Origin of the sequence: Pseudomonas sp. PARCl1, assembly GCF_947311875.1 — a bacterium.
GTDB classification, from domain to species: domain Bacteria; phylum Pseudomonadota; class Gammaproteobacteria; order Pseudomonadales; family Pseudomonadaceae; genus Aquipseudomonas; species Aquipseudomonas juntendi.
Window position 1 is genome coordinate 1 of the sequence record NZ_CAMZMX010000012.1, and the last position, 108,539, is coordinate 108,539.

General features: G+C 63.2%; 122 protein-coding genes (1 of these 122 running past the window's edge). 64 read left to right on the top strand and 58 right to left on the bottom strand.

Going from position 1 to position 108,539, the window contains the following annotated elements:
• Positions 1–197: 197 nt before the first annotated feature.
• Positions 198–374, bottom strand: coding sequence for a Cro/CI family transcriptional regulator (locus QME24_RS08945; RefSeq protein WP_019751331.1), 177 nt, complete (start codon positions 372–374; stop codon positions 198–200).
• A gap of 108 nt (positions 375–482) precedes the next feature.
• Here QME24_RS08945 and QME24_RS08950 point away from each other — a divergent pair, with 108 nt between their 5' ends.
• The 19 genes from QME24_RS08950 (at position 483) to QME24_RS09040 (ending at position 10,383) form a co-directional block, all read left to right on the top strand.
• Positions 483–1,151 (top strand): S24 family peptidase, encoded by a 669-nt coding sequence (locus tag QME24_RS08950; protein ID WP_098090805.1) that lies wholly within the window; start codon positions 483–485, stop codon positions 1,149–1,151.
• A gap of 555 nt (positions 1,152–1,706) precedes the next feature.
• Positions 1,707–2,447, top strand: a complete 741-nt coding sequence (locus QME24_RS08955) for a hypothetical protein (RefSeq protein ID WP_227743103.1) — start codon at positions 1,707–1,709, stop codon at positions 2,445–2,447.
• Positions 2,448–2,945 carry a PIN domain-containing protein gene (locus QME24_RS08960; protein ID WP_098090811.1) on the top strand — a complete coding sequence of 166 codons (498 nt, stop codon included), beginning with the start codon at positions 2,448–2,450 and terminating at the stop codon, positions 2,943–2,945. It begins immediately after the preceding gene.
• A gap of 72 nt (positions 2,946–3,017) precedes the next feature.
• On the top strand, positions 3,018–3,263 hold the full coding sequence (locus QME24_RS08965; protein WP_047934811.1) for a hypothetical protein: 246 nt from the start codon (positions 3,018–3,020) through the stop codon (positions 3,261–3,263).
• A gap of 149 nt (positions 3,264–3,412) precedes the next feature.
• The gene (locus QME24_RS08970; protein ID WP_098090814.1) at positions 3,413–3,670 is read left to right on the top strand and encodes a DUF1654 domain-containing protein; all 258 of its coding nucleotides are present in this window, start codon (positions 3,413–3,415) and stop codon (positions 3,668–3,670) included.
• Between the two features lie 549 nt (positions 3,671–4,219).
• Positions 4,220–4,402: a hypothetical protein gene (locus tag QME24_RS08975; RefSeq protein WP_281690807.1), complete on the top strand. Its 183-nt coding sequence runs from the start codon at positions 4,220–4,222 to the stop codon at positions 4,400–4,402.
• 399 nt (positions 4,403–4,801) lie between these two features.
• On the top strand, positions 4,802–5,041 hold the full coding sequence (locus QME24_RS08980; protein WP_281690808.1) for a hypothetical protein: 240 nt from the start codon (positions 4,802–4,804) through the stop codon (positions 5,039–5,041).
• Positions 5,038–5,322: a hypothetical protein gene (locus QME24_RS08985; RefSeq protein ID WP_133326798.1), complete on the top strand. Its 285-nt coding sequence runs from the start codon at positions 5,038–5,040 to the stop codon at positions 5,320–5,322. The genes QME24_RS08980 and QME24_RS08985 overlap by 4 nt, the downstream gene beginning before the upstream one ends.
• A gap of 20 nt (positions 5,323–5,342) precedes the next feature.
• Positions 5,343–5,597 carry a hypothetical protein gene (locus QME24_RS08990; RefSeq protein WP_281690809.1) on the top strand — a complete coding sequence of 85 codons (255 nt, stop codon included), beginning with the start codon at positions 5,343–5,345 and terminating at the stop codon, positions 5,595–5,597.
• Positions 5,594–5,824 carry a hypothetical protein gene (locus QME24_RS08995; protein WP_064491400.1) on the top strand — a complete coding sequence of 77 codons (231 nt, stop codon included), beginning with the start codon at positions 5,594–5,596 and terminating at the stop codon, positions 5,822–5,824. The genes QME24_RS08990 and QME24_RS08995 overlap by 4 nt, the downstream gene beginning before the upstream one ends.
• The gene (locus tag QME24_RS09000) at positions 5,821–6,015 is read left to right on the top strand and encodes a hypothetical protein (RefSeq protein WP_015269564.1); all 195 of its coding nucleotides are present in this window, start codon (positions 5,821–5,823) and stop codon (positions 6,013–6,015) included. The genes QME24_RS08995 and QME24_RS09000 overlap by 4 nt, the downstream gene beginning before the upstream one ends.
• Positions 6,016–6,172: 157 nt before the next feature.
• A complete protein-coding gene (locus tag QME24_RS09005) occupies positions 6,173–7,270 on the top strand; it encodes a hypothetical protein (RefSeq protein WP_281690827.1) in 1,098 nt (365 codons plus the stop codon).
• A gap of 7 nt (positions 7,271–7,277) precedes the next feature.
• On the top strand, positions 7,278–7,424 hold the full coding sequence (locus QME24_RS09010) for a hypothetical protein (protein WP_281690810.1): 147 nt from the start codon (positions 7,278–7,280) through the stop codon (positions 7,422–7,424).
• A gap of 8 nt (positions 7,425–7,432) precedes the next feature.
• Complete coding sequence (locus QME24_RS09015; protein WP_281690811.1) at positions 7,433–8,065, top strand: AAA family ATPase; 633 nt, start codon at positions 7,433–7,435, stop codon at positions 8,063–8,065.
• Between the two features lie 11 nt (positions 8,066–8,076).
• The gene (locus QME24_RS09020) at positions 8,077–8,733 is read left to right on the top strand and encodes a hypothetical protein (RefSeq protein ID WP_281690812.1); all 657 of its coding nucleotides are present in this window, start codon (positions 8,077–8,079) and stop codon (positions 8,731–8,733) included.
• 59 nt (positions 8,734–8,792) lie between these two features.
• Positions 8,793–9,458: a 3'-5' exonuclease gene (locus QME24_RS09025; protein WP_281690813.1), complete on the top strand. Its 666-nt coding sequence runs from the start codon at positions 8,793–8,795 to the stop codon at positions 9,456–9,458.
• Positions 9,459–9,461: 3 nt separating this feature from the next.
• Positions 9,462–9,650: a hypothetical protein gene (locus tag QME24_RS09030; RefSeq protein WP_023661618.1), complete on the top strand. Its 189-nt coding sequence runs from the start codon at positions 9,462–9,464 to the stop codon at positions 9,648–9,650.
• 81 nt (positions 9,651–9,731) lie between these two features.
• Positions 9,732–10,097: a hypothetical protein gene (locus QME24_RS09035; protein ID WP_281690814.1), complete on the top strand. Its 366-nt coding sequence runs from the start codon at positions 9,732–9,734 to the stop codon at positions 10,095–10,097.
• Positions 10,072–10,383, top strand: a complete 312-nt coding sequence (locus QME24_RS09040; RefSeq protein ID WP_281690815.1) for a hypothetical protein — start codon at positions 10,072–10,074, stop codon at positions 10,381–10,383. The genes QME24_RS09035 and QME24_RS09040 overlap by 26 nt, the downstream gene beginning before the upstream one ends.
• Here the strand turns inward: QME24_RS09040 and QME24_RS09045 are convergent.
• Complete coding sequence (locus QME24_RS09045) at positions 10,380–10,598, bottom strand: hypothetical protein (RefSeq protein ID WP_261241620.1); 219 nt, start codon at positions 10,596–10,598, stop codon at positions 10,380–10,382. The two genes, QME24_RS09040 and QME24_RS09045, sit on opposite strands and share 4 nt — an antisense overlap.
• A 114-nt stretch (positions 10,599–10,712) precedes the next feature.
• Between QME24_RS09045 and QME24_RS09050 the strand changes: the two genes are divergently transcribed.
• The 3 genes from QME24_RS09050 to QME24_RS09060 all read left to right on the top strand — a co-directional run bounded on the left by QME24_RS09050 (position 10,713) and on the right by QME24_RS09060 (position 12,514).
• Entirely contained in the window at positions 10,713–11,138 is a 426-nt protein-coding gene (locus QME24_RS09050; RefSeq protein WP_060489023.1) for a hypothetical protein, read from the top strand.
• Between the two features lie 83 nt (positions 11,139–11,221).
• On the top strand, positions 11,222–11,572 hold the full coding sequence (locus tag QME24_RS09055; RefSeq protein ID WP_016711325.1) for a hypothetical protein: 351 nt from the start codon (positions 11,222–11,224) through the stop codon (positions 11,570–11,572).
• Positions 11,573–11,590: 18 nt separating this feature from the next.
• Complete coding sequence (locus tag QME24_RS09060; RefSeq protein WP_121757583.1) at positions 11,591–12,514, top strand: DNA cytosine methyltransferase; 924 nt, start codon at positions 11,591–11,593, stop codon at positions 12,512–12,514.
• 47 nt (positions 12,515–12,561) lie between these two features.
• On the opposite strand, the gene QME24_RS09065 is transcribed toward QME24_RS09060, so the two are convergent.
• The gene (locus tag QME24_RS09065; protein WP_049274152.1) at positions 12,562–12,861 is read right to left on the bottom strand and encodes a hypothetical protein; all 300 of its coding nucleotides are present in this window, start codon (positions 12,859–12,861) and stop codon (positions 12,562–12,564) included.
• A gap of 175 nt (positions 12,862–13,036) precedes the next feature.
• On the opposite strand from QME24_RS09065, the gene QME24_RS09070 reads away from it, so the two are divergent.
• The 13 genes from QME24_RS09070 to QME24_RS09130 all read left to right on the top strand — a co-directional run bounded on the left by QME24_RS09070 (position 13,037) and on the right by QME24_RS09130 (position 20,029).
• Positions 13,037–13,381: a hypothetical protein gene (locus QME24_RS09070; RefSeq protein WP_281690816.1), complete on the top strand. Its 345-nt coding sequence runs from the start codon at positions 13,037–13,039 to the stop codon at positions 13,379–13,381.
• Complete coding sequence (locus QME24_RS09075; protein WP_137137336.1) at positions 13,378–13,731, top strand: DUF4884 domain-containing protein; 354 nt, start codon at positions 13,378–13,380, stop codon at positions 13,729–13,731. The genes QME24_RS09070 and QME24_RS09075 overlap by 4 nt, the downstream gene beginning before the upstream one ends.
• Positions 13,728–13,880: a hypothetical protein gene (locus QME24_RS09080; RefSeq protein WP_281690817.1), complete on the top strand. Its 153-nt coding sequence runs from the start codon at positions 13,728–13,730 to the stop codon at positions 13,878–13,880. Before QME24_RS09075 ends, QME24_RS09080 begins: the two co-directional genes overlap by 4 nt.
• Positions 13,881–14,123, top strand: a complete 243-nt coding sequence (locus QME24_RS09085; protein ID WP_281690818.1) for a hypothetical protein — start codon at positions 13,881–13,883, stop codon at positions 14,121–14,123. It begins immediately after the preceding gene.
• Complete coding sequence (locus QME24_RS09090; RefSeq protein WP_024086936.1) at positions 14,120–14,524, top strand: phage protein NinX family protein; 405 nt, start codon at positions 14,120–14,122, stop codon at positions 14,522–14,524. Before QME24_RS09085 ends, QME24_RS09090 begins: the two co-directional genes overlap by 4 nt.
• Entirely contained in the window at positions 14,521–14,895 is a 375-nt protein-coding gene (locus QME24_RS09095; RefSeq protein ID WP_024086935.1) for a hypothetical protein, read from the top strand. The genes QME24_RS09090 and QME24_RS09095 overlap by 4 nt, the downstream gene beginning before the upstream one ends.
• 235 nt (positions 14,896–15,130) lie before the next feature.
• The gene (locus QME24_RS09100; protein WP_196183103.1) at positions 15,131–15,487 is read left to right on the top strand and encodes a hypothetical protein; all 357 of its coding nucleotides are present in this window, start codon (positions 15,131–15,133) and stop codon (positions 15,485–15,487) included.
• Positions 15,488–15,524: 37 nt separating this feature from the next.
• Entirely contained in the window at positions 15,525–15,767 is a 243-nt protein-coding gene (locus QME24_RS09105; RefSeq protein WP_080667897.1) for an excisionase, read from the top strand.
• Positions 15,748–16,854 carry a phage integrase Arm DNA-binding domain-containing protein gene (locus QME24_RS09110; protein WP_281690828.1) on the top strand — a complete coding sequence of 369 codons (1,107 nt, stop codon included), beginning with the start codon at positions 15,748–15,750 and terminating at the stop codon, positions 16,852–16,854. The genes QME24_RS09105 and QME24_RS09110 overlap by 20 nt, the downstream gene beginning before the upstream one ends.
• Before the next feature lie 67 nt (positions 16,855–16,921).
• Positions 16,922–17,269: an ArsC family reductase gene (locus QME24_RS09115; protein ID WP_054881204.1), complete on the top strand. Its 348-nt coding sequence runs from the start codon at positions 16,922–16,924 to the stop codon at positions 17,267–17,269.
• Between the two features lie 31 nt (positions 17,270–17,300).
• Positions 17,301–18,335: a 2,3,4,5-tetrahydropyridine-2,6-dicarboxylate N-succinyltransferase gene (gene dapD, locus QME24_RS09120; protein ID WP_009686960.1), complete on the top strand. Its 1,035-nt coding sequence runs from the start codon at positions 17,301–17,303 to the stop codon at positions 18,333–18,335.
• A gap of 81 nt (positions 18,336–18,416) precedes the next feature.
• Complete coding sequence (locus tag QME24_RS09125) at positions 18,417–19,622, top strand: cysteine desulfurase (protein ID WP_029885081.1); 1,206 nt, start codon at positions 18,417–18,419, stop codon at positions 19,620–19,622.
• Positions 19,619–20,029 (top strand): SufE family protein, encoded by a 411-nt coding sequence (locus tag QME24_RS09130; protein WP_054881203.1) that lies wholly within the window; start codon positions 19,619–19,621, stop codon positions 20,027–20,029. The genes QME24_RS09125 and QME24_RS09130 overlap by 4 nt, the downstream gene beginning before the upstream one ends.
• A gap of 71 nt (positions 20,030–20,100) precedes the next feature.
• Here the strand turns inward: QME24_RS09130 and tcdA are convergent, their stop codons facing one another.
• Positions 20,101–20,910: a tRNA cyclic N6-threonylcarbamoyladenosine(37) synthase TcdA gene (tcdA, locus tag QME24_RS09135; protein WP_009686964.1), complete on the bottom strand. Its 810-nt coding sequence runs from the start codon at positions 20,908–20,910 to the stop codon at positions 20,101–20,103.
• A 119-nt stretch (positions 20,911–21,029) separates the two neighbouring features.
• On the opposite strand from tcdA, the gene QME24_RS09140 reads away from it, so the two are divergent.
• From QME24_RS09140 to QME24_RS09155, 4 genes are all read left to right on the top strand, one after another.
• Entirely contained in the window at positions 21,030–23,621 is a 2,592-nt protein-coding gene (locus QME24_RS09140; protein WP_281690819.1) for a glycosyltransferase, read from the top strand.
• A gap of 94 nt (positions 23,622–23,715) precedes the next feature.
• Positions 23,716–24,867 carry a succinyl-diaminopimelate desuccinylase gene (dapE, locus tag QME24_RS09145; protein ID WP_054881202.1) on the top strand — a complete coding sequence of 384 codons (1,152 nt, stop codon included), beginning with the start codon at positions 23,716–23,718 and terminating at the stop codon, positions 24,865–24,867.
• Positions 24,867–25,679, top strand: coding sequence for a putative RNA methyltransferase (locus tag QME24_RS09150; protein WP_047150000.1), 813 nt, complete (start codon positions 24,867–24,869; stop codon positions 25,677–25,679). The genes dapE and QME24_RS09150 overlap by 1 nt, the downstream gene beginning before the upstream one ends.
• Positions 25,680–25,696: 17 nt before the next feature.
• Positions 25,697–26,074, top strand: coding sequence for a hypothetical protein (locus tag QME24_RS09155; RefSeq protein WP_009686969.1), 378 nt, complete (start codon positions 25,697–25,699; stop codon positions 26,072–26,074).
• Positions 26,075–26,164: 90 nt separating this feature from the next.
• Here QME24_RS09155 and QME24_RS09160 read toward each other — a convergent pair whose 3' ends face one another.
• A complete protein-coding gene (locus tag QME24_RS09160) occupies positions 26,165–26,374 on the bottom strand; it encodes a cold-shock protein (RefSeq protein ID WP_003252255.1) in 210 nt (69 codons plus the stop codon).
• Positions 26,375–26,607: 233 nt separating this feature from the next.
• On the opposite strand from QME24_RS09160, the gene plsB reads away from it, so the two are divergent.
• The 5 genes from plsB (at position 26,608) to QME24_RS09185 (ending at position 31,256) form a co-directional block, all read left to right on the top strand.
• Positions 26,608–29,094 carry a glycerol-3-phosphate 1-O-acyltransferase PlsB gene (gene plsB, locus QME24_RS09165; RefSeq protein WP_029885087.1) on the top strand — a complete coding sequence of 829 codons (2,487 nt, stop codon included), beginning with the start codon at positions 26,608–26,610 and terminating at the stop codon, positions 29,092–29,094.
• 72 nt (positions 29,095–29,166) lie between these two features.
• The gene (locus QME24_RS09170) at positions 29,167–29,526 is read left to right on the top strand and encodes a YbaY family lipoprotein (RefSeq protein WP_029885088.1); all 360 of its coding nucleotides are present in this window, start codon (positions 29,167–29,169) and stop codon (positions 29,524–29,526) included.
• Positions 29,527–29,592: 66 nt separating this feature from the next.
• Complete coding sequence (locus QME24_RS09175; protein ID WP_192439735.1) at positions 29,593–29,991, top strand: YbaY family lipoprotein; 399 nt, start codon at positions 29,593–29,595, stop codon at positions 29,989–29,991.
• A 33-nt stretch (positions 29,992–30,024) separates the two neighbouring features.
• Entirely contained in the window at positions 30,025–30,711 is a 687-nt protein-coding gene (locus QME24_RS09180; RefSeq protein WP_029885090.1) for a DUF4197 domain-containing protein, read from the top strand.
• Positions 30,712–30,854: 143 nt separating this feature from the next.
• Positions 30,855–31,256 carry a hypothetical protein gene (locus tag QME24_RS09185; protein ID WP_054881199.1) on the top strand — a complete coding sequence of 134 codons (402 nt, stop codon included), beginning with the start codon at positions 30,855–30,857 and terminating at the stop codon, positions 31,254–31,256.
• A 57-nt stretch (positions 31,257–31,313) separates the two neighbouring features.
• Here the strand turns inward: QME24_RS09185 and QME24_RS09190 are convergent, their stop codons facing one another.
• Together QME24_RS09190 and QME24_RS09195 are read right to left on the bottom strand one after the other, a co-directional pair.
• Positions 31,314–34,370, bottom strand: coding sequence for an efflux RND transporter permease subunit (locus tag QME24_RS09190; RefSeq protein WP_281690820.1), 3,057 nt, complete (start codon positions 34,368–34,370; stop codon positions 31,314–31,316).
• A 6-nt stretch (positions 34,371–34,376) separates the two neighbouring features.
• On the bottom strand, positions 34,377–35,477 hold the full coding sequence (locus QME24_RS09195) for an efflux RND transporter periplasmic adaptor subunit (protein WP_029885093.1): 1,101 nt from the start codon (positions 35,475–35,477) through the stop codon (positions 34,377–34,379).
• A gap of 164 nt (positions 35,478–35,641) precedes the next feature.
• On the opposite strand from QME24_RS09195, the gene QME24_RS09200 reads away from it, so the two are divergent.
• On the top strand, positions 35,642–36,283 hold the full coding sequence (locus QME24_RS09200) for a TetR/AcrR family transcriptional regulator (protein WP_029885094.1): 642 nt from the start codon (positions 35,642–35,644) through the stop codon (positions 36,281–36,283).
• An 89-nt stretch (positions 36,284–36,372) separates the two neighbouring features.
• Here the strand turns inward: QME24_RS09200 and QME24_RS09205 are convergent, their stop codons facing one another.
• Together QME24_RS09205 and QME24_RS09210 are read right to left on the bottom strand one after the other, a co-directional pair.
• The gene (locus tag QME24_RS09205) at positions 36,373–37,335 is read right to left on the bottom strand and encodes an RHS repeat-associated core domain-containing protein (protein ID WP_281690821.1); all 963 of its coding nucleotides are present in this window, start codon (positions 37,333–37,335) and stop codon (positions 36,373–36,375) included.
• 202 nt (positions 37,336–37,537) lie between these two features.
• Complete coding sequence (locus QME24_RS09210) at positions 37,538–38,314, bottom strand: class I SAM-dependent methyltransferase (protein WP_029885096.1); 777 nt, start codon at positions 38,312–38,314, stop codon at positions 37,538–37,540.
• Between the two features lie 103 nt (positions 38,315–38,417).
• On the opposite strand from QME24_RS09210, the gene QME24_RS09215 reads away from it, so the two are divergent.
• Positions 38,418–39,038, top strand: a complete 621-nt coding sequence (locus QME24_RS09215) for a hypothetical protein (protein WP_029885097.1) — start codon at positions 38,418–38,420, stop codon at positions 39,036–39,038.
• 2 nt (positions 39,039–39,040) lie between these two features.
• Here QME24_RS09215 and QME24_RS09220 read toward each other — a convergent pair whose 3' ends face one another.
• From QME24_RS09220 to ppc, 7 genes are all read right to left on the bottom strand, one after another.
• Positions 39,041–39,727: an extensin family protein gene (locus QME24_RS09220; RefSeq protein ID WP_029885098.1), complete on the bottom strand. Its 687-nt coding sequence runs from the start codon at positions 39,725–39,727 to the stop codon at positions 39,041–39,043.
• A complete protein-coding gene (locus QME24_RS09225) occupies positions 39,727–40,557 on the bottom strand; it encodes an isocitrate lyase/phosphoenolpyruvate mutase family protein (protein ID WP_009686984.1) in 831 nt (276 codons plus the stop codon). Before QME24_RS09225 ends, QME24_RS09220 begins: the two co-directional genes overlap by 1 nt.
• A 28-nt stretch (positions 40,558–40,585) precedes the next feature.
• Positions 40,586–41,455 carry a DUF72 domain-containing protein gene (locus QME24_RS09230; protein WP_281690822.1) on the bottom strand — a complete coding sequence of 290 codons (870 nt, stop codon included), beginning with the start codon at positions 41,453–41,455 and terminating at the stop codon, positions 40,586–40,588.
• A gap of 3 nt (positions 41,456–41,458) precedes the next feature.
• Positions 41,459–41,746: a hypothetical protein gene (locus tag QME24_RS09235; RefSeq protein ID WP_029885100.1), complete on the bottom strand. Its 288-nt coding sequence runs from the start codon at positions 41,744–41,746 to the stop codon at positions 41,459–41,461.
• Between the two features lie 131 nt (positions 41,747–41,877).
• Positions 41,878–42,552, bottom strand: a complete 675-nt coding sequence (tsaB, locus tag QME24_RS09240; protein ID WP_029885101.1) for a tRNA (adenosine(37)-N6)-threonylcarbamoyltransferase complex dimerization subunit type 1 TsaB — start codon at positions 42,550–42,552, stop codon at positions 41,878–41,880.
• 232 nt (positions 42,553–42,784) lie between these two features.
• Positions 42,785–43,435: an adenylate kinase gene (gene adk, locus QME24_RS09245; protein ID WP_029885102.1), complete on the bottom strand. Its 651-nt coding sequence runs from the start codon at positions 43,433–43,435 to the stop codon at positions 42,785–42,787.
• A 257-nt stretch (positions 43,436–43,692) separates the two neighbouring features.
• Complete coding sequence (gene ppc / locus QME24_RS09250; protein ID WP_192439728.1) at positions 43,693–46,320, bottom strand: phosphoenolpyruvate carboxylase; 2,628 nt, start codon at positions 46,318–46,320, stop codon at positions 43,693–43,695.
• Between the two features lie 264 nt (positions 46,321–46,584).
• On the opposite strand from ppc, the gene QME24_RS09255 reads away from it, so the two are divergent.
• From QME24_RS09255 to QME24_RS09265, 3 genes are all read left to right on the top strand, one after another.
• Positions 46,585–46,932, top strand: a complete 348-nt coding sequence (locus QME24_RS09255; RefSeq protein ID WP_029885104.1) for a hypothetical protein — start codon at positions 46,585–46,587, stop codon at positions 46,930–46,932.
• Between the two features lie 304 nt (positions 46,933–47,236).
• Positions 47,237–47,650, top strand: a complete 414-nt coding sequence (locus QME24_RS09260; RefSeq protein WP_009686991.1) for a DUF4398 domain-containing protein — start codon at positions 47,237–47,239, stop codon at positions 47,648–47,650.
• 50 nt (positions 47,651–47,700) lie between these two features.
• A complete protein-coding gene (locus QME24_RS09265) occupies positions 47,701–48,492 on the top strand; it encodes an OmpA family protein (RefSeq protein WP_009686992.1) in 792 nt (263 codons plus the stop codon).
• 64 nt (positions 48,493–48,556) lie between these two features.
• Here QME24_RS09265 and QME24_RS09270 read toward each other — a convergent pair whose 3' ends face one another.
• From QME24_RS09270 to QME24_RS09340, 15 genes are all read right to left on the bottom strand, one after another.
• The gene (locus QME24_RS09270) at positions 48,557–48,883 is read right to left on the bottom strand and encodes a hypothetical protein (protein ID WP_029885105.1); all 327 of its coding nucleotides are present in this window, start codon (positions 48,881–48,883) and stop codon (positions 48,557–48,559) included.
• The gene (locus tag QME24_RS09275; protein ID WP_235768546.1) at positions 48,880–49,803 is read right to left on the bottom strand and encodes an alpha/beta hydrolase; all 924 of its coding nucleotides are present in this window, start codon (positions 49,801–49,803) and stop codon (positions 48,880–48,882) included. Before QME24_RS09275 ends, QME24_RS09270 begins: the two co-directional genes overlap by 4 nt.
• Complete coding sequence (locus QME24_RS09280; RefSeq protein ID WP_154211460.1) at positions 49,775–51,094, bottom strand: flavohemoglobin expression-modulating QEGLA motif protein; 1,320 nt, start codon at positions 51,092–51,094, stop codon at positions 49,775–49,777. The genes QME24_RS09275 and QME24_RS09280 overlap by 29 nt, the downstream gene beginning before the upstream one ends.
• Before the next feature lie 93 nt (positions 51,095–51,187).
• Positions 51,188–51,736, bottom strand: coding sequence for a hypothetical protein (locus tag QME24_RS09285; RefSeq protein ID WP_192439726.1), 549 nt, complete (start codon positions 51,734–51,736; stop codon positions 51,188–51,190).
• A 28-nt stretch (positions 51,737–51,764) separates the two neighbouring features.
• Positions 51,765–52,481, bottom strand: coding sequence for a TetR family transcriptional regulator (locus QME24_RS09290; RefSeq protein WP_029888049.1), 717 nt, complete (start codon positions 52,479–52,481; stop codon positions 51,765–51,767).
• Between the two features lie 150 nt (positions 52,482–52,631).
• Entirely contained in the window at positions 52,632–54,134 is a 1,503-nt protein-coding gene (gene lysS, locus QME24_RS09295; protein ID WP_009686998.1) for a lysine--tRNA ligase, read from the bottom strand.
• Between the two features lie 92 nt (positions 54,135–54,226).
• A protein-coding gene (gene prfB / locus QME24_RS09300) for a peptide chain release factor 2 (protein WP_104148317.1) occupies positions 54,227–55,322 on the bottom strand; the annotation gives its coding sequence in 2 pieces (ribosomal slippage) (positions 54,227–55,249 and positions 55,251–55,322; 1,095 coding nt in all).
• A gap of 128 nt (positions 55,323–55,450) precedes the next feature.
• Positions 55,451–56,455: a Wsp signal transduction system regulator diguanylate cyclase WspR gene (gene wspR, locus QME24_RS09305; protein WP_029888047.1), complete on the bottom strand. Its 1,005-nt coding sequence runs from the start codon at positions 56,453–56,455 to the stop codon at positions 55,451–55,453.
• Between the two features lie 51 nt (positions 56,456–56,506).
• Complete coding sequence (locus QME24_RS09310; protein WP_054881192.1) at positions 56,507–57,520, bottom strand: chemotaxis response regulator protein-glutamate methylesterase; 1,014 nt, start codon at positions 57,518–57,520, stop codon at positions 56,507–56,509.
• Positions 57,517–59,847 (bottom strand): hybrid sensor histidine kinase/response regulator, encoded by a 2,331-nt coding sequence (locus QME24_RS09315; RefSeq protein ID WP_281690823.1) that lies wholly within the window; start codon positions 59,845–59,847, stop codon positions 57,517–57,519. The genes QME24_RS09310 and QME24_RS09315 overlap by 4 nt, the downstream gene beginning before the upstream one ends.
• Positions 59,844–60,509, bottom strand: a complete 666-nt coding sequence (locus QME24_RS09320) for a chemotaxis protein CheW (protein ID WP_029887715.1) — start codon at positions 60,507–60,509, stop codon at positions 59,844–59,846. The genes QME24_RS09315 and QME24_RS09320 overlap by 4 nt, the downstream gene beginning before the upstream one ends.
• Complete coding sequence (locus QME24_RS09325; RefSeq protein ID WP_054881190.1) at positions 60,506–61,786, bottom strand: CheR family methyltransferase; 1,281 nt, start codon at positions 61,784–61,786, stop codon at positions 60,506–60,508. Before QME24_RS09325 ends, QME24_RS09320 begins: the two co-directional genes overlap by 4 nt.
• Positions 61,783–62,289 (bottom strand): chemotaxis protein CheW, encoded by a 507-nt coding sequence (locus QME24_RS09330; RefSeq protein ID WP_054881189.1) that lies wholly within the window; start codon positions 62,287–62,289, stop codon positions 61,783–61,785. Before QME24_RS09330 ends, QME24_RS09325 begins: the two co-directional genes overlap by 4 nt.
• Before the next feature lie 5 nt (positions 62,290–62,294).
• A complete protein-coding gene (locus QME24_RS09335) occupies positions 62,295–63,917 on the bottom strand; it encodes a methyl-accepting chemotaxis protein (RefSeq protein WP_029887718.1) in 1,623 nt (540 codons plus the stop codon).
• Positions 63,918–64,189: 272 nt separating this feature from the next.
• Entirely contained in the window at positions 64,190–64,873 is a 684-nt protein-coding gene (locus QME24_RS09340) for a tellurite resistance TerB family protein (protein WP_029886743.1), read from the bottom strand.
• Positions 64,874–65,030: 157 nt separating this feature from the next.
• On the opposite strand from QME24_RS09340, the gene ydcS reads away from it, so the two are divergent.
• The 5 genes from ydcS (at position 65,031) to QME24_RS09365 (ending at position 70,468) form a co-directional block, all read left to right on the top strand.
• Entirely contained in the window at positions 65,031–66,182 is a 1,152-nt protein-coding gene (gene ydcS, locus QME24_RS09345) for a putative ABC transporter substrate-binding protein YdcS (RefSeq protein ID WP_192439725.1), read from the top strand.
• A gap of 102 nt (positions 66,183–66,284) precedes the next feature.
• Complete coding sequence (locus QME24_RS09350) at positions 66,285–67,322, top strand: ABC transporter ATP-binding protein (protein ID WP_054881187.1); 1,038 nt, start codon at positions 66,285–66,287, stop codon at positions 67,320–67,322.
• On the top strand, positions 67,319–68,230 hold the full coding sequence (locus QME24_RS09355; protein ID WP_009683460.1) for an ABC transporter permease: 912 nt from the start codon (positions 67,319–67,321) through the stop codon (positions 68,228–68,230). The genes QME24_RS09350 and QME24_RS09355 overlap by 4 nt, the downstream gene beginning before the upstream one ends.
• Entirely contained in the window at positions 68,220–69,026 is an 807-nt protein-coding gene (locus tag QME24_RS09360; RefSeq protein WP_281690824.1) for an ABC transporter permease, read from the top strand. The genes QME24_RS09355 and QME24_RS09360 overlap by 11 nt, the downstream gene beginning before the upstream one ends.
• A gap of 17 nt (positions 69,027–69,043) precedes the next feature.
• Positions 69,044–70,468, top strand: coding sequence for a gamma-aminobutyraldehyde dehydrogenase (locus tag QME24_RS09365; RefSeq protein ID WP_009683458.1), 1,425 nt, complete (start codon positions 69,044–69,046; stop codon positions 70,466–70,468).
• 193 nt (positions 70,469–70,661) lie between these two features.
• Here QME24_RS09365 and QME24_RS09370 read toward each other — a convergent pair whose 3' ends face one another.
• The 3 genes from QME24_RS09370 to QME24_RS09380 all read right to left on the bottom strand — a co-directional run bounded on the left by QME24_RS09370 (position 70,662) and on the right by QME24_RS09380 (position 74,205).
• Entirely contained in the window at positions 70,662–71,768 is a 1,107-nt protein-coding gene (locus QME24_RS09370; RefSeq protein ID WP_029886739.1) for an NADH:flavin oxidoreductase/NADH oxidase, read from the bottom strand.
• A gap of 176 nt (positions 71,769–71,944) precedes the next feature.
• Entirely contained in the window at positions 71,945–73,654 is a 1,710-nt protein-coding gene (recJ, locus tag QME24_RS09375; protein WP_029886738.1) for a single-stranded-DNA-specific exonuclease RecJ, read from the bottom strand.
• 8 nt (positions 73,655–73,662) lie between these two features.
• The gene (locus tag QME24_RS09380) at positions 73,663–74,205 is read right to left on the bottom strand and encodes a YaeQ family protein (RefSeq protein ID WP_009683453.1); all 543 of its coding nucleotides are present in this window, start codon (positions 74,203–74,205) and stop codon (positions 73,663–73,665) included.
• A 131-nt stretch (positions 74,206–74,336) separates the two neighbouring features.
• Here QME24_RS09380 and QME24_RS09385 point away from each other — a divergent pair, with 131 nt between their 5' ends.
• Both QME24_RS09385 and QME24_RS09390 read left to right on the top strand, forming a co-directional pair.
• The gene (locus tag QME24_RS09385) at positions 74,337–75,536 is read left to right on the top strand and encodes a CaiB/BaiF CoA-transferase family protein (protein ID WP_009683452.1); all 1,200 of its coding nucleotides are present in this window, start codon (positions 74,337–74,339) and stop codon (positions 75,534–75,536) included.
• Between the two features lie 20 nt (positions 75,537–75,556).
• Complete coding sequence (locus QME24_RS09390; protein WP_281690825.1) at positions 75,557–76,432, top strand: TIGR02285 family protein; 876 nt, start codon at positions 75,557–75,559, stop codon at positions 76,430–76,432.
• 351 nt (positions 76,433–76,783) lie between these two features.
• On the opposite strand, the gene QME24_RS09395 is transcribed toward QME24_RS09390, so the two are convergent.
• From QME24_RS09395 to ffh, 12 genes are all read right to left on the bottom strand, one after another.
• Positions 76,784–77,065 (bottom strand): DUF3509 domain-containing protein, encoded by a 282-nt coding sequence (locus tag QME24_RS09395; protein ID WP_009683450.1) that lies wholly within the window; start codon positions 77,063–77,065, stop codon positions 76,784–76,786.
• A gap of 68 nt (positions 77,066–77,133) precedes the next feature.
• Positions 77,134–77,523 (bottom strand): response regulator, encoded by a 390-nt coding sequence (locus QME24_RS09400; RefSeq protein WP_064314733.1) that lies wholly within the window; start codon positions 77,521–77,523, stop codon positions 77,134–77,136.
• Between the two features lie 177 nt (positions 77,524–77,700).
• Entirely contained in the window at positions 77,701–79,110 is a 1,410-nt protein-coding gene (gene thrC, locus QME24_RS09405) for a threonine synthase (protein ID WP_009683448.1), read from the bottom strand.
• A gap of 168 nt (positions 79,111–79,278) precedes the next feature.
• Complete coding sequence (locus QME24_RS09410; RefSeq protein ID WP_009683447.1) at positions 79,279–80,583, bottom strand: homoserine dehydrogenase; 1,305 nt, start codon at positions 80,581–80,583, stop codon at positions 79,279–79,281.
• An 82-nt stretch (positions 80,584–80,665) separates the two neighbouring features.
• The gene (locus QME24_RS09415; RefSeq protein ID WP_029888038.1) at positions 80,666–81,409 is read right to left on the bottom strand and encodes a DsbC family protein; all 744 of its coding nucleotides are present in this window, start codon (positions 81,407–81,409) and stop codon (positions 80,666–80,668) included.
• 152 nt (positions 81,410–81,561) lie between these two features.
• Positions 81,562–82,458, bottom strand: coding sequence for a site-specific tyrosine recombinase XerD (gene xerD, locus QME24_RS09420; protein ID WP_029888037.1), 897 nt, complete (start codon positions 82,456–82,458; stop codon positions 81,562–81,564).
• Positions 82,459–82,629: 171 nt separating this feature from the next.
• On the bottom strand, positions 82,630–83,037 hold the full coding sequence (locus tag QME24_RS09425) for an acyl-CoA thioesterase (protein WP_009683444.1): 408 nt from the start codon (positions 83,035–83,037) through the stop codon (positions 82,630–82,632).
• Between the two features lie 95 nt (positions 83,038–83,132).
• Positions 83,133–83,483, bottom strand: a complete 351-nt coding sequence (gene rplS, locus QME24_RS09430; RefSeq protein WP_003252148.1) for a 50S ribosomal protein L19 — start codon at positions 83,481–83,483, stop codon at positions 83,133–83,135.
• Positions 83,484–83,525: 42 nt separating this feature from the next.
• Positions 83,526–84,278 (bottom strand): tRNA (guanosine(37)-N1)-methyltransferase TrmD, encoded by a 753-nt coding sequence (gene trmD, locus QME24_RS09435; RefSeq protein WP_003252146.1) that lies wholly within the window; start codon positions 84,276–84,278, stop codon positions 83,526–83,528.
• 3 nt (positions 84,279–84,281) lie between these two features.
• Positions 84,282–84,818 (bottom strand): ribosome maturation factor RimM, encoded by a 537-nt coding sequence (gene rimM / locus QME24_RS09440; protein ID WP_009683442.1) that lies wholly within the window; start codon positions 84,816–84,818, stop codon positions 84,282–84,284.
• A 5-nt stretch (positions 84,819–84,823) separates the two neighbouring features.
• On the bottom strand, positions 84,824–85,075 hold the full coding sequence (rpsP, locus tag QME24_RS09445; protein WP_008094480.1) for a 30S ribosomal protein S16: 252 nt from the start codon (positions 85,073–85,075) through the stop codon (positions 84,824–84,826).
• Positions 85,076–85,322: 247 nt separating this feature from the next.
• Positions 85,323–86,699 carry a signal recognition particle protein gene (gene ffh, locus QME24_RS09450; RefSeq protein WP_029888036.1) on the bottom strand — a complete coding sequence of 459 codons (1,377 nt, stop codon included), beginning with the start codon at positions 86,697–86,699 and terminating at the stop codon, positions 85,323–85,325.
• Positions 86,700–87,142: 443 nt separating this feature from the next.
• On the opposite strand from ffh, the gene QME24_RS09455 reads away from it, so the two are divergent.
• From QME24_RS09455 to QME24_RS09465, 3 genes are all read left to right on the top strand, one after another.
• A complete protein-coding gene (locus tag QME24_RS09455) occupies positions 87,143–87,952 on the top strand; it encodes an inner membrane protein YpjD (protein ID WP_009683440.1) in 810 nt (269 codons plus the stop codon).
• Between the two features lie 9 nt (positions 87,953–87,961).
• The gene (locus QME24_RS09460) at positions 87,962–89,167 is read left to right on the top strand and encodes a transporter associated domain-containing protein (protein ID WP_009683439.1); all 1,206 of its coding nucleotides are present in this window, start codon (positions 87,962–87,964) and stop codon (positions 89,165–89,167) included.
• 273 nt (positions 89,168–89,440) lie between these two features.
• On the top strand, positions 89,441–90,739 hold the full coding sequence (locus QME24_RS09465) for an MFS transporter (protein ID WP_029885505.1): 1,299 nt from the start codon (positions 89,441–89,443) through the stop codon (positions 90,737–90,739).
• Positions 90,740–90,852: 113 nt separating this feature from the next.
• Here QME24_RS09465 and purT read toward each other — a convergent pair whose 3' ends face one another.
• The 5 genes from purT to QME24_RS09490 all read right to left on the bottom strand — a co-directional run bounded on the left by purT (position 90,853) and on the right by QME24_RS09490 (position 94,137).
• Entirely contained in the window at positions 90,853–92,034 is a 1,182-nt protein-coding gene (gene purT / locus QME24_RS09470) for a formate-dependent phosphoribosylglycinamide formyltransferase (RefSeq protein WP_009683437.1), read from the bottom strand.
• Positions 92,035–92,110: 76 nt separating this feature from the next.
• On the bottom strand, positions 92,111–92,578 hold the full coding sequence (locus QME24_RS09475) for a VUT family protein (RefSeq protein ID WP_047150237.1): 468 nt from the start codon (positions 92,576–92,578) through the stop codon (positions 92,111–92,113).
• Positions 92,579–92,780: 202 nt separating this feature from the next.
• Entirely contained in the window at positions 92,781–92,975 is a 195-nt protein-coding gene (locus tag QME24_RS09480) for a DUF1289 domain-containing protein (RefSeq protein ID WP_029885507.1), read from the bottom strand.
• On the bottom strand, positions 92,968–93,492 hold the full coding sequence (locus QME24_RS09485; protein WP_029885508.1) for a gamma carbonic anhydrase family protein: 525 nt from the start codon (positions 93,490–93,492) through the stop codon (positions 92,968–92,970). The genes QME24_RS09480 and QME24_RS09485 overlap by 8 nt, the downstream gene beginning before the upstream one ends.
• A gap of 45 nt (positions 93,493–93,537) precedes the next feature.
• Complete coding sequence (locus tag QME24_RS09490) at positions 93,538–94,137, bottom strand: CoA pyrophosphatase (RefSeq protein ID WP_029885509.1); 600 nt, start codon at positions 94,135–94,137, stop codon at positions 93,538–93,540.
• Between the two features lie 124 nt (positions 94,138–94,261).
• Here QME24_RS09490 and QME24_RS09495 point away from each other — a divergent pair, with 124 nt between their 5' ends.
• From QME24_RS09495 to QME24_RS09505, 3 genes are all read left to right on the top strand, one after another.
• A complete protein-coding gene (locus tag QME24_RS09495; protein ID WP_029885510.1) occupies positions 94,262–94,813 on the top strand; it encodes an NUDIX hydrolase in 552 nt (183 codons plus the stop codon).
• Positions 94,814–94,835: 22 nt separating this feature from the next.
• Entirely contained in the window at positions 94,836–95,390 is a 555-nt protein-coding gene (locus QME24_RS09500) for a L,D-transpeptidase family protein (protein ID WP_029885511.1), read from the top strand.
• Positions 95,391–95,533: 143 nt separating this feature from the next.
• Positions 95,534–97,594, top strand: coding sequence for a PhoX family phosphatase (locus tag QME24_RS09505; RefSeq protein WP_029885512.1), 2,061 nt, complete (start codon positions 95,534–95,536; stop codon positions 97,592–97,594).
• A gap of 120 nt (positions 97,595–97,714) precedes the next feature.
• Here the strand turns inward: QME24_RS09505 and QME24_RS09510 are convergent, their stop codons facing one another.
• Both QME24_RS09510 and purL read right to left on the bottom strand, forming a co-directional pair.
• On the bottom strand, positions 97,715–98,026 hold the full coding sequence (locus QME24_RS09510) for an NIF3 1 (protein WP_009683429.1): 312 nt from the start codon (positions 98,024–98,026) through the stop codon (positions 97,715–97,717).
• A 3-nt stretch (positions 98,027–98,029) separates the two neighbouring features.
• Entirely contained in the window at positions 98,030–101,929 is a 3,900-nt protein-coding gene (purL, locus tag QME24_RS09515) for a phosphoribosylformylglycinamidine synthase (RefSeq protein ID WP_009683428.1), read from the bottom strand.
• A 289-nt stretch (positions 101,930–102,218) separates the two neighbouring features.
• Between purL and mltF the strand changes: the two genes are divergently transcribed.
• Positions 102,219–103,676 (top strand): membrane-bound lytic murein transglycosylase MltF, encoded by a 1,458-nt coding sequence (gene mltF, locus QME24_RS09520; RefSeq protein ID WP_029885513.1) that lies wholly within the window; start codon positions 102,219–102,221, stop codon positions 103,674–103,676.
• Between the two features lie 109 nt (positions 103,677–103,785).
• Here the strand turns inward: mltF and tadA are convergent, their stop codons facing one another.
• The 5 genes from tadA to QME24_RS09545 form a co-directional block, all read right to left on the bottom strand.
• Complete coding sequence (tadA, locus tag QME24_RS09525; RefSeq protein WP_029885514.1) at positions 103,786–104,265, bottom strand: tRNA adenosine(34) deaminase TadA; 480 nt, start codon at positions 104,263–104,265, stop codon at positions 103,786–103,788.
• Positions 104,265–105,647 (bottom strand): multicopper oxidase family protein, encoded by a 1,383-nt coding sequence (locus QME24_RS09530; protein WP_029885515.1) that lies wholly within the window; start codon positions 105,645–105,647, stop codon positions 104,265–104,267. The genes tadA and QME24_RS09530 overlap by 1 nt, the downstream gene beginning before the upstream one ends.
• A 103-nt stretch (positions 105,648–105,750) precedes the next feature.
• A complete protein-coding gene (locus tag QME24_RS09535) occupies positions 105,751–107,196 on the bottom strand; it encodes a M48 family metallopeptidase (RefSeq protein WP_029885516.1) in 1,446 nt (481 codons plus the stop codon).
• 12 nt (positions 107,197–107,208) lie between these two features.
• Positions 107,209–107,868, bottom strand: coding sequence for a hypothetical protein (locus QME24_RS09540; protein ID WP_029885517.1), 660 nt, complete (start codon positions 107,866–107,868; stop codon positions 107,209–107,211).
• Between the two features lie 19 nt (positions 107,869–107,887).
• Positions 107,888–108,322 carry a hypothetical protein gene (locus QME24_RS09545; protein WP_029885518.1) on the bottom strand — a complete coding sequence of 145 codons (435 nt, stop codon included), beginning with the start codon at positions 108,320–108,322 and terminating at the stop codon, positions 107,888–107,890.
• A gap of 173 nt (positions 108,323–108,495) precedes the next feature.
• Between QME24_RS09545 and QME24_RS09550 the strand changes: the two genes are divergently transcribed.
• Positions 108,496–108,539 carry the 5' end (the start) of an AraC family transcriptional regulator gene (locus QME24_RS09550; RefSeq protein WP_029885519.1) on the top strand. It continues 901 nt past the right edge of the window, so the window shows 44 of its 945 coding nt (coding positions 1–44); the start codon lies at positions 108,496–108,498; its stop codon lies off the right edge, out of view.

Below are 108,539 nucleotides of genomic sequence, written 5' to 3' on the forward strand. Positions count from 1 at the left end.
TCGATGCCGCCATTCACAGCGGCCCACTCAAGCATCTCGAACAGGTAGGTTGCGTACTCGCGGCGAGCCTTGTGGGCAGCTCGCTGAAGCTGCCGATCAAGCAGCGGGTACAAGCGAACCTTTCTGGCCAAGTCGCGGCGCTGCGTCAGGGGGTCTTTGAATCCCATAGGGGTGCTACTCCTTGCGGTTGGAATTGGTTAGGCGGCGGATTTCGTAGAGGCCTTAAGCTTCCCTTTTGTCAGTACCTGGATTTGGTACTGGCGAGACTCCGGGACGAATTCGCCCCACTGGGTGACTGCGCTCGGGTTGATCAGCAAGGCGTCAGCAAGCTTCTTTTTGGAGCCGAAGAAGGCGGCGGCATCAGTTGTCTTCATTGCTTCGCTCCTTTGGCGATAAGGCTATTTAAGCATGCTAATTTTTGAACAGCAAGACCATGAGCATGGCAAGCCCATGCTAAATTTCAGTTCGCTTAATATTTGAGGATGAATAGACCTGAACGAATCGCTGCGGCGATCAAGCACAGCAAAAAGCTGAAGAAGGAGATCGCGCGCGAATGCGGCGTCACACCTTCGGCTGTAACCCAGTGGGTAACGGGCGACAGCAAGAGCATGAAACCGGAAAACCTATTCGCGCTGGCAGAGGCTACCGGCGTAAGCGCTGAGTGGCTTGCAAATGGCACCGGCGGAATGACTAAAGAAACCTCTGGATTCGACGCAAACGTTGAGCCTGTCTCTGGACCGGTCAGATACTACGAATACCCAGAAATCAGCTGGGTTCAGGCCGGGATGCCAATGGAAGCTGTAGAAATCTCGAACGTCGCATCATGCGAGGTTCACCCATCGGATGCCTGGGCGGGCCCTAATGGCTTCTGGCTCAAGGTAAAAGGCCCTTCGATGACCTCATCAAACGGCATGTCCTTTCCCGAGGGAATGGTGATCCTGGTAGCCCCTGGATTTGATGTGGAGAGCAGCCAGTTCGTAGTGGCCAAGATGGTCGACACCAACGAGGCGACGTTCAAACAGTTCATCTGGGATTCCGGCCGCGCCTTCCTCAAGCCGCTCAACCCATCGTTCCCCACTGTTGAGATGGATGGCGAATGGGTCTTGGTTGGCCGAGTGGTGGATGCCAAGTGGCCGCGATCAGCTCTGTGAGGTTGCCATGCCCCTAACCAAGCCCAACCAAGACCTTCGCCGCGACCTCCAAGGCTTGGCTTCTGACCTCAAATGGTCAGCGGTCGACCTGGCGCGGATCGCCGAGCGAGCTGACAACGCATGAGCAATGAGAACTTGTGGCCATGGGAAGAAGACGAGTGCCAGGCACTGCGCAACACGCTAAGAAAGCACAATGCCTCAGCATCAAGAGCTGATCGAATCACCCAGAAGAAACTGGCAGCAGCCATGGGATTCAGTCCGGCTACTGTGAGCGCCTATCTGAATGGGGAAAGGGCTCTGAGTCTAAAGTTTGCTCTGAAATTTCAGGCTGCGATCGGGGTGCCGATTAGATCCTTCAGCCCCAGGTTGGCCGATGAGGCTGCCGATGCGCATGAGTAGCCATGGATCTGGTGCAGACTGGGGAGGATCGGTTGGTGGGGTACGGGGATGAGGTAAAGGCTGGTGAGCTCGCCAGGTCGACAGTAGTCGTCCGCTGAGGCGAAGTGACAAGGAAAGACGTCGAAATTAGTAGGGATGCATGCCTATAATCAGCCTATGAAAAAGCCCAACGTTTACACTCTTCGGATAGTCGGATCCCACCCGAACAAGCTCACGCTTGAGCGGATGGCTGTCTATTTGGCCGAGCTGGCAAAACTAATGGGCGAGAAGGACAAGGTTCATTTCGACAAGCTATCAAGGGGAAGCGCCGCCCTCAAAGCTTGGGCGGAAGACGAGGCAGCTCCGCGTGTTTCAAAACGCCTATCTCTCGCGACCGCGCAGAGCAATCAGGCGCCGAAGGACGCTTTAAGCGCCCTTGTTAAAATTAACGAGCTTCTTATCCAAGACGGTACCAGGGGGGAGCTTAAGGACCCGTCCGGAGCAGTAATTTACCCGTTCCCTGGCGGAAAAAAACAGCTTCCCGAAAAAGAAATTGTGTTGGAGCAAGAAAGCTCCATCACCGGCCAAGTCATCAAGATTGGCGGTCGAGACGACACAATACCTGTGCTGGTCAAGGACAGCGATGGGCAAGAATATAATTGCACCATTATGGGGGCCCAGCTGGCCAAGGAGATTTCGTCTCATTACCTTGGAGATCCTATTGAACTTACCGGTAAAGGTAAGTGGAAAAGGAACTCTTCTGGTCGCTGGGAGCTCCTGCAACTGAATGTTAAGTCCTGGGCGCCCCTTTCTGGCGACTGGGATAAAGCTTACGCATCCATGGAAGCCATAGGCCTTGGCTGGGCTGACGTTCCTGACGTGGAAGACTACCTGTCGGGACTAAGGAAAGGTCATTAATTGGTAATTCTGGACACCAATGCGCTGGTCCTGTTCTTCGGGAGGCGGCTCAATTCGGAAGACAGCTTGCGGATGCAGGGGCTTTTCCAGATTATACGCGCGAAGAAAGAGAGCATAGGAATTCCCGCTCAGGTATGGGCAGAGTTTCTCGATCAAGCCGGGGAACGGGAGTTAAATGCCACTCAAAGCATTTTCAAGACGGCAGCTTTCAGGCTACTCCCTTATGACCTCAAAGCAGTCATGGAGACCGTAGAGGTGGTCAAGGCTGGGCGCTCCGCCAGAAAGTCCAGCAAAGGCGAGAAGCGCCCTAGACAATCAGTCAAAGTAGATTGGCAGATCATTGCAATCGCTAAAGCCAATGGTGCCAGATTGTTAATCACAAACGATGTAGACATGCTCGCTGAGGCTGAGCGGTCTGGGGTTTCTTGCGCAAAAATTAGTGATCTGCCGATTCCTGATCACCTCAGGCAGCACGATTTGGAATTGGAGAAAAGCTAGCCTCTGCCTGAGCCCGCCCCAGCGGGCTTTTCTTTGCCTGCTAGGCTCTCCTCATCAGCACGAGGAAACGCCATGACCGACCTTCCAGACGATCCGACCCCAGCCCTGCTCAGCCGACTAAACCAAAACATCAATGCTCTCGGTGCTGCAATCGAGGAGATTGGAATCTGGATCGACCAGCGGGGGTCGACTGATACGTCCGAGCGGATAAGCGAGCATCTTGAAGTGCTTTCGGATAACAGCGACGCCATAGCAGAGCTGCTGGTGGACCTAATCGCTAGGTGGAAACCCGAAGGCCAGAGCGACGAAACAGATTGAGCTGACCAGGCTAAAGATCCCTCTCTGCCCACTTCGGTGGGCTTTTTTATGCCTGCCCACCAAAAGAGTACAAATGTGCTCTATCCAGTATTGCCATTTACCGATAGATAAAATACTGTTTATTTATACAGTAAACGGAGCGCTCCACAATGGCCAAGCAGCAGTCGAAATCTAAAGCCCCTACCCCGCCGACGCCCTACGAAATGATGGGTGCGCGCATCCAGAAGATCATCAACTCACCGACAGCGCAGAAGGCCCGCTCGGTGGTGATCGAGAAAGCACATAGTGAAGCTCTGGAAGACTGGGAGCGCTTCCTAGGCGAGGTGGCGGAGAACGACAACGTCATGCTCGACTACCGAGACAACGGATCAGTGAAGCTGACCTGGACAGTACCCGCCGAAGATTGATTTCTAGATCCCTCCTTTGCCCGCCAAGCGCGGGCTTTTTTGTGCCCATCAAATTCAGCATCCTAAATTATTTTATTGAGCATGCTTGACCTGCAGATTTCAGATTGCTAAATTTCAATCCATCGAGGCGCTACACAGCCCCTCGGGAGGCCCTCAAGCCTCACCGCTCTTTCACATTGATGGGAACCTCGCGGATCGATCCCGGCAACGGCACAGCGCGAGCAATAAACTCGATCCCCATGCCAGCTCTGGAACTGGCCAGCTCGAAATCAGGCGGAACGTCAGCACGGCAGGAGCACAGGCCGGGCCACGGAAAGCGGATGGAGGGTTGAGCTGCAAACGCTCCCTGCCAGGTAGCCCTCAGAACGGGCTGGTGCACTGGTACAGCGGGTCACGCCGGGGAACCGGTGGATGCTGCAGCAATCAAGCAATCGCCCAGGCCACCGTGGCGTGTAACGGAGCCCAGCAAGACAGACGATTCCTCGGTGCGCCTCAAGCGGGGCGCATCAGGGGGAATCCACTGAATCAACCGCCCTGGAGGGCAAGACGATGCCAGAACAGAAGCCGCGTCGCGTGAAGGCGAAGATCACCCGCGTAGTGACCGAGATCGCAATCATCACTCTGGACCGCCAAGGCAACGTCGATGAGTACATCGAACACGTCGAGGAGCTGGAGTGCGGCGAGATCAGCGAAGTGCACGATGTTCACACGGTGCTCAGCTACCACGACTGAACAACCAGCGCCACGTCAGCCTGACGAAAACTGCCCGATGCCCTGCTCCCCATCGCAGGATGCATCGGTGAGCGATCTGTTGAGTTCAGTAGGGCTCTCCCCGGCGCCGGGGATCCCGTAAAGGACCGACCCTTGTCAGGCGGTACCGCTGATACCGGTGTTCCAGGGTGGTTCGACTCCATCCGCAGATCGCTCACCGATGCAGATGCACGGCCCTGATAGCCAGGGCACCACGCCGAATCGGTCCTTACCTACCTCAGTAGGCGTTTCGCCAACGGCCATCTGCGTCACCCCTTCCCTTCACATACGACCGCATTGGCAGGCGCCAGGCCACCTTTCACGGTGGGTTTGGTCACCCGCGCCTGGCGCCTGGCCAATGCGGTTCATGAGGACTTCGCAATGTGCGATTGCAGACAGAAATTCGAGCAAGCTGCAGTAGAGCGGTACCCGGAAATCACCGGTGCCAAGGCGACTTTGCAGGGCTACATGCTTATCCCAGCCGGGCGCCAATATGCGGAATGCGAAATCGTCGGTACTAGAACCACTGCCAAAGGCAAGGAAGTGAAAGCCAAGGCCACCATCAACGTGATGGGCAACTACTGCATGTTCTGCGGCGAGAAGCATCCGGAGGCTGCATGAGTGGCTGGCAGCCGATTGCATCGGCGCCGCGCGACGGCACTGAGGTGCTGCTTGCATCCATTGGCCAGACATTCGACGGCGTGCCGATCCCGGATCGAGTAACGCTGGGGCATTACACCGTAGGCGACGAGCTCCTGAAGCACGTAGGCGACTGCGGCGGTGTTTGCCGCTGCCCTGAATACGAAGACATCGAACCCTTCTGGATGTCGTGGGATGGCGGATTCACCGATGAAAACCCGCCTACCCATTGGATGCCACTTCCAGCCCCACCCACCGAGTAACCCACCACCTGGAGGCGATCATGGCTCACGAGCATGAGCTTTACGCAGACAGCGCACAGGGCCGCGAGCTTGATCGCCGAATCTCCGGTGATCACGACGTCCACTGGGCCGCAGGCATAACCCCCGAGCAGGCGGCTGCGAACAATCAAGCCTGGCTTGCGATCATCCGCCAGCAAGAAGAACACCGAAAAGCTACCAGCCGCCGGGTGATTGCCGCGGCACTCGACAAAATGGAAGCCATGTGCGGCTCAGGCGCCGCTCGGAGGACAGCATGAACAAGAGCACCCGCCAGGCGGTGGTCGATATCATCGACTCTCGCTTTACGGCCATCTGCGAGAACTTCAGCGACACGCTTCGAGGCGAGCTGGTCATGGCCATTGACCTGGCCGGCCTCACTGGCGCCATTGGTCTTGTCGAGCAGCGCACCTACACAGAGCGCCTGAATCGCATTATTGCCCGCGACCACGAACAGTGGATGGAGATGCACGGGAGGGTGGCATGAGCACAGCACCTGTGAAGTCCTTGATCGACGAGCAACTGGAGCAGATCGAGCGCACGCTTGCGGTGATCAGCTTCGGCATCCCATTCAACGAGGCCGTCGGCCTGCCGCGAGAAACGCCGGTGGCCAGCCTCAAGCGCAGTCTCGGCGTGACAATGAAGGGGCGGCGCATCGCCGTCCGCGTGCGGCCATGACCGGCTACCAGCGCGCCCGCCGGATCGCCATGTGGCGCGGCAGCTTCATCACCATTTCCCTGTGCACCGCCTGGATGCTCGCCAGCGCACTGGCCGGCTGCATCACCCAATAACCAACTTGTCAGCGCCCACCGCATGGACGGCGCGGGAGATTCGCATGTCCGCACAAACCGAACTGGCTGCAGTGCCGTCGAAAGACACCGCGCTCCAGGTCTTCCAAGCTTCCAACGGCCTGGACCCATACCTTCGTAAAATCCGCGAGGAGATCGACGCCTTTGTCCCGGATGTGACCACTCGCAAAGGTCGTGAGGCTATCGCCTCGATCGCCTACAAAGTAGCCCGATCCAAGACCGCATTGGACAACGTCGGCAAAGAGCTGGTGGCTGAGCTCAAGGAGATTCCCAAGAAGGTCGATGCCGAACGCAAGCGCATGCGTGACCTTCTGGATGCTTGGCAGGAAGAGGTCCGCCGCCCGTTGAACGCATGGCAGGCTGGCGAAGATGATCGGGTTGATCGACACCAGGCTCGCATCCAGCAGCTGCGAGACCTTGTGGACGTTGAAACGCTGTTTGCCGAGGGTATCCGCTTCAAGATCAGTCAGGCCGAAGCAGTTGTGATTGACGAAGGCTTCGAAGAGTTTGAAGCGGAAGCTCATCAAGCCAAGGCCAAAACGCTGGAATCCCTACGCGCATCCTTGGCCAGGCAGGAAAAACACGAAGCCGAGCAGGCAGAGTTGGAGCGTCTGCGCGCTGAGACTGCCGCCCGTGAGCAGAAGGAGCGCGAGGAGCGCATCGCCCGGGAAGCAGCAGAGCGCGCCCGGCTGGAGGCCGAGCATAAGGCCCAGGCCGAGCGCGAAGCCGCCCAGCGCCGTGAGCAGGAGGCAAAAGCAGCAGCAGACCGCCGTGAACTTGAGCTGAAACTGCAGGCCGAGCAGGCGGAGCGCGCCAAGGCTCAGGCCGAGGCAGATCGCGTAGCCGCCGAGCAGCGTGCCGAGCAAGAACGGCAGGCTGCCGCCCGCCAGGCCGAAGAGGCTGCCGAGCAGGCGCGTCAAGACGAGCGCCGCCGTGCTGATGCCGCTGCCGCTGAGATCCTTCGCCAGCAGGAAGCCCGCGAGTCCGACAAGGCGCATCGGGCCAGCATCAACCGCGCTGCCCTGGAGGCCTTCGTGGCTGGCGGCATGACTGAGCAGTGCGCAAAGCAGGCGATCACCCTGATCGCTCAGCGCAAGATCCCGAACATCGCCATTTCTTACTGAGGCGCCCATGAACACAACACCCCGCCTGGCCGCCCAGCTCGACTGGATGACGGTTGGAGCGTTCTCGCCTGAGCGGTACCAGGGCGATGAGCGAAAAGAGTACGAAGACGAGGCTGCTCGCATTGAGCGGCAGTGGGACAACCAACCAAGCTGAGGTGCCGCATGGCAACCGTAACCCTGATCCTCGGCAAGTCCGGGGCCGGCAAGAGCGCATCGTTGCGTAATTTCAAGCCTGATGACGTGGCCTTGGTTCAAGTCATCAAGAAACCACTTCCCTTCCCCGAATCTAAGGCCTGGAAATCCTACGTGACCGATAACTGGGTCAAGGTGATCGGCGCTTGCCGCCAGACCAAGCGCAAAGTGATCGTGATCGACGACTTCCAGTACATCCTGGCCAACGAGTTCATGCGTCGGAGCGAGGAGAAAGGGTTCGACAAGTTCACCGAGATCGGCCGACACACCTGGAACATCTTCGAGGCGCTGCTCGGTCTGCCCGATGACGTTCGCGTCTACATCCTCAGCCACACCGAGGAGACGGACGCCGGTCAGATCAAGATGAAGACCATCGGCAAGATGCTGGACGAGAAGATCACCCTGGAGGGCATGGTCACCATCGTCCTTCGATCGGTGGTCAGCGATGGCCAGCATCTGTTCAGCACTCGCAACAACGGTTCTGACACTACCAAGGCCCCAATGGGCATGTTCAACGAAGCGATGATCGACAACGACCTCGCCCTGGTCGATGCCGCGATCTGCGAGTACTACGACCTCACCAACACAACTCAGGCCGCATAGGAGCCTTCTGAATGTTCAATCTGGACGCAAACGCCGCGCGCTCCGCGGATAACAAGTCAGCCTTCATCGACGAGGCCGGCAAGTTCATTGGCGAGTTCCAGCGCGCCGAGTACATGGAGAAGAAAGAAACCGGGTCAACCGGTATCGGCTTCACCTTCAAGAGCCGAGACGGCGCCGAGGCGACCTTCTACCTCAACCTCACTTATCAGCATGGCACCCGCAACGAGGGTGGCTACGCGATGATGAACGCCATCATGGCCTGCCTGCAGCTGCGCACCGTCGGCGCCCCGCAGCCAACCCAGTTCGAGAAATGGAACAACGACACCAAGCAGCGCGAGCAGGTAACTTCGCCTGGCTTCCCTGAACTCCTGAAGAAGCCCATAGGCCTGCTGATTCAGATGGAAATCGAGAAGAACAGCCAGACCGGCATGCCTCGTCCGATCATCTACGCGCCGTTCAGTGCTGAATCCGAGAAGACAGCATCCGAAATCCTCGACCCGCGCTGCACTAGTCCTTCCAAGCTTGAAAAAATGGTTCAGCAACTCATCAAGAAGCCGGTGCATGACCGCCGACCGAAGTCCGCCCAGGTAGCCGGCGGATATGCCCAGCCAGACAACTACGACTACGGCGCGCCGCCCGATTTCTCGGACGATATCCCGTTCGATTGACCGCTGGTCAGCAGCAACCACGCTGCTGACACCCCTTCTTCTTGCGAAACGGACCTCATATGACCGCCTACATTTTCGACTCTGAAACCACCGGACTGAACAACCCGGAACTGGTTGAGGCTGCATGGCTACAGCTCGGTGCCGGCCTGGCCGTAACCGGCGAGTTCCTGCAGCGCTACAAGCCGTCCAAGCCAATCGAGCTGGGAGCCCTGGCAACCAGCCACATCCTGGACGAAGAGCTGGTCGACTGCCCGCCGCATGATTCCTTCAAGCTGCCAGAAGACGCCACCTACCTGATCGGTCACAACGTCGATTACGACTGGGGGGTGATCGGCAAGCCGGATATCAAGCGCATCTGCACCAAGGCCCTGAGCTCGATGCTTTGGCCGGACGCTGACTCGCACACCCAGTCGGCGATGATCTATCTCCACTACCGGTCGGAAGCTCCCGAGCTGCTGAGAAACGCCCACGCCGCGCTTGATGATGTGAAGAACTGCCGTCGCCTCCTGGCCGCCATATTCAGCACCCTGAAGGCGCAGCTGGGGCGACCGATGGCCAGCTGGGAAGAGCTCTGGGAAATCTCCGAAGACGCTCGCATCCCGAAGATCATCCGCTTCGGCAAGCATGCCGGCTCGAAGATCGAAGACATCCCGCGCGACTACAAGCGCTGGCTGCTTGGCCAGGCCGACATCGACCCGTACCTGCGGAAAGCTCTGGAAAAATAAGCCATGGCACTCGCAACCATCCTTGATCTGCTCCAGCGCCGAAAGGAACTGGAGCAGCACCTGCAGCTGTTGTTCAACCGCAGCTGCCAATGGGGCCGCGCCGAACGTGTGCGCGGCGCCGCCACCATCGAGAACCTAACCCAGCAACTGGTCGAGGTCACCGAGCAGATCGAAACGGCGCGCGCCGCATGAGGCGTATCAACACCCTGGTCCGCCAACGCCGGCGCCAAGAACAGTTCCGCCTGCCTCCCAGCGGCCTCAGGGAGCACAGACATGCAGAAAGCACCTTCTGGAGTAGTAACCCTTCCGGCCTGGATGAATCGGCCCGTCAAGAAGCTGTACATCACCCGCAGCGGCGGCCAGTACCGGCCTGATGAAGTGGCTCTGGCGTTTGCGCTGAGCCTTCGCCTTCACGACAGCGCCGATCACCTGCGCAGACTGGCCCGGCGCCTGGTCGACAAGGTCTGCCTCGAGCACCAGCCCAACATGAAGCGCTTGGCCCGAGAGCCGGACGACGCCGAGGTGTTCGACGCGGCGCTCAAGATCATCAACCGGGTGTTCGACCTGCTCGACATCGGGCAGGGAACAACCTTTGTGCGCAATGGAGGCGATGATGGCTCTGACGCAGCAGCAGCGTGACGAGAAACGCCGCGCCAAGGCCGAGCGCCTGCAGGAAGAAGACCTGCGCTTGAAGGTTCGACCAGGGACTAAACAGGCGCTGCTTGAGCTGATGGCGTGGGCTGGGATCGAGGAACAGGGCGAGGCGATGACGCTGATGATTCATCACCTGCATGGGCTTGGCCCGGGCGGTGCCCTGCCGCTGTTGACACCTCCGCGCCACGAAATCACGGTTTCGCCTTCTGTGGTGCGGAAGCTTGAGAACTTTAGGGCGCGCGAGGCGCTGAGAATCGAGCTGGCAGATTAAATCTTGCCATCTTCAATAAGCTTCTCAACCGCTGCGATCACACCTTCCTTGCCCGCGGCTTGCGATTCCCAAGGTCCTTCGACGGTATGCAGCACATCAAGCGAACCAGGTTTTACGATGTGGAAATGCTCGATGGTGCCTTGAGGTGCATACGGTGCAGCATGCACGAGTACGCCCTTGTGAGTGATTTCGATTGCTCCGTCGTTCTGACTCATCTGCGTCTCCTTTAATCCGGCCCCATGCCGGTCACCCGTAATACCCCATCCCAAACCAAATTGCCACCATGCCGCCACCAGCACGGAGGGCGGCGCATGCTCAGGAGATTCCGCATGCAGAACATCCCGCCCCGCCCGACAGCCGACAAGGCAATGATCCTGGAAGCCTGCAAGGTGGTAGCAGAGAAGCTGGACGGCGCCGACGCCGAGACGATCGCCCAGCACTACCGACGCCACATGGATGGCTTCGAACTGGCGAAGGAGCTCGACAAATACGCCTACTGGGACACCACCAGGGATGACATGGAAGCGCTGGATGAAGTCGATGCCCTGGTTGATCAGGCGGAGCGTAAGGCCGTGAAAGCATGGGCTGAAGAGCATAACCCACAACCTCCGCTGCCTATTGGAACTCGCATCACGCAGGGCGTAATCACTGGAATCTACGATTACGAGCCAGCCACCTACCGGGTCAAGGAAGATGGCTGCACCAACGACAGCCGGAGCCTTCTGATCAAGTTCGAGAACGCTGTCGCCGCCTGACCCTCCGGCGCTGCCCGCCAGCGCCTTCCCCTCTCAAACGATGAACGCCTCCCCGGAGAGGGCGGCGCCTGCCTGGAGACACCATGAAGGTTCAGATCAGGACGCTCTACAAGTGCGGCTTCTGTGGCGACATCCACGACGATGAAGATGGAGCCCGGGAGTGCTGCCAGCCAGAAGTGGAGGAGATGTTCGAATGCCCGGTATGCAAGACCATCCATGACGGCGAGGACGAAGCGCGCTTGTGCTGCGAAAGCGACTCGATCAAGTGCCCATCCTGCTACAGGGACCATTCATCCATCACGCTGTCGTTCCAGGCAATCAAGATCGCCGGCCACTGCACCACCTGCAACCCGATGTTCACCATCGACCAGCAGCAGGCCATTCAGGACCTGCATTACCACGAGACCGGGCGCCGCGAGCACCTGTTCGACTGATCCTCGACCGAGACCACTATGACCACAGCAATCGACCTGTTCGCCGGCCTCGGCGGATGGAGCACCGGCGCGCGCGCCGCAGGCGTCCAGGTTCTCTGGGCGGCAAACCACTGGCCAGATGCCGTGAAATGGCATGCAGCCAACCATCCCAACACCGAGCATGTCTGCCAGGATCTGCACCAGGCTCGCTGGGAGCAGGTACCTGCTCACGACATCCTGCTCGCTTCGCCGTGTTGCCAGGGGCACGCCAAGGCCCGCGGGAAGAAATCGGGGAACCCTGAGCATGACGCATCGCGCTCGACGGCCTGGGCGCCGGTAGCGGCCCTTGAGTTCCACCGGCCGCAGGCAGCCATCATCGAGAACGTACCGGAGTTCACCGACTGGGTGCTCTACCCGGCTTGGTTGCAAGCCATCCAGGCGCTGGGGTATCAGGCAGCGCCGCACATCGTGGACTGCGCTGACCTCGGTGTGCCGCAGCACCGGGTGCGCCTGTTCATGGTCCTGACGCGCAGCAAGGCCCCGCTGATGCTGCAGCTGCCGCAGGAACGGCATGTGTCAGCCGCCAGTTTCCTCGACTTCGACGCCGGGCGCTGGTCACAGATCGAGAAGCTAGGCCGGGCCCAGGCCACGCTCGACCGAGTGCGCAACGGGCGCCAACGCTTCGGAGATCGCTTCATCATGCCCTACTACGGCAAGGGCTCCGGCACCACCGGCCGCGACATCAACCGGCCGATCGGCACCATTACCACCCTAGACCGATGGGCTCTGGTCGACGGCGACCGCATGCGGATGCTCAGCGCCAGCGAGGCCCTGGCCGCGATGTCATTCCCAGCTGACACCCTACGGCCGGACAATCACCGGCTGACCATGCACATGGCCGGCAATGCGGTACCACCGCTGGCCGGTCAGCGAGTCATCGAGGCCTTGATGAAGGCCGCATGACCGAAAGAGCACATCTGTACTCCATCCAGCTGTAACCCCTCTCCCAATTATTTCGAGGCGGCGATTCGATCAGCGGCGGGAGGGCCATCAGAGGCAATACGGCGAGCACGACCAACCCCCCAGGCCAGAGCTCGAGTCATCGACTCCCCTGGTCGCGAATCGAAGGCCTCCTCATGGATAGCCATACCGCTAGGGGCATAAACCCCGATGAACATCTGCGTCGTACCTCCCCGCGACAGTCGCACCTGAACATCAATATGCGTTCCATCGCTGAGGGTTTCGTCGTGAGTACGGTGGTGAAGCGTTGGATCAGCCCACCCCCAAAAAACCTCACCGCGAATCCTCATGTCGACCTCCTACGAGTTTAGTTGTATGCCACAGGTGAACTCTCACCATAGCCAAAGCGAGGCGAGACGCAATCTCGGTATCGCAGCTTGAGAACTGAATCGGACCATCGGCCGATTTTCTTGTACCGAACCCAACCACTTGTACAACTCACTGCCGCGATATGGCGGCCAAGGAATGCCTGTGTCCGAAGTAGACGAACGCGACCTTGAACTGCTCAGGCTGGCCGCCAAGGCCGCAAACCTTGAGATCGAGTCATGCACCTGCCGTGACCCAAAGTGGCCTTTCCGCTTGAAGGGTCAGTCGGGTGTGCGTGCTCACTGGAACCCACTCATCAACGACGGCGACGCCTTGAAGCTGGCGGTTGAGCTACGCCTAGATATAGAGATCAATGCCGGTGGAGTGAACGTCTATAGCGGCGACCTCGACGATGGCCTGTACGAGCCGGTCAACGGAGATCTGGGCGATTGCACACGCCGGGCAATCGTTCGTGTCGCTGCTCAAGTCGGTGAACTGCCATGACCCGCCTCGCCCTCTGTCTCCTGCTGCTGGCCACCCTGGCCGGCTGCCAAGGGGAAGCCGAATCAACCACGCGTGCTGGTTCAGACTTCAAGGTCGACCGGCTATTCAAGGTCGATGGCTGCACCGTTTACCGATTCCACGACGGCGGCCGGGCCCGGTACTTCACCAACTGTGCCGGCTCCACCCAGTGGGAAGAGAGCTGTGGGAAGAACTGCTCGCAACAGAGCGGCGTCACCGGCAGCAACTACCAGGCCGGCAACGAGCGCCAGCTCTCCCCGCACGAAACCCAACCCGAACCTACACCAGCTCTGGCGCCTGGGCGCTGGATTGATGAGAGGTATCAGCTGTGAGCAAAGCCGCCCGCAAAGATGTTCTGGACGAAATGACCAAGGAAGACTTGGTGGACTGGATCAGGTCGCAGCACTTTTTCGTCAAGCCCAAGAAGAGCGATGTTCTGTACCTGCGCTGGCATCGGCAATCAGCCGCCGTTATCGATTAGATGGAGAAGGAAAACCGCTCACTTGATCACCTCGACTTCGGAGAGCGTGATCGCCTGGCCAAGCAATTCAACGCCTCAAAAGACCCGAATGAGCGCCTTCGGCTGATCGAGAAGATCGAGCCATATGACAAGGCCATGAGGGACCATCTGAGCCGATCCGAGGCGATTAACCGCAAGCAGAAGCGAGTGGATGCCCTTTACGAGCAGATCGATGTGGAGCGTAGGAAGGAGCAGCGTGCATGACCGACCTGATCGAAGTGAGGGTATCCAACCTGGTCGGCGCGGCGCTGGATTGGGCTGTGGCGCAGGTTGAGGGCATCAGCACAATCATGCTGTCGCCCCGGAAGGACGAGCCCCCAAAGCCCTTCGCACTGTTCGGCTCTCTGGCTCTCAGCGTTGGAGGTGAAGACCAATCGAGCTACACCCCTTCAAGCTGCTGGCACTGCGGCGGCCCGCTGATCGACAAGCATGGAGGCAGCGTTCAGCACGATCGAGGAGTACCCCTTAGCACCCGCTATAGCGCGGGTCCAGATGGTGATGCGGTCTGGTGCTACGGCCCCACGCCACTTATCGCATTCTGCCGAGGCTTAGTCCGCTACAAGCTCGGCGACACCGTCCAGGTGCCGAAGGAGCTTATCCAATGAGCAAACGCGCCGTTCACATGTACGAGTGGGATGGCGGCACCGAGGCCGATCAAGACCCGCCAGAGGACGTGCTTTGCGGCACCGAAGGCGAAATGGAAGACGAGCAGCTTGCCAGCGATTGGCGTCACGTAACCTGCAAGCGCTGCCTGAAAATCCGTGAAAAGCAACTGGGCCGGAGGGCAGCCGAAGAGCGCGACCAGAAGGTAAAGCTATTCGACGAGGCCCAGGCTATTACCATCGGGCTCGGTCACCGCAACATCTCAACCGCTATAAAAGCGCTGATCAAGGAGCGCGACCAGCTGATTGTCGATAACAATCTGCTGCGCGAAGACCGAGACGGCCTACTGGAGTCCGGAGCGCATCTTCTATGACTCTGCCCCTGAAAGCTCTCGTGCTCGGCTTCGCCGCCGGGCTTGGATTCATGGTTGCGCAGGACTTCTGGTGGCTCATCACCGGATGGCTGAGCATTTGCCGCGGCTGACCTTCTAACGCTCTCCCCTTCAACTCATGCCCGCCAGCCAGGCGGGACCATATTGTCGAAGCCGACGAAATGGTCACACCCAACCACTACTCAAGCCCGCCGACATGCGCGGGCGAGGAGCAACCATGTCTGATTTTCAGACCACGACCGAACCCGTGGCCAGGAAGCGCCACGCCTGCTGCGAATGCCGTGGGCATATCGAGCCTGGGCAGCGATACCAACTGGTGGCTGGCTGCTGGGAAGGCTCGATGGAGAGTTTCAAAACCTGCCTTCCGTGCGTTCAAGCCCGCGACTGGGCGACCGCCCAGCCTGAGTGGATGGGCGACGGAGAGCACCTCTACTACTTCGGCATGCTGGAAGAGGACTTGGCAAACCTCGCTCCGGAAATTTCACCGGGTGACGGCCGCCGCTATCGAGCCTATCGGCTGCAGGTGCAAATCTGCCACCGCCGTGACGCTGCGCACCCACAGAAAGCAGCCTGACCACCAACCTGCCGCCACCGGCGGCGTGGAGACCATCATGTGCAAAGTCACCCTCGATGAATGGGCGCACGATCACTTCAGAACGCCGCCCAGCAGCAACACCCTCCGCCGTTGGGCCCGTGAAGGCCTGATCACCCCGGCCCCGGTAAAGCACGGCCGCAGCTACTATGTTGAGGCTGATGCCTGTTACCGGGAGCCCGAGCCGCTGCCCCGCGTTCCTGTGGGTAGTTCCCTTGTAAATAGAATTGCGAGTGCACGATATGGCGCCCAGGCCGCGTAATCCTGGATCAAAGGACCTACCGCCCAACCTCTACAGAAAGACCGACAAGCGAAACGGGGTCACCTACTACACGTACCGCGACCCCGTGAGCAACCGGATGTTTGGCCTGGGCAGCGACAAGGCAAAAGCGATCGCGGAAGCGGTCGCCGCCAACATGGCGCTTCAGATTGTGCCGCCCACACTTTCGGCCCGCATTGCTCCAGAGCCGTCGGCGCCAGATCGAAAGTTCGGTGAATGGGTCGTCGAGTACCGGCAAATCCTGCAGGATCGGGAGCTATCAGAGTCGAGCATGCGCAACCTGCACATGCGCCTGAACCGGTTGGAGAAGGCCTTCGGAGAGCGCGGCATCCGTTCCTTGACCACCATGGACATCGCCGACAACCTATCGGCGCTCGTCAAGGAGGGCAAGGCCCAGATGGCGAGGGTAATGCGCTCACTGCTGCGTGACCTGTTTATGGAAGCAATGGCCAGGGGCTGGGTAGACACAAACCCTGTTGAGGCAACCAGAGCTGCAAGGGTCAAGGTCAAGCGCCAGCGCCTGACCTTGGAAATGTGGAAGGCGATCTATGAGGAGGCAACCCAGCCATGGCTCAAGCGCGCCATGGAACTAGCCCTTATCACCGGGCAGCGGCGGGAGGACATCGCTTCATTCGTTTTCAAGGATGAGGTGGACGGATTCCTGCAGGTCGTCCAATCGAAGACAGGGTCCAGGGTCAGAATCAGCACCAGCGTTACGCTGGAATGCATCGGCCTAAGCCTGGGTGAAGTGATACGGCGTTGTCGGGACAGGGTGCTGTCGAAGCACCTGGTGCACCACCACCGAACAATCAGCCGCGCGAAAGCGGGAACTCCCATCATGCTCGACACAATCAGCAAAGAGTTCGCCGCGGCCCGTGACCGGGCGGCAGCGAAACTTGGTCTCGACCTGGGCTCCAGCCCGCCAACCTTCCACGAACAGCGCTCGTTGGCGGCCCGGCTGCATGAGGAAGAGGGTCGAGACGCACAGCGACTGCTGGGTCACCGTTCGGCCAAGATGACCGATCTATACCGCGACAGTCGTGGCGCTGAATGGATCGATGTCGCATAATCCTGCGACTAATTTTAGGGAGATATTGGGGAGGTTTTGGGGAGGAATCCCAGCCCCTTTAAATTCAATGACTTACACTCTTTACGGCATAAAAGCCTGCGACACCATGAAAAAAGCGCGTACCTGGCTAGAAGACCAGTCCATCGCCTACGAATTCCACGACTACAAGACCCAAGGCATCGACCGTGACAGCCTGAACCGCTGGTGCGACGAACACGGCTGGGAAGTCATCCTCAACCGTGCCGGCACCACGTTCCGCAAGCTGGACGACGCCAGCAAGGCAGACCTCGACCAGGCCAAGGCCGTCGAGCTGATGCTGGCCCAGCCGTCGATGATCAAGCGCCCGGTGCTCGACCTTGGCGCGCGCACGTTGGTCGGCTTCAAGCCTGACCTGTACGCCGCAGCCTTCGCCTGAGCCCCTACCCTATTTCGCACGAGGTAATCACATGTCCAATACCCTGTTCAGCCTGGCCTTCGGTGTCGGCTCCCAGAATCGCCAGGGCGCCTGGCTGGAAGTGTTCTACGCACAACCCCTGCTCAACCCAAGCGCCGAACTGGTCGCCGCAGTCGCGCCTGTTCTTGGTTACCAGGGTGGCAACCAGGCCATCGCCTTCAGCAACGCCCAGGCCGCCCAACTGGCCGAAGCGGTGAAAGGCGTGGATGCCGCCCAGGCCGCGCTGCTGACCCGCCTGGCCGAAAGCCACAAGCCGCTGGTCGCCACCCTGCTGGCCGAAGACGCTGCGCTGGCTTCGACCCCGGAGGCCTACCTCAAGCTGCACCTGCTGTCGCACCGCCTGGTCAAGCCACACGGCGTGAGCCTGGCCGGCATCTTCCCGCTGCTGCCGAACGTGGCGTGGACCAACCAAGGCGCGGTCGACCTGAGCGAACTGGCCGAACTGCAACTCGAAGCACGCCTCAAAGGCGAGTTGCTGGAAGTGTTCTCGGTGGACAAGTTCCCGAAAATGACCGACTACGTGGTCCCCGCCGGCGTGCGTATCGCCGACACCGCCCGTGTGCGCCTGGGCGCCTACATTGGCGAAGGCACCACCATCATGCACGAAGGCTTCGTCAACTTTAACGCTGGCACCGAAGGTCCGGGCATGATCGAAGGCCGGGTTTCCGCTGGCGTATTCGTCGGCAAGGGCTCGGACCTGGGCGGCGGCTGCTCGACCATGGGCACCCTGTCCGGTGGCGGCAACATCGTCATCAAGGTCGGCGAAGGCTGCCTGATCGGCGCCAACGCCGGTATCGGTATCCCGCTGGGTGACCGCAACACCGTCGAAGCGGGCCTGTACATCACTGCCGGCACCAAGGTGAACCTGCTGGACGAGAACAACGAACTGGTCAAGGTGGTCAAGGCGCGTGACCTGGCAGGCCAGACCGACCTGCTGTTCCGCCGCAACTCGCTGAACGGCGCAGTGGAATGCAAGACCCACAAGTCGGCCATCGAGCTGAACGAAGCATTGCACGCCCACAACTGAGAACCTTGCACGGTTTGAGGTGTTAACATCGGGTCTGGCGCCAACACGTCAGACCCGTTTTTCATTTCAGGCCCCGCGATCATGTTCCAGCCCTCCCCCTGGCGTGCCGATTTCCCCGCCATCGACGCCCTGCAACGGCAGCACCAGACCTACCTGGACAGCGCCGCCACTACCCAGAAGCCGCAAGCCTTGCTGGATGCCCTGGGCCATTACTACGCCCATGGCGCGGCCAACGTGCACCGCGCCCAGCACTTGCCCGGCGCACTGGCGACCCAGGCTTTCGAAACCAGCCGCAACAAGGTGGCCGCCTGGCTCAACGCCGCCGATGCCCAGCAAATCGTGTTCACCCATGGCGCCACTTCGGCGTTGAACCTGCTGGCCTATGGCCTGGAGCACCGCTTCGAGGCGGGCGACGAAATTGCCGTCAGCGCGCTGGAGCACCATGCCAACCTGCTGCCCTGGCAGCAACTGGCGCAGCGGCACGACCTGCGCCTGGTGGTACTGCCGCTGGACATTCACGGCCACATCGACCTGGACCAGGCCCTGCAGTTGGTAGGCCCACGCACCCGGGTACTGGCCGTCAGCCAGTTGTCCAACGTGCTGGGCACCTGGCAGCCCTTGCCTGCCCTGCTGGCCCATGCCCGTGCGCAAGGTGCCGTGACCGTGGTCGACGGCGCCCAGGGCGTGGTCCATGGGCGCCATGATGTGCAGCAGCTGGGCTGCGACTTCTATGTGTTTTCCAGCCACAAGCTGTATGGCCCGGACGGTGTCGGCGTGCTCTACGGCCGCAGCCAGGCCTTCGAGCTGCTGCGCCATTGGCAGTTTGGCGGTGAGATGGTGCAACTGGCCGACTACCATAGCGCCAGCTTCCGCCCGGCGCCGTTGGGTTTCGAGGCGGGCACCCCGCCCATTGCCGGGGTGATCGGCCTGGGCGCGACCCTTGCCTACCTGGCCAGCCTCGATGGCCACGCGGTCGCCGCCCACGAAACCAGCCTGCATCAACAACTGCTGCGCGGCCTGGCCGACCGCGAGGGTATCCGGGTGCTGGGCACGCCACAGGCGGCGCTGGCCAGTTTCGTCATCGAGGGCGTGCACAATGCCGATATCGCCCACCTGCTCACCGAGCAGGGCATTGCCGTGCGTGCCGGGCACCACTGCGCCATGCCGCTGCTGAAGGGGCTGGGCCTGGAGGGTGCGATCCGTGTGTCGTTGGGCTTGTACAACGACAGCAGCGACCTGCAGCGCTTCTTCGACGCGCTGGACCAAGGCCTGGAGTTGTTGCGATGAGCCTGCCGGAACAGGCGCTAAAGGCGCTGGCCGCGTTCGAACAGGGCAAGGGCTGGGAACAGCGTGCTCGCTTGCTGATGCAATGGGGCGACCGGCTGGAGCCGCTGGCTGCCAACGAAAAAACCGAGGCCAACCGGGTGCACGGTTGCGAAAGCCTGGTGTGGCTGGTGGCCGAGCAGGCCGATGGCGCATGGCGGTTCAAGGCCGGTAGCGATGCCCGTTTGTTACGCGGGCTGCTGGCCTTGTTGCTGGTGCGGGTGCAGGGTTTGACCAGCGGTGAACTGCTGGCGCTTGACCTGCGGGGGTGGTTCAGCCAGCTGGGGCTGGAGCGCCAGCTGTCGCCGTCGCGCAGCAACGGGCTACATGCGGTGTTGCAGCGCATGGCAGAGCTGGTGGTCAAACGTTAACTGGGGTGGGGGCCAACATCGTTGGGGGCGCTGCGCGCCCCATCGCGACACGAGGCCGCTCCTACAGGGATTTACACGGGCTTGACCCGCTCCGATGGCCGTCGCGCACCGGCCACCAGTTTCTCTATCGCCTTGCTCGCTGCCACCATGCCAAAGGTGGCGGTCACCATCATCACCGCGCCAAAGCCGCCGGCACAATCCAGCCGCACGCCTTCGCCAACGAAGCTTTTCTGCAGGCACACGCTGCCATCGCCCTTGGGGTAACGCAGCTGCTCACTGGAAAACACACATGGCACGCCATAGTTGCGGCTGACATTGCGCGAAAAGTTGTAGTCACGCCGCAACGTGGAGCGGACCCGCGAGGCCAGCGGATCGTTGAAGGTCTTGTTGAGGTCGGCGATCTGGATCTGCGTGGGGTCGATCTGCCCGCCGGCCCCCCCGGTGGTGACGATGGCGATCTTGCGCCGGCGGCACCAGGCGATCAGCGCGGCCTTGGCCATGACGCTGTCGATGCAGTCGATCACGCAGTCCAGGTGTTCGGTGATGTACTCGACCATGGTGTCGCGGGTGACGAAATCGGCGACTGCATGCACCGTGCAGGCCGGGTTGATCGCCCGCAGGCGCTCGGCCATGACCTCGACCTTGGGGCGCCCCACCTGCCCTTCCAGGGCGTGGGCCTGGCGGTTGGTGTTGCTGACGCAGACATCGTCCAGGTCGAACAGGGTGATTTCGCCCACGCCACTGCGCGCCAGCGCTTCGGCCACCCACGAACCCACCCCGCCAATCCCGACCACCGCCACATGGGCCTGGCCCAGGCGTTGCAGGCCTTGGTCGCCGTACAGCCGGGCAACGCCGGCGAAGCGTGGATCTTCTGTACTCATGTTCATACCCCAAAAAACCGGCGCGCATTATATGCCAGCGAGCCCAAGGCCTGCACCGTTAGGAAATGGACTACTAACCCTGCTTTAATGTCCTATCACTTCGACAGAAATGGACGACAATGTCTTCACGTAAATTCGGCCTGAACCTGGTTGTGGTGCTGGCCATCGCTGCGTTGTTCACCGGCTTCTGGGCGCTGATCAATCGCCCGGTTTCCGCGCCCGCCTGGCCAGAACAAATCTCTGGCTTCTCGTATTCGCCGTTCCGCCTGGGTGAAAGCCCGCAAAAGGGCCAGTACCCCAGTGACGAAGAAATGCGTCAGGACCTGGAACAACTGAGCAAACTGACCGACAGCATCCGCATCTACACCGTGGAAGGCACCCAGGCAGACATCCCACGGCTGGCCGAAGAGTTCGGCCTGCGCGTGACACTGGGCATCTGGATCAGCCCCGACCTCGAACGCAACGAGCGGGAAATTGCCACCGCCATCGAGTTGGCCAATACCTCGCGCAGCGTGGTGCGCGTAGTGGTGGGTAACGAGGCGCTGTTCCGCGAAGAAGTGACACCGGAAAACCTCATCAAGTACCTGGACAGGGTGCGTGCCGCGGTCAAGGTCCCGGTAACCACCAGTGAGCAATGGCATATCTGGAAGGAACACCCGGAGCTGGCCAAGCACGTCGACCTGATTGCCGCGCACATCCTGCCTTACTGGGAATTCGTGCCGATGAAAGACTCGGTGGAGTTCGTGCTCGACCGTGCCCGCGAGCTGAAGCAGCAGTTCCCGCGCAAGCCGCTGTTGCTGTCGGAGGTCGGCTGGCCGAGCAATGGCCGCATGCGCGGGGGCGCCGATGCCACCCAGGCCGATCAGGCCATCTACCTGCGCACCTTGGTCAACACGCTCAACCGCCGTGGCTACAACTATTTCGTCATCGAAGCCTATGACCAGCCCTGGAAGGCCAGCGACGAAGGCTCGGTAGGCGCTTACTGGGGCGTTTACAACGCCGAGCGCCAGCAGAAGTTCAACTTCGAGGGGCCCGTGGTGGCCATTCCGCAGTGGCGCGCCCTGGCGGTCGCTTCGGTAGTGCTGGCCATGATCGCGCTGATGGTGCTGTTCATCGACGGCTCGGCCTTGCGCCAACGCGGCCGGACCTTCCTGACGTTCATCACCTTCCTGTGCGGGTCGGTGCTGGTGTGGATCGCCTACGACTACAGCCAGCAATACAGCACCTGGTTCAGCCTGACCGTCGGCGTGTTGCTGGCGCTCGGCGCATTGGGGGTGTTCATCGTGCTGCTCACCGAGGCGCATGAACTGGCCGAGGCGGTGTGGATCCACAAGCGCCGCCGCGAGTTCCTGCCGGTACAGGCCGACAGCGCCTACCGGCCCAAGGTGTCGGTGCATGTACCGTGCTACAACGAGCCGCCAGAAATGGTCAAGCAGACCCTCGACGCCCTGGCCGCGCTGGATTACCCCGATTATGAAGTGCTGGTGATCGACAACAACACCAAGGACCCGGCCGTGTGGGAACCGCTCAAGGCCCATTGCGAGAAACTGGGCGAGCGGTTCAAGTTCTTCCACGTCGCGCCCTTGGCTGGCTTCAAGGGCGGCGCGCTGAACTACCTGATCCCGCACACCGCGCCAGACGCCGAAGTGATCGCGGTGATCGACTCGGACTACTGCGTCGACCGCAACTGGCTCAAGCACATGGTGCCGCACTTCGCCGACCCGAAAATTGCCGTGGTGCAGTCGCCGCAGGACTACCGCGACCAACACGAAAGTGCATTCAAGAAGCTGTGCTACAGCGAATACAAGGGCTTCTTCCACATCGGCATGGTCACCCGCAACGACCGTGACGCGATCATCCAGCATGGCACCATGACCATGACCCGGCGCAGCGTGCTGCAAGAACTGGGCTGGGCCGAGTGGTGTATCTGCGAGGACGCCGAACTGGGCCTGCGTGTGTTCGAAAAGGGCCTGTCGGCCGCTTATGCCCACAACAGTTATGGCCAGGGCTTGATGCCCGACACGTTCATCGATTTCAAGAAACAGCGCTTCCGCTGGGCATACGGTGCCATCCAGATCATCAAGCACCACGCCGGCGCCCTGCTGCGCGGCACGGGTAGCCAGCTGACGCGCGGCCAGCGCTACCACTTTCTGGCCGGCTGGCTGCCCTGGATCGCCGATGGCATGAACATTTTCTTCACCATCGGCGCGCTGCTGTGGTCGGCCGCGATGATCATCGTGCCGCACCGGGTCGACCCGCCACTGATGATTTTCGCCATCCCGCCGCTGGCGCTGTTCTTCTTCAAGGTCGGCAAGATCCTGTTCCTCTACCGGCGTGCGGTGGGGGTGAACATGAAGGATGCCTTCGCGGCGGCGCTGGCAGGGCTGGCGCTGTCGCATACCATCGCCAAAGCGGTGCTGTACGGGTTCTTCACCAGCAGCATGCCGTTCATCCGCACGCCAAAGCATGCCGACAGCCATGGCTTGCTGGTGGCGATTGCCGAGGCGCGCGAGGAACTGTTCATCATGCTGCTGTTGTGGGGCGCAGCGCTGGGTATCTACCTGGTGCAGGGGCTGCCGAGTTCGGACATGCGCTTCTGGATGGCCATGCTGCTGGTGCAGTCGTTGCCGTACGTGGCGGCACTGGTGATGGCGCTGCTGTCGTCGCTGCCCAAGCCTGCGCACAAGGCTGCCGAGGCGCAGCAGGCTTGAGATGTTGGGGGCGCTTGGCGCCCCTTTCGCGACTGGTTTGCTATAAGATAACGCCCCTCAGATTTCCCCGCCTTGCCTTGCCCCGGAGTTCCCCATGACGGCCCCTGCCGAGCTCTCGCCTACCCTTCAACTGGCCTGCGACCTGATCCGTCGCCCCTCCGTCACCCCCGTCGACGCCGATTGCCAGGCGCAAATGATGAACCGCCTCGGCGCCGTGGGCTTCCAGCTCGAGCCGATGCGCATCGAAGACGTCGACAATTTCTGGGCGACCCATGGCCAGCAGGAAGGCCCGGTACTGTGCTTCGCCGGCCACACCGACGTGGTGCCCACCGGCCCGGTGCAGCAATGGCAGCATGAACCGTTCGATGCGCTGATCGACGCCGACGGCATGCTGTGCGGCCGCGGCGCAGCCGACATGAAAGGCAGCCTGGCCTGCATGGTGGTTGCCAGCGAACGCTTCGTGCGGGATTACCCCGACCACCGCGGCAAGGTCGCGTTCCTGATCACCAGCGACGAGGAAGGCCCGGCCCACCACGGCACCAAGGCTGTGGTCGAACGCCTCAAAGCACGTAACCAGCGCCTGGACTGGTGCATCGTCGGCGAACCGTCCAGCACCACCCTGCTGGGTGACGTGGTCAAGAACGGCCGCCGCGGCTCGCTGGGCGCCAAGCTGACCGTGCGCGGCAAACAGGGCCATGTGGCCTACCCGCACCTGGCGCGCAACCCCATTCACCTGGCCGCACCGGCCCTGGCGGAGCTGGCAGCCGAGCACTGGGACGAAGGCAATGCATTCTTCCCGCCGACCAGCTTCCAGATCTCCAACCTCAACTCCGGCACCGGTGCCACCAACGTGGTCCCGGGCGAGCTGACTGCGCTGTTCAATTTCCGGTTCTCCACCGAGTCCACCGTCGAAGGCCTGCAGGCGCGGGTGTCGGCGATCCTCGACAAGCACGAACTGGACTGGTCGATCGACTGGGCGCTGTCAGGCCTGCCGTTCCTCACCGAGCCGGGCGAGCTGCTGGGTGCCGTTTCGGCCAGCATCAAAAGTGTCACCGGCCGCGACACCCAACCGTCGACCAGCGGCGGCACGTCCGATGGCCGCTTCATCGCCACCCTGGGCACCCAGGTGGTCGAGCTGGGCCCGGTCAACGCCACCATCCACCAGGTGGACGAGCGGATTCTGGCCAGCGACCTCGACCTGCTGACCGAAATCTACTACCAGACCCTGGTCCGGTTGCTCGCCTGATGCTTGCCTGCCCCCTTTGCCAGGCGCCGCTGGCGCAAGTCGACAACGGCGTGGCCTGCCCGGCAGGCCACCGCTTCGACCGGGCCCGCCAGGGCTACCTGAACCTGCTGCCGGTGCAGCACAAGAACAGCCGTGACCCGGGTGACAACCAGGCCATGGTTGAGGCGCGTCGCGACTTTCTCGACGGTGGCCACTACGCGCCGGTGGCCCAGCGCCTGGCCGAACTGGCCGCCGAGCGCCAGCCCGGTGCGTGGCTGGACATTGGCTGCGGCGAGGGTTACTACACCGCGCAGTTGGCCCAGGCCCTGCCTGCTGCCGACGGTTACGCCCTGGATATCTCCCGCGAGGCGGTCAAGCGTGCCTGCCGCCGCGCACCGGCTGTCACCTGGATGGTCGCCAGCATGGCCCGGGTGCCGCTGGCCGATGCCAGCTGCCAGTTCATCGCCAGCGTATTCAGCCCGCTGGACTGGGCCGAAGCCAAACGCCTGCTCAGCCCCGGCGGTGGCCTGATGCGGGTAGGCCCGACCAGCGGCCACCTGATGGAACTGCGCGAAGTGCTCTACGATGAAGTACGCCCTTACGCCGACGACAAGCACCTGGCCCTGGTCCCCGAGGGCATGGTCCATGCCCACAGCGAAACCCTGGCGTTGCGCCTGAGCCTGGCAGCCCCCAAGGCCCGCGCCGACCTGCTGGCCATGACCCCACACGGCTGGCGCGCCAGCGCCGAAAAACGTGCACGGGTAATCGACCAGCCCGAGCCGTTCGAGGTAACGGTTTCCATGCGTTATGACTATTTTGTGCGCCAAGACTGAGCACACCCGGAGCCCTTATGCGCCAACCTGATATCGAGATCTACCTGAAGGACGCCGACGTCGACCACAAACAGATTGCCGGGTGGCTTGCCCAGGCGATCGGCCCGTGCAGCGAATGGAAGCAGAAAGGCCAGACCTTCAAATGCCAGGCCGGTAACATTCCCGTCACTTGGTTACCGAAGGCTGTAGGGAAATGGAACAGCCTGTACCTGGAAAGCGACCAGACCCCCTGGGCCGACGATATTGCCTGCGCCCGCGCTGCATTCGCCGCACTGGGGGTGGAAGTACGCTGCGCACCGGGTGGCTGGGTCGAGGAAGACGGCGAGGAAGATGCCGACCGCTGGGTCCGCATCAGCGCCGACGGTGAAGAGGAAATCACCTGGCGTACGTCTTGAGCTTGAAGCTTCAAGCTGCAAGTTTCAAGAAGGCTCGCATCAGGCTGCAAGTACACGGTCACTTGCAGCTTGAAGCTTATAGCTTAAGGCTCAGAGGCCTACCACGTCTTCGGCTTGCAGGCCTTTCTGGCCCTGCACGCAAGCGTATTCAACCCGCTGCCCTTCGACCAGGGTACGATGCCCCTCACCGCGAATCGCCCGATAGTGGACGAATACATCCGCACCACCTTCGCGCTGAATGAAGCCATAACCCTTGGCATCGTTGAACCACTTTACATTCCCAGTCTCACGAGACGACATCTGAACTACTCCGGTTTTTTATTGTGAAGATCGCCGTGCAGGCATGGGCTTACCTGCCCCGTGCCAACGCCGCTTGCCGAAATAACCTGCAAGTGGCAGGCCGAGTATATGCCACAGCACAAAAAAAATTGATGACGGTCCCGCTGTTGGCCGATTTTTGCTGAACTTACGCACATACGGCAGACTAATTAACTGGATACTCACCTGAACATCACACCCAGGGCACACACCCCATGACCCGTTCCCCCCTGCGCCGCCTGATTTTCGGCGCCCTGCGTCGCCTGTTGTACCTGTGGGTGCGCTCCGAAACCATCAACCAGTCGGCCATGTCGTTGAACCTGGACCGCAGCCGGCCAGTGATCTACGCCTTGCCTACGCCGGCGCTCACCGACCTGGTCGTACTCGACCACGAGTGCACCAAGGCAGGGCTGCCGCGCCCGGTGCTGCCGGTAACGGTCGGTCCGCTGCAGGAACCCGCCGCGTTCTTCTACCTGACCCCCGACCCCGACTGGCTGGGCCGCCAGGACAAGCGTGGCGCCCCGCCCACCCTCGAGCGCCTGGTAGCTGCCGTTACCCGGCATGCCGAGGAAGATGCGCAGATCATTCCAGTCAGCGTGTTCTGGGGCCAGACCCCGGCCAGCGAGTCCAGCCCGTGGAAACTGCTGTTTGCCGACAGTTGGGCAGTGACCGGGCGTTTGCGGCGGCTGCTGACCGTACTGATACTCGGGCGCAAGACCCGCGTGCAGTTCTCTGCCCCCATCCACCTGCGCGAACTGGTGCAGCACAACAAAGGCCACGAACGCACTGTGCGCATGGCCCAGCGCCTGATGCGCGTGCATTTTCGCAACCTCAAGACCGCGGTCATCGGCCCCGACCTTTCGCACCGCCGCAACCTGGTCAAGGGGCTGGTTCATGCACCGCTGGTGCGCCAGGCCATCGCCGAGGAGGCGCAGCGCGAAAACCTGCCGCTGGCCAAGGCCGAAGCCCAGGCCTTGCGCTACGGCAACGAGATTGCCTCTGACTACACCTACACTGCCATCCGCTTCCTGGAAGTGGTGCTCAGCTGGTTCTGGAACAAGATCTACGACGGCATCAAGGTCAACCACATCGAGCAGGTGCAGGGCATCGCGCCCGGCCACGAAGTGATCTACGTGCCCTGCCACCGCAGCCATATCGACTACCTGCTGCTGTCGTACCTGCTGTTCCGCAACGGCCTCACGCCACCGCACGTGGCCGCGGGCATCAACCTCAACATGCCGGTGGTCGGCAACCTGCTGCGCCGTGGCGGGGCGTTCTTCATGCGCCGCACCTTCAAGGGCAACCCACTCTATACCGCGGTGTTCAACGAATACCTGCACACCCTGTTCACCAAGGGGTTCCCGGTGGAGTACTTCGTCGAAGGCGGCCGTTCCCGTACCGGGCGCATGCTGCAACCGCGCACCGGGATGCTGGCCATTACCCTGCGCAGCTTCCTGCGTTCGTCGCGCACGCCTATCGTGTTCGTGCCGGTCTACATCGGCTATGAGCGCGTGCTCGAAGGCCGCACCTACCTGGGCGAGCTGCGCGGTGCCAGCAAGAAGAAAGAGTCGATATTCGATATCTTCAAGGTGTTCGGCGCGCTGAGGCAGCGCTTTGGCCAGGTGTCGGTCAACTTTGGCGAGCCGATCCGCCTGGCCGGCTTCCTCGACGACCAACAACCCGGCTGGCGTGAGCAGGAGCATGGCCCGCAATACCGCCCGGATTGGCTTAACGCCACTACCCATCGCCTGGGTGAGACCGTGGCCCGCCACCTCAACGAGGCGGCGGCCATCAACCCGGTCAACCTGGTGGCCATGGCATTGCTGTCCACCAGCCGCCTGGCCCTGGATGAACGCGCCCTGGTCCGCGTGCTCGACCTGTACCTGGCCCTGCTGCGCCAGGTGCCCTACTCGCCGCACATCACCCTGCCCGAGGGTGACGGCCAGGCCCTGATCGAACACGTGCGCGGCATGAACCTGGTCGCCGAGCAGAAGGACGCCCTGGGCCGCATCCTGTACCTGGACGAAGGCAATGCGGTGCTGATGACCTACTACCGCAACAACGTGCTGCACATCTTCGCCCTGCCGGCGCTGCTGGCCAGCTTCTTCCTCAGCAGCTCGCGCATGAGCCGCGAACTGTTGGGGCAGTATGTGCACGCGCTGTACCCGTATTTGCAGGCCGAACTGTTCCTGCGCTGGGCGCCGCAGCAATTGGACGACGTCATCGACCAGTGGCTGGCGGCGCTGGTCGAGCAAGGCCTGCTGCGCCAGGACAACGACATCTATGTGCGCCCGCCGCCGAGCTCGCGGCAGTTCGTGCTGCTGACCCTGCTGGCCCGCACCATCACCCAGACGCTGCAGCGTTTCTACATGGCCACATCCCTGCTGCTCAACAGCGGGCAGAACAGCCTCAGCGCCGAAGCGCTGGAAGACCTGTGTGTGATAATGGCCCAGCGCCTGTCGATCCTGCATGGCCTGAACGCCCCGGAGTTCTTCGACAAGACGCTGTTCCGCCACTTCATCCAGACCTTGCTCCAGCAAGGCGTGCTGCATGCCGATGCCCAAGGCAAGCTGGGTTACCACGACAAGCTCGGCGAACTGGCCGAGGGCGTGGCCAAGCGCGTGCTGTCGGCCGAGCTGCGCCTGTCCATCCGCCAGGTGGCGCTGCATCGCGACGAGCCTTCAGACGTGGTGCAAGGGTAGCTTTTCTGTCTGCCGCCAGGCCTTGAGAGGGGACAGCATCGCCGTGCTTTCCCCCTCTCAAGGAGCACCACCATGAACCAGATCAAATCGATCGACGTCGAAATCGTTTCTTCCAGCGACAACTACCTGCCAGCCTCCGCCCAGGTGCTACTGAGCCTGCTCGACGTGTCCCGTGCCGACGCGCCGGCCGTCAGCCAGGCCGAGCTGCGCCTCCAGTGCGCCGGTGTACTGCCGATCAAGCTGCAACTGGCCTGCGACCTCAGCCAGCTCGACCCGCGCGGCAGCTACGTGCTGGCCGTGCGCATCGAGCAGAACGGGCAACTGCAGTTCATCAACAACGCCCATCACGCCGTAAACCCTCACACCTTGTCTGGCACCGAACGCGTGGTGGTCGATAACGTGGCGACGCCCCCGGTCGTGCTCCATGATTGATTAGGGAAAATCCGCTAAAGTCCCTGGGGTTGGCCACAAGCCGGCTCCAAGGACAACGGAGATTCCATGAAAAAGCTCTTTATGCTGTGTTGCGCATCCCTGCTCGCAGCCTGCTCCAGCCAAACCCCGCCCGCCCAGGCCAGCCTGGATGGCGAAGTCTTCTACCTGCAGCGCATTGCCCTGCCCCCGGCCGCCACCCTGAGCGTCGAACTGCAGGACGTGTCGTTGCTGGACGCCCCGGCAGTGACCCTGGCCCGCCAGGCCGGCCCGGTCAAAGGCAACGTGCCGCTGCCGTTCCACCTCACCTACGATCCGCGCCAGGTCAAACCCGGCCACCGCTATGCGCTGAGCGCGCGCATCGAGCTGGACGGCAAACTGCTGTTCATCAATACCGAACACCATGGCGTGCTGCTCGACGGCTCCGACCCGCAACCCGTGCGCGTCAAGCTCGACCAGGTTCGCTGATACCCGTATTCATCTGTTTACAAGGAACGCTTCATGATCCGCACTTCCCTGCGCTTCACCACCCTGTGCGCCGGCCTGCTGCTGTCGGCCAGCGCGCTGGCCCTGTCGCTGGGCGACCTAAGCCAGAAGGACGCCACCGGCGGCCTGAAAGATGCCCTCACCCAAGGTGCGCAACTGGCGGTCAAGCAGCTCAGCACCCCAGGCGGCTTCAGCAACAACCCGGACGTGCGTATCGAACTGCCGGGCAACCTGGGCAAGGCCGCCAAAGCGATGAAGATGTTCGGCAAGGGCGAACAGGTCGAAGCCCTGGAAGCCAGCATGAACAAGGCCGCCGAAAAGGCCGTGCCGCAGGCTCAGGCGATTCTGGTAGACGCCGTGAAGAACATGAGCGTGACCGACGCCAAGGGCATTCTCAGCGGCGGTGACGACTCCGCCACCCAGTACCTGAACAAGAGCAGCCGCGAGCAGATTCGGGCCAAGTTCCTGCCGGTCGTCAAGCAGGCCACCGACCAGGTTGGCGTGGCTCAGCAGTACAACGCCTTCGCCGCGCAGGCCAAAGGCCTGGGGCTGGTCAAGGATGACGCCAACATCGAGAACTACGTGACCGAGAAGGCGCTGGACGGCCTGTTCGAGATGATCGGCAAGCAAGAGCAGAACATTCGCCAGAACCCGGCCGCCGCAGCTACCAGCCTGGCCAAGAAGGTCTTCGGCACGCTCTGATAACGCGTGGTGCCACAGCAGCGGTCTGCGTGAACCCGCGCGGCCGCTGCCTCTGCGTCGTTTTGCCTGTACCGCCTTTCCCCGCTCCCTCGGCCAACAGCAGGGTGCAGGATGGCGGCTCTTTTCGACGAGGAGTTTCCGCTATGCCCTCCACCCCACATTTCCAGATCTTCATCGACTGCGAAAGCCAAGACCGGATAACACCGGACGCTTCGGCGAGTTACGTATTGGTCCTGAGTGAAAAACTGGAGGGCTTCGGCGCTGCCAAAGGCAGCTCCGTCCTGCAGCCCGTGCTGACCATCGAGCAGCAAGGCGAACTGGCGCTGCCCCAGACCTTCAGTTTCATGATCGATGGGGCAACGCTCAAGGAAGGCCATGCTTACCAGGTGAGCCTGCGCTACCAGGCCACCAACGGTAACCCGCACGGCAAGCGCCTGGGCTGGAAAGAGACTTTCGTCGCTCAGGACCAGGCCCGCATTGCACCTGCCGCCGTCAGCGGCCATGGCCCGTGCAAAGGCCGCACCAACAGCTGCCTGAGCTGGTAAGGGCCGGCGCCTTCAACACCCAGGGCGCCAGCTGCCTGCACGCTCGCGCCTGGGTCTTCAACGCTGCTTTACCCTGAACCAGGCCGCGTACAACGCCGGCAGGAACAACAACGTCAGCACCGTGGCCACGATCAGGCCACCCATGATCGCGACCGCCATCGGCCCGTAGAACACGCTACGCGACAGCGGGATCATGGCCAGCACCGCGGCCAGCGCGGTCAGCACGATCGGCCGGAAGCGCCGCACCGTGGCCTCGATGATCGCTTGCCAGCGGTCCATCCCTGCCGCAATGTCCTGCTCGATCTGGTCAACCAGAATCACCGAATTGCGCATGATCATCCCCGCCAGGGCAATGGTGCCGAGCATGGCGACAAAGCCGAACGGCTGGCGGAACACCAGCAGGAACAGGGTCACGCCGATCAACCCCAACGGCGCGGTCAGGAACACCATCAGCGTGCGTGAGAAGCTGCGCAGCTGGATCATCAGCAAGCTCAACACCACCACGATGAACAGCGGCATGCCAGCGTTCACCGATTTCTGCCCGCGCTCGGCATCTTCCACCGTGCCGCCCACTTCCAGCAGGTAACCGTCGGGCAGCTTGGCGCGGATGCCCTGCAAAGATGGCAGAATCTGCTTCACCAGTGTCGCAGGTTGCGCCTTGTCGTAGATGTCTGCCCGCACGGTCACCGTCGGCAGGCGGTTACGGTGCCAGATGATGCCCTCCTCGAAGCCATACTCCAGGGTCGCGACCTGCGACAGCGCCACGCTCTGGCCGTTGTCGGTCGGCAACGCCAGGCTGCCCAGGTTGCCCAGCTCGCTGCGCTCCTGCAGCGTACCGCGCAGCAGTATCTCGATCAGCTCGTTGTCTTCGCGGTACTGGCTGGCGGTGGTGCCGGTCAGCGAACTTTGCAGGAAACTCGCCAGGTGCGCGGTGCTCACGCCCAGCGCACGGGCACGGTCCTGGTCGATGCTCAGAAACACCGCCTTGCTCGGTTCCTCCCAGTCCAGGTGCACATTCACCACATGCGGGTTCTCGCGTACCTTGGCCGCCACCTCACGGGCCAGTGCCCGCGCCTTCTCGATATGCTCGCCCGTGACGCGGAACTGCACCGGGTAACCCACGGGCGGGCCGTTTTCCAGGCGGGTGACCCGGGCGCGCAACTCGGGGAACTGCTGGTCCACCGTGGCGATCAGCCAGCTGCGCAGGCGCTCGCGGTCGTCCATCGACTTGGCCAGTACCACGAACTGGGCGAAGCTGGCGGCCGGCAGTTGCTGGTCCAGCGGCAGGTAGAAGCGCGGCGAACCGGTGCCCACGTAGGCCACATAGTTGTCGATGCCATCCTGCTGCGCGAGCAGCGCCTCCAATTGCTTGACGCGCTCGGCGGTATTGGCCAGCGATGCACCTTCGGCCAGCTTCAGGTCGACCATCAGTTCCGGGCGCCCGGACGCCGGGAAGAACTGCTGGGGCACGAAGCGGAACAGCAGGAGGCTGCCGATGAAGGCCGCGAGGGTCAGCAGGATCACCGTTTTGCGGCGCCGTACACACCACGCCACAACTCGCCGCACACGCTGGTAGAACGGCGTGGCATAAGGGTCTGGCGCCTGGCCATGACGGGCCGCGTGCAGCCGGGCCAGGTCGGGCAGCAGGCGCTCGCCCAGGTAAGGCACGAACACCACGGCGACCAGCCACGATGCCAGCAAGGCAATGGTCACCACCTGGAAGATCGAGCGGGTGTATTCGCCGGTGCTGGAGGCCGCCGTAGCGATGGGCAAGAAGCCCGCTGCGGTGATCAGGGTGCCGGTGAGCATCGGGAAGGCCGTGCTGCTCCAGGCGTAACTGGCCGCCTTGAGGCGGTCGTAGCCCTGCTCCATCTTGATCGCCATCATTTCCACGGCAATGATCGCATCGTCTACCAGCAAGCCCAGGGCCAGTACCAGCGCCCCCAGCGAAATCTTGTGCAGGCCGATGCCAAAGTAATGCATGGCCGCGAAGGTCATGGCCAGCACCAGGGGGATGGCCAGCGCCACCACCAGGCCGGTCCGCAGGCCCAGGGAGAAGAAGCTGACCAGCAGCACGATGACCAGCGCCTCGGCCAGCACCTGCACGAACTCGCCGACACCGGCCTTGACCGCCGCGGGCTGGTCCGAGACCTTGCGCAACTCCATGCCGGCCGGCAGGTTGTGCGCCAGGCGTTCGAACTCGCTTTCCAGCGCCTTGCCCAGCACCAGGATATCGCCGCCATCCTTCATCGACACCGCCAGGCCAATGGCCTCTTCGCCCATGAAGCGCATGCGCGGTGCGGGTGGGTCATTGAAGCCACGGTAGACTTCGGCGACATCGCCAATGCGGAAGGTGCGGTCGCCCACCCGAATCGGGAACTGGCGAATCTGCTCGACGCTGTCGAAGCGACCGCTTACCCGCAGTTGCAGGCGCTCGCTGGGGGTTTCGAAGAAGCCGGCGGTGCTGACCGCATTCTGTTCGCGCAGGGCATTCTGCACCGCTTGCAGCGGCACCCCCAGGGTAGCCAGCTTCAGGTTGGACAGCTCGATCCAGACTTTCTCGTCCTGCAAGCCGATCAGCTCGACCTTGCCCACGTCCTTGACCCGCTGCAGCTGGATCTGGATCCGGTCGGCATAGTCCTTGAGCACGGCGTAATCGAAGCCCTTGCCGGTCAGTGCATAGATATTGCCGAAGGTAGTGCCGAATTCGTCGTTGAAGAAGGGGCCCTGGATTTCCGGCGGCAAGGTATGGCGAATGTCCGCGACCTTCTTGCGGATCTGATACCACAGCTCGGGAATGTCCTTGGAGTGCAGCGAGTCGCGGGCCATGAACGTGACCTGCGATTCGCCAGGCCGGGAAAACGAGACAATCCGCTCGTACTCACCGGTTTCCATCAGCTTTTTCTCGATGCGCTCGGTTACCTGGCGCGACACTTCCTCGGCCGTGGCACCGGGCCACAGGGTACGAATGACCATGGCCTTGAAGGTGAACGGCGGGTCTTCGCTCTGGCCCAGCTTGGTGTAGGACACGGCGCCAATGGCCGCCAGCAGGATCATCAGGAACAGGACGATCTGGCGGTTGCGCAGCGCCCAGGCAGAAAGGTTGAAACCCATCGGGACTTACTCCTTGGCCGTCAGGTTCACTACGCGGTTGCTGCGGTCGACGGGGCGTACCTGCTGCCCCTCACGCAATACATGACCACCGGCGGCCACCACCCAGTCATCGGCGGCCAGCCCATCGAGCACGGGCACGCTATCGTTGCCGTACGCACCCAGGCGCACCACGGCCCGCTCCAGGCGGCTGTCCTTGTTCACCCGCCAGACATAGGCCTGGCCGTCTTCGGCGGTGACCGCCGACAGCGGTACAGACAATGGGATCAGGCCTTCGGTAGCAATGAATACCCGGGCGCTCTGGCCCAGTTCGGCCGGGGCAGCCGACGTGGTGAAGGCGATGCGGGCGGCGAAGGTGCGCGAGCGCGGATCGGCCGCGGGTGACAGCTCGCGGATGCGCCCCTGGAAGCGCGCCTGCGGGTGCGACCACAGCTCCACACTCACCGGTTGGCCGATGGCGACCCGGGCGAACTGCTGCTCTGGCAGGGCGATGGCCACCTCGCGCTCACCATCGGCGGCGAGGGTGAAGGCGGTTTGCCCAGCGGCAACCACCTGGCCCACTTCCACCTGGCGCTTGGCAATCACCCCGGCCTGGGGCGCACGCAATACGGCATAGGCTGCCTGGTTCCCGGCCACGTCGAACTGCGCCTTGGCCTGCTTCAGGCGGGCCAGGCCGGCACGGTAGAGGTTTTCGGCATTGTCATATTGAGAATGGCTGACCATTTGCCGGTCCAGCAGCTTCTGGTAGCGATCACGCTCGGTGCGCACCAGTGCCAGGTTGGCTTCGGCGGCGGCCAGTTGTGCGCGGTTAGCTTCCAGTTGCAGGCGTACGTCCTGCGGGTCCAGCTCGGCCAGCGGCTGCTCGGCCTTGACCCGCTGCCCTTCTTCGACCAGCCGCTTGCTGACCTTGCCGGCAATACGGAACGCCAGTTCCGGCTCGAAGCGCGCACGCACCTCACCGGGGTAACTGGCGGCCCCCGCTTCGGCTGGCTGCGGCTGCACCACCAACGCCGGGCGCGGGGCGGCGGGGGCGGCGGCTTCCTGTTCGCACGCCGCCAGAAGCACGGCGACGGCGGCGGGCAACGCGATGGACAAGGCCTGGCGCAACATGATGAATCCTTTCGCAGAGGGTACTTCGAATATTTGTACTGGCGGGTATATTAAGTCAGGGAACTGCTGCCGAGAAGCCAGTGTCGATAAGAAATCGCCTGACGATGGCTACGATCACTGCTGGAAACCGCTCCAGCCGGTAATATGGGAGCTTGATCAACCACATGCAGACCACAATGTCCAACGACGCACCCATCGGCCCAGGCCGGCCCAAGGACCTGGCCAAGCGCGAGGCGATTCTCGAAGCTGCCAAGTCGCTGTTCTTAAGCCTTGGCTACGCCAACACCAGCATGGATGCGGTCGCTGCGGCGGCAGGTGTTTCTAAGCTCACCGTGTACAGCCACTTCACCGACAAGCAGACGCTGTTCTGTTCAGCGGTCATGGCCACGTGCCAGATCCAGCTGCCGGACCTGTTGTTCGAGTACCCCGCCGGTGCGCAGGTCGAAGACGTGCTGCTGAATATCGCCCGTGGTTTCCAGGCGCTGATCAGCAGTGACGAAGCGGTCAAGCTCAGCCGCCTGATCATGGCCCAAGGCAGCCTGGACCCGAGCTTTGGCCAGTACTTCTACGAAGCCGGGCCCAAGCGCGTGCTGGCCGGGATGGAAGCGCTGCTGCGCGAGGCGGATGAGCGTGGGCTGCTGCGCATCGACAACCCACTGCGGGCAGCTGAGCACTTCTTCTGCCTGGTCAAGGGGGCCCCGGATTACCGGTTGCTGCTGGGGTGTGCGGGGCCATTGGCAGGCGAAGAGGCCGAGGCGCATGTGCGCGAGGTGGTGGGGGTGTTCTTGCGGGCGTTCGAGCCTTGACGGCATGGCTAGTTACAGGCCCGGAGCACTTGATTCCAATCTCTACCTTCCGCACCAACCAGCGAAAGGTAGAAAATCAGCCTAGCGTCTCAATTCCCAACCCACTGGCGAATATTCTTTTGCAATCTTCCAATTTCTGCCACGATTTCGTCTGTGCCCTGCCCTGCTTCTTGGATCTGGCTGAGTACTTGCAGTAAGTCCGTATCCCTTTCAATCGCACGCTCTCTATTGAGGTTTTCCTGCGCCCTTCTTCGCTCCATCAGCGTTGTTTTTGGCCTTGGCGTGGGGGCGCTGCCAACTAACGAGCTTTCTGGTCGTACTGAACTGCTTGCCTGCCGAGACGACTCGCGTTTAGCGCCAAATTGATTCAACAATTCCAACTGCTGATTAATTTCCAAATCAGTAAGCTGCTCGAATGGATTGATGCCATCCGCTGTCGGTGCAACTTTTTGGCTTATGCTATTGATTCGGTTATCTGGAGTCGGATTTGTTTTGGTTACTGGCACGCCAATCTTCGCCTGCTTTGGCGCTTTGGATTTCTTGCCCAATATTCCTCTGAAGAACGTCCCAATCCCCCAGAAATGCCCGGTCGGGTCAGTACGGTTGGTGGGATCTCCCGCACAATACACATACGCATTGAAACCACCTGCCCCAAATGGGCTCCAACTGTCCGGGCTGCAAAAGCGCATCATGACCGGGCTGAACTGCCGGTAGCCATTCCCCAGATGATAACGCCCCGTGATCGCGTCCGGCCGCTCGCCATTGAAGGCAAGCAACGACGGCAAACCGCTGCCCTGAATATGATGCCCATAGGGCGAGTAAGCCTGTGCCTCCTGGCGTTTCCTCTCATAAATGGACAAGACCGAGCGCTGCTGGTCGCATGCCGCCAGCATGCTGGGCAAGCCCGAGGATCGGTGATTTTGCTGAGCCAGCACCAGACCATCAGCCTGAAGCAAACGCCAGCGGGCGTCGCCATTCAACTCAGTAGCGATCTTGCCGTTACAGTAAAAAAGCTGGCGGCCAGCTTCACGGGTATAGGGAGCAGGCGACATGAACATTACCCTCAGTCAGGTTTGAATGTCCGTTATGGTCGCGCCCTTAGTCAACAAATGACTACTGGCAAAAATAATAGGTCATTGTAGGAGCGGGTTTACCCGCGAAGAAGGCAACGCGGTGATTGGCACCGGCGTTGCCGATGTTCACGGCTAAAGCCGCTCCTACAATGACCGTGTTAGCCGGACCGGTTGGGGCAGGTCAGGGCTTCAGGGCCTTTTTCGGGTAGATGTCATACCGGCTCGACTTACCCTCCAGGCTATGGCTCGGCTTCGGCCCGTCGATGATCGGCGCCTTGCGCGGCCGCTTCACCACCACCCGGTGGCTGGCCAGCGCCAGGGCTGCTTCGAGCAGGGCCGGGGCATCCAGGTCGTCCCCCACCAAGGGCCGGAACACGCGCATCTCCTTTTTCACCAGTGCGCTCTTGTCGCGGTGCGGGAACATCGGGTCGAGATAGATGACTTGCGGCGCCTCGCCTTCCCAATTGCGCATACGCTCGATGGCGTTGCCGGTCAGCAGGCGCATGCGCCCGACAATCGGGCCCACCACGTCATCCGAGCGCGCCCGCGCCAGACCATCTTCCAGCAGCGCGGCAATCAGCGGCTGGCGTTCGATCAGGGTCATCTGGCAGCCCAGGCTGGCCAGCACAAACGCATCTTTGCCAAGCCCCGCCGTGGCATCCAGCACCTGCGGTCGAACGCCTTGGGCGATGCCCACGGCCTTGGCGATCATCTGCCCGTTGCCGCCGCCAAACTGGCGCCGGTGCGCGGCCTGGCCTTCGACAAAGTCCACCCGCACCGGCCCCGGTGCCTGCGGGCCCAATTGCTGGATCTGCAAACCATCAACGCCCACCTGCACGGCAAATCCGGCATCATCGTCCTGCAACGGCAGCGCCAGGCGCTCGGCCCATGCAGCGGCCTGCCCTGCGAATTCGGCCGTTAGCGCCTCGACCCGGATACCTGTGCCCTGCTCTTCCATCTTCAACACCTAGAAATTGAACCCCGCCGTTAAGGTATCGGCCGCCACGGCCGATACAGGCAATATCCCGCTATTCTGCCAGAGCACAACGCGCGCGACTGCCATGTCAGATACTCTTCCCATCGGCTTGACCTATTTGTCGCCTGTCGGCAACTACAGTCAGCACAACACCCAGGCACTCGGGGGCGTCAGCCACCTGTGGCAGGATTTTTTCGCTCGGGCCATGGCCGAGCGCCAGGAAGAGCCGGTAGACAGCATCAGCCAGTCGTTCGTGAAGTATGACCAGGACAGCGGCGAACCGATCGGCGGCGCCCGCGCGCTGGCCATGATCGACGCGCAGCGCGCCTGCCCGGTGCAGGATACCCGCGTAGTCCCACCCGAGCCGCTGTTTCTACCCAAGGCCGAGCTGGAAGCCAGCCTCTTGCCGCCGGCCCCCGAGCCTTTCAGCGCCATGGAACTGATCGAACAGCAGCGCCAGCTCGACATCAACAACAGCTGGCTGCGCCCGGTGGTGATGAGCCAGGGTCAGCCGCTGCCCGAGCCCGGACCGGGCCCTAGCCCACGCCCGCTGTTCCTGCCCATCGCCGAACTGGAAAGCGACTTGTTGCCACCCGCCGCCGAACCGTTCGACGATGCCACGCTGAGCAAGCAGCAGACCGACCTGGCATTCGACCTCCACTGGGCGCGCCCGGTGGTGCTGAACAACGTGCGCGCCTACGCCTGACCTTAGCGGCAGACCTGCCAGCGGCCCATGTCCAGGTGGAAGTGGTTGTGGTGCGCGGCGTTGTAGTCGGGCCCCAACACAGTGCTGAAGCTTTGGCAGGCAGCCTGCTGCACCTCGCGCAGGAATTGCGCCTTGGCCCCACCCGCCTGCCAGTCACGCGCCAGGACGATGCGCTGACCGTCCTGCAGGCGAAAGCCGCTGATGTCCAGGGCGTTGGCCGTCGCATGCTGGCTCAGGCGGCCCTGCTTGCGGTGGTAGACGTTGCGGCAGGCAAAGCTGCCCAAATGGTCGACCTGGGTCACCGGCTGGCCCAACACCCGCTGCGCGACAGGCTGCAAGGCGTGGTGTTCGAACAGTGCATACGCCACCGCCAGTGGGCAGCTGGCCAGAAAGCTGCTGCTCAGGCGCGCCTTGCCGGCTTCGATACGCCACACATTTTCCAGCGGGCAGTTGGCCGAGGCCGGGCTGTCGGCCTGTGACCGGTAGCGCAGTTGGCTGGTGGCCAGTGCCTGGCGGCACAGCGCGGGGTCATCCCGCAGCCGCGCCAGCTTGTAGGGGGTCAGCCAATTGGGTGGTTGGCGCACATCCAACGGCGCCCAGGGGTTCCACGGCGCGGGCAGGCGCCAGCCCAGTTGCCAGGCAAGCACGGCCAAAAACAGCAGGCCGGCCAGCAGCGTCAGGGCCCGCATCAACGGCGGAACAGGTCGTTGAGCTGAGCGAACGGCAAAGCCTGGTCAGCGTAGCCGAAGGTGCCCTGGTCATGGACTTCCAGTGCGGCCCGCTGCAACGCACCCAGGGCCGCGCGGGCCAGCGACGAGCCAAGGCTGATGCGGCGCACGCCAAGGTCCTGCAACTGGTTGACGCTCAACGCCACGCCGGCCATGCCCATCAGCACGTTCACCGGCCGCGGGGCCACGGCCTGCACCACCGCGCGTACTTCCTCCACCGTTCGCAGGCCAGGCGCATACAGCACATCGGCCCCCGCTTCGGCGTAGGCCTGAAGGCGCAGGATGGTGTCGTCCAGGTCCATGCGCCCGTGCAGCAGGTTTTCTGCACGGGCGCACAGGGTGAACGGAAACGGCAGGCTCCGGGCAGCCTGCACTGCGGCGCGTACACGCTCCACCGCCAGGCCGATATCATAAATGGGCGCATCATGGCGGCCGCTGGCGTCTTCGATAGACCCACCCACCAGGCCAACCTCGGCGGCACGCAGAATGGTCTGCGCGCAGTCCTCGGGCAGGTCGCCGAAGCCATTTTCCAGGTCGGCGGCCACCGGCAACGCGGTGGCGTCGACGATTTCGCCGGCGTTGTCCAATGTGTCGTCCAGGCTCAGGGCCCCCTCGGCATCCGGGCGGCCCAGGCTGAAGGCCAGGCCGGCGCTGGTAGTGGCCAGCGCTTCGAAGCCCAGGCTCGCCAACAGCCTGGCCGACCCGGCATCCCACGGGTTGGGGATGACGAATGCACCGTCACGCTGGTGCAAGGCCTTGAAGGCTTCGGCTCGCAGGGTTTGCACATCCATGGTAGAACCTCCGGCAGTCAGGGAAGGGTCACAGTAGCCCCAGCTGTTCGACCTCGGGTGCGCGCGGCAATTCCGGCAGCGCGGCAAGGCCCGGCAAACGCAGCATCAGGCGCTGGTGAAAATGCCGGGCAAGTGCCGCCGCCAGGCGGTTGTCCGAGGTATGCAGGAAGATATAGGGGCTGCGGCCTTCTTCGATCCAGCTGGCCACCTTGCCTACCCACGGGGTGAGAAACACGTCGTTGGCTTGCAGTTCCGGGTGGCCGATGAAGCGTACCTGCGGGTGTTGGGTAAAGGCGGCCGGGCGCGGCGGCACCTTGGGCTTTTTCGACTGCGCATGCAGCACGGCAGGGTCACGCGAAGTGCAGCTGAACAGCGCGCGCGGGTCCAGGCAAATACGCTCTACGCCCCGCTCGTGCAGCACCCGGTTGAGCATGCGCTCTTCTTCACCCTTGGCGAAAAACGCCTGGTTACGCACTTCAACTGCCACGGGCACCGCCAGCTCATCCAGAAAATGGCGCAGCTCGCCCAGACGCGCAGGGCCGAACTGGGCCGGCAATTGCAACCAGTAGGGGGACACTCGCCTGCCCAATGGCGCCATCAACCGGGTGAAATCGAAGGCAGGCTCCAGCTGGTGGCGCAGGTCACCGGCGTGGCTGATGTCGCGGGGGAACTTGGCCGTGAACCGGAAATGCGCGGGCATTACCTGTGCCCAGCGGGCAAGGGTGCCAGGAGCAGGCCGGGCGTAGAAGGTGGTGTTGCCCTCGACCGCGTTGAACACCTGGCTGTAGAACCCCAGCATCTGGCCGCTGCTGGCGTCGGCGGGGTACAGGTAGTCGCGCCAGGCGTTTTCACTCCATGACGGGCAACCGAGAAAGTAAGGCAGTGCTGATGGACTCATCCATCAAATGTACAGGTCGAGCCCTAGTACTTCCATGTCCCAGTCGGTAAAACCGGCGGTGCTCAGGTAACTGGCCAAGGCATTGGCGGTACGCCGGTCACGGGCGCGAGGGAATACCATGTCCTGCTGGCGGGCTGGCAGGCCAGCGCCATGGCGGCGCGCGGCAGGCTCGGGTGGCGCGGCTTCAAGGTCATCGACGACCTCAGCATCATCGACCGCATCCTCACGCACCGCTGCCTTGCGCGGCGTGCGCTTGATCGGGTACTGCGATGAGAAACCGTCGATACGCATGGCATGAGCACTCGGGATCAATGATGGCAATTTAGCAGCATCAGAGCTCCGTCGCTAATGCTTCATTGATAACTCGACCACAGAATGCGAAAAAGGTTTTAGTGTGATCGGCAATAACCGACGGACAGCAGCTATTGCTGCTTCGGGGTAGCTACATTGTCGCGCAGATACACCGGCTGCGCCTGTTCGGCGGTAACTGCCTCGCCACGCGCCCAGGCAAAACCGGCCAGGGCCAGTACGTCCACAGCGCTGGGCAGGGCCTGGGCATCGCTGGCCGCGACTTTCACTGCCAGGCGTTCGGCATAACCCCAACCCGTGCCGGCACCGAACCAGGCACCGGTGCTCTCTAACGGCAGCGCCACCTGCTCGGGCGGCAACACGGCCTCCCTGCCGACCAGGCGCATTTCCCCTGCCGTGGCCTGGTAGCACCCCCAGTACACCTCGTCCATACGCGCATCGATGGCCGCGGCGACCTGCTGCACGCCCTGTTTGCGCAACGCGCCCTGGGCCAGCGCGGCAAGGTTGGAGACCGGCAGCACCGGGCGCTCGAGGGCGAACGCCAGTCCTTGGACCACACCGATGGCGATACGCACACCGGTGAACGCACCCGGGCCCCGGCCAAAGGCGATGGCATCGAGCGCATTCAGTGCCACACCGGAATCGGCCAGCAACTGCTTGATCATCGGCAGCAGCTTCTGGGCATGCATGCGCGGGATCACCTCGTAATGGCTGGTTACCTTGCCGTCATGCAGCAGCGCAACGGAACAGGCTTCGGTGGCGGTATCCAGGGCCAACAGGGTGGTCATCGAACGGGTATCCAGGTGCGAAGAAAAAGTGCGGCATTATAGAGCAGCTGCGCCGCTGTGTCCCCAAGGGGCCGCTGTATGGCCCCTGTGGGAGCGGCTTTGCGTCGCGAAAGGGCCGCAAAGCGGCCCCAGGGTGTCAGCGACGTGGCAAAAAATTGATGGGGCTGCTGTGCAGCCCTTTCGCGACGCAAGGCCGCCCCCACAAAAAGCGGACCGTGCGCCAGGTGCTGGATCAGCTCAGAGCTGCCAGGACCTTGGCAGTGATGGCTTCAACCGAGCCTACGCCTTCGATGTGGCTGTACTTCGGCTTGCCAGCATTGGCCGCCGACAGCTTCTGGTAGAAGTCCACCAGCGGCTTGGTCTGGCTGTGGTAGACCGACAGGCGATGGCGAACGGTTTCTTCCTTGTCGTCGTCGCGCTGGATCAGGTCTTCGCCAGTGACGTCGTCCTTGCCTTCCACTTTCGGCGGGTTGTACTGAATGTGGTAGGTACGGCCCGAGGCCAGGTGCACACGGCGACCTGCCATGCGACCCACGATTTCTTCATCGTCGACGGCAATTTCAACCACGGCGTCGATATCGACACCGGCCGCAACCATGGCTTCGGCCTGTGGAATGGTCCGTGGGAAGCCGTCGAACAGGCAGCCGTTGGCGCAATCCGGCTGGGCGATGCGCTCCTTGACCAGGCTGATGATCAGCTCGTCGGACACCAGCTGGCCGGCATCCATGACTTTCTTCAGTTCCAGGCCCAGCGGGGTGCCGGCCTTGACGGCAGCACGCAGCATGTCACCGGTGGAAATTTGGGGGATACCGAACTTTTCGGTGATGAACTTTGCCTGAGTACCTTTACCGGCCCCGGGAGCTCCCAGCAGAATAACGCGCATCTTGTGCTCCTCAAATTTTTTTATGAACTTCAATGGATTCGGCGACCAGGGCCAAGTCCGGAAAATCGGGTATGACCATAATTAGGTCAGAGGGCTGCTCAAGATACACAGCGCCCGGCAGCCAGACAAGCGTCCCAAAGTTGCAGGAATGCGCCACTTGCGACCAAGCAGGCAGGTGGTTGCGCCCGGCGCAACCACCCTTTCGCTGCTGCCGTACAGCCGTCATGGCATGCCGACTGCCGCACCCGGCACTGCGCTCAACCGGTGTTGCGCAAGCCGGCGGCAATGCCCGCCACCGTTACCAGCAAGGCCTGCTCCAATGGGCTGTCCAGAGCGGCTTCGCGGCTGCGCGAGCGCGCCAGCAATTCGGCCTGCAGGCGGTGCAGCGGGTCCAGGTAGGTGTTACGCAAGCTGATGAATTCCAGTGTCTCGGGGCTGTGCGCGAGTAGCACCGGCTGCCCGGTAAGGCCAAGCACTATCTGGCACGACTGCGACAATAGGTCGCGCAGGTGCGCCCCCAAAGGCAGCAACTGCGGTTGCACCAGACGTTCGTCGTAGGCCTCGGCAATTTGCGCATCCGCCTTGGCCAGTACCATTTCCAGCATGTCGATGCGGGTGCGGAAGAACGGCCAGTGTTCGCGCATCTGCGCCAGCAGTTCGCCTTGGCCACGCGCCAAGGCATTGCTCAGCGCGGTTTCCCAGCCCAACCAGGCCGGCAGCATCAGCCGCGTCTGGGTCCAGCCGAAGATCCATGGGATGGCCCGCAGGCTTTCGATGCCACCGGCGCGGCGTTTCGCCGGGCGGCTGCCCAGTGGCAGGCGCCCCAGTTCCTGTTCCGGCGTCGACTGGCGGAAATACTCGACGAAGTCCGGGTTGTCCCGCACCACACTGCGGTACGCCTTGACGCCATCGGCGGCCAGCTGGTCCATGACTTCGCGCCAGGCCGGCTGCGGCGGCGGCGGTGGCAACAGCGTGGCTTCGAGTACGGCAGCCAGGTACAGGTTGAGATTTTGCTCGGCAATGCCCGGTAAACCGAACTTGAAGCGGATCATCTCGCCCTGCTCGGTGGTACGGAAACGCCCGGCCACCGAGCCCGGTGGCTGCGACAGAATCGCCGCATGGGCAGGCCCACCGCCACGGCCCACAGTGCCGCCGCGGCCATGGAACAGCAGCAGTTCGACCTGATGCTCGGCACAGATACGCACCAGGTTTTCCTGGGCACGGTACTGCGCCCAGGCCGCTGCCGTGGTCCCGGCGTCCTTGGCGGAGTCGGAGTAGCCGATCATGACCTCCTGCGGGCCGCGCAGCCCTGCACGGTAACCTGGCAGGCCCAGCAGGCGCTGCATCACCGGCCCGGCGTTGTCCAGGTCGGCGAGGGTTTCGAACAATGGCACCACGCGCATCGGCCGGGTCAGGCCAGCTTCCTTGAGCAGCAGTTGTACCGCCAACACATCCGAGGCAGCCCCGGCCATGGAGATGACGTAAGAGCCCAACGAGGCAGCAGGTGCACCCGCCACTACGCGGCAGGTGGCCAGCACCTCGGCCGTATCCGCCTGCGGCTTGAAGTGTGCCGGCAGCAGCGGCCGGCGGTTTTTCAGCTCGGCTTGGAGGAATTCGATGCGCTGCTCTTCATCCCAGTCGGCATAGCGGCCCAGGCCCAGGTAATCGGTGATTTCGGTCAGGGCGTCACGGTGCCGGGCCGCGTCCTGGCGCACGTCGAGCCGGCCAAGGAACAGGCCGAATGTGACCGCGCGGCGCAAGCAGTCCAGCAGCGGCCCCTCGGCGATAACGCCCATGCCGCACTCATGCAGGGACTGGTAGCACAGTTCCAGTGGGGCAATCAGGTCACGATTGTCGACCAGCACCTCGGCGCTGGGCGGCTGGCTGCTGTTCAACGCCGAGTGCGCCCAGGCACGCGTTGCACGCAAGCGCTCGCGCAACTGCTTGAGCACCGCCCGGTAGGGTTCAGCGCTGTCGCCGGCCTGCTGGCGCAGGGCGGCGTTAGCCTGCTGCATGGACAACTCGGCGGCCAACGCATCGATGTCGCGCAGGAACAGGTCGGCAGCCATCCAGCGGGCCAGCAGCAGCACCTCGCGGGTCACCACGGCGGTCACGTTGGGGTTGCCGTCGCGGTCCCCGCCCATCCACGAGGCAAAGCGGATAGGGGCGGCCTCCAGCGGCAGGCGCAGCCCGGTAGCGTCCAACAAGGCCTTGTCGACCTTGCGCAGGTGGCTGGGGATAGCGTGCCATAACGAATGCTCGATCACGGCGAAGCCCCACTTGGCCTCGTCGACCGGGGTCGGCCGGGTGCGTCGGATTTCCTCGGTGTGCCAGGCCTCGGCGATCAACCGGCGCAGGCGTTCGCGCACGTGCTCGCGCTCTGCCGGGGTCAGGTCGCGGTGGTCCTGGGCAGCCAGTTGGCCGGCGATGGCATCGTACTTTTGAATCAGCGTGCGCCGCGCCACTTCGGTGGGGTGCGCGGTGAGCACCAGCTGGATATCCAGCTTCGCCAGCTGCCGGGCCAGGGCATCATTGCTGTGCCCGGCCTGCTTCAGCCGCGCCAGCAACTCGGGCAGCACCCGCGCTTCGAACGGCTCGGGCTGGTCGGCATCGCGTCGGCGGATCAACTGGTACTGCTCGGCCATGTTGGCCAGGTTGAGAAACTGGTTGAAGGCCCTGGCCACGGGTAGCAGGTCTTCCTCGGCAAGGTCTGCCAGGGTCGAACTCAGTTGCTCCCCGGGGCCGCGACGGTCGGCCTTGGCGCTGTGGCGAATGGCTTCGATCTTCTGCAGGAATGCATCGCCATGCTGTTGGCGGATGGTCTCGCCCAGCAGTTCACCCAACACATGCACATCTTCACGCAAGCGCACATCGATATCGGTCATTGGCCCCTCTCTCCGTTGCATCCCTTCCAGGCTCCACGCCCTTCCTGTGGGGGCGGGCATGCCCGCGAAAAATCCAACGCGGTGGCTGGCACCGGCTGCGCCGGTGTTCGCGGGCATGCCCGCTCCCACATTGGGGCGGTGACATTCACCCAAGAGTGCCCCCAGCCAAGCAGCGATGGCAAGCAGGGATCGGCCAAAGCAAACTAAAGTGGAGGTTGAGCACTCCCATGCCATGCAGCCTTCGAGGCGTAACCAGAGGTCATCATGAAAATCCGTGAACTCGCCCAGCACTGGGAACAGAATGCCGCCGGCACCTTGAGCCGTACCGGCCATGTCCTGCATCTGGACCTGGAGTCCGAAGCGCGCCTGGCCGCGCTGATCGACATGTACCCCAAACGTACCGCCGAGGAACTGCTCGGCGAACTGGTCGCGGCCGCGCTTGAAGAAGTGGAAGCCAGTTTTCCCTATGTGCCCGGTCGCCAGGTCATCGCCACCGATGAAGAAGGTGACCCGATGTATGAAGATGTGGGGCCGACACCGCGGTTTTTGTCGCTGTCGAAGCAGCATCTGCACAGCCTTACCACCGGCGACAGCGAGGACGCAGGGGCGTAGGCCTTGCGCAGCCTTGTGTGATCGAGCGCCGCGCGCGCGGCGCCTGATTTCAGGCACTACATGCGCCGTGACGAACACGTCACCGCGCCCCCCCACCCGCTGCAATTGTCTCGGGCACTCGGCAAAAACCCTCCACCGAGTCAGAAATTTTTCGGAACTATCCAAAAAAACACTCAGTCACAGCTAATAGCCATCACGCTAAAACCCTGCACACCTGCCGTTGTGCACCGTTGATTCCAAGCGCGCGGACTTGTCAGGGAATGAGCGATGGACTGCTACGGACATCGTTATCAGGAGTGATCCAATGGAGCTGACCACCATGAAAACCCGCACTAGCAAACCGTCATCCACTCATGTGCGCGGGTTCAAGCTGGCCGCGCTGGCCCTGGGCAGTAGCCTGGTCCTGGCCGGCTGTGCGGGCAACCCGCCTACCGAGCAATATGCGGTTACCCAGTCCGCCGTGAATTCCGCTGTCAGCGCTGGCGGCACCGAGTTCGCGGCCGTGGAAATGAAAGCCGCGCAAGACAAGTTCAAGCAGGCTGAAATCGCCATGCACGACAAGAAGTACGACGAAGCCAAGCGCCTGGCCGAACAGGCCGAATGGGACGCACGCCTGGCTGAACGCAAGGCCCAGGCGGCCAAGGCTCAGAAGGCCGTGCAGGATGCCCGCCAGGGCGTTCAGGACGTACGTGAGGAAGGCCTGCGCAGCGCTCAGTGAGCCCTGCCCCGCCAACCTTAGCCTTCGCACACGATCAAAGGATGAACACTATGCGCAATTACGTCATGATTCCCGCCCTGCTGGCCCTGAGCGTCGGTCTTGCTGCGTGCTCGCACGACCCTAACGCCAACCTGGAAGCCGCCCGCACCAACTTCTCGGCCCTGCAGAGCGATCCACAGGCGAGCAAAGTCGCCGCGCTGGAAACCAAGGATGCCCAGGATTGGCTGAACAAGGCCGACAAGGCCTACATGGACCGTGAAGACGAGAAGAAAGTCGACCAGCTGGCCTACCTGACCAACCAGCGCGTCGAAGTGGCCAAGCAGACCATTGCCCTGCGGACTGCCGAGGGTGAGCTGAAGAACGCAGCCGCCCAACGTGCCCAGGCCAAGCTGGATGCCCGCGATGCCCAGATCGCCAAGCTGCAGAACAGCCTGAACGCCAAGCAGACCGACCGCGGTACGCTGGTGACCTTCGGTGACGTGCTGTTCGACTTCAACAAGGCCGAGCTGAAAAGCAACGCCTACCCGAACATCACCAAACTGGCCCAGTTCCTTCAGGAAAACCCTGAGCGCAAGGTGATCGTAGAGGGCTACACCGACAGCGTCGGCTCGGCCAGCTACAACCAGAGCCTGTCCGAGCGCCGCGCCAACAGCGTACGCATGGCCCTGGTGCGCGCCGGCGTAGACCCAGCGCGCATCGTGGCCCAAGGCTACGGCAAGGAGTACCCGGTTGCGGACAACTCCAGCAATTCCGGGCGTGCACAGAACCGTCGTGTGGAGGTGACCATCTCCAACGACAACCAGCCGGTGCAGCCACGCTCCATGAGCCAGGCCAAGCAGTAATACTGGCTGGCTGACAGAGAAAGCCCCGCGATCGACGCGGGGCTTTTTTTTGCTTCGCTGCCGCTCACTGTACCCGCTGCGGCGTTTCCTCACCCATGCAGCGCACTGCACGCTTGCGGTTGTCCACCAGCACGCCCGTCAGGCCTTTCTGCTGGGTATCGAACAGCACCAATACCCCGTCCACGCACTGCGCCACTTGCGGTGCCGGGTCCAGCGAAACCTTGTAATCCTCGCCGGGGACGGTCTTGAGCATGGTGTAATCCTGCAGCAACAGGGCATCCTCGGGTTTGGCGAAATGCAGGTAGCCGTAGTACCACAAGGCGCCCACCGTTACGATGATGCTGCCCACACCCGTCAGGATCAGCGGGATGGCGTTGCGTTCTTCACTCATTGGCTGTTCTTCTCGTCAGGGTAATCTGGCACTTCGGCGAGCCGCCGCAGGCCGTTGAAATGACTAGGGTCGTCGAGGAAGCGCAACATCACCTGGCGCCAAGTAGGGTCGGCGAAGGTCTGCACATGGCCACCTCGGGTCAGTTGCAGCACCCGCGGCGGTGGCGCGTGCTGATACAGGCGGATACCGTTTTCCAGCGGCACCAGGTCGTCATCGATGCTCTGGAAGAACAGCTTGGGTGGGCTGCGCAGTTGCTCGATCGAGCGGATCGCGCTGTCGCCGTCGGGCACCAGCCACGACAGTGGCACCTGCAATGGCCAGGTCATCCACGAGGTACTGAGGGCATAGCGCCCCACCGCCCGGTAGCTGGCCGGCACCCCGTCGAAAACCAGGGCAGCGAAGCGCTGGCGCTGCTCCGGGTGGCCTGCCAGGTAATGAATCGCCATGGCGCCGCCCAGGCTCTGCCCCAGCAAGACCAGCGGCTTGCCCTTGGCCTCGGGCGCCTGGTCCAGCCAGGCCATGGCCGCGGCGATGTCCTGGTATACCTCTGGCAGGCTCGGTTTGCCCTCAGACAGGCCATAGCCGCGGTAGTCGACCATCAGCACCTGATAACCCTGCTCCGGCAGCCAGTAGCTACCACCCAGGTGCCCGGGCAGGTTGCCGCCGTTGCCGTGCAGGTGCAGCACCGTACCCTTGACCTCCACACCCGGCTTGGCCGGCAGCCACCAGCCGTTCAGACGAACGCCATCGGCAGTGGTCAGGGTGACATCACGGTACGCCAGCTTGGCCCGTTCAGGGGTGAACGCCTGCCCGCGCTCGGGGTAGAACAGCAGGCTGCTGCAGCCGCCCAGGGCCAGCAGCACCAGCCCCAGCAGCAGCGGGCGGCAGGACTTAGAGAATATTCGCGTAGTCGGCTTCAATGCGATCCAGGCTCAGGTGGTTGAGGAAGTTGGAGAAGCACATCCAGGCCGACAGCGCGTTGAGGTCACGGAACTGTTCGGGCAAGTACTTGGGCGGCTCGACCAGCCCCTCCTCGACCAGTTGACGCAAAGTGCGCATGTCTTCCAGGGTGGTCTTGCCACAGAACAGCAGCGGTATCTGCTCGAGCTTGCCCTTCTTCACAGCCAACTGAATGTAGTTGTAAACCATGATGAAGCCCTTGAGGTAGGACAAGTCCTTGGTAAATGGCAGGCCGTTGGGCACCGAGCCGCGGAATACCCGGCTGGCGTTGCTGTAGCTTTGCCCCATCTCGAAGCCCTGCTCGCGGAAGAAGCCGTACACCTGCATGAAGTCGGCGCCCTCCTCGACCATGTGGATGGCACGGGTGCGGTTGGTGAGCTTGCGCAGGCGGCTGGGGTAGGAGGCAAAGGCAATCACCTCCATGAGGATGGCCAGGCCTTCCTGGGTCACCGTCGACGAGGGCGGGCCCTTGGCCAGGAAGGTGCAGATCGGCTGGTTCAGGCCATTGAGCGTGGTGCCGACGTGCACCAGCCCTTCGTGCACTTCCAGCGCCCGCACGTCACGGGCATTGAACATGGCATCGGCGCGCACTTTGATGTAGTCGGCACCGGCGGCGGCGTCAGCGACAATGCCGTCGGACTCGAACACACGGATGGTGCCTTCGGCTTCACCGAACACCGTGTTCAGGCGCCGCTGTAGGGTATCGACAGCCTCTTTGGCGGTCAGGTTCTTCGGTTCGTCCTTCAGGTCGCCGCGGCCATCGATGTTGTTCAGGTAGTCCGACAGCATCAGGCCGAGGTCGGCCAAGGTCGGGTCACCGGCATGAAAGGCGTCGGAAGCGGCGCCATACAACTCCTGGGAGATCAGGCCGAACTCCTCGGTGCCACGGGCTTCGAGCATGCGCACTACCATGCGGTACTCGCGACACATGCGCTTCATGATCTGCCCAACGGGGTTGAACTGGCCTAGCTGGCGAATGATGTCGCGCTCGATCCCCTGAAACTCGGCCTTGACGGCGCTGGAGTCGAACGACAGGGGCCGCGACTGGTAATAGGCGCGGTCGACCGCTGGCGGCTCCTTGCCCTTGCCTTGCAGGAAGCCCTGCCGAATGCTGTCGTCCCACTTCACCGCATCCAGCACCCGAATCGGTGTTTGCGCCGCGACGATGCGGTCGGACAGGGCGCGGATGGTCTGCTGGTATTCGTCCACCGGGGACTCCTTTCTAGTACAGAAAACCTGTACCGGTCTCATCGCCGGCAAGCCAGCTCCCACAGGTTTATCACTGCCTTGGAGCCCTGTGCTGTACCTGTGGGAGCTGGCTTGCCGGCGATGAAGCCAGCACGGTCATTTGCCGGACCGCTGGAACCGGGCCACTTCAACGAACAGGTCCGAGTTGGCCGGGTCGTCCAGGTACGCCAGCACCCGCGCCGACGGGCTATCGATCAACACACCATCGCCGTTGCCTTCCGGCACCTCGGTACTGCGCCCGGTCAGTTCCTGTTTGTCCACTGCCTGCTGCACCTGCTCGACATCCAGGTTGTACAGCACCAGTTCCTTGCCATCGACGATATCGAAGCCGCCAATCAGGAAATTGCCGCCCAGGCGCTTGGGCACACCGGCCGACAGGTACCAGCGGTTACCGTGGCGCGACACCGTGAACATGTAGGCTTCCGGTGCCTTGCCTTTGGCCGTGGCGACCGCCTTGTAGGCATTGCCACTGCTGCGGGTGATGGTGAGCTTCAACGGCTCACCCCAGGCGTCCTTGCTGCTCCACTTGCCGAGCAAGGCCTTGGGCGCGGCCTGATTGCTGGACAATGGCTCATGGAAGGTCACCAGACAACCGCCCAGCAGCAGGAATGACAAAGTCAACAACACCACACGCCAGGCTTTCATCAGGTTCTCCTTGAAAAGTCGGTCTCGCTCAGGCCGATGCCAGCACCAGTTGCAGGTATCGGGTAAGCATAGCGAGCATCTGCCCATCGGCTTGCGCATTGGCATCCTTGAGCAGGCCCTGATATTCCATCTGCTCGATAATCGCCGTCAACATTTGGGCGTCCTGTTCCGGTTGCCGCGAGCCGACCACCTGCAGCAATTGACGGGTGCCGTGCAGCAGGATCTGCTCGTGCGCACAGACCAGTTCCGCCAGGCGCGGGCACAGCAGCGCCTCTTGGCGGAACGCCTGTTCGGCCATCAGGAAGTCGCGGCGGTTCAGCAGTTGGCGCTGCACGTAGTCGGCGGTCATGCGTGCCACTTCGTCAGCCAGCCGTGCCCGCGCCTGCGGGCTGCCATCCCCTTGGGCCAGCAGCTGGCGCAGCACAACTTCGGTGTTGGCCCACAGTTTGGCCATGTAGGCGGCGCTGCGTTCGACGTACTGGGCGAAGGTATCGGTGAGCAGGTCCTCGATGTCCTTGAAATAGTAGGTGGTGGCCGACAAAGGCACACCGGCCTCGGCAGCCACCGCCCGGTGACGCACGCCGCGAACGCCATCGCGCACGACGATGCGCATGGCGGCATCGAGAATCTGCTGGCGACGCTGTTCGCTGCCTTGGCGGGCAGCTTTGCGGCCTTGGTATTGCACGCTTTCGGCGACGGCGGTGGCGATGCCGGCGGCGCCCTGGTGAGGGGTGGCGGGTGTCATAGGGGACCTCACGGAAGAAGCGGCAAGCTACAAGCGGCAAGCCACCAGAAAAAGCGGAATGCACGCGGACTGCCGTTTCTTGTAGCTTGCCGCTTATGGCTTGCCGCTCGCAAAGAAAAGCCGCCTGAAAAGGCGGCTCGTTCAGCTCACTCAGGCCTGCGGGCGCATGTGCGGGAACAGGATCACATCGCGGATCGACGGCGAGTTGGTCAGCAGCATCACCAGGCGGTCGATACCAATGCCTTCGCCCGCGGTCGGCGGCATGCCGTACTCCAGCGCGCGAACGAAGTCGGCGTCGTAGTGCATGGCTTCGTCGTCACCGGCGTCTTTCTCGGCCACCTGGGCCAGGAAGCGCTCGGCCTGGTCTTCGGCATCGTTGAGCTCGGAATAGGCGTTGGCGATTTCGCGGCCACCGATGAACAGCTCGAAACGGTCGGTCACGGCCGGGTTGTCGTCGTTGCGACGGGCCAGCGGCGACACCTCGAACGGGTACTCGGTGATGAAGTGGGGCTGCTCCAGCTTGTGCTCGACCAGCTCTTCGAAAATCATCACCTGCAGCTTGCCCAGGCCTTCGTGGCCCAGCACCTTGGCACCGGCCTTCTTGGCGATGTCACGGGCGCGGTCGACGTCCTGCAGGTCGGCGGCGGTCAGCTCCGGGTTGTACTTGAGGATCGAGTCGAACACCGACAGGCGGGCGAACGGCTCGCCGAAGTGGAACACCTTGTCGCCGTACGGCACGTCGGTGCTGCCCAGAACCAGCTGCGCCAGCTCGCGGAACAGTTCCTCGGTGAGGTCCATGTTGTCGCGGTAGTCGGCGTAGGCCTGGTAGAACTCGAGCATGGTGAATTCCGGGTTGTGCCGGGTCGAAACACCTTCGTTACGGAAGTTGCGATTGATCTCGAACACCTTCTCGAACCCGCCCACGACAAGCCGCTTGAGGTACAGCTCCGGTGCAATGCGCAGGAACATGGCCATGTCCAGGGCATTGTGGTGGGTTTCGAAAGGCTTGGCCGCAGCACCACCCGGGATGGTTTGCAGCATGGGCGTTTCGACTTCGAGGAAGTCACGCTCGATGAGGAACTTGCGAATGTGCGAGATCACCTGCGAGCGCACACGGAAGGTGTGGCGGGTTTCTTCGTTGACCATCAGGTCGACGTAGCGCTGGCGGTAGCGCTGCTCGGTATCGGTCAGGCCGTGGTGCTTGTCGGGCAGCGGGCGCAGCGACTTGGTCAGCAGGCGCACGTTGGTCATTTCGACGTACAGGTCGCCTTTGCCAGAGCGGGCCAGGGTGCCTTCGGCGCTGATGATGTCGCCCAGGTCCCAGGTTTTGACTGCGGCCAGGGTTTCTTCCGGCAGGGTCTTGCGGTTGACGTAGACCTGAATGCGGCCGGTCATGTCCTGGATCACCATGAACGAGCCACGGTTGAGCATGATGCGGCCCGCCACCTTGACCGGAATCGCGGCTGCTTCCAGCTCTTCCTTGGTCTTGTCCGCGTACTGCTTCTGCAGGTCGTTGCAGTAGCTGTCGCGACGGAAGTCATTGGGGAAGGCATTGCCCTTGGCACGCTCGGCGGCAAGTTTTTCCTTGCGCAGGGCGATCAGGGCATTCTCTTCCTGTTGCAGGTCTTGCGATTCGGTCTTGAGGTCGCTCATCTGGTCATTTTTTCCATCAGGTATTCGTTGCCCTTTTCGGGCAGGGCACGCGCCAGCGGCGGTTAGCCGATGGCGCGGCGGTGGAGTACGGCTTACAGGCCCTGCTTCAGGCTTGCTTCCAGGTACTGGTCGAGGTCGCCGTCCAGCACCTTCTGGCAGTCGCTGCGTTCCACGCCGGTACGCAGGTCCTTGATACGCGAGTCATCCAGCACGTAGGAGCGGATCTGGTGGCCCCAGCCGATGTCCGACTTGCTGTCTTCCAACGCCTGCGAGGCGGCGTTGCGCTTTTGCATTTCCAGCTCGTACAACTTGGCCCGCAGCATTTTCATGGCGGTGTCCTTGTTGGCGTGCTGCGAACGTTCGTTCTGGCACGCCACCACGGTGTTGGTCGGTACGTGGGTGATACGTACGGCCGAGTCGGTGGTGTTGACGTGCTGGCCACCGGCACCGGAGGAACGGTAGGTGTCGATGCGCAGGTCGGACGGATTGATCTCGATTTCGACCTTGTCGTCGATTTCTGGCGAAACGAACACCGCCGAGAACGAGGTGTGGCGACGGGCGCCGGAGTCGAACGGGCTCTTGCGCACCAGGCGGTGCACGCCGATTTCGGTGCGCAGCCAGCCAAAGGCGTACTCGCCCTTGATGTGCACGGTGGCGCCCTTGATACCGGCTACTTCACCTTCGGACAGTTCGATGATGGTGGCGTCGAAACCACGCTTGTCGGCCCAGCGCAGGTACATGCGCAGCAGGATGTTGGCCCAGTCCTGCGCCTCGGTACCGCCAGAGCCGGCCTGGATATCCAGGTAGGCGTTGTTCATGTCCATTTCGCCGCTGAACATGCGACGGAACTCAAGCTGAGCCAGGTTTTCTTCCAGGCCCTCCAGCTCGGTCACGACGTCGCCGACGGCGCCTTCGTCATTTTCCTCGACAGCCATGTCGAGCAAGTCCTGGCAGTCGCCCAGGCCGTTGGACAGCTTGTCCAGGGTCTCGACCACCTGTGCCAGCATGGCACGCTCGCGGCCCAGGGCCTGCGCGTACTCGGGCTTGTTCCAGACGTTGGGGTCTTCCAGCTCGCGGTTGACTTCGATCAGGCGGTCATGCTTTTGATCGTAGTCAAAGATACCCCCGAATTGACTGGGAACGCTCGGTGAGGTCCTTGATGGTGTTCAGGATCGGTTGGATTTCCATGGGCTGGCTACTCGCACGAATTCGGTGAAAAGCCTGCGAGTATAACCGAGTCCGCCGCAGGGCGGCAGACCCGCCGGGCGGTAGCCTGTACATGAGCTACCACGAGGGCCGGTGCTGTTATCGGCGCGTCAGGCAATGCCGACCTGGTTGCGCCCGCCATTCTTGGCCAGGTACAGGCCCTTGTCGGCCGCCGAGATCAGTTGCCGGCAATGGCTGCCGATACTCGGGGTCTGGGTGGCCAGGCCAATGCTCACGGTCAGAAACGCATCAGCCGCCGGTGCAGTGTGCGGGATCCCCAGGCCATGCACGGTCTGGCGCAGCTTTTCGGCCACCAGCCGTGCCCCGCCAGGCGAGGTGTTGGGCAGCACCAGGGCGAATTCCTCGCCGCCGTAACGCGCGGGCAGGTCACTGGGCCGCGAGCACGAGCCGCGGATCGACTCGGCCACCTGGCGCAGCGCCTCGTCACCGGCCAGGTGGCCGAAGCTGTCGTTGAAGGCCTTGAAGTAGTCCACGTCGATCATCAGCAGCGACAGTTGTTGCTGCTCGCGCATGGCCCGGCGCCACTCCAGTTCCAGGTATTCGTCGAAGTGCCGGCGGTTGGACAGCCCGGTCAGGCCATCGGAGTTCATCAGCCGCTGCAGCATCAGGTTTGAATCCAGCAGCTGCTGCTGGCTGACGCGCAGGGCGCGGTAGGCCTCGTCGCGCTGCAGCAGGGTCAGGTAGGAACGCGAGTGGTAGCGAATGCGCGCCACCAGTTCGATGGTGTCCGGCAGCTTGACCAGGTAATCATTGGCCCCGGCCGCAAACGCCGCACTCTTGACCAGAGGGTCTTCCTTGGTGGAGAGCACGATGATCGGAATGTCCTGGGTCGCCGGGTTGTTGCGGTACTCACGCACCAGGGTCAAGCCATCCAGGCCCGGCATGATCAGGTCCTGAAGGATGACCGTGGGCTTGATGCGCATGGCCTGGGCCACCGCCTGGTGGGGGTCGGCACAGAAGTGGAAGTCGATGTTGTCCTGGTTGGCCAACCCTCGCCTCACGGCCTCGCCGATCATGGCCTGATCGTCGACCAGCAGTACCATCGCCGCGTTTTCGTTGGTGGTCGCGAAACCTTCGATCGGTAAATCATCCATACATGGTCACCCGATCACTACCGGCGTGGCGGCGTGATTCAATACGTGTCGTCATTTTCCAAAAATTTCCGTCAAGCGCCCGGCGATGTGGTCCAGCGGGCGAATTTCCACGGCAGCATCAATGGCTGCGGCGGCCTTGGGCATGCCGTACACCGCACTGGTGGCCTGGTCCTGGGCAATGGTCAGGAAACCCTGCTGACGCATCAGCTTCAGGCCTTGGGCACCGTCGCGGCCCATGCCGGTGAGCAATACCCCCACCGCATCGCCGTGCCAGTGTTGGGCCACGCTCTCGAAAAACACATTGATCGACGGCCGGTAGATTTCATTCACCGGCTCGGCAGTGTAGGCCAGTTGGCCGTTCTTTAGCAGGCGGATATGGTGATTGGTGCCGGCCAGCAGCACCACGCCCGGCTGCGGCGGCTCGCCTTCACGGGCCAGCCGCACCTCCCGTTTGGCGGCGGTGCCGAGCCACTCGGCCATGCCTGCGGCAAATACCTGGTCCACATGCTGGACCAGAACGATGGCCGCCGGAAACGCCGGCGGCAAGCCTTTGAGCAACACCTCCAGGGCTGCCGGGCCACCGGCCGACGAACCAATCGCCACCAGGCCGCGACGCTGTGAAGCTTCGCGCAGCGGCAGCTCAACCGGGCGCGCAACCGGTGCACGCTGCTGGCCAATCAGCCAGCCGATATTGAGGATCTTGCGCAGCAGCGGGGCCGCCGCTTCGCGGGGATCACCCGCGCCCAGTGCCGGGGTGTCCACCACATCGAGCGCGCCATGGCCCATGGCCTCGAACACCCGGTGCACGTTCTGCTTGCGGTCGACCGTGACGACGACGATGGCACATGGGGTTTCGGCCATGATCCGCCGGGTCGCCTCCACGCCGTCCATCACCGGCATGATCAGGTCCATGAGGATCAGGTCCGGAAGCTGCTCGGTACAACGCTGCACTGCCTCGGCGCCATTGCTGGCCACCCACACCAGCTCGTGCGCGGGCTCAAGGGCGACTGCGCGGCGTAGGGCCTCGACCGCCATGGGCATGTCATTGACGATGGCGATCTTCATCCCTGAGCCCCTCCGATCAGTTCCACCACAGCATCCAGCAACGCGTCGTCGTGGAAACTGGCCTTTGCCAAATAGTAGTCGGCCCCAGCATCCAGGCCACGCCGCCGGTCTTCCTCACGGTCTTTGTAGGACACCACCATCACTGGCAAGCCTTGCAGGCGCTGGTCGCGCCGCACCAGGGTGACCAGTTCGATACCGTCCATGCGGGGCATGTCGATATCGGTGATCAGCAAATCGAAGTCTTCACTGCGCAAGGCGTTCCAGCCGTCCATGCCGTCTACCGCTACCGCCACGTCGTAGCCACGGTGGCTGAGCAGCTTGCGCTGCAGCTCGCGCACGGTCAGTGAATCGTCGACCACCAGGATGCGTTTGTGCGCCACCCCACGGGTGCCGCCGCTGCCGCGTTCGATACGCTCCAGGCTGCCGGTGCTCAGCAGTTTATCCACCGAGCGCAGCAGGTCTTCGACATCGACGATCAGCACCACTGAACCATCATCGAGCAAGGCACCCGAAGAAATGTCCTGCACCTTGCCCAGCCGTGGGTCGAGCGGCATCACCACCAGCACGCGTTCGCCTACCAGGCGCTCCACGGCCACACCGTACAGTTGCTCGCGCTCACGGATCACCACGACCCGCAGGCTGCTGCCGTCGCTTTGCCCCAGCGGGCGGTTGAGCAACTGGCTGGCCGCCACCAGGCCGATGTGCCGGCCCTCGTGCCAGAAATGCTGGCGGCCTTCGATCTGCACGATCTGCTCGGCGGTGACGTCCAGGGTGCGCTCGATATGCGCCAGCGGAAAAGCGTAAGCCTCGCCACCGACCTCGACGACCAGGCTACGCACCACGGACAGGGTCAACGGCACCTGCAGATGGAAGCGGCAGCCCTGCCCTGGCTGCTGGCTCAGCTCGATCGAGCCGCGCAGTTCGCGAATCATGTGTTGCACCGCATCCAGCCCGACGCCGCGCCCGGACACTTCGGTCACCTTGTCGCGCAGGCTGAAGCCGGGCAGGAACAGGAATGTCAGCAGTTCCGCTTCGCTCATGCGCGCCACGGTGTCGGCCGGCGACAGGGCGCGCTCGACGATACTGCCGCGCAGGCGCTCCAGGTCGATACCGGCGCCATCGTCGATCAGCTCCAGGCTGAGCATGCCAGCCTGGTGCGAGGCACGCAGGCGCACCAGCCCTTCCGCTGGCTTGCCCGCCAGCAGGCGCCGTTCCGGAAGTTCGATGCCGTGGTCCACGGCATTGCGCAACAGGTGGGTCAATGGCGCTTCAAGCTTTTCCAGCACATCACGGTCGACCTGGGTTTTTTCGCCCTCCACCACCAGCCGTACCGGCTTGCCCAGCGAGCGGCCGAGGTCTCGAACCATGCGACTCTGCCCGGCCAGCACATCGGCGAATGGCCGCATGCGGCAGGCCAGGGCCGTGTCGTACAGCAACTGCGCACGCTGACTGGCCTGCCAGCCGAACTCATCGAGGTCGGCGGCCTGCTGTTGCAGGATCTGCTGGGTCTCGACCAGCAGGCGCTGGGTTTGCGCCAAGGCTTCGAGCACTTCACTGTTCTGGCCGCTGTCTTCCAGCTGCATGCGCACGCCGTCGAGCGCCTGCATCCCTTGGCCGTGCATGCGTTTGAGGCGCTGCAGGGTGGCCAGGTAAGGCTTCAGGCGCTGGGTCTCCACCAGCGACTTGCTGGACAGGTCGAGCAGGCTGTTCAGGCGGTCGGCAGTGACCCGTAACACCCGTTCGCCTGCATCGCCGACGCGCTTGCCCACCTTGCGCCGCAGCGCTGGCTCGGGCTCGGGCTCGGGCTCAGGCTCAGGCTCGGCGTCGGGCTCTGACAGCTCACTGGGCAGCACCAACGGTGCCGGCGGCGGGCTGACCGACGGCGACGACGGCGATACGGCCACTGCCGCCACGGGCAGCGGCGGCACGCCGGCGCCGCCTGGGTCGAGCAGGCTGGTCATCTGCGCAAGAAACACCGGCAGGGTCGCCTGCGCTGCGCTGTCGCCCGGTGTGGCAATGCGCATCAGCAAGTCGGTCCCCTGCAACAGCGCATCGATATGCTCGGCATTCAACCTCAGGCGCCCCTCCTGGGCGGCTACCAGGCAATCCTCCATGACATGCGCGACGCTGACGCCCGCGTCCACGCCAACGATACGGGCGGCGCCCTTGAGCGAGTGGGCCGCGCGCATGCACGCCTCGAGCTGGTCAGCCTGGGTAGGGTTGCGCTCGAGTGCCATCAGGCCGGCGCTGAGTACCTGGGTCTGCGCTTCGGCCTCCAGGCTGAACAGCTCGAGCAACGAGGCGTCGCGCATTTGCTCTGGGGTCATGACAAGCTCCGCTGCACGGCAGCCAGTAAGTGTTGATCGTCCAGTACCCGCACGCTGCGCCCGCGCCATTGCAGCACCGCCGCGGTATAGCGGGTGGCGTCCTGGCCACTGCCCAGCAACAGCGGGTCGAGCCGGTGGATGCCGTCGATTTCCTCGACCGCCACCACCACCGGGCCGCCCTCGCTGGCCAGGATCAGCATGCGTGGCATCGCCCGGCCGCTGCGCTGCTCGGCAGCACCCGCCTGAACCCCCAGCAAGTCGGCCAATGACAGGCATGGCACCAGCGCCCCACGTACGTTGGCGACCCCCTGCAACACCCGCGAGCGCTGGTGCGGCAACGAATGCACGGCCTGCAACGGGGCGATTTCGGCCAGGCAGGCGGTCGCCAGCGCCAGCCATTCTTCACCCAGACGGAACAGCAACATGGAGCGACCGATGTGCTCTTGCAGCGGCTCACGCTCGGCCGCCGAGTGCTCCTGCGCCAATGCATAGCGGTCAAGCAGGCGGGTAGCCGCAGCGGCGTAGACTTCGCAGTTGCGGCAATGCACGTGCCGCTCCAGTAGCGGGCATTGCTTGTTGCCATGTACACCAATGCGGTTCCAGCAGTCGTCGATGAGCGCATCGTCATCGGCCAGCAGTTGCATCGCGGATTCACCGTTCACCGTTCAGACTCCCGCCCAGCCCGCGCCGCCCGCTCCTGCAGGCGCCGGGCCCCGGCCAGGTCACCCTGGGCCGCAAGCAGGGCCGCCAGGTGCAGCAACGCCTCGGGGTGTTGTGGCTCCAGATACAGCGCTTTGCGGTAGTGGGTCAGCGCTTGCTGTGCGTCGCCCTCGGTATCGCTGAGCAGCCCCAGCCAGTAATACACCTGCGCCGCCGGCGGGTACTGGCCCAGGTAGCGCTGGCATTCGTGGCGAGCCTGTGCGCTGGCGCCGGCATTGGCCAGCCGGGCGATGCCGGCCAGCAGTTCGCTGGGGCCCTCACCCGCAGCCTCGCGGGCCGGCGCTGGCCGGGCCACCACCGGCAGCGCACGCTGCGGCCGCGGCTCCGGCAAGGCCGGCTGCGAATACCCGGCAGGCCCGGGCCCCCGCCAACTGCGCCTGGCAGGTGCTGCCGCTGCCGCCGGCGCAGGCGCAGGCGTGCTGCTGCCTGGGTCTCGTACGTAGGCAAACGACTGGGCGATCCCCAGCGGGCGCATGCCCAGGCGCGCCAGCAGGCTGCCCTCGGCCGGACCGATGAACAGCACCCCCTGTGGGTGCAGCAGGCGCTTGAGCACTTCGAAGACGCGTTGCTGGGTCGGCACGTCGAAGTAGATCAGCAGGTTGCGACAGAACACGAAGTCATACAGGCCATCGCGGCTGGCCAGCAGCGGGTCGAGCACATTGCCTACCTGCAGGCTGACTTGCTGGCGTACCCGCTCGTGCAGGCGGTGGCCTTCGTCGACCACATCGAAGTAACGCTCGCGAAAACCCAGCTCGCTGCCGCGAAAGGCATTGCGGCCATACACGGCCTGCCCGGCCTTGGCCACCGAGCTGGGGCTGATGTCCATGCCATCGACCAGGAACGCCCCCGGCGCCATACCGGCATCAAACAAGGCCATGGCCAGCGAATAGGGCTCCTCGCCCGTCGAGCACGGCAGGCTGAGCAACCGCAGCGGCCGCGCGCCGTCCAGTTCGGCACGGCGCTTGTGCGCCAGGGCCGCCAGCGCGGTGAAGGACTCGGGGTACCGGAAGAACCAGGTCTCTGGCACGATCACCGCTTCGATCAGTGCTTGTTGCTCTTCACCGGACTGCTGCAGGCGCAGCCAGTAGTCGTCCAGATCGGCAGCGCCCACCGCTACGCTGCGCTGGCGCAGTGCACGCTCGACCATCGGCGTGCCGACAGACTCCACATCCAGGCCAATACGCTCACGCAAGAAACGGAAAAAACGCTGTTCGGTCATGTCGGCCCCCCGGTCGGGCCCTGCGTGTACAGCAATGCGTGCACGGCGTCGGGCAGCAGGTCATTGACTTCGATGCGCTGCAGCATGCCAAAGGCATCCTGCCGCACCGGCCCCAGGTAAGGGGCTTCGCTGGTGTCTACACCGTAGGGCTGGAACTCATCGGGCCGGCAGCGCAGGGTCTCGGTTGCCTGCTCCAGCACCAGCCCCAACTGCAGCCCAGCCCGGTAGTGCACCAGTACCAGCCGGGTGCTGGTGCGCTGCGCCGCCGGCTGGCCGAAGCTGAGCGCGGCCAGGTCGATGACGGGTATGAGCAGGCCACGGTGGGCCAGAATACCCGCCACCCAGGCTGGCGCCTGGGCAATCGGCTTGAGTGGCCGAAGTGGCAGCACTTCGACCACCTCGTGCACGCTCAGGGCAAAGCGTTGTTCCCTGATACGGAACTGCAGGTACAGCGCCCCCTTGGCGTTGCCCGGCTGTGCGGCCGGCGCTTGCGTGTCGGTCATCGCGGTCAGACTTTGAAACGCGACACGCCGCCACGCAAGCCAGCGGCCACCTGGCTAAGCTCATCGATGGCAAAGCTGGCCTGGCGCAGCGACTCGACGGTCTGGGTGCTGGCATCACTGAGCTGGGCCAACGCCTGGTTGATCTGCTCGGCACCGGTGGCCTGGGCCTGCATGCCTTCGTTGACCATCAGCACGCGCGGTGCCAAGGCCTGTACCTGGTGAATGATCTGGCTCAGTTGCTCGCCGACCTGCTGCACTTCGAACATGCCCCGGCGCACTTCTTCGGAAAACTTGTCCATGCCCATGACCCCGGCCGACACCGCCGACTGGATCTCGCGCACCATCTGCTCGATATCGTAAGTGGCCACGGCGGTCTGGTCGGCCAGGCGCCGCACCTCGGTGGCCACCACGGCAAAGCCACGGCCATACTCACCAGCCTTTTCCGCCTCGATCGCGGCGTTGAGCGACAACAGGTTGGTCTGGTCGGCCACCTTGACGATCGTCACGACCATCTGGGTAATGTTGCTGGCTTTCTCGTTGAGGATGCCCAGCTTGGCGTTGACCAGGTCGGCGGCGCCCATCACCTGGTGCATGGTCTCTTCCATGCGGGCCAGGCCCTGCTGGCCGGAGCCGGCCAGGCTGGAGGCCTGGTCGGCGGCCGAAGTGACTTCAGTCATGGTGCGCACCAGGTCACGCGAAGTGGCGGCAATTTCCCGCGAGGTGGCGCCGATTTCCGTGGTGGTGGCTGCGGTTTCGGTGGCAGTGGCCTGCTGCTGCTTGGACGTGGCGGCGATCTCGGTAACCGACGTGGTGACCTGCACCGACGAGCGCTGGGCCTGGGCCACCAGGTTCGCCAGCGCTTCGGCCATTTCGTTGAAGCCGCTCTCGATGGCGCCGAACTCATCCTTGCGTTCCAGGCTCAGGCGCACGCTCAGGTCACCCGAACGCAGCTTGTCGAGGGCTCGGACGATACGCTGCATGGGCGCGGTGATGGCGCGCATCAGCAACAGGCCGCACACCCCGGCCGCGACAATGGCCAGCAACAGCGAGACGATCATGCTGCCCTTGGCGGTGGTCACGGCACTGACGATATCGCGGGTGGCGGCATCAGCGGAGGCGCGGTTGTTCTCGATGACATCGTTCAGGTGCTTGCGACCGTCGACCCAGGCGGGTGTGAGTACGTCGTTGATCAGGCGCTGGGCTTCGGCGTAGTTGCGCTGACGGTAGGCATCCAGCACCTGGCCGACAATCTTCATGTAGTTTTCTTCAAGCTGCACGAAGCTGTCGAAGCGGGCCTGGTCGTCATGGCCCTGGATGGTGCTCTGGTAACTGGCCATGAATTGCTTCAGCCGGTCTTCGAAACTCTTGAACAGTTCCATGTCGGCCGAGGTGATTTCCCGGTGGTTGGACAGCCCGACCAACTGTTGGCTGGTGACGTAGCTGTCGACCCAGGCGCTGCGGATCATCGAGCTGTAGTAGACCCCGGGAATGCTGTCTGTACCTACGGCGGCTTCGGCGGTTTCGATGGCGGCCAACCGCGAGTAGGCGGCCACGATCATCAGCAGCATGATGGCGATGATCACGGCGAAACTTGCCAGGATCCGTTGGCGCAACGTCCAGTTCTTCACATTCAGCCCTCAGGAATTCACAACGAGCGGGGAAAATCGCCGAAGTATAGCCTAGAGGCCTTACGCTTTTGCGGGTGAAATGTGGGGTAACCTGGCATCCCCGCTAATGGACGGAGCCCATCATGGAAAAGTCGCTTCGTTTGTGGGAGCGGCCTTGTGTCGCGAAAGGGCCGCGCAGCGGCCCCGGCATTTCATGCGGCGAAGCTAAAATCTTTGGGGCTGCTGCGCAGCCCTTTCGCGACACAAGGCCGCTCCCACAAGGACCGCGTCGCTTACTGGCCTGCGGCTGAGCGCACCTGGCTCTCTAACTCCTGGCGCAAACCCGGGTCCAGACGCAACTGGCGGGCCAGCTCATCGAGGTAGGCGCGCTCCATGAAGTTTTCCTGGTCGACCATCATCGTGCTGGCCAGGTACATCTCGGCAGCCATCTCGGGCGTCTGTGCGGCGCGGGCGACTTCAGCCGGGTCCAGCGGCTTGTTCAGTTCGGCGTGCAGCCAATGCTGCAACTCGCGGTCGCTGTCCAGGCGGGTGAACTCACCTTCGATCAACGCCCGTTCGCGTTCGTCGATATGGCCGTCGGACTTGGCCGCAGCCACCAGCGCCCGCAACACCGCCTGGCTGTGCTGCTCGACCTGGGCCGGCGGCAAGCGGTCGACCGTCTGCGGCTCGCTGGCAGCCACCTGCTGGCGCGCCTGCCAGTTGCCGTAGGCCTTGTAGGCCAGCACCCCGAGTGCCGCGAGGCCACCATAGGTCAGGGCCTTGCCCCCATATTTGCGCGCCTTCTTGTTGCCCAGCAGCACGCCCAGTGCGCCACCGCCCAGCAAGCCACCACCGGCCCCGGACAACAGGCCGCCAAGCCCGCTGGCGCCAGCGCCGGGTTTGCCGGAAGCAGACGATTTGTTCAGCAACTCCTGGCCAGATTTGAGCAGTTGGTCCAGCAAGCCACGGGTGTTCATGTGCAAGTCTCCAGGCATGGGAAGTCATCCGCCAGATTAAGGCCTGCCCGGTAAAGGACCATGCGCGGATTTGCTTCTGGATGTTGCATTGACTGGCAAAAAGCCAACTAGACTCGACCACTGCCGCGACCACAATCTCCAACAAGAGGGAACACCCATGCCCGTGCACAAGACCGCATTGCTCGGCGCCACCACCTGTGCCGTGCTGGCCAGTACCGGCCTGCTGGCCGCCGAACCGCCCAAGGCCCTGGGGCCTGGCGAAGGGCGCCTGGACATCGTCGCCTGGCCCGGCTACATCGAGCGCGGTGAAAGCGACAAGGCGTATGACTGGGTGACCGGCTTCGAACAGCAAACCGGCTGCAAGGTCAGCGTGAAAACCGCTGCCACCTCGGACGAAATGGTCAGCCTGATGGCCAAGGGGGGCTACGACCTGGTTACCGCCTCGGGCGATGCCTCGTTACGGCTGATCGCCGGCAAACGGGTGCAACCGATCAACACCGCCTTGATCCCCAACTGGAAAAACATCGACCCGCGCCTGCAGAACGGTGGCTGGTATGTGGTCGATAAACAGGTCTATGGCACCCCGTACCAGTGGGGGCCGAACGTGCTGCTGTACAACACCCACACGTTCAAGCAGGCACCGACCAGCTGGGGCGTGGTGTTCGTGCCGCAGGACCTGCCCGATGGCAAGCCGAACAAAGGCCGCGTACAGGCGTATGACGGGCCGATCTACATCGCGGACGCGGCGCTGTACCTGAAGTCGGCCAAGCCCGAACTGGGCATCCAGGACCCGTATGAACTGACCGAAACGCAATACCAGGCGGTGCTCGAACTGCTGCGCCAGCAGCAACCGCTGATCCATCGCTACTGGCACGACGCCACAGTGCAGATGAGCGACGTGAAGAACGAAGGCGTGGTCGCCTCCAGTTCGTGGGGCTACATGGTCAATGGCCTGAAGGCCGAGCACCAGCCCGTGGCGTCGACCATCCCCAAGGAGGGCGCTACCGGCTGGGCCGATACCACCATGCTGCACACCGATGCCAAGCACCCCAACTGCGCCTACCAATGGATGGACTGGTCGCTGCAGCCGAAGGTCCAGGGTGACGTGGCCGCCTGGTTCGGGTCGTTGCCCGCGGTGCCGGCAGCCTGCAGTGGCAGCGAGTTGCTCGGCGCCGAGGGTTGCAAGACCAACGGCTTCGACAACTTCGACAAGATCGCCTTCTGGAAAACCCCGCAGGCCCAGGGTGGCAAGTTCGTGCCCTACAGCCGCTGGACTCAAGACTACATTGCCATCATGGGTGGGCGCTGAGGGTTTTTCCGCCTGTTCCGGCCCTGTGGTGTGATCCCTGTGGGGCCGGCTTGCCGGGGACAGGGCCGATACAGGCAAGACAAGAACAACAGAGAACCGCGTATGCCCCTAGCCGTCCAGTTCACCCAGGTTTCCCGTAGCTTCGGCGAGGTCAAGGCCGTAGACCAGGTCAGCATCGACATCAGCGATGGGGAGTTCTTCTCCATGCTCGGCCCGTCCGGCTCCGGCAAGACCACCTGCCTGCGCCTGATCGCCGGCTTCGAGCAGCCAAGCAGCGGCTCGATCCGTATACACGGCCTGGAAGCTGCCGGCGTGCCGCCCTACCAGCGTGACGTCAATACCGTGTTCCAGGACTACGCGTTGTTCCCGCACATGAACGTGCTCGACAACATCGCCTATGGCTTGAAAGTGAAAGGCGTGGCCAAGGCCGAACGCCACAGCCGTGCCGAGCAAGCCCTGGCCATGGTGGCCCTGGCCGGCTACGGCGCGCGCAAGCCGGCGCAGCTTTCGGGTGGCCAGCGCCAGCGTGTGGCCCTGGCGCGGGCACTGGTCAACAGGCCCCGTGTGCTGCTGCTGGACGAGCCGCTGGGCGCGTTGGACCTCAAGCTGCGCGAACAGATGCAGGGCGAGCTGAAGAAGCTGCAACGCCAGCTAGGCATCACCTTCATCTTCGTCACCCATGACCAGACCGAGGCGCTGTCGATGTCGGACCGGGTCGCGGTGTTCAACCGCGGCCGCATCGAACAGGTCGACACCCCGCGCAACCTGTACATGAAACCCGCCACCACCTTCGTCGCCGAATTCGTCGGCACGTCCAACGTGATGCGTGGCGAATTGGCGAGGGCGCTCAACGGCCACCCGGCGCCGTTTTCCATCCGCCCTGAGCACATCCGCCTGGGCGACCCGGTGGTCACCAGCCACGAGGTCCAGGTCAGCGGCCTGCTGCGCGATGTGCAGTACCAGGGCAGCGCCACCCGGTACGAGTTGCAACTGGACAATGGCCAACTGTTGGCGGTAACCCAGGCCAACGACCGCTGGCAGGCACAGCCCCAGGCCTGGCAGCCCGGGCAGCGGGTGCAGGCGCACTGGCCGCGCGAGGCGATGACCGTGCTGCAGGAAAGCGCTGGGCCATTGCCATGAGCGCGCTGCGAGGCCTGGCCGATGTGTTGTACCGGCGCCCCAACCTGTACCTGGCCCTGCTGCTGATCCCGCCACTGACCTGGTTCGGCGCCATCTACCTGGGCTCGTTGCTGAACCTGTTGTGGCAGGGTTTCTACACCTTCGACGACTTCACCATGGCGGTCACCCCGGACCTGACCCTGGGCAACTTCGCCGCGCTGTTCAACCCGTCGAACTTCGACATCATCCTGCGGACCTTGGGCATGGCGGTGGCGGTGTCACTGGCCAGCGCGGTACTGGCGTTTCCCATCGCCTACTACATGGCGCGCTACACACGCGGCAAGACCAAGGCATTTTTCTATATCGCCGTGATGATGCCCATGTGGGCCAGCTACATCGTCAAGACCTACGCCTGGACCCTGCTGCTGGCCAAGGGTGGGGTGGCCCAGTGGTTCGTCCACCAGCTGCACTTGGACGCCCTGCTGCAAGCCGTGCTGACGGTGCCGGGCGTGGGCGGCAGCACGCTGTCGACCTCGCACCTGGGGCGCTTCATGGTGTTCGTGTACATCTGGCTGCCATTCATGATCCTGCCGATCCAGGCCTCGCTGGAGCGCTTGCCGCCGTCGCTGTTGCAGGCCTCGGCAGACCTTGGCGCACGCCCCGGGCAAACCTTCATGCAGGTGATACTGCCGCTGTCGATTCCCGGTATCGCCGCTGGCTCGATCTTCACCTTCTCGCTTACCCTCGGCGACTTCATCGTGCCGCAGCTGGTGGGCCCACCCGGCTACTTCATCGGCAGCATGGTCTATGCCCAGCAAGGGGCGATCGGCAACATGCCGATGGCGGCGGCATTTACCTTGGTGCCGATCGTGCTGATTGCGCTGTACCTGTCGATCGTCAAGCGCCTGGGGGCCTTCGATGCACTCTGAACAAGCCTCTGTACGGTTGCGCCTGGCGGCCTGGGGCGGGCTGTTGTTCCTGCATTTCCCGATCCTGATCATCTTCCTGTACGCCTTCAACACCGAAGACGCAGCATTCAGCTTCCCGCCCACGGGGTTTACCCTGAAGTGGTTTGCCGTGGCCTTCGCCCGCACCGATGTGCTAGACGCGATCAAGCTGTCGTTGCAGGTCGCCTGCCTGGCGACCCTGATCGCCCTGGTGCTCGGCACACTGGCATCGGCCGCACTGTACCGGCGCAGCTTTTTCGGCAAAGAGGCCATATCGCTGATGCTGATCCTGCCCATCGCCCTGCCCGGCATCATCACCGGCATCGCCCTGCTCTCGGCGTTCAAGACCTTGGGCGTGGAGCCCGGGGTGTTCACCATCGTGGTCGGCCATGCCACATTCTGCGTGGTGATCGTCTACAACAATGTGATCGCCCGCCTGCGGCGCACCTCGCACAGCCTGATCGAGGCCTCCATGGACCTGGGTGCCGATGGCTGGCAGACCTTTCGCTACATCATCCTGCCCAACCTCGGCTCGGCACTGCTGGCCGGCGGTATGCTGGCCTTTGCCCTGTCGTTCGATGAGATCATTGTCACGACCTTCACCGCCGGCCACGAACGCACCCTGCCGATCTGGCTACTCAACCAGCTCAGCCGGCCGCGCGACGTGCCGGTGACCAATGTGGTAGCCATGCTGGTGATGTTGGTGACCATGCTGCCGATCCTTGGCGCCTATTACCTGACCCGTGGCGGCGACAGCGTTGCGGGCAGTGGCAAATGACCCTGGAGGAGTACCCGATGCAAACGCAGATGCTGATCAATGGCCAACTGGTCGCCGGCCAAGGCCCGACCTGGACCGTGCTCGACCCGGCGCTGGGCACCGCCCTGGCGCAGATCAACGAAGCCAGCGAAGCCCAGGTGGACAGCGCCGTGCGTGCCGCTGACCATGCGTTCGACAGCTGGTCGCAAACCAGCCCCAAGGACCGCGCCCAGGCGTTGTTGAACCTGGCAGACGCCATTGAGGCGCATGGCGATGAACTGGCTCGGCTGGAATCGCAGAACTGCGGCAAACCCTTGAGTGCCGCGCGCAACGACGAAATTCCGGCGATTGCCGACGTGTTTCGTTTTTTCGCCGGTGCGGCGCGCTGCCTGGGCGGCTCGGCGGCAGGTGAATACCTGCCGGGCCACACGTCGATGATCCGTCGCGACCCCTTGGGCGTGGTGGCCTCGATTGCACCGTGGAACTACCCACTGATGATGCTGGCCTGGAAGATCGCCCCGGCCCTGGCGGCCGGCAACACGGTAGTGATCAAACCCTCCGAGCTGACCCCGTTGACCGCCTTGCGCCTGGGGGAACTGGCCAAGGACCTGCTGCCGGCCGGGGTGCTCAACATTCTGTTTGGCCGTGGCCAGACGGTCGGCAACCCACTGGTTACGCACCCCAAGGTCCGCATGGTGTCGCTGACAGGCTCGATCCCCACCGGCGCCCATATCATCAGCGCCACCGCCGACAGCGTGAAGCGCATGCACATGGAGCTGGGCGGCAAGGCGCCAGTCCTGGTGTTCGATGATGCCGACATCGATGCCGCGATCGAGGGTATTCGCACCTTCGGTTTCTACAACGCCGGCCAGGACTGCACGGCGGCTTGCCGCCTGTATGTGCAGGCCGGTATCTATGAGCGCTTCGTCGAGCGCCTGGGGGAAGCGGTAGCCAGCATCAAGCCCGGCCTGCAGGAGGCCGAGGGCACCGAGCTGGGGCCGCTGATCAGCGCCCAGCACCGCGACAAGGTCGCCGGCCTGGTACAGCGTGCCGTCGCCCAGCCGCACATTCGCCTGGTGACCGGTGGCAAGGCAATCGAAGGCGACGGGTACTTTTTCGAGCCGACGGTGCTGGCCGACGCCCTGCAGGATGATGAGATCGTGCGCAACGAAGTGTTCGGCCCGGTGGTGTCGGTAACCCGTTTCAGCGACGAAGCGCAGGCGCTGGAATGGGCCAACGACTCCAACTATGGCCTGGCCTCCTCGGTCTGGACCCGCGACACCGGCCGCGCCCACCGCCTGGCCGCACGCCTGCAATATGGCTGCACCTGGGTGAACACCCATTTCATGCTGGTCAGTGAAATGCCCCATGGCGGGCAGAAACACTCGGGGTATGGCAAGGACATGTCGATGTATGGGCTGGAGGACTACACCTGTGTGCGGCATGTGATGATCAAGCATTGATTATCATGCTCGGTCACGCTGGGTCCGCTCAACCGCGTTCAAGGTAGGAGCAACTGTCTTTCCCAAAATGTGAAAAGCCTGCGCGATTCATTGTGGGAGCGGGCTTGCTCGCGAAGCAGGCGACGCGGTGTCTGGCACCGGCTGCGCCGGTGTTCGCGGGCACGCCCGCTCCCACAAGGCCGCGCCTTCAGAATCAGTCGCGCAGATCCGACTCATGAATCGGGTTGGCCCGGCTGGTAGCGCGCTGGTACTGCGCCGGCCAGGTGGCCTTGTTACCGCCCAGGTCGTCGTCGGCATGCAGCGGCCAGTAAGGGTCGCGCAGCAGTTCGCGGGCAAGGAAGATGAGGTCGGCCTGGCCGGTACGCAGGATATGCTCGGCCTGCGCAGGTTCGGTGATCATGCCCACGGTGCCGGTGGCAATTTCAGACTCCTTGCGCACGCGCTCGGCGAAACGGGTCTGGTAGCCGGGGCCGGTGGGTATTTCGGCGTTGACCGAAGTGCCGCCAGAGGACACGTCGATCAAATCGACGCCCAGGTTACGCAGGCGCCGGGCCAGTTCGACGGTTTCATCCGGGTTCCAGCCGTCTTCCACCCAATCGGTTGCCGATACCCGCACGAACAGGGGCAATTCGGCAGGCCATACCTTACGCACCGCTTCCACCACCTGCAGGGTCAGGCGGATGCGGTTTTCGAAGCAACTGCCGTATTCGTCACGCCGCTGGTTGCTCAGCGGTGACAGGAACTGGTGCAGCAGGTAGCCATGGGCGGCGTGAACCTCGAGCACTTTGAAGCCGGCCTGCAACGCGCGCTCGGCCGAGGCAACGAAGGCACCGACCACCTCCTGGATGTCGCCCAAGGTCAGCTCGCGTGGCGTTGTATGTTGCGGGTCGAAGGCAATCTTCGAGGGCCCCACCGGCTGCCAGCCACCCTCCTCGGGTTTGACGCTACCGTGCTTGCCCAGCCAGGGGCGGTAGGTACTGGCCTTGCGCCCGGCGTGCGCCAGCTGGATGCCGGGCACGGCGCCCTGGGCGGTGATGAAGCGGGTGATGCGTTGCAGCGGGGCGATCTGTGCGTCCTCCCACAACCCAAGGTCTTCGGCGGTGATGCGGCCATCGGCGGTAACCGCCACGGCCTCGGTGATCACCAGGCCCGCGCCACCCACTGCGCGGCTGCCCAGGTGAACGAGGTGCCAGTCGTTGGCCAGGCCATCGGCTGCAGAATACTGGCACATCGGCGAAACGGCGATGCGGTTGGGCAACGTCAGTTGACGCAGGGTGTAAGGCTCGAGCAGCAGGCTCATGAGGGCACCTCCCAAGAACTCCAATGGTGATCCGGCCCGGACACTCAATAGCACGTCCCTGGCCTGGGTCCGGTCATACTTCAGACTAGACCAGAATGCCTGGGGGGAAGGTTCCATGGGATTTTGGGCAAGTTGTTTACAGACGCCTGTGGCTGGCCGCTCTTACAGGGTTGCGGTCAACGCGGTTCCATGTGGGCAATCATCAACTGCACACTTTCATTGCCCCGAAACTCGTTCACATCCAGCTTGTACGCCAACTCGACCCAGCGCACCGTCGGGTTCGGCCATACGTCGCGGTCGATGCCGAAGGCAATGCCATCCAGCCGCACCGAGCCACACTCGCTCTTCAGTACCACCTTCAAGTGCCGCTCGCCCACCACGCGCTGCTCCACCAACTGGAACACGCCATGAAACAGCGGCTCAGGGAAATGCTGGCCCCATGGCCCGGCATTGCGTAGCGCCTTGGCCAGATCGAGGTGGAATTCTTCCACCGCCAGGCTGCCGTCGGACAGCAGGCGCCCGGTCAGGTCGTCTTCACGCAGCTGGCGCCGTACCTCTTCGTCGAAGGCCTCGGCAAAGGCCGGGAAATTTGCCTCTGGCAACGACAAGCCAGCGGCCATGGCGTGGCCGCCGAACTTGCTGATCAATTGCGGGTGGCGCGCCGCCACGGCATCCAGCGCATCGCGAATATGGAACCCTGGCACAGAACGCGCCGAGCCCTTCAGCATGCCAGCGCCTGCATCGGCGAAGGCAATGGTCGGCCGGTGGTAACGCTCCTTCAGCCGCGACGCCAGAATACCGATCACGCCCTGGTGCCAGTCGGCATCGAACAGGCACAAGCCGTAAGGCATCGACTCGACCGGCAGGTCCTTGAGCTGGGCCAGCGCCTCGCGCTGCATGCCTTGCTCGATGGACTTGCGGTCCTGGTTCAGGTCATCCAGTTGCTGCGCCATGTCCTGGGCCAGCGCCGGGTCTTCGCACAGCAGGCATTCGATGCCCAGGCTCATGTCGTCCAGGCGCCCGGCTGCATTCAGGCGTGGGCCAAGAATGAAACCCAGGTCGGTGGAGGTGATGCGCCGGTGATCGCGGCGGGCCACCTCAAGAATGGCCTTCAAGCCCGGGCGGGCACGGCCGGCACGGATGCGCTCCAGGCCCTGGTGCACGAGGATGCGGTTGTTGGCATCCAGCGGCACCACATCGGCCACGCTGCCCAGGGCGACCAGGTCGAGCAGTTCACCGATGTTCGGCTGGGGTTGTGTCGCGTAGCGGCCCAGGCTGCGCAACCGCGCGCGCAGGGCCATCAGCACATAGAAGATGACACCGACCCCGGCCAGCGCCTTGCTCGGGAAGCTGCAACCCGGCTGGTTGGGGTTGATGATGGCGTCGGCATCGGGCAGTTGTTCGCCTGGCAAGTGATGGTCGGTCACCAGCACTTTCAGCCCAGCGGCCTTGGCAGCGGCCACCCCGTCGACGCTGGAAATGCCGTTGTCCACGGTAATCAGCAACTGCGGCTGGCGCTGCAGGGCAACTTCGACGATTTCCGGGGTCAGGCCGTAACCGTATTCAAAACGGTTGGGCACCAGGTAATCGACATGGGCTGCCCCCAACAAACGCAAGCCCAGCACCCCAACCGTACTTGCGGTGGCACCGTCGGCGTCGAAGTCGCCGACAATGAGAATGCGCTGGCGCTGGTCTATGGCAGCGACCAGCAGGTCGACGCCGGCCTCGATGCCCTTGAGCTGCTGGTAGGGCAGCAGCCGCGCAAGGCTTTTGTCCAGTTCGGCCTCGCTTTGCACGCCGCGTGCGGCATACAAACGGGTTAGCAAGGGTGGCAGGTTACCCAGAAAAGGCAGGGTCGCAGGCAGGGGGCGAGGTTCGATACGCATGGGTTGCTTCAGCCACGCTCACCCAGTAGCCACTGCAGTTGCACTTCGTGCTGGCCACGGTCGTCGGTAACGAAGACCGTACCTTCGCTGATCATCACATCCCACTTGATGGCGCGCGGCATGTCGGCGGCCAGGGTTTCCAGCACCTCCTGCGGCACTGCGGCGATGTTCAGGTTCTTGAGGTTCTTGACCGCGCTGACCACCTTGCCTTCCCACACACGCAGGCTGCCATAGGCCAGCAGGCTGGTGCGTTCGGTGCGCCGCGAGCACCAGGTCAGGCGCTCGGCATCGGGTTGGCCCACTTCGATCCAGTGCAGCACGCGGTCGTCCAGGCTCTTTTCCCACAGTGCCGGCTCATCTACATCCGACAGGCCACGGCCGAACGACAGGTTCTCGTTGTACCAGAGCGCGTAGGCCAACAACCGCACCGCCATGCGCTCTTCGGTTTCCGAAGGGTGGCGCGCGATGGTCTGCTTGACGCTTTGGTAGACGTTACGGTCAAGATCGGTGAGATTCAGTTCGAACTTGTAGGTGGTGGACGGCTGGGCCATGGTCGACGGGCTTCGTGCAAAAGAAAAGTCGCACAGTCTAACCCATCCGCACTCGCCATGCGCCGCAGCAGTACCCGGCGCAACCGCCGTGTGATAAAACCACCGCTCTGCCCAACTGCCACGGATGCCCCATGTCGACGCCCAGCAAACCCCTCGCCGGCCTCAAAGTTGTCGAACTCGGCACACTGATCGCCGGGCCATTCGCCTCGCGCATCTGCGCCGAATTCGGTGCCGAGGTGGTCAAGGTCGAGTCGCCCGATGGCGGCGACCCGCTGCGCAAGTGGCGCAAGCTGTACGAAGGCACCTCCCTGTGGTGGTTCGTGCAGGCGCGCAACAAGCAGTCGCTGACCCTCAACCTGAAGCACCCTGAAGGCCGCGAGGTATTGCAAAGGCTGCTGGCCGACGCCGACATCCTGATCGAGAACTTCCGCCCGGGCGTGCTCGAAAAGCTTGGCCTGGGCTGGGATGTGCTGCATGCGCTCAACCCTGGGCTGGTCATGGTGCGCCTGTCGGGCTTTGGCCAGACCGGGCCAATGAAGGACCAACCAGGTTTTGGTGCCGTAGGCGAGTCGATGGGCGGCCTGCGCTACATCACCGGCTTCGACGACCGGCCACCGGTGCGCACCGGCATTTCGATCGGCGACTCGATCGCCGCCTTGTGGGGCGTTATCGGTGCGCTGATGGCGCTGCGCCACAGGGAGGTCAACGGCGGCCAGGGCCAGGTGGTGGACGTAGCGCTGTACGAAGCCATCTTCGCCATGATGGAAAGCATGGTCCCGGAATTCGATGTATTCGGTTTTATCCGTGAACGCACCGGCAACATCATGCCCGGCATTACCCCCTCCTCCATCCACACCAGCGCCGACGGCAAGCATGTACAGATCGGCGCCAACGGCGATGCAATCTTCAAGCGCTTCATGCAGGCCATCGGGCGTGCCGACCTGGCTGACGACCCAAGCCTGGCCAGCAACGATGGCCGCGACCTTCGCCGGGATGAACTGTACGGGGTGATCGACCGCTGGGCCAACAGCCTGCCGCTGGAAACGCTGATGCAGGTGCTGACCGCCGCCGAGGTCCCGGCCAGCCGGATCTACTCCGCCGAGGACATGTTCAGCGACCCGCAGTACCTGGCTCGGGAAATGTTCCTCCAGGCCAAGCTGCCCGACGGCAAGCCATTCAAGATGCCTGGCATCGTGCCCAAGCTGTCGGAAACCCCAGGTTCCAGCGAATGGGTGGGCCCGGCCCTTGGCGAGCACACCGAGGCACTGCTGGCCAGCCTTGGCTATGACGCGGCGGCGATCGCCAGCCTGCGCGCCGCAGGCACGGTCTGAACCAGGCGCAGCCCGGCCGCATGCGCGCCGCCCGCCGCCTACGCCCGCTGGTCCTGCTTTGCGGGCTGATGGCCGCATTGCTGCTGCACCCTGCCAGTGCCAAGGAACGCCTGTTCTGGCTGGTGCGTGACCTGCCGCCATTCACCATTTTCGACGGCCCGGAGCAAGGCCGAGGGGTAATCGACCAACTGCTGCCCCTGTTGATTGCGCAGATGCCCGAGTACGACCACACCATCCAGCGCGTCAACCGTGCCCGCGGAATCCAGATGCTGCAGGACCGCAACACCTTCAGCTGCGACCCGACGCTGCTGTTGACACCCCAACGTGAGGAATATGTGCAGTTCTCCCTGCCCTCCCTGGGCGTGCTCAGTGGCGGCCTGGTGGGCCGCAAGGAAAGCCAGGCACTGGTGGCCCCCTATCTGCAGGGCCAGCAGGTAGACCTGCATGGCCTGCTGAGCAAAACCGCACTGAAACTCGGGGTGGTTGCCGAACGCAGTTATGGCCTGCAGATCGACAGCATTTTGCGCCAGCTGCCAGACACTGTGCTCAGGCGCCATTACGGTAACGAAGCCACCGCCAACCTGCTGCAGATGCAGCAGTTGGGGCGCCTGCGCCTGGTGCTCGGCTACTGGCCTGAGGTGCGTTACCTGATCCAGCAGCAAGGCGCCGCGCTGGCCGATTATCAGTTTTATCCAGTGCAGGGGGTGGAGCGCTACCAGTTTCTGCACGTGGGGTGCTCGGACAGCGAACTGGGGCGCGCTGCAGTGGCGCATATCGACCAGTTGCTGCTTGCGTTGCGACGGGACGTGCTGCCTGGGCTGTATGCCCACTGGCTGGATCCGGTCTCACGCAGAAACTACCTGGAAGAAAGCAAGCGTTTCTTCGAAGCCCATTAAACGCCTACACCGGCTATCGCCGGCGAGCCAGCTCCCAGAGAAAAATGCATAACTTATTGATTTAGCGGGGACTGTGCGGGAGCGGGCATGCCCGCGAAAAATCCAGCGCGGTGGCTGGCACCGGCTACGCCGGTGTTCGCGGGCACGCCCGCTCCCACACAGGCCGCGTCGCGCTTACGAATTGAGTCAGCGGCGCGACAGGGCCGGTTGAGAACCCAGAAAAAAGAAACCCCGGGCGCTGGGGAAGGACGCCCGGGGTCAAGCGAAAGCCCTTGAGGACTTCCCGTGGCAGCTTTGCCAGCGCCGGAGCAAAGCGCTGGCTGGCTGCCCCTACTGTGTCAGATGAATCCTTTAGGCAAAGGTTCCCTGCGGTTGCTGGCGTTGTTGCAGCGCAGCGATCACGCAAGGCTGCAGCCGCCCCTCGGCTATCTGCAGGTCACGGTGCAAACCATCCACCAGGTCGATCAACAGGCGGTGTTCCTGTAACTGGCGCTCACTGACAGTGCGCTGCAAGGTCACCCCCGTGAGGCCGCCTTGAACCGTGAGCTGGCGATTACCGTTGGCATCGGCAACGCCGAGGTGGGTCTGATAAGGGCTCAGTGCATCGTTGAGCAGGCTGCAGATTCTTTCCATCCGGTTCACTCGCTGCGTGGTGGGATATAGAGCAACTGACCCGCGGGCACAGCGGAAAGTTCGCCTTGCTATGGCCGTTGTCGATGCCGCGCCTGCAGCGACTGCAGGGCGCGCTGCAGGCGCGGCATCGACAACGGCCAGGGCAGCTCGGCGAGTACCCACAGGCCTTGCTTGCGCGCCTCTTGGGCCAGGTCGAAACGCTGCGGCGCAGGCTGGCCGACGAACAACAGGGCACGGGCCTGGGCCAGCCGTGCGAGCAGGGCACGGCCGGCCCTGGTTGGCACGGCATGGTCGAGAATCAGCAGGTCTGGGCGGCGTTCGGCGCCAAGGCGGGCATCCAGTTCAGCGGTGGTCGCGCTGATGCGCACAGCGAACACGCCTTGCGCGTTGAGGGCCTGGTGCAGCAGGATCTGGTGCGATGGGCGTGCCTGATGAATCAACACGACGGTCTGGTGCATGAGCCGCTCCTGATGGGAGGACCGGCTAATTTAGGCGCTGGTGAATGCCGCCTGAATAGGATGATTCTGATTAAGCTGCGGGAACTGGCTATACCGCGTCAGCTGAAGCCAACGCGGTTGCCTGCAGGAGCGGCCTTGTATCGCGACGGGGCTGCGCAGCAGCCCCAGGCACACCCGTTACAATGGCTTGCCACGGTTGCCATGCTGGCTGACAAAGCCCTGTACCGCTTTCAGGTCATTGGCCAGCACCGTGCAACGCTCCTCACGGCTGAACAGGTCGCTGAGGTGCGCCGGCAGCTCGAGTGCCTTGCCCACACCGGCCTTTTCTACCGCTTCAGGGAACTTGACCGGGTGCGCGGTACCCAGCACAACCATCGGCGTGTCCAGGTTGCGGCGGCACTCACGGGCGGCCTTGACGCCGATCGCGGTGTGCGGGTCGAGGACCTCGCCAGTGGCAGCGAACACCTCGGCGATGGTCTCGCAGGTCTGCTCGTCGCTGACGGCCAACGAATCGAACAGCTTGCGGGCTTCGGTCCAGCGGTCCTGCTCGACGCTGAAGCCGCCACCCTGCTTGAAGTTGGCCATCAGTTCGGCAATTGCGCCACCGTTGCGGCCGTGCAGGTCGAACAGCAGGCGCTCGAAGTTGGACGACACCATGATGTCCATCGACGGCGACAAGGTGGCGTGCAGGGTTTCCTTGACGTACTGGTTGCCGCTCATGAAGCGGTGCAGGATGTCGTTGCGGTTGGTGGCCACGATCAGCTGGCTGACCGGCAGGCCCATGTTGCGCGCCAGGTAGCCGGCAAAAATGTCGCCAAAGTTGCCGGTCGGCACCGAGAACGCCACGGAACGCGACGGCCCACCCAACTGCAGGGCGGCATGGAAGTAGTAGACGATCTGGGCCATGATGCGCGCCCAGTTGATCGAGTTCACGGCCACCAGGCGGGTGCCCTTGAGGAACGACTGGTCGGCGAAGCTGGCCTTGACCATTTCCTGGCAATCGTCGAAGTTGCCTTCGATGGCGATGTTGTGGATGTTGTCACCGAAAATGGTGGTCATCTGCCGGCGCTGTACTTCCGACACGCGCTGGTGCGGGTGCAGGATGAAGATGTCGACGTTGTCGCAACGGCGGCAGCCTTCGATGGCCGCGGAGCCGGTGTCACCACTGGTGGCGCCGATGATCACCACGCGCTCGTTGCGCTTGGCCAGCACGTGGTCGAGCAGGCGCCCGAGCAGTTGCAAGGCAAAGTCCTTGAACGCCAGGGTTGGGCCGTGGAACAGCTCGAGTACCCATTCGTTGCTGTTCAGCTGGCGCAGCGGGGCCACCGCTGCGTGGGCGAACTCGCCGTAGGTTTCTTCGAGGATCTTCTTGAAGTCGGCGTCGGCGATGCTGCCTTCAACGAACGGGCGCATGACCCGGAAGGCCAGTTCGTGGTACGGCAGGCCGGCCCACGAAGCGATTTCTTCCTGGGTGAAACGTGGCAGGTTTTCCGGCACATACAGGCCGCCGTCACTGGCCAGGCCAGCCAGCAGCACGTCTTCGAAATTCAGGGCCGGTGCCTGGCCGCGGGTACTGATATAGCGCATGGGTGCAAACCTTTGATTTGAGCGGCAAGCTGCGAGCGGCAAGCTACAAGAAAAGCCGACTGGCCTTGCCCTTGCGCTCTGCATCTCGCTGTTCCCGCGAATTTACTCTGTTCGAAGCCTCAAAACTGCACTGCCTTCACTTGCACCTTGCAGCTTGAGGCTTGCCGCTTAATTGAGCTGCTCGACGCGAATGCGCACAACCTTGCCGACCACGTCCTGCAGGGCTTCCAGGGCGACGATGGCATCATTGATGCGCTGCTCGACCACGCCGTGGGTGACCAGGATCATCGGTACCAGGCCGTCCTGTTCCTCGGCTTCCTTCTGCATGATCGACTCGATGTTGATACCACGCTCGGAAAGGATGCTGGCCACCTGGGCCAGCACGCCTGGGTGATCCTTGGCCTGGATACGCAGGTAGTAGGCGCTCTCGCAGGCTTCGATCGGCAGGATCGGGTGGGCCGACAGCGAATCGGGCTGGAAGGCCAGGTGCGGTACGCGGTTTTCCGGGTCGGAGGTCATGGCACGGACCACGTCGACCAGGTCGCCAACCACCGACGAGGCGGTTGGCTCCATGCCGGCACCGGCACCGTAGTACAGGGTCGAACCGGCGGCGTCACCGTTGACCATCACGGCGTTCATCACGCCGTTGACGTTGGCGATCAGGCGGTCGGCGGGGATCAAGGTCGGGTGCACGCGCAACTCGATGCCTTCAGCAGTGCGCCGGGCCACGCCCAGGTGCTTGATGCGGTAGCCGAGGGCCTCGGCGTAGTTCACGTCAGCGGTGGTCAGCTGGGTGATGCCTTCGGTGTAGGCCTTGTCGAACTGCAGCGGAATGCCGAACGCGATGGAGGCGAGGATGGTCAGCTTGTGCGCAGCATCGATGCCTTCGACGTCGAAGGTAGGGTCGGCTTCGGCGTAGCCCAGCGCCTGGGCTTCGGCCAGCACATCGGGGAAGGCCCGGCCCTTCTCGCGCATTTCGGTGAGGATGAAGTTGCCGGTACCGTTGATGATGCCGGCCAGCCAGTTGATGCGGTTGGCTGACAGGCCTTCACGGATGGCCTTGATCACCGGAATGCCGCCGGCCACGGCCGCTTCGAAGGCGACGATCACGCCTTTTTCGCGGGCCTTGGCAAAGATTTCGTTGCCGTGCACGGCGATCAGCGCCTTGTTGGCGGTGACCACGTGCTTGCCGTTCTCGATGGCCTTGAGCACCAGGTCGCGGGCGATGGTGTAGCCGCCGATCAGCTCGATGACGATGTCGATCTCGGGGTTGCTCGCAACGTCGAACACATCAGCGGTAATGGGGGTACCGGTAATCTGGCAGTTCGGGTTCTGCGAGCGCATGGCGATCTGTGCCACTTCAATACCGCGCCCGGCACGACGGGCAATCTCCTCGGCGTTGCGCTGAAGTACATTGAAGGTTCCGCCACCGACGGTCCCCAACCCACAGATGCCTACTTTGACCGGTTTCACTGTGAACTCCCCATTGAACGGCCGGCACCTTGCCGACCGTGAAACATGCCGTCACCCCATGACGACGGCGTACTGAATTGGATTACTTGGCCAGTGCCAGCTTGGCGACCTGTGGCGCCGGCTGGTAGCCCGGAATGACCTGGCCGCTTTCCAGCACGATGGCCGGCGTGCCGTTGACACCGATCGACTGGCCCAGCTGGAACTGCTTGCCGACCGGGTTGGCGCACTTGGCCGCCTTGATTTCCTCGCCTTCGACCATTTTGTCCATCGCCGCGCGGCGGTCGCTGGAGCACCACACCGCCTGCAACTGCTGGTCACCCGGCGAACCGAGGCCCTGGCGCGGGAAGGCGACATAGCGCACTTCGATACCGCGGCGGTTCAGTTCAGGCACTTCGGCGTGCAGCTTGTGGCAGTACGGGCAGGTGGTGTCGGTAAAGACGGTGATATGCGACTTGGTTTCGCCCTTGGCAGGATAAACCACCATCTCGGCGGCTGGAATGCCGTTGATGAGCTTGGCCACGCCTTGGCGTTCGGTTTTTTCGGTAAGGTTGACCGGCTTGCCGTTCTGGATCTGGAACAGATAACCCTGCATCACGAACTGGCCATCGGCGCTGGCGTAGAGCACCCGGCCGCCCTGCAGCTTGACTTCGTACAGGCCGTTCAGCGGGCTGCTGGCCACGCTTTCCACGGGTACTTCCAGCTCGAGGTTTTGCAGTGATTTACGGATGGCCTGCTCGGCACCGGCATTGCTGTCGGTTGCCGCGGCAAGCGCAAAGGTACTGGCCAGCGCCAACGCGGCGGCGGCGAAAAACTGGGTCACGCGCATGGGAACTCCTGAAGGCGGACAGGGACCGGAGGGCGCCACCGGCGAAAAAGAGCGGTGAGCGTGCGGCCCTTGGTGCAAACCGCCCAAGCCTACCACATCACGCTGCTGGTGAAGGGCCTGGCAAGGACCGGTCGGCGGAACATGAAAAACATTCATCCACGCGGGTGGTGCTGGGCGTGCAACTGTTGCAGGCGAGCCTTGGCCACATGGGTGTAGATCTGCGTGGTCGACAAGTCGCTGTGGCCCAGCAGCATCTGCACCACGCGCAGGTCGGCGCCATGGTTGAGCAAATGGGTGGCAAAGGCATGGCGCAGCGTATGCGGGGACAGCGGCTTGTCGATACCGGCCACGCGGGCATGGTGCTTGATGCGGTGCCAGAAGGTCTGGCGGGTCATTTGCTCGCCGCGAAGGCTGGGGAACAGTACATCACTGGGGCGACCATTGAGCAGTTCGGCACGGCCACCGCGCAGGTAGCGCTCCAGCCATACCACGGCTTCTTCGCCCATGGGAACCAGGCGCTCTTTGCTGCCTTTGCCCATGACCCGCAGCACGCCCTGGCGCAGGTTGACCTGGTCGAGGGCCAGGCTGACCAGTTCGGTGACGCGCAGACCACAGGCGTACAGCACTTCGAGCATGGCGCGATCACGCTGGCCGATGGCCTCGCCCAGGTCCGGGGCCTGCAGCAGGGCTTCGACGTCCGCTTCGGACAGCGACTTGGGTAAAGGCTTGCCCAGTTGCGGCATGTCGACCTGCAAGGTCGGGTCGATGGCCACCAGCTTTTCCCGCAACAGGTAACGGAAGAAGCCGCGCAGGCCGGAGATGAAACGTGCCGTGGAACGCGGCTTGTAGCCCTGCTCCAGGCGCCAGGCCAGGTGGTCGAGGATCAGGTCGCGGCCAGCGTCGGGCAGCGCCACGGAGCGCTCATGCAGCCAGCCGTTGAACAGGGCCAGGTCACTGCGGTAGGACACGCGGGTGTTGTCGGACAGGCCTTTCTCGAGCCACAGGGCGTCGAGGAACTGGTCGATCAGGGGGTGGTCTAGGGCGGGCATTCAGGGCTGCTGAGTGTTGGAGATGGGGCTAGTGTTTCACAGCAGCCTGGGGGTTGTCTGTACCGGCCTCTTCGCGGGCACGCCCGCTCCCACAGGGCCTGCACAGGCTTTGAATGCTTTGCATGGCTTGTAGAAGCGAGCGCGCAGGCGAAAGGGCCAGTGCAGAAGAACTCAGGCCTGGGGCAAAACCGGCACCGGGCGCTTGTCCTCGTCGATGGCGACAAAGCTGAACACCCCATGGATTGCACGCTCACGGCCGTCCAGGTACATGTTTTCTACGAACACATCCACTTGCACCTGCAAACTGGTGTTGCCGACCTTGATCACCGTGCCCACCAACTCGACGATCGAGCCCGCCGGGATCGGGTGCTTGAAGTCGATGCGGTCGGTGGACACGGTCACCAGCGGCAGGCGGCAGAAGCGCGTGGCAGCGATGAACGACACCTCGTCCATCCAGGCCAGCGCAGTACCGCCGAACAGGGTGTTGTGGTGGTTGGTGGTGTTGGGGAACACCGCCTTGGTCACGCGGGTAACCGACAGTTCGGTGCGGCGCTGAATTTCCTGGTCTCGGGTAGTCATCGCAATTCGATCTTCTGAAGGTTGAAAAAGCAAAAAAGCAGCCCGAAGGCTGCTTTTCTCTCGCTAGGCGGCCTCGGCCACCAGGCAAACTGTACTCAGGACAGTTTTTCCTTGATGCGAGCGGCTTTGCCGGACAGGTCGCGCAGGTAGTACAGCTTGGCTTTACGCACGTCACCACGACGTTTCACCGCCAGGCTGTCGATTTGCGGGCTGTAGGTCTGGAAGGTACGCTCTACGCCAACGCCGCTGGAGATCTTGCGCACGGTGAAGGCGCTGTTCAGACCGCGGTTACGCTTGGCGATAACGACGCCTTCGAACGCCTGCAGACGGGAACGCTCACCTTCCTTCACTTTAACCTGAACGACAACGGTGTCGCCTGGTGCGAAGGTCGGGATTTCCTTGCTCATCTGCTCGGCTTCGAGCTGCTGGATGATCTTGTTGGTCATGCTGTGCTCCTAAGATGGATACGCGATCCACCATCGATACGTTTAACTATCGTCCCGCTCGCGGAGATATTCCTCGAGCAGCTTCTTCTCTTCTCCAGAAAGCGAGCGACTTTCCAGAAGATCGGCGCGTCGTTCGAAGGTCCTACCAAGGGACTGCTTCATCCTCCAACGCCGGATGTGTGCATGGTTGCCACTTAGCAACACGTCGGGAACACGCTGATCCGCATACACCTCAGGCCGGGTGTAGTGCGGGCAATCAAGCAGACCGTCGGTAAAGGAATCCTCTTCCGCCGAGTCCACATGCCCTAAAGCTCCGGGCAGCAGCCGCGTAACCGCATCGATCAGTACCATGGCCGGCAGCTCGCCACCGGAAAGCACATAGTCACCAATCGACCACTCCTCATCGACATGAGCCTCGATAAAGCGCTCGTCGATGCCCTCATAACGACCGGCGATCAGGATCAACGACTCCTGTTCGGCCAGGCCTTTGACCGCTTGCTGAGTCAGCTTGCGGCCTTGTGGCGAAAGGTAGATCACCTTCGCCGCAGCTCCGGTTGCCTGCCTGGCGCTAACCAGTGCATCTTCCAGAGGCTTGATTTTCATCACCATGCCCGGACCACCGCCAAACGGCCGATCATCTACCGTGTGGTGACGATCTGTGGTGTAGTCCCGCGGGTTCCAGCAAGTCACCTGAAGCAACCCTTGTTTCACCGCGCGGCTGGTAATGCCGTACTCCGTGATGGCCGAGAACATCTCGGGGAACAACGTGATGACATCTACGCGAAGGTTACCCATCGTTTAGAAATCCGCGTCCCACTCAACCCGCATCGTGCCTGCTTCCAGGTCGATTGCCAGCACGCATTGCTCCGTATAGGGCAACAGCCGCTCGCGATCATCCAGGCTGCCCGCACAGGGCTTGACCACCATTACATCGTTCGCGCCAGTCTCCAACAGGTGATCGACCTTGCCGAACAGGTGTTCGTCCTGGTTGATGACCTTCAGACCCACCAACTGGTACCAGTAGTACTCGTCGGCAGCCAGGTTGGGCAAAAGGCTCCGCGCAATGCAGATTTCGTAACCGCTCAGAAGCCGGGCTTCATCACGATCATCGAGGCCTTTCAGTTTCACGACCAGGCCCTTTTGGGAGCCACGACCGCTGACCAGCTCGACCTGCTTTACCTTGCCTTCGTGCCGAAGCGTCCAGCGCGGATAATCCAACAGGTTTTCAATCGGATCGGTAAAGGAATACACCTTCACCTCGCCGCGAACGCCGTGAACCGAAAAAATCTTGCCAACGACGATGAGGTCGTCAGCCTTTTCTGGCGTCGCGTTCATACGTTTCAGGCAGCGGCCTTGGCAGCGTCCTTCAGCAGCTGAGCAACGCGCTCAGACGGCTGTGCGCCCTGGCTCAGCCAGTAGGTGACGCGCTCTTGGTTGACCGACAGCTTGACTTCGGCGCCCGATGCGATCGGGTTGAAGAAGCCAACGCGCTCAACGAAACGGCCGTCACGGGCGTTACGCGAGTTGGTCACGGTCAGGTGGTAGAATGGGCGCTTTTTCGAGCCGCCACGGGCCAGACGAATGGTTACCATGTGAACATCGTTCCTATAGTCGGTGTTGCAGTTTTTACTGCAAATCTGAATGCCAAATAGGCACACGGGTGCCCAAAAGGCCGCATATTCTCGGGGAATACACGGACATTTGCAAATGACTTTTTCGGCAAGGCACCGCCCCGCCGTCCAGATTTGCCGGTTGCGCCGCGAAATTCGCGGCCGTTGCCCCGCCGTGGCGGGGGTTCTGGGTGCCTGCCCGACGAAAGGCAGGCACTCGGAATACGTGTTACAGCTTGGGCATGCCGCCGCCCGGGAGCATACCGCCCAGGCCGCGCATCATCTTGGCCATGCCGCCCTTGGCAGAGAACTTCTTCATCATCTTCTGCATCTGCTTGTGCTGCTTGATCAGCCGGCCGATGTCCTGCACCTGGGTACCGGAACCCAGGGCGATACGGCGCTTGCGCGAACCGCTGATCAGGTCAGGGTCGCGGCGCTCGGCCGGGGTCATGGAGTTGATGATCGCTTCCATCTGCTTGAACTGCTTCTCGGCCGCGCCCTGGGCGTTGCCCATCTGCGACAGGTTGACCCCGCCGATGCTCGGCAGCTTGTCCATCAGGCCACCCAGGCCGCCCATGTTCTTCATTTGCTGCAGCTGGTCGCGGAAGTCTTCGAGGTCGAAGCCCTTGCCCTTCTTCAGCTTCTTGGCGAGCTTGTCGGCCTTGGCCTTGTCGATGGTCTGCTCGGCCTGCTCGATCAGGCTGAGCACATCGCCCATGCCCAGGATGCGCGAGGCCACGCGGTCGGGGTGGAACGGCTCGAGAGCCTCGGTTTTTTCACCCATACCGATGAACTTGATCGGCTTGCCGGTAATGGCACGCACCGACAGCGCAGCACCGCCACGGGCGTCACCGTCGACCTTGGTCAATACCACGCCGGTCAGCGGCAGCGCCTCGCCAAAGGCCTTGGCGGTGTTGGCGGCGTCCTGGCCGGTCATGGCGTCGACCACGAACAGGGTTTCGATCGGCTTGACCGCAGCGTGCAGCGCCTTGATCTCGGCCATCATGTCGGCATCGATGTGCAGGCGGCCGGCGGTGTCGACGATGACCACGTCGATGAACTTGAGCTTGGCTTCGCGGATGGCCGCTTCGGCAATGGCCACCGGCTTCTGGCTGATGTCGGACGGGAAGAAGGTGACACCGATGTCGTTGGCCAGGGTTTCCAGCTGCTTGATCGCCGCCGGGCGATAGACGTCGGCGGACACCACCATCACGCTCTTTTTCTTGCGCTCCTTGAGGAAGCGCGCCAGCTTGCCAGCGGTGGTGGTCTTGCCGGCGCCCTGCAAGCCGGCCATCAGTACCACGGCAGGCGGGGCGGCATTGAGCGCAAGGTCTTCGTTGGCCGCGCCCATGAGGCTTTCCAGCTCGGCCTGCACGATCTTGACGAACGCCTGGCCCGGAGTGAGGCTGCGCGACACTTCGGTGCCGACCGCACGATCCTTGACGCTGCTGACGAAATCCTTGACCACCGGCAGGGCGACGTCGGCCTCGAGCAGGGCCATGCGCACTTCGCGCAGCGTGTCCTTGATGTTGTCTTCAGTCAGCTTGGCCTTGCCGGTGACGTGGCGCAGCGTCTGTGACAGGCGGTCGGTCAGGTTTTCGAACATGGTGATCCTTTCAGGCCCAGTAAAAGCCGAGGTTTGTCAGGCGCCTGCAGGGAAAAACATACCCGCCAGGCACAGCAAGGCGGCGATTATAGCGAAGTGCGGCGGCGGCGCCCACCTTGGCTTCCGAGCGGCAAGCGGCAAGCGGCAAGCTACAAGCGGCAAGCTACAAGCTACAAGCTACAAGCTACAAGCTACAAGCTACAAGCTACAAGCTACAAGCTACAAGCTAAAAGCTAAAAGCTAAAAGCTAAAAGCTAAAAGCTAAAAGCTAAAAGCTAAAAGCTAAAAGCTACAAGCAAGAGCCGATGCGCGGGATGGCTGCTTTTTCTTGAAGCTTGCCGCTTGAAGCTTGCCGCTTAAAGCCCCCGCTTCAGGCTTGCAGCTTCCAGCTTGCAGCTCACTATGCCAAACTCCGTCTCTTTAAGGCTCGCCAATCAGGACTTATGTTCTCCTCACCCAGCCTCATCCCCAACCTGATCGCCGCCGGCCTTTATATAGCAGCGGCCATCTACCAGGGCTCATACCTCGCCCAGGGCCGCAAGGCCGACAAGCGCCTGCTCGGCCTGCTCGGTGCCGTTGCGGTGCTGGCCCAGGCCGGCGCACTGTTCTTCCAGTTGATCACCCCACTGGGCCTGAGCCTGGACTTCTTCAGCGCAGCCAGCCTGATTGCCGTGGCAGTGATTGCCCTGACCCTGCTCGCCTGCCTGCGCATACCGGTGGAAAACCTGCTGGTGCTGCTGTTCCCGCTGGGCGCGGTAACGGCCTTGCTGGCGCAGTTCGCGCCACCCGGCACGGTGCCACTGATCGACGAGGAGCCGGGCATTCTTGCGCACATCCTGTTGTCGATCCTGGCCTATGGGCTGTTCACCATTGCCGTGTTCCAGTCGCTGCTGCTGCTGCTGCAGGACCGCCAGCTGAAGAACAAGCACCCGTCCGGGCTGATCCGCAACTTCCCGCCGCTGCAAACCATGGAAAGCCTGTTGTTCGGCTTCCTCTGGGCCGGCTGGTGCCTGCTGTCGCTGTCGCTGATCTCCGGCTGGCTGTTCCTCGAAAACCTGTTCGCCCAGCACCTGGTGCACAAAACCTTGCTGGCCTGCGTTGCCTGGGTCGTATTCAGCGTGCTGCTGTGGGGGCGAACCCGCCTGGGTTGGCGCGGCCACAAGGCCATTCGCTGGACGCTGGCCGGTTTCTGCCTGCTGATGCTGGCCTATTTCGGCAGCAAGCTGGTTCGCGAATTCATTCTGCATATCTGACGGCCACCCATGGACACCCTGCCGTACGCACCGCTACTGGTCACGCTGGCATTGGCGCTGCTCTGGGCAGCGCTGTTCACTGCTGTGGACGTTGCGCGCCTGCAACTGGCTGGCGCGCTACGCAGTGGCGATGATGGCCAGCCAGCGTTGCCCGCCCAGGCGCTGGTGCTGTGCGCCAGCCTCGGCAAACTGCTGGTCCTGGGCCTGGCGTGCCTGGTCGGGCAGCGCTACGACGGCGAACACGGTTTCTGGCTGGCCGGGCTGGCCGCTGCCGCGGCCTTGCTGGTGTTTGCCGAGTTCCTGCCGCGGCGCCTGGCGCGGCGCAACCCGCAAGCACTGGCCAGCCTGGGCGTAAGCCTGCTGAAAGCGCCGCTCACGCTGCTGCAGCCGTTCGCCTGCCTGCTCGACGGCTGCGCCAAACTGATCTTGCGCCCGTTCCGCGCGCAACCAGCGGCAGTGCCCCTGCACCCGCAGGAAGATGACGACCCGGATGAAGACGAGCGCCACGAAGCGCCCCGCCACGGCCTGCTCGACGGCCTGCAGGCGCTGGACAAGGTCACCGTCAACGACATCCTGGTGCCGCGCAGCGAAGTGGACGGCATCAACCTCGACGAGCCGATCGAGCGCATCATCGAACAGCTGATCGTCAGCCGCCACACCCGCCTGCCGGTGTACCACAACGACATCAACCAGGTGGAGGCGATCCTCAACACCAAGCTGATCAGCCATTTGCTGCCCAAGGCCGAGTTGACCCTGGAGGCGCTGCACGGGGCCTGCTACGAGCCGTATTTCGTGCCCGAAAGCACACCGCTGCAAATGCAACTGCTGAACTTCCACAAACAGCAACGGCGCCTGGGTGTGGTGGTGGACGAGTATGGCGAAGTGCTGGGTATCGTCACCCTGGAAGACATTCTCGAAGAAATCGTCGGCGAGTTCGAAGACGAACAGAGCCTGGAAAACCCGCACGTGCATCCGCAGCCCGATGGCACATTCGTCATCGATGGCACTGCCTCCCTGCGTGAAATCAACCGCAGCCTGGGCTGGCACCTGCCCTGCGACGGCGGGCCGAAAACCCTGAACGGCCTGGTGACCGAAGCACTGGAAAGCATTCCCGAAAGTGCCGTTTGCCTGAAGATCGGCCGCTATCGCCTGGAGATCCTCGAAACCGAGGACAATTGTGCCAGCAAGGTACTGGTGTGGACCCTGGCGCGCTAGCTATACTCGCCCCACGCTTACCCAGCCCCGCCGCCACGCCTGCTACCCGCACCCGGCGTTTCACGGCCAGTCCGCCCCACTGACACGCCCCGCGGTCCTGCTTCCACACCCTGAACAGTGCCCGCCCCCGCCCCTATCCCCCTTGGGCTATCGTCAGTCGGGCGCACACAACAACAAAACGCTCCGGCGCCCGCGCCGCCGTGCCTGCCTCTGCAGCGCACCCGTCGTGGACCAAGCCCACGGAGCCGGACCAGACTGTTAGGGACCTACTTAATGACAAGCAGCACCTATGCCCAAGCCCCTGCGGCGCCGGTCAACTCGCCCGCGCGGGTAGCCACTGCCAGTTTCATTGGCACCGCCATCGAGTTCTACGACTTCTACGTTTACGCCACGGCCGCCGCCCTGGTCATCGGGCCGGTGTTTTTCCCCTCCGGCTCGGGCACCGCACAGATGCTGGCGGCCTTCCTGACCTTTGGCATTGCGTTTCTTGCCCGGCCGCTGGGCTCGGCACTGTTCGGCCATTTTGGTGACCGCATCGGCCGTAAATCGACCCTGGTCGCCTCGTTGCTGCTGATGGGTGTGTCCACCACGGCCATCGGCGTGCTGCCAGGCTATGACAGCATCGGTGTATGGGCACCGATCATCCTCTGCCTGCTGCGCTTTGGCCAAGGCCTGGGCTTGGGCGGCGAATGGGGCGGCGCGGCACTGCTGGCCACCGAAAACGCCCCGGAGGGCAAGCGCGCCTGGTTCGGCATGTTCCCGCAATTGGGGCCATCGATCGGCTTCCTGGCGGCCAACGGCCTGTTCCTGACCTTGGCCCTGACCCTGAGCGACGAGCAGTTCCGTGAATGGGGCTGGCGTATCCCGTTCCTGCTCAGCGCCGCCCTGGTGCTGGTAGGCCTTTATGTGCGCCTGAAGCTGGAGGAAAGCCCCGTGTTCGCCAAGGCTGTTGCCCGCCATGAGCGGGTGAAAATGCCGGTGGTCGACCTGTTCGCCAGGCACTGGCGCCCTACCCTGCTGGGCGCTGCCGCCATGGTGGTGTGCTATGCGCTGTTCTATATCTCCACCGTGTTCTCGCTGAGCTACGGTGTGACCACGCTGGGGTACAGCCGGGAGACGTTCCTCGGCCTGCTGTGCTTTGCCGTGGTATTCATGGCGCTGGCGACGCCGCTGTCGGCCTGGCTCAGCGACCGCTACGGGCGCAAGCCAGTGCTGATCGTCGGCGGCCTGCTGGCGGTGGCGTCGGGCTTTACCATGGAGCCTTTGCTGACCTCGGGCTCTACCGCCGGCGTGGCACTGTTCCTGGCCATCGAGCTGTTCCTGATGGGCGTGACCTTTGCACCGATGGGGGCTTTGCTACCGGAGCTGTTCCCAACCCATGTGCGATACACCGGCGCTTCGGCGGCGTATAACCTGGGTGGGATTGTCGGCGCCTCGGCGGCCCCGTTCTTCGCCCAGAAGCTGGTGAGCATGGGCGGTTTGAGCTGGGTGGGGGGCTATGTGTCGGCAGCCGCAGTGATCAGCTTGATCGCTGTGCTGTGCCTGAAAGAGACCCGCAATACACAGCTGTGAGTCTCAAGCTACAAGCTACAAGCTACAAGCTGCAAGCTACAAGCGACGCGCATTCTCTTGCAGCTTGCAGCTTGAAGCTTGAAGCTTGAAGCTTGAAGCTTGAAGCTTCCAGCTTAGAACTCGACCTTGACCGCCTGCGAAGCGCGGGTCGCCTTGGCCCGCGCCGCTTCAACCGACTCGTCGCGCGCCAGGCACACACCCATGCGGCGGGTACCGTTGATTTCCGGCTTGCCGAACAGGCGGATGGCAGTATCCGGCTCGCTCAAGGCTGCACCCAGGTTGGCGAAGCTGGTCTGCTGCGACTGCCCCTGCGGCAAGATCACCGCCGAGGCCGAAGGGCCGAACTGGCGCACCACCGGAATCGGCAGCCCGAGAATGGCGCGGGCATGCAGGGCGAACTGCGACAGGTCCTGGGAAATCAGGGTCACAAGGCCGGTGTCATGCGGGCGCGGCGAGACTTCGCTGAACCACACCTGGTCGCCTTTCACGAACAGTTCCACGCCAAACAGGCCCCGGCCACCCAGCGCATCGGTGACCGCCTTGGCCACACGTTGCGACTCGGCAAGCGCTTTCTCGCTCATGGCCTGGGGCTGCCAGGACTCCTGGTAGTCACCCTTCTCCTGGCGGTGGCCGACCGGTTCGAGGAAGGTGGTGCCCCCTACATGACGCACGGTCAGCAGGGTGATTTCGTAGTCGAAGTCGATGAAGCCCTCGACGATCACCCGGCCCTTGCCGGCGCGGCCGCCTTCCTGGGCATAGTCCCAGGCCTTCTGCAGGTCGGCGTCGCTGCGCAGCAGGCTCTGGCCCTTGCCCGACGAGCTCATGACCGGCTTGACCACGCACGGGTAGCCGACATCGGCCACACCCTTGGCGAAGTCTTCGTAGGTGTCGGCGAAGTGGTACGGCGAAGTTGGCAGCTCCAGCTCTTCGGCGGCCAGGCGGCGGATACCTTCGCGGTTCATGGTCAGCTGGGTCGCGCGGGCGGTGGGCACCACGTTGAAGCCTTCGTTTTCCAGCTCGACCAGGGTGGCGGTGGCGATGGCTTCGATTTCCGGAACGATGTAGTGCGGCTTCTCGGCCTCGATCACGGCACGCAAGGCCACGCCATCGAGCATGTTGACCACGTGACTGCGGTGCGCAACCTGCATGGCCGGGGCATTGGCATAGCGGTCGACGGCGATCACTTCGACGCCCAGGCGCTGCAGCTCGATCACCACTTCCTTGCCCAGCTCGCCACAGCCGCACAGCAATACACGGGTCGCAGTAGGCGACAAGGGGGTTCCGATACGGGTCATTTCAGGTCCTCGAAGGCATCCGGGGCCGCACCCGGCTTGGCGCGACCCGCTGAAAAAGGACCACTATTCTACACCATCAGCTGGCCGCAGCAGCCCGCCGGGCGCGAAATGCCATGGCCAGCCACACCGCGGTGACGCCGGTGAACTTGGAGGCCATGGCCGTGCCGACCACCGCCGGGGCCAAGGCACCGATCATGCCGAAGAAGATGAAGGTGTCCACCGGAATGCTCAACGCCGAACTCAACCACAGGCGGTCACGCAGTGGCCGCCGGGTGACGCTGAACACCAGCCAGTCGATCAGTTCGGATATGAAGAACGCGGTGGCGCTGGCCAGGGCGATGGCCGGCTCAGAGGTCACATACGACAGCACCAGCGCCACCAGCATGGCGACCAGGGCGCCGTGGCCGAAGCGGGTTTGCACCATGTCGCGCAGGATGAACACCAGGCCGCCCCAGGCGGACCAGATGACGTCCAGGTGCGGGGCACTGGAGAAGGCGTAGTTGATCAGCACTACGCTGCTGATATAGGCAAGCAGATAGAACATGGCGGGTAATCTATGGGCAAGCCGTACAGATTACCGTCGAGCCGTTCGCGGGTAAACCCGCTCCTAAAGATGATCCGTAGCCCTCCAGGCTCATGCTGTACCTGTAGGAGCGGGCGTGCCCGCGAACACCGGCGGCGCCGGTGCCATGTACCGCGGTGGCGGTTTCGCGGGCATGCCCGCTCCCACAGGGCTCTGCATCAGACTAGAGGACGAGGCCAGCCTCTACTGCCCGTTCATGGCAACGCTTGAGCACCGCGCGGCGCTCGTCATTGTCCATCCGCCCCCAGCGGCCGATCTCGGCCACGCTGCGCTGGCAGCCAGTGCAGATGTCCTGCTCGTCCAGCGCACAGATGCTCACGCAGGGCGAGGCCACCGGCCGTTCCACAACATTACTCATCGTCAATTACCAACTCCCGCGCATAACGCCGGGCATTGTGCACGTAATGGGCGGCGCTGGCTTCCAGCAGGCGCTTCTGCTGCTCGGTCAGCTCGCGCACCACCTTGCCCGGCGACCCCATCACCAGCGAACCGTCAGGAATTTCCTTGCCTTCGGGAATCAGCGCGTTGGCGCCGATGATGCAATGCTTGCCAATACGCGCGCCATTGAGGATCACCGCATTGATGCCCACCAGGCTGTAGTCACCGACCGTGCAGCCATGCAGCATGGCATTGTGACCGACGGTCACGCCCTTGCCCAAGGTCAGCGGCGACCCCATGTCGGTGTGCATCACCGTACCGTCCTGCACGTTGCTGTCTTCGCCGATGTCGATCAGTTCGTTGTCGCCGCGCAGCACTGCGCCAAACCACACACTGGCATTGGCTTGCAGGCGCACGTTGCCGATCAGCGTGGCGTTAGGCGCTGCCCAACTGGTGGGGTGGCTCTCGACCCGCAGGTCGCCCAGGCGGTACTTCATGCTTGCTCCTCAGGCTGGAACGCAGACGACGGGGGTTGGCCCCGCTCAGTTTTCGATGTACCGCTCAGGGGGCTGGTGCAAGCTGATGCCGGCATCGAACAGCAGGTTGACCAGTTCGACGATCATGATCGCCGACAAGCCCCAGATCTTGTATTCGCCATAGCGATAGCTGGGTACATACCAGCTGCGGCCCTGGTAATCGATACGGTGGGTATGGTCACGCGGGTCCTGGCGGAAAAATTCCAGCGGCACGGTGAATACTGCCGCGATCTCGGCGTCGTTGGCGCGGTATTCGACGAAGTCGGGGATAACGCCGACGAATGGTGTCACTTTCAGGCCATGCAGTGAAATCAGCGGGCTCAGCGGGCCGATCACCTCGACCAGACCCGGCGGCAAGCCAATTTCTTCTTCGGCTTCGCGCAGCGCGGTGAACACCAGGTCCGGGTCTTCCGGGTCGCGGCGGCCTCCGGGAAAAGCCACTTCACCGCCATGGGTGGACAGCCCCTGGGCGCGCAGGGTCAAGACCAGTTCGGGCGCTTCGCTACGGGTAATGGGCAAAAGAACCGCCGCTTCGGGGAACCGCCGGTCGGTTTCCAGTGACGCGGGTTGGTGGTTGCTCATTCGGCGAAGTAGCTCGTCCAGCATTGCGCACGCTCGTATCCAAGGCCTGCCTTGCATGATGCACCAAAGCCGCGTGGCACCCAAGCCCCCGCGCTTGCGGCGCGCCTGCGGCCGCGCCAAGATAGCCCGGAACATAAAGGATAGTGCCATGAACTACTGCAGCGCGTGCGGCCACCCGGTCACCCTGCGGATCCCCGAAGGCGACAGCCGCCTGCGGTATGTCTGCGAGGCTTGCCAGACCATCCACTACCAGAACCCCAACGTCGTCGCCGGCGTGCTGCCCACCTGGGGCAGCCAAGTGCTGCTGTGCCGCCGCGCCATCGAGCCGCGCCGCGGTTTCTGGACCTTGCCCGCCGGTTTCATGGAGAACGGCGAAACCCTCGACCAGGCCGCCCGTCGCGAAACGGTGGAGGAAGCCTGCGCCCGGGTCGGCGCGACCAGCCTGTACCAGCTGTTCGACCTGCCGCACATCAACCAGGTGCATGTGTTCTTCCGCGCCGAACTGGCGGACCTTGATTTCGCTGTCGGCGTCGAGAGCCTGGAGGTGCGGCTGTTCGAGGAACACGAGATTCCCTGGGGTGAGCTGGCTTTCCGCACGGTCACGCGCACACTAGAATGCTACTATCGCGACCGCATCGGGGCGCACTACCCCATAGGCCATGAATACCTGCCGCCGATGCTCGTTTCACCCAATACCTAGACGCCTTCAGGGATACCGTTACATGCGCTGGTTGCTTGCCATTTTCTGCCTTTGCGTTACCTCGGTGTCCCAGGCGGCATTTACCGAGACCATCATTCGCAAGCCTGTGCAGGCCGCGCCATCCCCGTCGTCCTCGCAGCAGGCGATGCAACCGCTGATCGATAAGGTGCTGGTGATCAAGTCCGAGCGGCGCCTGCAATTGATCAGCCGTGGCGAGCCGCTGAAGACCTACCGCATTTCCCTGGGCAAGCAGCCCAAGGGCGCCAAGCAGCGCGAGGGCGACAAGAAGACCCCAGAGGGCCTGTACTGGCTGGACTGGCGCAAGCAGAGCGATCGCTTCAACCTGGCCATGCACATCAATTACCCGAACAGCAACGATGCCGCCCGCGCAACCCGTGAAGGGGTGAGTGCCGGCAGCATGATCATGATCCACGGCACACCGATCAACGATGAATACCCGGAATGGTACTTCCACACCCTGGACTGGACCGATGGCTGCATTGCCATGCGTAACCGTGACATGCAGGAGGTGTGGAACCTGGTACGCGATGGGACGTTGATCGAAATCCGGCCCTGAGCCTTACCAGCGCAGCCACGCAGGCCAGGCAATGCCGGGAGCCGGTTGCTTTAAAAGCTCGTTAACATTTCTGCCAACGAATCATCATATTTGCGCCTTACAGTCGCGGTTTGTTTCAACCCAGCGAATACAAGGACACTCTGATGAGTCGAGATACCGGCGACAATCTGGACCGGAACCACAGCGGCAACCCGCCGATGGCCTCCGTCATGGACGTCTACCTCAGCCGCCGCAGTGTGATGCGCGGCAGCCTGGGCGCTGCCATCGCCATGATCGCCGGTACAGGCCTGGCAGGCTGCTTCGACAGCGGCGGCTCCGCCAACGATGACCCGGTTACCCAGCCGCCCGTTACCGAGCCGAAAAAACCGAAACTGGCCCTGGGTTTCCAATCCATCCCGGGGTCGCGCACCGACGCCTGCGCAGTGGCCGCCGGCTATAGCGCCTACGTGCTCGCCCCATGGGGTACGCCGCTGAACAGCAACGCCAAACCGTGGCGAGCCGATGGCAGCAACACCTCGACCGATCAAGCCAACGCCATGGGCATGCACCATGACGGCATGCATTTCTTCCCCATCAACGGCAGCTCCGAAGACGGCCTGCTGGCGATCAACTTCGAGTACATCGACACCGCCGCCCTGCACCCGGCCGGCCCAACGACCGCTATCAATGGGAAACGCCCGGCCGAAGAAGTGCGCAAGGAAATCAACGCCCACGGCGCTGGCGTGGTGCGCTTGCAGAAAACCGATGGCCGCTGGCAGGTGGTCGACAACGACCCGCTCAACCGCCGCTTCACCACCGCATCGCGCATGGCCATCAGCGGCCCGCTGCGTGGCACCGAACACGTCAAGACCAAGTACTCCCCCGCCGGCACCCACTGCCGAGGCACCAACAACAACTGCGGCAACGGCTATACGCCTTGGGGCACCTACCTCACCTGTGAAGAAAACTGGCCGGGCATTTTCGTCAACAAGGGCACCCGCCCTGAAGACCAGCAGCGCATTGGCGTGGGCACCTCCAGCGGCCAGTTCAAATGGGAAAGTGCCGCCGGCGACGCCAGCGAGGAAGCCGACGAGTTCGCCCGTTTCGACGTGACCGCCAAGGGCGCCAGCGCCACCGACGACTACCGCAACGAAGCCAGCACCTACGGCTACATCGTCGAGATCGACCCCTACGACAGCAGCACCCTCGCCACCAAACGTACCGCACTGGGCCGCTTCCGCCACGAAGGCTGCGCCCCGGGCCTGCCGGTGCCGGGCAAGCCACTGGTGTGGTACATGGGTGACGACTCCAACAACGAATACGTGTACAAGTGGGTGTCCAGCGCCGTGTGGGATGCCGCCGATGCCAACCCGGCCGACCGACTGGCCACTGGTGCCAAGTACCTGGACCAGGGCAAGCTGTATGTCGCCCGCTTCAATGCCGACGGTACCGGTGTCTGGCTGCTGCTGGACGTGACTACCCCCACCACTGGCGGCGGCACCTTGGGCGCGCTGTACGGTGACCTGCCGGGCATCCTGCTCAACACCCGGGGTGCCGGCGATGCCGTGGGCGCAACGCCAATGGACCGCCCGGAGTGGACCACGGTCAACCCGCTGAACGGCGACGTGTACCTGACACTGACCAACAACAGTGCGCGCACCCCGGAAAAAGCCGATGCCGCCAACCCGCGCGGGCCGAACCGCCATGGCCATATCATCCGCTGGCACGACAGCGACGACCAGTTGAGCTTCGCCTGGGACATCTTCGTGTTTGGCGCCAACGCTGCCGGCACCGCCGACATCAACCGTTCCGGCCTCACCGAACTGAACCAGTTCGCCAGCCCGGATGGCATGAGCTTCGATAGCCGTGGCGTGCTGTGGTTCGAGACCGACAACGGCGAAAGCACTGTCACCGACTACACCAACGACCAGCTACTGGCGGTGATCCCCACTAATCTGGTGGACGCCGGCGGCAAACAGGTGCCGGTGAACGCGCAGAACCAGGTGGACCTGCGGCGCTTCTTCGTTGGCCCGAATGGCTGCGAAGTGACCGGGATTACCTTTACCCCGGACAACAAGACGCTGTTCGTCAACATTCAGCACCCAGGGAACTGGCCATGCACCGACAACGCTACGGACGTGACGCCAGCGGGTACCAAGGTAAGGCCGCGGGCTGCGACGGTGGTGATTCAGCGGGTTGATGGCGGGGAGATCGGCACCGTCTGATCCGGTGTGGTACAGCCGGCCTTGTGCTGGCTTTACTGGCCTGTTCGCGGGCACGCCCGCTCCCACAAGTTGTGTAACCCTTTTGGGAGCGGGCGTGCCCGCGAATAGCCCTGATGCGGTCTAGAACTCGGCGAGCCGCCACACCTCATAGGCTGGCGCCTCGTACGGGTGGCTTTGCTTGAGTGCAGCGACGACCTGGGCTACCAGCTCGTCTGCCACCACCAGCTCCACCTTCCACTCTTCCACCACCTCGACCCGGCCAGTTTGCCCGAGAAACGGCTGGCTGCCGTCCAGCGGGCGAAACTGGCCCTGGCCCAGGGTTTGCCAGGCGCAGTGGTCATAGTCACCGATGCGCCCGCCACCGGCGGCGAACACAGCGGCCTTGACCACGTCGACATGGCTGGCGGGGACGAAGAAGGCGAGCTTGTACACGCCTTAGTTCACCCACACCCGCGCATTGCGGAACATGCGCATCAGCGCGGCATCTTCGTGCCACTCGTCAGGGCGCCAGGAGTTCTGCACGGCGCGGAACACACGCTCCGGGTGCGGCATCATGATGGTCACGCGACCGTCGCGGCTGGTGAGGCCGGTGATACCGCGCGGCGAGCCGTTCGGGTTGGCCGGGTAGGCTTCGGTGACCTTGCCGTGGTTATCGACATAGCGCAGGGCCACGCAACCGGACATGTCGGCGGCCAGCAGCGCTTCTTCGCTGGCGAACTCGGCATGGCCTTCACCGTGGGCGATGGCGATCGGCATGCGCGAACCGGCCATGCCTTGCAGGAAGATCGAGTTGGACTTCTGCACTTCGACCATGGCCACACGTGCCTCGAACTGCTCCGAGCGGTTGCGCACGAAGTGCGGCCAGTGCTCGGTGCCCGGGATCAGCTCGTGCAGGTTGGACATCATCTGGCAACCGTTGCACACGCCCAGGGCGAAGCTGTCGGTACGCTCGAAGAAGGCCTGGAAGGCATCACGGGCGCGGCTGTTGAACAGCGCCGACTTGGCCCAGCCCTCACCGGCGCCCAGCACGTCACCGTAGGAGAAACCACCGCAGGCCACCAGGCCCTTGAAGGCCTCGAAGTCGACGCGGCCGGCAAGGATATCGCTCATGTGCACGTCGATGGCGGCGAAGCCGGCGCGGTCGAAGGCTGCAGCCATTTCAACCTGGCCGTTGACGCCCTGCTCGCGCAGGATGGCCACTTGCGGGCGCACGCCTTTCTTGATGTACGGTGCGGCGATGTCGTCGTTGACGTCGAAGCCCAGCTTGACCGACAGGCCCGGGTTGTCTTCCTCCAGCAGCAGGTCGAATTCCTGGTCGGCGCAGTCGGCGTTGTCGCGCAGGCGCTGGATCTGGTAGCTGGTCTCGGCCCACTGGCGCTGCAGCATGCGGCGGTCGTCGTCGAACAGCACTTCGCCATTGAGGCTGATGGACACTTCGGCGTTGTTGACCGGCTTGCCGATCACCGCCACGCAACCTTCGCCCAGGCCAGCGGCGCTGAACTGTGCCAGTACGTCGGGGGTGGCGTCCTGGCGAACCTGAATGACCGCCCCCAGCTCTTCGTTGAACAGAATGGCCGCCACATCGGCCTTGCTGTCAGTCAGCGGGTCGAGGTGCAGGTCCAGGCCGCAGTGGCCGGCAAAGGCCATTTCCAGCACGGTGGCGGCCAGGCCACCGTCGGAACGGTCGTGGTAGGCCAGCAGGTGGCCATCTTCGTTCAGGCCCTGGATCACGGCGAAGAAGGCCTTGAGGTCTTCGGCGTCGTCGACATCCGGTGCCTGGGCAGCGATCTTGCCGTAGGTCTGGGCCAGGATCGAGGCGCCCATGCGGTTCTTGCCGCGGCCGAGGTCGACCAGGATCAGGTCGGTTTCACCCTTGTCCATGCGCAGTTGCGGGGTCAGGGTCTTGCGAATGTCGGTGACCGGCGCGAAGCCGGTGATGATCAGCGACATCGGCGAGGTCACGCTCTTCTCGACGCCCTCGTCGCTCCACTTGGTTTTCATCGACATGGAGTCTTTGCCGACCGGAATGGTAATGCCCAGCTCTGGGCACAGCTCCATGCCGACCGCCTTGACGGTGTCGTACAAGCGCGCGTCTTCACCTGGGTGGCCGGCAGCGGACATCCAGTTGGCCGACAGCTTGACGTCGGACAGTTTCTCGATGCGCGATGCCGCCAGGTTGGTCAGCGTTTCGCCAATGGCCATGCGGCCGGATGCGGGGGCGTCCAGCAAGGCCAGCGGGGTTCGCTCGCCCATGGCCATGGCTTCACCGGTGTACACATCGAAGCTGGTGGCCGTGACGGCGCAGTCGGCAACCGGAACCTGCCACGGGCCGACCATCTGGTCGCGGGCAACCAGGCCGGTGATGGTGCGGTCGCCGATGGTGATCAGGAAGCTCTTGCTGGCCACTGCCGGGTGGTTCAGCACGCGCTGCACGGCGCTGTCCAGGTCCAGCTCGCTTGGGTCGAAATCATCGCCCAGCTCGGCTTCACGGGTGACCGAACGGTGCATGCGCGGCGGCTTGCCCAGCAGCACGTCGAGGGGCATGTCCACCGGGGTGTTGCCGAAGTGGCTGTCGCTGACGGTCAGGTGCTTTTCTTCGGTGGCTTCACCGACCACGGCAAACGGGCAACGCTCGCGCTCGCAAATGGCCTTGAAGCGCTCGAAGTCGACGGCGCTGACGGCCAGCACGTAACGCTCCTGCGACTCGTTGCTCCAGATTTCGTGCGGGGCCATGCCCGGTTCGTCGTTGGGCACGTTGCGCAGCTCGAAGCGGCCACCGCGGCCACCGTCGTTGACCAGCTCCGGGAAGGCGTTGGAGATGCCGCCGGCGCCCACGTCGTGGATGAAGGCGATAGGGTTGGCATCGCCCAGCTGCCAGCAGCGGTCGATGACCTCCTGGCAACGGCGCTCCATTTCCGGGTTTTCACGCTGTACCGAGGCGAAGTCCAGGTCAGCGGAGCTGGCGCCGGTGGCCACCGACGAAGCAGCGCCGCCGCCCAGGCCGATCAGCATGGCCGGACCACCGAGTACGATCAGCTTGGCGCCGACCGTGATCTCGCCCTTCTGCACGTGGTCTTCACGGATGTTGCCCATGCCGCCTGCGAGCATGATCGGCTTGTGGTAACCGCGTACTTCTTCACCGTGCGGGGTGTTGATGGCCTGCTCGAAGGTACGGAAGTAGCCGGTCAGCGCCGGGCGACCGAATTCGTTGTTGAAAGCAGCACCGCCCAATGGGCCTTCGATCATGATGTCGAGGGCGTCGACGATGCGCTCTGGCTTGCCGTAGGCCTGCTCCCAGGGCTGCTCGAAGCCCGGAATGCGCAGGTTGGACACGGTGAAGCCGGTCAGGCCAGCCTTGGGCTTGGCGCCTCGGCCAGTAGCACCTTCGTCGCGGATTTCGCCACCCGAGCCGGTGGACGCACCGGAGAACGGGGCGATGGCGGTCGGGTGGTTGTGGGTTTCCACCTTCATGAGGATGTGCACCGGCTCCTGCACCGCGCCGTACTGGCGGGTTTCAGGGTTCGGGAAGAAGCGGCCGGCAACGTTGCCGACGATCACCGAGGCGTTGTCCTTGTACGCAGACAGCACACCTTCGTTGTGCATCTGGTAGGTGTTCTTGATCATGCCGAACAGGCTTTTTTCCTGCGCCTGGCCGTCGATGTCCCAACTGGCGTTGAAGATCTTGTGGCGGCAGTGCTCGGAGTTGGCCTGGGCGAACATCATCAGTTCGATGTCGTTCGGGTTGCGCTTGAGGCCCTGGAAGGCATTGACCAGGTAGTCGATTTCGTCTTCGGCCAGGGCCAGGCCGAGGTCGATGTTGGCCTTGGCCAGCGCGTCGCGGCCGCCGCCGAGGATATCGACCGAGGTCATCGGCTTGGGCTGGGCGTGGCTGAACATGTCAGCGGCCTGCTCCAACTGGCCGAGCACGCGCTGGGTCATGCGGTCGTGCAGCTCGGCGGCGATCAGGGCGGCGTCAGCGTCGCTCAGGTTGCCGGCAACGTAGTAGGCGATACCACGCTCCAGGCGCTGGATTGCCTGCAGGCCGCAGTTGTGAGCGATGTCGCTGGCCTTGCTGGCCCATGGCGAGATGGTGCCCAGGCGCGGTACGACCAGGAACAGGCGGCCGCTCGGCTCCTGTACCGGCACGCTCGGGCCGTACTTGAGCAGACGGCCCAGCACCTGCTGCTGGTCGGCGGTCAGTTCGCCTTCAACATCGGCGAAGTGGGCAAATTCGGCATACAAACCAGTAACAGCGGGGACTTTCTGGCTCAGTTGCTCGAGTAATTTACCGTGGCGAAAGGCAGAAAGGGCAGGAGCGCCGCGCAGGATCAACATCGTCGGGACAGCCTCAGGAAGGGGTGTGCTTAGAGGCCGTGCATTCTAGCCTAAATCGTTGGCTTTCGGCACCCGCTCTAAGCCATGGCTGCCGGGCGGCGGAACCGGACTTTGGGGTCAAAAAAAAGCGACAAGCCGTAAGCTGCAAGCCACAAGAAAAAAACATGCCCTGCCCGGCTGCTTTTTCTTGTGGCTTGCAGCTTGAAGCTTGCAGCACATAATCCGCTACCAGACAACCTAACAGTTGTCGAGATATGGTTGCGCCGGTCCTTTGCGTATACTGCAAGCTATGTTCGCCCACACTGCTTTGCGCCAGCGTTGCGCCAAATGGCTCCTCGCAACCGGACTCTTTCTGCTGCTCGGTGCCTGCGTTGAAAAACCCAGCACCCTCGAGCGCGTGAAGGAGGACGGCGTGCTGCGCGTGATCACCCGCAACAGCCCGGCCACCTACTTCCAGGACCGCAACGGCGAAACCGGCTTCGAGTACGAACTTGTCCAGCATTTCGCCGATGATCTCGGCGTAAAACTGCAGATCGAAACCGCCGACAACCTCGACGAACTGTACGATTCGCTCGGCAAGCCCGCCGGCCCGGTGCTGGCCGCGGCCGGCCTGGTCAGCAGTGAACGGCGCAAGGCCCAGGTGAAATACTCGCATCCCTACCTGGAAGTCACCCCGCAGGTGGTCTATCGCAACGGCCGCCCACGCCCGACCGACGCCAAGGGCCTGGTCGGCAAGAAAATCATGGTGCTCAAGGGCAGCAGCCATGCCGACCTTCTGGCCGAGCTGAAAAAGCAGAACCCAGGCCTGGAATATGAAGAGTCCGATGCGGTCGAGGTGGTCGACCTGCTGCGCATGGTCGACGAAGGCCAGATCGACCTGACCCTGGTCGACTCCAACGAACTGGCGATGAACCAGGTGTACTTCCCCAACGTGCGGGTTGCCTTCGACGTGGGCGATACCCGTGATCAACGCTGGGCAGTCGCGGCCGGTGAAGACAACAGCCTGCTCAACGAAATCAATGAATTCCTCGACAAGGCGCAGAAAAACGGCACCCTGCAGCGCTTGAAGGACCGCTACTACGGCCATGTCGATGTTCTGGGCTACGTGGGCGCCTACACCTTCGCCCAGCATCTGCAGCAGCGCCTGCCCAAGTACGAGAAGCACTTCAAGAGCTACGCCAAGGTCGAGCAGGTGGACTGGCGCCTGCTGGCCGCCATTGGTTACCAGGAATCGATGTGGCAACCGGAGGTAACCTCCAAGACCGGCGTACGCGGCCTGATGATGCTGACCCAGCGCACCGCCCAGGCGATGGGCGTATCCAACCGCCTGGACCCGCGGCAGAGCATCCAGGGGGGCGCCAAGTACTTCATGAAAATCAAGGAAGAGCTCGACGACAGCATCAAGGAGCCAGACCGCACCTGGTTCGCCCTGGCTGCCTACAACGTCGGCAGCGGCCACCTGGAAGATGCCCGTACCCTGGCCAAGCGCGAAAAGCTCAACCCGAACAAGTGGCTGGACGTGAAGAAGATGCTGCCGCGCCTGTCGCAGAAACAGTGGTACCGGCAGACCAAGTACGGCTATGCCCGCGGTGGCGAGCCTGTGCACTTCGTGGCCAACATCCGCCGCTACTACGACATCCTCACCTGGGTCACCCAACCGCAGCTCGAAGGCCAGGTCGCCGAAGGCAACCTGCATGTGCCTGGTGTGAACAAGGACAAGCCTGCGGACCAGTCACCGCCGATGTGAGCCTGTAGCGGCCTGTTCGCGGGCACGCCCGCTCCCACAGGTCCACCACAAGCCTGAGGGAGTGGCATTAGTATGGGAGCGGGCGTGCCCGCGAACAGGTCGGCCCAGGCTAGCCCTTGGCCCGGCGGGCCTTGAAGAAGTCGCTGAGGATCTGCCCACACTCCTGCGCCAGCACCCCGCCCTCCACCATCACCCGGTGGTTGAGAAAGCCCTGGCCGAAGAACTGCCCCTGGCTTTGCACGATCCCCGCCTTGGGCTCCAGCGCGCCAAACACCACCCGCATCACCCGTGAATGTACGATCAGGCCTGCACACATGCTGCATGGTTCCAGCGTGACGTACAGGGTGCTGCCTGGCAGGCGGTAGTTGCTGGCCGCCTTGGCCGCCGCCCGAATCGCCACCATCTCGGCATGGGCACTGGGGTCGCTGTCGATGATCGGCCGGTTGAAGCCCTGACCAATCACCTGGCCATGCTGCACCAGCACCGCCCCCACCGGTACCTCGCCCAGCGCTGCACCCTCGGCTGCCAGGGACAACGCCAGGCGCATGAATTCCTGATCGCGGCTGCGATCGATGATCTGCGGGCGCATCACACCACCGCGATAGCGGCCATCAGGCCGGTTTCCATGTGGTCGATGACGTGGCAGTGGAACATCCAGGTGCCGGGGTTATCCGCCACCAGGGCCACCTGCGCGCGCTCGTTCTTGCCCAGCAGGTAGGTGTCGGTGAACCACGGCTCCTTGATGTCGTGCCGGTTGGAGGCGATCACCTTGAAACTCATGCCATGCAGGTGGATCGGGTGCTGGTACTGGGTCATGTTCTTCAACTCGAAGATGTAGCTTTTGCCTTTTTGCAGCGTGGCGATGGGGCGGTCGGCGCAGGTCTTGTCGGTGATGTCCCAGGCTTGGCCGTTGATTTGCCAAAGGCTCGGTGGCTTGTCCTGGTCGGTGGTGACCGAAACCTTCGCCGCCCATTCGAAATTGAAGTTGAGCTTTTCGGCATTCTCCAGGTCCGGTTCGGCTATCGGGTTGGCCGGCAGCGCTGGCGGCCAGTCCCCCGGGGCATCGGTACTGGCCACCGAGCGCAGGGTGCCCAGGCGCACGAAGCCATCGCGCAGGGAAATTTCCTCCCCCGCCTGGGGAATGCGGATAGCCAGGCAGATGCGCATGCCAGGGCCGAGCCAGTACTCGTCCTCCAGGGGGCGAGGGGTCACCGGGTTACCATCGAGCGCGTAGATCCGGGCCTCGCAGTTGCCCTTGAGGTTCACCCGGTAAGTCCAGGTGTTGTCCAGGTTCAGCAGACGCACGCGCACCACCTGCCCGGCCGGCAGTTCGGTGACCGCGTCGGCCTGGCCATTGATGGTGATCAGGCGCCCGGCGGTGCCGTTGCGCGCGGCCTCGCGCGGGATACTGAACGGCAGCCAGCCACCCTCCTCGTCCACGTGCCAGTTCTTCAGGCTGAGTGTGCGCTCATGCCGGAAGCCGGTGGGCTCGCGCTCCTCGACGATCAGCGGGCCGACCAGGCCACGGCCCAGCTCTTCGGAACTGCTGACATGAGGGTGGTACCAGTAGCTGCCCGCATCCGGTACGCGGAACTTGTAGTCGAAGTACTCGCCTGGCTTGACCGGCAGTTGCGACACATAAGGCACGCCGTCCATTTCCAGCGGCAGGCGGATACCGTGCCAGTGGATGGTGGTTTCCACCGGCAGGTGGTTGATGAAGCGCACCCGCAGCCAGGTGCCTTGGCGCACACGCAATTCGGTGCCCGGTGCAGAGGGCCCGAACGCCCAGGCCTCGGTCTTGAAGCCCGGCACCAGCTCGACGTCAAGCGGCGCGGCGATCAGCTCGTAGTCATGGCCGGCGTTGTCGTCCTCGACCTTGCCCAGCCAGTAACGCGCCGCGCCACCGGCGCCCAGGCCAACCACAACCAGGCCGGTCAGGCCCTTGAGCATTTGTCGACGGGTGAAGGACATCGGTGCGGGTACCTCGTGTTCGGTGCGATCAAGCTGCCAGCCTCGGCTGACGATGAAGGGCGAATACGATACACCTGCAAATGGGAAATATTAAGTGAAGTCTCTAGAGACCCTGGCGTTCCGCTTCCACGGCGCCGCCACACAACTGATTGAACCACTGCCGGTCATGGTCGCCAGGTTGGCGCATGGCAGCCTGCAGCAGTGCACCGTCCAGCCTGACGCGAAGGTTGTCGAGGCGCGCAGCCAATGGCGGATGGGAGTCGAATGGATGGGGCATGGTCAGGCCCAGCACGTCCTCATCCAGGCGCAACGGCACGCGCTGCAAATGCCGGGGCAGCGCTGCCAGCAGGCCTTGGCCGCCGCACTCGTGCAGCAAGGCATCGACCATGCTGCCCAGGGCGATCGCCCGCAACAACGCCTGCATGAACAGCTCCGGCCCGGCCACTTCGGCACCGGCCCGGTCAGCCAGCAATTCCTGCTCACGCCCCCAGTGATGGACCGCGACCTGAAAATGGTGCAGGAACTGACCGGCTGCCCATACCACCGGGCGAGCGACCCAGGCGGCGCCGCGCTCAGCGTCGACCAGGGTCGAGAACTGGGCGCACATCAAGCTGAAGCGTGCGTTGGTCGCACTGCCCTGCTCCGTGTCGCGGCTGCGAAAATGGCCAAGCTCATGGCCAATGATCGCGGCGGCTTCCCGCTGGCTCAAGGCGCCGAGACACGGTAACGACAGATACAAGGTTCGGCCATTGAGTACCGACTGACAGGGCTGCAGCACGACTGGAACGCTGGTGACGAAAAAGCTTTGGTCGATGCCGACCACGATATTGTCCGGTACTGGCGCATGCAACTGCGCGGCCAGGCCCTCGACCCATTGCCAGAGCGCCGAAGCCCCCTGCCGGTGAAGCTGTCGGCCGAGAAAGCTCGCCTTCGACGCCCCGATGCGCGGCCATTGCTGGCGCATTCGCCAGGCGGTACGCAGGCACACGAGCAGTAATGACGCCAGCGGCAGCACCACGATCAGCACGGTAACCCCGCCCTGTGCCGCATGGCTGAAGCCGGCGCTGACTTCATACAGCAGCAGAAGGCCCAACGAGCCAGCCAGCAGCCCCATGTAGACGCTTAGCCAACGCCCCAGCACCCGCCAGCTGGCGGTCATGCGCTGGTGCAGGTAATGCGCCGAGCGCAAGGCCCGCCAGGCGTCGTACCTGAGCCTGAGCCAAGCGCCGATGCCAGCGACCAGCGCGCCCCATGCCAGCCAGCCGCCGACACCGGCCAGCGTTCTACGCACGCTAAGCCAGTGGCGGTCGGTATCGAGCTCATCCAACTGCCGTTGCAGCACTTCACGCGTGTCCAGGCGCCCTGCCAGTTCCTTGCGCGCCGCCCAAGGCAGTGTGCGCAACAAGTCCTCGCTGGGCGTTGCCAGCCACTGCCGGATGATCCCCGCCTGCTCTTGCGCCGTCTCGGCCCGCCATTGCTGCACGCCGCCCCAGCCGACCAGCAGCAACGGCAACAGCAGCATGACCAGGCCCCAAGCCAGGCGCCTCATTGCAGCGCCCCGCTATACATCTACCTGCATCAACTCCAGTTGCCGTTGTGCATGGGCCGCATTGCGGTAGGCCGCCAACAGCTCGAGCACTTCGTCGTTCCCCAGCTTGCGACCCTTCAAGGCCAGGCCGGCAGACATGATGCGAATCTGCGGTCGCGGCTTTTTCAGGGCCATCGCCTGGTTTCCGAAAAACTGCAGCTTGACCACGCGATGCTTAGGGAGCGCAGCTTCGCTGCTCATCTCCAGCGTCTGTACCATGACCAGGCCTTCGTCCTTGACCGCGATGTCCTCGACTTCAGCCATGTCGACAGGGGCGTCCAGGGTATCGACGAACAGCTGTCGGCGAGTCAGGCGCATGAACACCTGCGTGCCCGCGTTGCGGTGCTGCCAGGTCACCACTGCCGCCATGCACACCACGAACAGCACCAGTGCGACCGCGCCCAGGCGTTGCGGGTTGAACGTGGTGACCAGCAGAATCAGGGCGCCCACCAGCAGTATCGGCCCCCAGACCTTGTAACGCCGGGAGTTGGTAAATTCGCTTTGCTCCGGGACGCGCTCGATTACCTGTTTGAGTTCGGCAACCACCCGCTCGCGCTGGGCGGCACGGGCTTGCTCATAGTCTTCGCCAAGCGCGCCGGAAAGGTCGGCCAGCGGTTCGTCGGGTTTAGCCATGATCAGATGTGCTCCCCGTTCACTGCTGCTTGGCCAGGTAATCGGTCAGAAAAGCCTGCGAATCACCTTGGCGCGACAGCCCCTCGGAGTAGCCAACCGGCAACGGTTGCGGCTCACCCGGCAGGTAGAGCTCGCCGCCCCAGCCGCCCTGCACGATCAACACGACAAACTTGTTGCCATCGACCGTCGTCCAGTAGCGGGTGTCCTTGGCGGTTTTCTCGACCTGCATTTTCTGAATGCGCATGTTCCAGTCGTGATCGACGCCTTCGACCTGGACCAGCGCCTCATTGGCGGCCCGCTCGCCAATGCGCAGCGTCCATACCTTGACGCCCTCGGTGCCCATATAGGCCTTGACCTGTTCGGCTACTGCAGGCCGTTGTTCGGCATGTGCCTGGCCTAGCCAAAGCGTGAGCGATGCCACCAGCAAGGCAGCCCATTTACGATAAGCGAACATTTTTTCCACCATGATGCGAAACGATCGATCATTGAAGACAGCTACGCCGGCACTGCCAACCCCTGTGGCCGGTTCGCACAAAAGATGAACCGCCGCGCACAATGGCTGTTGCCAAAAATGTGCGCGCGTTACCATTTATGCTCATGCCGCCGCCAACCAAGGACGTAGCGCCCATGCGATCGACCAGCCCCTACCTGGACACCTCCTTTTCCTTCGA

What these genes read in the sequence shown, in the direction of transcription:
- QME24_RS08945 (WP_019751331.1), bottom strand. Translation starts at nt 374, where the DNA reads ATGAAGACAACTGATGCCGCCGCCTTCTTCGGCTCCAAAAAGAAGCTT.
- QME24_RS08950 (WP_098090805.1), top strand. Translation starts at nt 483, where the DNA reads ATGAATAGACCTGAACGAATCGCTGCGGCGATCAAGCACAGCAAAAAG.
- QME24_RS08955 (WP_227743103.1), top strand. Translation starts at nt 1,707, where the DNA reads ATGAAAAAGCCCAACGTTTACACTCTTCGGATAGTCGGATCCCACCCG.
- QME24_RS08965 (WP_047934811.1), top strand. Translation starts at nt 3,018, where the DNA reads ATGACCGACCTTCCAGACGATCCGACCCCAGCCCTGCTCAGCCGACTA.
- QME24_RS08970 (WP_098090814.1), top strand. Translation starts at nt 3,413, where the DNA reads ATGGCCAAGCAGCAGTCGAAATCTAAAGCCCCTACCCCGCCGACGCCC.
- QME24_RS08975 (WP_281690807.1), top strand. Translation starts at nt 4,220, where the DNA reads ATGCCAGAACAGAAGCCGCGTCGCGTGAAGGCGAAGATCACCCGCGTA.
- QME24_RS08980 (WP_281690808.1), top strand. Translation starts at nt 4,802, where the DNA reads ATGTGCGATTGCAGACAGAAATTCGAGCAAGCTGCAGTAGAGCGGTAC.
- QME24_RS08985 (WP_133326798.1), top strand. Translation starts at nt 5,038, where the DNA reads ATGAGTGGCTGGCAGCCGATTGCATCGGCGCCGCGCGACGGCACTGAG.
- QME24_RS08990 (WP_281690809.1), top strand. Translation starts at nt 5,343, where the DNA reads ATGGCTCACGAGCATGAGCTTTACGCAGACAGCGCACAGGGCCGCGAG.
- QME24_RS08995 (WP_064491400.1), top strand. Translation starts at nt 5,594, where the DNA reads ATGAACAAGAGCACCCGCCAGGCGGTGGTCGATATCATCGACTCTCGC.
- QME24_RS09000 (WP_015269564.1), top strand. Translation starts at nt 5,821, where the DNA reads ATGAGCACAGCACCTGTGAAGTCCTTGATCGACGAGCAACTGGAGCAG.
- QME24_RS09005 (WP_281690827.1), top strand. Translation starts at nt 6,173, where the DNA reads ATGTCCGCACAAACCGAACTGGCTGCAGTGCCGTCGAAAGACACCGCG.
- QME24_RS09010 (WP_281690810.1), top strand. Translation starts at nt 7,278, where the DNA reads ATGAACACAACACCCCGCCTGGCCGCCCAGCTCGACTGGATGACGGTT.
- QME24_RS09015 (WP_281690811.1), top strand. Translation starts at nt 7,433, where the DNA reads ATGGCAACCGTAACCCTGATCCTCGGCAAGTCCGGGGCCGGCAAGAGC.
- QME24_RS09020 (WP_281690812.1), top strand. Translation starts at nt 8,077, where the DNA reads ATGTTCAATCTGGACGCAAACGCCGCGCGCTCCGCGGATAACAAGTCA.
- QME24_RS09025 (WP_281690813.1), top strand. Translation starts at nt 8,793, where the DNA reads ATGACCGCCTACATTTTCGACTCTGAAACCACCGGACTGAACAACCCG.
- QME24_RS09030 (WP_023661618.1), top strand. Translation starts at nt 9,462, where the DNA reads ATGGCACTCGCAACCATCCTTGATCTGCTCCAGCGCCGAAAGGAACTG.
- QME24_RS09035 (WP_281690814.1), top strand. Translation starts at nt 9,732, where the DNA reads ATGCAGAAAGCACCTTCTGGAGTAGTAACCCTTCCGGCCTGGATGAAT.
- QME24_RS09040 (WP_281690815.1), top strand. Translation starts at nt 10,072, where the DNA reads ATGGCTCTGACGCAGCAGCAGCGTGACGAGAAACGCCGCGCCAAGGCC.
- QME24_RS09045 (WP_261241620.1), bottom strand. Translation starts at nt 10,598, where the DNA reads ATGAGTCAGAACGACGGAGCAATCGAAATCACTCACAAGGGCGTACTC.
- QME24_RS09050 (WP_060489023.1), top strand. Translation starts at nt 10,713, where the DNA reads ATGCAGAACATCCCGCCCCGCCCGACAGCCGACAAGGCAATGATCCTG.
- QME24_RS09055 (WP_016711325.1), top strand. Translation starts at nt 11,222, where the DNA reads ATGAAGGTTCAGATCAGGACGCTCTACAAGTGCGGCTTCTGTGGCGAC.
- QME24_RS09060 (WP_121757583.1), top strand. Translation starts at nt 11,591, where the DNA reads ATGACCACAGCAATCGACCTGTTCGCCGGCCTCGGCGGATGGAGCACC.
- QME24_RS09065 (WP_049274152.1), bottom strand. Translation starts at nt 12,861, where the DNA reads ATGAGGATTCGCGGTGAGGTTTTTTGGGGGTGGGCTGATCCAACGCTT.
- QME24_RS09070 (WP_281690816.1), top strand. Translation starts at nt 13,037, where the DNA reads ATGCCTGTGTCCGAAGTAGACGAACGCGACCTTGAACTGCTCAGGCTG.
- QME24_RS09075 (WP_137137336.1), top strand. Translation starts at nt 13,378, where the DNA reads ATGACCCGCCTCGCCCTCTGTCTCCTGCTGCTGGCCACCCTGGCCGGC.
- QME24_RS09085 (WP_281690818.1), top strand. Translation starts at nt 13,881, where the DNA reads ATGGAGAAGGAAAACCGCTCACTTGATCACCTCGACTTCGGAGAGCGT.
- QME24_RS09090 (WP_024086936.1), top strand. Translation starts at nt 14,120, where the DNA reads ATGACCGACCTGATCGAAGTGAGGGTATCCAACCTGGTCGGCGCGGCG.
- QME24_RS09095 (WP_024086935.1), top strand. Translation starts at nt 14,521, where the DNA reads ATGAGCAAACGCGCCGTTCACATGTACGAGTGGGATGGCGGCACCGAG.
- QME24_RS09100 (WP_196183103.1), top strand. Translation starts at nt 15,131, where the DNA reads ATGTCTGATTTTCAGACCACGACCGAACCCGTGGCCAGGAAGCGCCAC.
- QME24_RS09105 (WP_080667897.1), top strand. Translation starts at nt 15,525, where the DNA reads ATGTGCAAAGTCACCCTCGATGAATGGGCGCACGATCACTTCAGAACG.
- QME24_RS09110 (WP_281690828.1), top strand. Translation starts at nt 15,748, where the DNA reads ATGGCGCCCAGGCCGCGTAATCCTGGATCAAAGGACCTACCGCCCAAC.
- QME24_RS09115 (WP_054881204.1), top strand. Translation starts at nt 16,922, where the DNA reads ATGACTTACACTCTTTACGGCATAAAAGCCTGCGACACCATGAAAAAA.
- dapD (WP_009686960.1), top strand. Translation starts at nt 17,301, where the DNA reads ATGTCCAATACCCTGTTCAGCCTGGCCTTCGGTGTCGGCTCCCAGAAT.
- QME24_RS09125 (WP_029885081.1), top strand. Translation starts at nt 18,417, where the DNA reads ATGTTCCAGCCCTCCCCCTGGCGTGCCGATTTCCCCGCCATCGACGCC.
- QME24_RS09130 (WP_054881203.1), top strand. Translation starts at nt 19,619, where the DNA reads ATGAGCCTGCCGGAACAGGCGCTAAAGGCGCTGGCCGCGTTCGAACAG.
- tcdA (WP_009686964.1), bottom strand. Translation starts at nt 20,910, where the DNA reads ATGAGTACAGAAGATCCACGCTTCGCCGGCGTTGCCCGGCTGTACGGC.
- QME24_RS09140 (WP_281690819.1), top strand. Translation starts at nt 21,030, where the DNA reads ATGTCTTCACGTAAATTCGGCCTGAACCTGGTTGTGGTGCTGGCCATC.
- dapE (WP_054881202.1), top strand. Translation starts at nt 23,716, where the DNA reads ATGACGGCCCCTGCCGAGCTCTCGCCTACCCTTCAACTGGCCTGCGAC.
- QME24_RS09150 (WP_047150000.1), top strand. Translation starts at nt 24,867, where the DNA reads ATGCTTGCCTGCCCCCTTTGCCAGGCGCCGCTGGCGCAAGTCGACAAC.
- QME24_RS09155 (WP_009686969.1), top strand. Translation starts at nt 25,697, where the DNA reads ATGCGCCAACCTGATATCGAGATCTACCTGAAGGACGCCGACGTCGAC.
- QME24_RS09160 (WP_003252255.1), bottom strand. Translation starts at nt 26,374, where the DNA reads ATGTCGTCTCGTGAGACTGGGAATGTAAAGTGGTTCAACGATGCCAAG.
- plsB (WP_029885087.1), top strand. Translation starts at nt 26,608, where the DNA reads ATGACCCGTTCCCCCCTGCGCCGCCTGATTTTCGGCGCCCTGCGTCGC.
- QME24_RS09170 (WP_029885088.1), top strand. Translation starts at nt 29,167, where the DNA reads ATGAACCAGATCAAATCGATCGACGTCGAAATCGTTTCTTCCAGCGAC.
- QME24_RS09175 (WP_192439735.1), top strand. Translation starts at nt 29,593, where the DNA reads ATGAAAAAGCTCTTTATGCTGTGTTGCGCATCCCTGCTCGCAGCCTGC.
- QME24_RS09180 (WP_029885090.1), top strand. Translation starts at nt 30,025, where the DNA reads ATGATCCGCACTTCCCTGCGCTTCACCACCCTGTGCGCCGGCCTGCTG.
- QME24_RS09185 (WP_054881199.1), top strand. Translation starts at nt 30,855, where the DNA reads ATGCCCTCCACCCCACATTTCCAGATCTTCATCGACTGCGAAAGCCAA.
- QME24_RS09190 (WP_281690820.1), bottom strand. Translation starts at nt 34,370, where the DNA reads ATGGGTTTCAACCTTTCTGCCTGGGCGCTGCGCAACCGCCAGATCGTC.
- QME24_RS09195 (WP_029885093.1), bottom strand. Translation starts at nt 35,477, where the DNA reads ATGTTGCGCCAGGCCTTGTCCATCGCGTTGCCCGCCGCCGTCGCCGTG.
- QME24_RS09200 (WP_029885094.1), top strand. Translation starts at nt 35,642, where the DNA reads ATGCAGACCACAATGTCCAACGACGCACCCATCGGCCCAGGCCGGCCC.
- QME24_RS09205 (WP_281690821.1), bottom strand. Translation starts at nt 37,335, where the DNA reads ATGTCGCCTGCTCCCTATACCCGTGAAGCTGGCCGCCAGCTTTTTTAC.
- QME24_RS09210 (WP_029885096.1), bottom strand. Translation starts at nt 38,314, where the DNA reads ATGGAAGAGCAGGGCACAGGTATCCGGGTCGAGGCGCTAACGGCCGAA.
- QME24_RS09215 (WP_029885097.1), top strand. Translation starts at nt 38,418, where the DNA reads ATGTCAGATACTCTTCCCATCGGCTTGACCTATTTGTCGCCTGTCGGC.
- QME24_RS09220 (WP_029885098.1), bottom strand. Translation starts at nt 39,727, where the DNA reads ATGCGGGCCCTGACGCTGCTGGCCGGCCTGCTGTTTTTGGCCGTGCTT.
- QME24_RS09225 (WP_009686984.1), bottom strand. Translation starts at nt 40,557, where the DNA reads ATGGATGTGCAAACCCTGCGAGCCGAAGCCTTCAAGGCCTTGCACCAG.
- QME24_RS09230 (WP_281690822.1), bottom strand. Translation starts at nt 41,455, where the DNA reads ATGAGTCCATCAGCACTGCCTTACTTTCTCGGTTGCCCGTCATGGAGT.
- QME24_RS09235 (WP_029885100.1), bottom strand. Translation starts at nt 41,746, where the DNA reads ATGCGTATCGACGGTTTCTCATCGCAGTACCCGATCAAGCGCACGCCG.
- tsaB (WP_029885101.1), bottom strand. Translation starts at nt 42,552, where the DNA reads ATGACCACCCTGTTGGCCCTGGATACCGCCACCGAAGCCTGTTCCGTT.
- adk (WP_029885102.1), bottom strand. Translation starts at nt 43,435, where the DNA reads ATGCGCGTTATTCTGCTGGGAGCTCCCGGGGCCGGTAAAGGTACTCAG.
- ppc (WP_192439728.1), bottom strand. Translation starts at nt 46,320, where the DNA reads ATGACCGATATCGATGTGCGCTTGCGTGAAGATGTGCATGTGTTGGGT.
- QME24_RS09255 (WP_029885104.1), top strand. Translation starts at nt 46,585, where the DNA reads ATGAAAATCCGTGAACTCGCCCAGCACTGGGAACAGAATGCCGCCGGC.
- QME24_RS09260 (WP_009686991.1), top strand. Translation starts at nt 47,237, where the DNA reads ATGGAGCTGACCACCATGAAAACCCGCACTAGCAAACCGTCATCCACT.
- QME24_RS09265 (WP_009686992.1), top strand. Translation starts at nt 47,701, where the DNA reads ATGCGCAATTACGTCATGATTCCCGCCCTGCTGGCCCTGAGCGTCGGT.
- QME24_RS09270 (WP_029885105.1), bottom strand. Translation starts at nt 48,883, where the DNA reads ATGAGTGAAGAACGCAACGCCATCCCGCTGATCCTGACGGGTGTGGGC.
- QME24_RS09280 (WP_154211460.1), bottom strand. Translation starts at nt 51,094, where the DNA reads ATGAGACCGGTACAGGTTTTCTGTACTAGAAAGGAGTCCCCGGTGGAC.
- QME24_RS09285 (WP_192439726.1), bottom strand. Translation starts at nt 51,736, where the DNA reads ATGAAAGCCTGGCGTGTGGTGTTGTTGACTTTGTCATTCCTGCTGCTG.
- QME24_RS09290 (WP_029888049.1), bottom strand. Translation starts at nt 52,481, where the DNA reads ATGACACCCGCCACCCCTCACCAGGGCGCCGCCGGCATCGCCACCGCC.
- lysS (WP_009686998.1), bottom strand. Translation starts at nt 54,134, where the DNA reads ATGAGCGACCTCAAGACCGAATCGCAAGACCTGCAACAGGAAGAGAAT.
- wspR (WP_029888047.1), bottom strand. Translation starts at nt 56,455, where the DNA reads ATGGATGATTTACCGATCGAAGGTTTCGCGACCACCAACGAAAACGCG.
- QME24_RS09310 (WP_054881192.1), bottom strand. Translation starts at nt 57,520, where the DNA reads ATGAAGATCGCCATCGTCAATGACATGCCCATGGCGGTCGAGGCCCTA.
- QME24_RS09315 (WP_281690823.1), bottom strand. Translation starts at nt 59,847, where the DNA reads ATGACCCCAGAGCAAATGCGCGACGCCTCGTTGCTCGAGCTGTTCAGC.
- QME24_RS09325 (WP_054881190.1), bottom strand. Translation starts at nt 61,786, where the DNA reads ATGACCGAACAGCGTTTTTTCCGTTTCTTGCGTGAGCGTATTGGCCTG.
- QME24_RS09330 (WP_054881189.1), bottom strand. Translation starts at nt 62,289, where the DNA reads ATGACCGACACGCAAGCGCCGGCCGCACAGCCGGGCAACGCCAAGGGG.
- QME24_RS09340 (WP_029886743.1), bottom strand. Translation starts at nt 64,873, where the DNA reads ATGAACACCCGTGGCTTGCTGGACCAACTGCTCAAATCTGGCCAGGAG.
- ydcS (WP_192439725.1), top strand. Translation starts at nt 65,031, where the DNA reads ATGCCCGTGCACAAGACCGCATTGCTCGGCGCCACCACCTGTGCCGTG.
- QME24_RS09350 (WP_054881187.1), top strand. Translation starts at nt 66,285, where the DNA reads ATGCCCCTAGCCGTCCAGTTCACCCAGGTTTCCCGTAGCTTCGGCGAG.
- QME24_RS09355 (WP_009683460.1), top strand. Translation starts at nt 67,319, where the DNA reads ATGAGCGCGCTGCGAGGCCTGGCCGATGTGTTGTACCGGCGCCCCAAC.
- QME24_RS09360 (WP_281690824.1), top strand. Translation starts at nt 68,220, where the DNA reads ATGCACTCTGAACAAGCCTCTGTACGGTTGCGCCTGGCGGCCTGGGGC.
- QME24_RS09365 (WP_009683458.1), top strand. Translation starts at nt 69,044, where the DNA reads ATGCAAACGCAGATGCTGATCAATGGCCAACTGGTCGCCGGCCAAGGC.
- QME24_RS09370 (WP_029886739.1), bottom strand. Translation starts at nt 71,768, where the DNA reads ATGAGCCTGCTGCTCGAGCCTTACACCCTGCGTCAACTGACGTTGCCC.
- recJ (WP_029886738.1), bottom strand. Translation starts at nt 73,654, where the DNA reads ATGCGTATCGAACCTCGCCCCCTGCCTGCGACCCTGCCTTTTCTGGGT.
- QME24_RS09380 (WP_009683453.1), bottom strand. Translation starts at nt 74,205, where the DNA reads ATGGCCCAGCCGTCCACCACCTACAAGTTCGAACTGAATCTCACCGAT.
- QME24_RS09385 (WP_009683452.1), top strand. Translation starts at nt 74,337, where the DNA reads ATGTCGACGCCCAGCAAACCCCTCGCCGGCCTCAAAGTTGTCGAACTC.
- QME24_RS09390 (WP_281690825.1), top strand. Translation starts at nt 75,557, where the DNA reads ATGCGCGCCGCCCGCCGCCTACGCCCGCTGGTCCTGCTTTGCGGGCTG.
- QME24_RS09395 (WP_009683450.1), bottom strand. Translation starts at nt 77,065, where the DNA reads ATGGAAAGAATCTGCAGCCTGCTCAACGATGCACTGAGCCCTTATCAG.
- QME24_RS09400 (WP_064314733.1), bottom strand. Translation starts at nt 77,523, where the DNA reads ATGCACCAGACCGTCGTGTTGATTCATCAGGCACGCCCATCGCACCAG.
- thrC (WP_009683448.1), bottom strand. Translation starts at nt 79,110, where the DNA reads ATGCGCTATATCAGTACCCGCGGCCAGGCACCGGCCCTGAATTTCGAA.
- QME24_RS09415 (WP_029888038.1), bottom strand. Translation starts at nt 81,409, where the DNA reads ATGCGCGTGACCCAGTTTTTCGCCGCCGCCGCGTTGGCGCTGGCCAGT.
- xerD (WP_029888037.1), bottom strand. Translation starts at nt 82,458, where the DNA reads ATGCCCGCCCTAGACCACCCCCTGATCGACCAGTTCCTCGACGCCCTG.
- QME24_RS09425 (WP_009683444.1), bottom strand. Translation starts at nt 83,037, where the DNA reads ATGACTACCCGAGACCAGGAAATTCAGCGCCGCACCGAACTGTCGGTT.
- rplS (WP_003252148.1), bottom strand. Translation starts at nt 83,483, where the DNA reads ATGACCAACAAGATCATCCAGCAGCTCGAAGCCGAGCAGATGAGCAAG.
- trmD (WP_003252146.1), bottom strand. Translation starts at nt 84,278, where the DNA reads ATGGGTAACCTTCGCGTAGATGTCATCACGTTGTTCCCCGAGATGTTC.
- rimM (WP_009683442.1), bottom strand. Translation starts at nt 84,818, where the DNA reads ATGAACGCGACGCCAGAAAAGGCTGACGACCTCATCGTCGTTGGCAAG.
- rpsP (WP_008094480.1), bottom strand. Translation starts at nt 85,075, where the DNA reads ATGGTAACCATTCGTCTGGCCCGTGGCGGCTCGAAAAAGCGCCCATTC.
- ffh (WP_029888036.1), bottom strand. Translation starts at nt 86,699, where the DNA reads ATGTTCGAAAACCTGACCGACCGCCTGTCACAGACGCTGCGCCACGTC.
- QME24_RS09455 (WP_009683440.1), top strand. Translation starts at nt 87,143, where the DNA reads ATGTTCTCCTCACCCAGCCTCATCCCCAACCTGATCGCCGCCGGCCTT.
- QME24_RS09460 (WP_009683439.1), top strand. Translation starts at nt 87,962, where the DNA reads ATGGACACCCTGCCGTACGCACCGCTACTGGTCACGCTGGCATTGGCG.
- QME24_RS09465 (WP_029885505.1), top strand. Translation starts at nt 89,441, where the DNA reads ATGACAAGCAGCACCTATGCCCAAGCCCCTGCGGCGCCGGTCAACTCG.
- purT (WP_009683437.1), bottom strand. Translation starts at nt 92,034, where the DNA reads ATGACCCGTATCGGAACCCCCTTGTCGCCTACTGCGACCCGTGTATTG.
- QME24_RS09475 (WP_047150237.1), bottom strand. Translation starts at nt 92,578, where the DNA reads ATGTTCTATCTGCTTGCCTATATCAGCAGCGTAGTGCTGATCAACTAC.
- QME24_RS09480 (WP_029885507.1), bottom strand. Translation starts at nt 92,975, where the DNA reads ATGAGTAATGTTGTGGAACGGCCGGTGGCCTCGCCCTGCGTGAGCATC.
- QME24_RS09485 (WP_029885508.1), bottom strand. Translation starts at nt 93,492, where the DNA reads ATGAAGTACCGCCTGGGCGACCTGCGGGTCGAGAGCCACCCCACCAGT.
- QME24_RS09490 (WP_029885509.1), bottom strand. Translation starts at nt 94,137, where the DNA reads ATGCTGGACGAGCTACTTCGCCGAATGAGCAACCACCAACCCGCGTCA.
- QME24_RS09495 (WP_029885510.1), top strand. Translation starts at nt 94,262, where the DNA reads ATGAACTACTGCAGCGCGTGCGGCCACCCGGTCACCCTGCGGATCCCC.
- QME24_RS09500 (WP_029885511.1), top strand. Translation starts at nt 94,836, where the DNA reads ATGCGCTGGTTGCTTGCCATTTTCTGCCTTTGCGTTACCTCGGTGTCC.
- QME24_RS09505 (WP_029885512.1), top strand. Translation starts at nt 95,534, where the DNA reads ATGAGTCGAGATACCGGCGACAATCTGGACCGGAACCACAGCGGCAAC.
- purL (WP_009683428.1), bottom strand. Translation starts at nt 101,929, where the DNA reads ATGTTGATCCTGCGCGGCGCTCCTGCCCTTTCTGCCTTTCGCCACGGT.
- mltF (WP_029885513.1), top strand. Translation starts at nt 102,219, where the DNA reads ATGTTCGCCCACACTGCTTTGCGCCAGCGTTGCGCCAAATGGCTCCTC.
- tadA (WP_029885514.1), bottom strand. Translation starts at nt 104,265, where the DNA reads ATGCGCCCGCAGATCATCGATCGCAGCCGCGATCAGGAATTCATGCGC.
- QME24_RS09530 (WP_029885515.1), bottom strand. Translation starts at nt 105,647, where the DNA reads ATGTCCTTCACCCGTCGACAAATGCTCAAGGGCCTGACCGGCCTGGTT.
- QME24_RS09535 (WP_029885516.1), bottom strand. Translation starts at nt 107,196, where the DNA reads ATGAGGCGCCTGGCTTGGGGCCTGGTCATGCTGCTGTTGCCGTTGCTG.
- QME24_RS09540 (WP_029885517.1), bottom strand. Translation starts at nt 107,868, where the DNA reads ATGGCTAAACCCGACGAACCGCTGGCCGACCTTTCCGGCGCGCTTGGC.
- QME24_RS09545 (WP_029885518.1), bottom strand. Translation starts at nt 108,322, where the DNA reads ATGTTCGCTTATCGTAAATGGGCTGCCTTGCTGGTGGCATCGCTCACG.